The organism is Ralstonia sp. PBBBR1, assembly GCF_002256165.1.
In the GTDB taxonomy this organism is placed as follows: Bacteria; Pseudomonadota; Gammaproteobacteria; order Burkholderiales; family Burkholderiaceae; genus Ralstonia; species Ralstonia thomasii.
Genome location: NZ_NKIL01000002.1, coordinates 512,155 through 625,411, shown reverse-complemented (window position 1 = coordinate 625,411; position 113,257 = coordinate 512,155). Strand labels below are relative to the sequence as shown.

Annotated in this window: 105 protein-coding genes, 5 tRNA genes and 1 other RNA gene (2 of these 111 running past the window's edge); 75 read left to right on the top strand and 36 right to left on the bottom strand. The window is 63.5% G+C overall.

Annotation, left to right across the window (positions count from 1 at the left end):
- From kdsA to ftsB, 4 genes are all read left to right on the top strand, one after another.
- Positions 1–439, top strand: partial view of a 3-deoxy-8-phosphooctulonate synthase gene (kdsA, locus tag CFE42_RS02975; RefSeq protein ID WP_004626127.1) — the 3' portion only. Its footprint begins 416 nt before the window's first position; the window shows 439 of its 855 coding nt (coding positions 417–855); its start codon lies beyond the left edge, outside the window; its stop codon occupies positions 437–439.
- A gap of 92 nt (positions 440–531) precedes the next feature.
- Positions 532–822, top strand: coding sequence for a DUF1330 domain-containing protein (locus CFE42_RS02970; RefSeq protein ID WP_004626130.1), 291 nt, complete (start codon positions 532–534; stop codon positions 820–822).
- A 54-nt stretch (positions 823–876) separates the two neighbouring features.
- Positions 877–2,160, top strand: coding sequence for a phosphopyruvate hydratase (eno, locus tag CFE42_RS02965; protein WP_004626133.1), 1,284 nt, complete (start codon positions 877–879; stop codon positions 2,158–2,160).
- 91 nt (positions 2,161–2,251) lie between these two features.
- The gene (gene ftsB, locus CFE42_RS02960) at positions 2,252–2,587 is read left to right on the top strand and encodes a cell division protein FtsB (protein WP_012435260.1); all 336 of its coding nucleotides are present in this window, start codon (positions 2,252–2,254) and stop codon (positions 2,585–2,587) included.
- Positions 2,588–2,644: 57 nt separating this feature from the next.
- On the opposite strand, the gene CFE42_RS02955 is transcribed toward ftsB, so the two are convergent.
- The 3 genes from CFE42_RS02955 to CFE42_RS02945 form a co-directional block, all read right to left on the bottom strand.
- Entirely contained in the window at positions 2,645–3,058 is a 414-nt protein-coding gene (locus CFE42_RS02955) for a hypothetical protein (RefSeq protein WP_004626136.1), read from the bottom strand.
- Between the two features lie 105 nt (positions 3,059–3,163).
- On the bottom strand, positions 3,164–4,177 hold the full coding sequence (locus CFE42_RS02950) for an Hsp33 family molecular chaperone HslO (RefSeq protein ID WP_004626139.1): 1,014 nt from the start codon (positions 4,175–4,177) through the stop codon (positions 3,164–3,166).
- Positions 4,174–4,701 (bottom strand): gamma carbonic anhydrase family protein, encoded by a 528-nt coding sequence (locus CFE42_RS02945; protein ID WP_004626140.1) that lies wholly within the window; start codon positions 4,699–4,701, stop codon positions 4,174–4,176. The genes CFE42_RS02950 and CFE42_RS02945 overlap by 4 nt, the downstream gene beginning before the upstream one ends.
- A 115-nt stretch (positions 4,702–4,816) precedes the next feature.
- On the opposite strand from CFE42_RS02945, the gene CFE42_RS02940 reads away from it, so the two are divergent.
- Together CFE42_RS02940 and CFE42_RS02935 are read left to right on the top strand one after the other, a co-directional pair.
- Positions 4,817–5,659, top strand: a complete 843-nt coding sequence (locus CFE42_RS02940) for a ferritin-like domain-containing protein (RefSeq protein WP_193747911.1) — start codon at positions 4,817–4,819, stop codon at positions 5,657–5,659.
- Positions 5,660–5,738: 79 nt separating this feature from the next.
- Positions 5,739–6,656 carry an alpha/beta hydrolase gene (locus CFE42_RS02935; RefSeq protein ID WP_004626145.1) on the top strand — a complete coding sequence of 306 codons (918 nt, stop codon included), beginning with the start codon at positions 5,739–5,741 and terminating at the stop codon, positions 6,654–6,656.
- Between the two features lie 8 nt (positions 6,657–6,664).
- On the opposite strand, the gene CFE42_RS02930 is transcribed toward CFE42_RS02935, so the two are convergent.
- Genes CFE42_RS02930 through CFE42_RS02920 form a run of 3 tightly spaced genes read right to left on the bottom strand, consistent with a single transcriptional unit; the run spans position 6,665 to position 8,683 of the window.
- Positions 6,665–7,054 (bottom strand): thiol-disulfide oxidoreductase DCC family protein, encoded by a 390-nt coding sequence (locus tag CFE42_RS02930; RefSeq protein WP_004626147.1) that lies wholly within the window; start codon positions 7,052–7,054, stop codon positions 6,665–6,667.
- Positions 7,051–7,596 (bottom strand): DUF4166 domain-containing protein, encoded by a 546-nt coding sequence (locus tag CFE42_RS02925; RefSeq protein ID WP_004626149.1) that lies wholly within the window; start codon positions 7,594–7,596, stop codon positions 7,051–7,053. Before CFE42_RS02925 ends, CFE42_RS02930 begins: the two co-directional genes overlap by 4 nt.
- Before the next feature lie 7 nt (positions 7,597–7,603).
- The gene (locus CFE42_RS02920; RefSeq protein ID WP_037043495.1) at positions 7,604–8,683 is read right to left on the bottom strand and encodes an NAD(P)/FAD-dependent oxidoreductase; all 1,080 of its coding nucleotides are present in this window, start codon (positions 8,681–8,683) and stop codon (positions 7,604–7,606) included.
- Positions 8,684–8,833: 150 nt separating this feature from the next.
- On the opposite strand from CFE42_RS02920, the gene CFE42_RS02915 reads away from it, so the two are divergent.
- The 8 genes from CFE42_RS02915 (at position 8,834) to CFE42_RS02880 (ending at position 15,945) form a co-directional block, all read left to right on the top strand.
- Positions 8,834–9,694 (top strand): 3',5'-nucleoside bisphosphate phosphatase, encoded by an 861-nt coding sequence (locus tag CFE42_RS02915; protein ID WP_037043386.1) that lies wholly within the window; start codon positions 8,834–8,836, stop codon positions 9,692–9,694.
- A gap of 13 nt (positions 9,695–9,707) precedes the next feature.
- A complete protein-coding gene (locus tag CFE42_RS02910; RefSeq protein ID WP_004626152.1) occupies positions 9,708–10,331 on the top strand; it encodes an L-threonylcarbamoyladenylate synthase in 624 nt (207 codons plus the stop codon).
- Between the two features lie 66 nt (positions 10,332–10,397).
- Positions 10,398–11,063: a site-2 protease family protein gene (locus CFE42_RS02905; RefSeq protein WP_004626153.1), complete on the top strand. Its 666-nt coding sequence runs from the start codon at positions 10,398–10,400 to the stop codon at positions 11,061–11,063.
- Between the two features lie 21 nt (positions 11,064–11,084).
- Entirely contained in the window at positions 11,085–12,287 is a 1,203-nt protein-coding gene (locus CFE42_RS02900) for a tryptophan--tRNA ligase (RefSeq protein ID WP_004626154.1), read from the top strand.
- Between the two features lie 10 nt (positions 12,288–12,297).
- Complete coding sequence (locus tag CFE42_RS02895; RefSeq protein ID WP_037043388.1) at positions 12,298–12,864, top strand: class I SAM-dependent methyltransferase; 567 nt, start codon at positions 12,298–12,300, stop codon at positions 12,862–12,864.
- A 118-nt stretch (positions 12,865–12,982) separates the two neighbouring features.
- Positions 12,983–13,867, top strand: coding sequence for a 4-hydroxy-tetrahydrodipicolinate synthase (dapA, locus tag CFE42_RS02890; protein ID WP_004626156.1), 885 nt, complete (start codon positions 12,983–12,985; stop codon positions 13,865–13,867).
- A gap of 61 nt (positions 13,868–13,928) precedes the next feature.
- Positions 13,929–15,125 carry an outer membrane protein assembly factor BamC gene (bamC, locus tag CFE42_RS02885; protein ID WP_004626157.1) on the top strand — a complete coding sequence of 399 codons (1,197 nt, stop codon included), beginning with the start codon at positions 13,929–13,931 and terminating at the stop codon, positions 15,123–15,125.
- 34 nt (positions 15,126–15,159) lie between these two features.
- The gene (locus CFE42_RS02880) at positions 15,160–15,945 is read left to right on the top strand and encodes an MBL fold metallo-hydrolase (protein WP_004626158.1); all 786 of its coding nucleotides are present in this window, start codon (positions 15,160–15,162) and stop codon (positions 15,943–15,945) included.
- Positions 15,946–16,101: 156 nt separating this feature from the next.
- Here CFE42_RS02880 and CFE42_RS02875 read toward each other — a convergent pair whose 3' ends face one another.
- Positions 16,102–16,344 (bottom strand): hypothetical protein, encoded by a 243-nt coding sequence (locus CFE42_RS02875; RefSeq protein WP_037043393.1) that lies wholly within the window; start codon positions 16,342–16,344, stop codon positions 16,102–16,104.
- 240 nt (positions 16,345–16,584) lie between these two features.
- Positions 16,585–17,814: a cupin domain-containing protein gene (locus CFE42_RS02870; protein ID WP_004626159.1), complete on the bottom strand. Its 1,230-nt coding sequence runs from the start codon at positions 17,812–17,814 to the stop codon at positions 16,585–16,587.
- Positions 17,815–17,825: 11 nt separating this feature from the next.
- Here CFE42_RS02870 and CFE42_RS02865 point away from each other — a divergent pair, with 11 nt between their 5' ends.
- Positions 17,826–18,350 (top strand): peptidylprolyl isomerase, encoded by a 525-nt coding sequence (locus tag CFE42_RS02865; protein WP_004626161.1) that lies wholly within the window; start codon positions 17,826–17,828, stop codon positions 18,348–18,350.
- 50 nt (positions 18,351–18,400) lie between these two features.
- On the opposite strand, the gene CFE42_RS02860 is transcribed toward CFE42_RS02865, so the two are convergent.
- The 3 genes from CFE42_RS02860 to CFE42_RS02850 form a co-directional block, all read right to left on the bottom strand.
- Positions 18,401–19,477: a metallophosphoesterase gene (locus CFE42_RS02860; RefSeq protein ID WP_037043396.1), complete on the bottom strand. Its 1,077-nt coding sequence runs from the start codon at positions 19,475–19,477 to the stop codon at positions 18,401–18,403.
- A 5-nt stretch (positions 19,478–19,482) separates the two neighbouring features.
- A complete protein-coding gene (gene mutS / locus CFE42_RS02855) occupies positions 19,483–22,131 on the bottom strand; it encodes a DNA mismatch repair protein MutS (RefSeq protein WP_004626165.1) in 2,649 nt (882 codons plus the stop codon).
- A gap of 96 nt (positions 22,132–22,227) precedes the next feature.
- Positions 22,228–23,124 (bottom strand): LysR family transcriptional regulator, encoded by an 897-nt coding sequence (locus CFE42_RS02850; protein WP_004626167.1) that lies wholly within the window; start codon positions 23,122–23,124, stop codon positions 22,228–22,230.
- Positions 23,125–23,361: 237 nt separating this feature from the next.
- Between CFE42_RS02850 and CFE42_RS02845 the strand changes: the two genes are divergently transcribed.
- Positions 23,362–25,227, top strand: a complete 1,866-nt coding sequence (locus tag CFE42_RS02845) for a methyl-accepting chemotaxis protein (RefSeq protein WP_004626170.1) — start codon at positions 23,362–23,364, stop codon at positions 25,225–25,227.
- Between the two features lie 75 nt (positions 25,228–25,302).
- The gene (locus tag CFE42_RS02840) at positions 25,303–27,108 is read left to right on the top strand and encodes a methyl-accepting chemotaxis protein (RefSeq protein WP_004626172.1); all 1,806 of its coding nucleotides are present in this window, start codon (positions 25,303–25,305) and stop codon (positions 27,106–27,108) included.
- Between the two features lie 12 nt (positions 27,109–27,120).
- Here CFE42_RS02840 and CFE42_RS02835 read toward each other — a convergent pair whose 3' ends face one another.
- Together CFE42_RS02835 and CFE42_RS02830 are read right to left on the bottom strand one after the other, a co-directional pair.
- On the bottom strand, positions 27,121–27,825 hold the full coding sequence (locus CFE42_RS02835) for an MOSC domain-containing protein (protein WP_004626174.1): 705 nt from the start codon (positions 27,823–27,825) through the stop codon (positions 27,121–27,123).
- Positions 27,822–28,526, bottom strand: coding sequence for a glutamine amidotransferase (locus tag CFE42_RS02830; RefSeq protein ID WP_004626176.1), 705 nt, complete (start codon positions 28,524–28,526; stop codon positions 27,822–27,824). Before CFE42_RS02830 ends, CFE42_RS02835 begins: the two co-directional genes overlap by 4 nt.
- 318 nt (positions 28,527–28,844) lie before the next feature.
- Here CFE42_RS02830 and CFE42_RS02825 point away from each other — a divergent pair, with 318 nt between their 5' ends.
- Entirely contained in the window at positions 28,845–29,240 is a 396-nt protein-coding gene (locus CFE42_RS02825) for a hypothetical protein (protein WP_004626177.1), read from the top strand.
- Positions 29,237–29,695 carry a DUF2846 domain-containing protein gene (locus CFE42_RS02820; protein ID WP_004626181.1) on the top strand — a complete coding sequence of 153 codons (459 nt, stop codon included), beginning with the start codon at positions 29,237–29,239 and terminating at the stop codon, positions 29,693–29,695. The genes CFE42_RS02825 and CFE42_RS02820 overlap by 4 nt, the downstream gene beginning before the upstream one ends.
- Positions 29,696–29,777: 82 nt before the next feature.
- On the opposite strand, the gene CFE42_RS02815 is transcribed toward CFE42_RS02820, so the two are convergent.
- A complete protein-coding gene (locus tag CFE42_RS02815; RefSeq protein WP_004626183.1) occupies positions 29,778–30,590 on the bottom strand; it encodes an inositol monophosphatase family protein in 813 nt (270 codons plus the stop codon).
- 170 nt (positions 30,591–30,760) lie between these two features.
- On the opposite strand from CFE42_RS02815, the gene CFE42_RS02810 reads away from it, so the two are divergent.
- Together CFE42_RS02810 and cysE are read left to right on the top strand one after the other, a co-directional pair.
- Positions 30,761–31,609, top strand: a complete 849-nt coding sequence (locus CFE42_RS02810; protein WP_004626185.1) for an RNA methyltransferase — start codon at positions 30,761–30,763, stop codon at positions 31,607–31,609.
- Positions 31,610–31,756: 147 nt separating this feature from the next.
- The gene (cysE, locus tag CFE42_RS02805; protein WP_004626187.1) at positions 31,757–32,503 is read left to right on the top strand and encodes a serine O-acetyltransferase; all 747 of its coding nucleotides are present in this window, start codon (positions 31,757–31,759) and stop codon (positions 32,501–32,503) included.
- A 22-nt stretch (positions 32,504–32,525) separates the two neighbouring features.
- Here the strand turns inward: cysE and CFE42_RS02800 are convergent, their stop codons facing one another.
- From CFE42_RS02800 to CFE42_RS02785, 4 genes are read right to left on the bottom strand one after another with little or no spacing between them, the layout of a single operon-like run.
- Positions 32,526–33,344, bottom strand: a complete 819-nt coding sequence (locus CFE42_RS02800) for a UDP-2,3-diacylglucosamine diphosphatase (protein WP_004626189.1) — start codon at positions 33,342–33,344, stop codon at positions 32,526–32,528.
- The gene (locus CFE42_RS02795) at positions 33,341–33,847 is read right to left on the bottom strand and encodes a peptidylprolyl isomerase (RefSeq protein WP_004626191.1); all 507 of its coding nucleotides are present in this window, start codon (positions 33,845–33,847) and stop codon (positions 33,341–33,343) included. The genes CFE42_RS02800 and CFE42_RS02795 overlap by 4 nt, the downstream gene beginning before the upstream one ends.
- Positions 33,848–33,877: 30 nt before the next feature.
- Positions 33,878–34,459, bottom strand: coding sequence for a peptidylprolyl isomerase (locus tag CFE42_RS02790; protein WP_004626193.1), 582 nt, complete (start codon positions 34,457–34,459; stop codon positions 33,878–33,880).
- 52 nt (positions 34,460–34,511) lie between these two features.
- The gene (locus tag CFE42_RS02785) at positions 34,512–35,162 is read right to left on the bottom strand and encodes a hypothetical protein (RefSeq protein WP_004626196.1); all 651 of its coding nucleotides are present in this window, start codon (positions 35,160–35,162) and stop codon (positions 34,512–34,514) included.
- 253 nt (positions 35,163–35,415) lie between these two features.
- Here CFE42_RS02785 and cysS point away from each other — a divergent pair, with 253 nt between their 5' ends.
- The 6 genes from cysS to CFE42_RS02755 all read left to right on the top strand — a co-directional run bounded on the left by cysS (position 35,416) and on the right by CFE42_RS02755 (position 41,709).
- A complete protein-coding gene (gene cysS / locus CFE42_RS02780; RefSeq protein WP_004626197.1) occupies positions 35,416–36,807 on the top strand; it encodes a cysteine--tRNA ligase in 1,392 nt (463 codons plus the stop codon).
- Positions 36,804–37,676 carry a DNA-3-methyladenine glycosylase gene (locus CFE42_RS02775; protein ID WP_004626199.1) on the top strand — a complete coding sequence of 291 codons (873 nt, stop codon included), beginning with the start codon at positions 36,804–36,806 and terminating at the stop codon, positions 37,674–37,676. Before cysS ends, CFE42_RS02775 begins: the two co-directional genes overlap by 4 nt.
- Before the next feature lie 86 nt (positions 37,677–37,762).
- Positions 37,763–38,731 (top strand): acetyl-CoA carboxylase carboxyltransferase subunit alpha, encoded by a 969-nt coding sequence (locus CFE42_RS02770; RefSeq protein WP_004626201.1) that lies wholly within the window; start codon positions 37,763–37,765, stop codon positions 38,729–38,731.
- The gene (gene tilS / locus CFE42_RS02765) at positions 38,700–40,118 is read left to right on the top strand and encodes a tRNA lysidine(34) synthetase TilS (RefSeq protein WP_004626204.1); all 1,419 of its coding nucleotides are present in this window, start codon (positions 38,700–38,702) and stop codon (positions 40,116–40,118) included. Before CFE42_RS02770 ends, tilS begins: the two co-directional genes overlap by 32 nt.
- Positions 40,119–40,214: 96 nt before the next feature.
- Positions 40,215–41,465: an aspartate kinase gene (locus CFE42_RS02760; protein ID WP_009238446.1), complete on the top strand. Its 1,251-nt coding sequence runs from the start codon at positions 40,215–40,217 to the stop codon at positions 41,463–41,465.
- A 150-nt stretch (positions 41,466–41,615) separates the two neighbouring features.
- Positions 41,616–41,709, top strand: a tRNA-Ser gene (locus tag CFE42_RS02755).
- Between the two features lie 199 nt (positions 41,710–41,908).
- Here the strand turns inward: CFE42_RS02755 and fabI are convergent.
- Positions 41,909–42,703 carry an enoyl-ACP reductase FabI gene (fabI, locus tag CFE42_RS02750; RefSeq protein WP_004626209.1) on the bottom strand — a complete coding sequence of 265 codons (795 nt, stop codon included), beginning with the start codon at positions 42,701–42,703 and terminating at the stop codon, positions 41,909–41,911.
- 310 nt (positions 42,704–43,013) lie between these two features.
- Here fabI and CFE42_RS02745 point away from each other — a divergent pair, with 310 nt between their 5' ends.
- The 5 genes from CFE42_RS02745 (at position 43,014) to CFE42_RS02725 (ending at position 49,649) form a co-directional block, all read left to right on the top strand.
- Positions 43,014–44,900: an extracellular solute-binding protein gene (locus CFE42_RS02745; protein WP_004626211.1), complete on the top strand. Its 1,887-nt coding sequence runs from the start codon at positions 43,014–43,016 to the stop codon at positions 44,898–44,900.
- A gap of 16 nt (positions 44,901–44,916) precedes the next feature.
- Positions 44,917–45,969 carry a microcin C ABC transporter permease YejB gene (gene yejB / locus CFE42_RS02740; RefSeq protein ID WP_004626214.1) on the top strand — a complete coding sequence of 351 codons (1,053 nt, stop codon included), beginning with the start codon at positions 44,917–44,919 and terminating at the stop codon, positions 45,967–45,969.
- 14 nt (positions 45,970–45,983) lie between these two features.
- Positions 45,984–47,108 carry an ABC transporter permease gene (locus tag CFE42_RS02735; protein WP_004626216.1) on the top strand — a complete coding sequence of 375 codons (1,125 nt, stop codon included), beginning with the start codon at positions 45,984–45,986 and terminating at the stop codon, positions 47,106–47,108.
- The gene (locus tag CFE42_RS02730) at positions 47,105–48,760 is read left to right on the top strand and encodes an ABC transporter ATP-binding protein (protein ID WP_004626219.1); all 1,656 of its coding nucleotides are present in this window, start codon (positions 47,105–47,107) and stop codon (positions 48,758–48,760) included. Before CFE42_RS02735 ends, CFE42_RS02730 begins: the two co-directional genes overlap by 4 nt.
- A gap of 241 nt (positions 48,761–49,001) precedes the next feature.
- The gene (locus CFE42_RS02725) at positions 49,002–49,649 is read left to right on the top strand and encodes a C40 family peptidase (RefSeq protein WP_004626223.1); all 648 of its coding nucleotides are present in this window, start codon (positions 49,002–49,004) and stop codon (positions 49,647–49,649) included.
- A gap of 75 nt (positions 49,650–49,724) precedes the next feature.
- Here the strand turns inward: CFE42_RS02725 and CFE42_RS02720 are convergent, their stop codons facing one another.
- Positions 49,725–50,681 carry a patatin-like phospholipase family protein gene (locus tag CFE42_RS02720; RefSeq protein ID WP_004626224.1) on the bottom strand — a complete coding sequence of 319 codons (957 nt, stop codon included), beginning with the start codon at positions 50,679–50,681 and terminating at the stop codon, positions 49,725–49,727.
- Positions 50,682–50,886: 205 nt separating this feature from the next.
- Between CFE42_RS02720 and gltX the strand changes: the two genes are divergently transcribed.
- The 4 genes from gltX (at position 50,887) to CFE42_RS02700 (ending at position 52,822) form a co-directional block, all read left to right on the top strand.
- Entirely contained in the window at positions 50,887–52,284 is a 1,398-nt protein-coding gene (gene gltX, locus CFE42_RS02715; protein WP_004626226.1) for a glutamate--tRNA ligase, read from the top strand.
- A gap of 126 nt (positions 52,285–52,410) precedes the next feature.
- Positions 52,411–52,486, top strand: a tRNA-Ala gene (locus CFE42_RS02710).
- Between the two features lie 119 nt (positions 52,487–52,605).
- A tRNA-Glu gene (locus tag CFE42_RS02705) sits at positions 52,606–52,681 on the top strand.
- A 64-nt stretch (positions 52,682–52,745) separates the two neighbouring features.
- Positions 52,746–52,822: transfer RNA gene (locus tag CFE42_RS02700), tRNA-Asp, on the top strand.
- A 104-nt stretch (positions 52,823–52,926) separates the two neighbouring features.
- On the opposite strand, the gene CFE42_RS02695 is transcribed toward CFE42_RS02700, so the two are convergent.
- From CFE42_RS02695 to CFE42_RS02670, 6 genes are all read right to left on the bottom strand, one after another.
- Positions 52,927–54,273, bottom strand: a complete 1,347-nt coding sequence (locus CFE42_RS02695) for an MATE family efflux transporter (protein ID WP_004626228.1) — start codon at positions 54,271–54,273, stop codon at positions 52,927–52,929.
- A 19-nt stretch (positions 54,274–54,292) separates the two neighbouring features.
- Positions 54,293–56,083 (bottom strand): glycosyltransferase family 39 protein, encoded by a 1,791-nt coding sequence (locus CFE42_RS02690; RefSeq protein ID WP_004626231.1) that lies wholly within the window; start codon positions 56,081–56,083, stop codon positions 54,293–54,295.
- 182 nt (positions 56,084–56,265) lie between these two features.
- Complete coding sequence (locus tag CFE42_RS02685; RefSeq protein ID WP_004626237.1) at positions 56,266–56,526, bottom strand: type B 50S ribosomal protein L31; 261 nt, start codon at positions 56,524–56,526, stop codon at positions 56,266–56,268.
- Between the two features lie 203 nt (positions 56,527–56,729).
- Complete coding sequence (locus CFE42_RS02680; RefSeq protein ID WP_004626239.1) at positions 56,730–57,287, bottom strand: hypothetical protein; 558 nt, start codon at positions 57,285–57,287, stop codon at positions 56,730–56,732.
- Positions 57,284–58,150 (bottom strand): zinc-dependent peptidase, encoded by an 867-nt coding sequence (locus CFE42_RS02675; RefSeq protein WP_004626241.1) that lies wholly within the window; start codon positions 58,148–58,150, stop codon positions 57,284–57,286. Before CFE42_RS02675 ends, CFE42_RS02680 begins: the two co-directional genes overlap by 4 nt.
- A gap of 62 nt (positions 58,151–58,212) precedes the next feature.
- Positions 58,213–58,881 carry a response regulator transcription factor gene (locus CFE42_RS02670; RefSeq protein WP_004626243.1) on the bottom strand — a complete coding sequence of 223 codons (669 nt, stop codon included), beginning with the start codon at positions 58,879–58,881 and terminating at the stop codon, positions 58,213–58,215.
- A 376-nt stretch (positions 58,882–59,257) separates the two neighbouring features.
- Here CFE42_RS02670 and CFE42_RS02665 point away from each other — a divergent pair, with 376 nt between their 5' ends.
- The gene (locus CFE42_RS02665; protein WP_004626245.1) at positions 59,258–59,899 is read left to right on the top strand and encodes a hypothetical protein; all 642 of its coding nucleotides are present in this window, start codon (positions 59,258–59,260) and stop codon (positions 59,897–59,899) included.
- 147 nt (positions 59,900–60,046) lie between these two features.
- Here CFE42_RS02665 and CFE42_RS02660 read toward each other — a convergent pair whose 3' ends face one another.
- From CFE42_RS02660 to trxA, 3 genes are all read right to left on the bottom strand, one after another.
- Positions 60,047–61,420 carry a sigma-54 dependent transcriptional regulator gene (locus CFE42_RS02660; RefSeq protein WP_004626248.1) on the bottom strand — a complete coding sequence of 458 codons (1,374 nt, stop codon included), beginning with the start codon at positions 61,418–61,420 and terminating at the stop codon, positions 60,047–60,049.
- A gap of 268 nt (positions 61,421–61,688) precedes the next feature.
- Positions 61,689–62,951 (bottom strand): transcription termination factor Rho, encoded by a 1,263-nt coding sequence (gene rho, locus CFE42_RS02655; protein WP_004626250.1) that lies wholly within the window; start codon positions 62,949–62,951, stop codon positions 61,689–61,691.
- A 189-nt stretch (positions 62,952–63,140) separates the two neighbouring features.
- Entirely contained in the window at positions 63,141–63,467 is a 327-nt protein-coding gene (trxA, locus tag CFE42_RS02650) for a thioredoxin TrxA (protein ID WP_004626253.1), read from the bottom strand.
- A 217-nt stretch (positions 63,468–63,684) separates the two neighbouring features.
- Here trxA and CFE42_RS02645 point away from each other — a divergent pair, with 217 nt between their 5' ends.
- Both CFE42_RS02645 and CFE42_RS02640 read left to right on the top strand, forming a co-directional pair.
- Positions 63,685–66,534: a PD-(D/E)XK nuclease family protein gene (locus CFE42_RS02645; protein ID WP_004626255.1), complete on the top strand. Its 2,850-nt coding sequence runs from the start codon at positions 63,685–63,687 to the stop codon at positions 66,532–66,534.
- The gene (locus CFE42_RS02640; RefSeq protein ID WP_004626256.1) at positions 66,531–70,052 is read left to right on the top strand and encodes an exodeoxyribonuclease V subunit beta; all 3,522 of its coding nucleotides are present in this window, start codon (positions 66,531–66,533) and stop codon (positions 70,050–70,052) included. Before CFE42_RS02645 ends, CFE42_RS02640 begins: the two co-directional genes overlap by 4 nt.
- Positions 70,053–70,115: 63 nt before the next feature.
- On the opposite strand, the gene ffs is transcribed toward CFE42_RS02640, so the two are convergent.
- Positions 70,116–70,214: signal recognition particle sRNA small type (ffs, locus tag CFE42_RS02635), an RNA gene on the bottom strand.
- Between the two features lie 126 nt (positions 70,215–70,340).
- On the opposite strand from ffs, the gene CFE42_RS02630 reads away from it, so the two are divergent.
- The 4 genes from CFE42_RS02630 (at position 70,341) to recR (ending at position 73,918) form a co-directional block, all read left to right on the top strand.
- Positions 70,341–72,542, top strand: a complete 2,202-nt coding sequence (locus CFE42_RS02630) for a DNA polymerase III subunit gamma/tau (RefSeq protein ID WP_004626258.1) — start codon at positions 70,341–70,343, stop codon at positions 72,540–72,542.
- A gap of 85 nt (positions 72,543–72,627) precedes the next feature.
- A complete protein-coding gene (locus CFE42_RS02625) occupies positions 72,628–72,975 on the top strand; it encodes a YbaB/EbfC family nucleoid-associated protein (protein ID WP_004626260.1) in 348 nt (115 codons plus the stop codon).
- Positions 72,976–72,998: 23 nt separating this feature from the next.
- The gene (locus CFE42_RS02620) at positions 72,999–73,298 is read left to right on the top strand and encodes an antibiotic biosynthesis monooxygenase (RefSeq protein WP_004626262.1); all 300 of its coding nucleotides are present in this window, start codon (positions 72,999–73,001) and stop codon (positions 73,296–73,298) included.
- On the top strand, positions 73,298–73,918 hold the full coding sequence (gene recR, locus CFE42_RS02615; protein WP_004626263.1) for a recombination mediator RecR: 621 nt from the start codon (positions 73,298–73,300) through the stop codon (positions 73,916–73,918). The genes CFE42_RS02620 and recR overlap by 1 nt, the downstream gene beginning before the upstream one ends.
- Before the next feature lie 14 nt (positions 73,919–73,932).
- Here recR and CFE42_RS02610 read toward each other — a convergent pair whose 3' ends face one another.
- Positions 73,933–75,273, bottom strand: a complete 1,341-nt coding sequence (locus tag CFE42_RS02610) for a carbohydrate porin (RefSeq protein ID WP_004626265.1) — start codon at positions 75,271–75,273, stop codon at positions 73,933–73,935.
- Positions 75,274–75,484: 211 nt separating this feature from the next.
- Between CFE42_RS02610 and CFE42_RS02605 the strand changes: the two genes are divergently transcribed.
- The 7 genes from CFE42_RS02605 to CFE42_RS02575 all read left to right on the top strand — a co-directional run bounded on the left by CFE42_RS02605 (position 75,485) and on the right by CFE42_RS02575 (position 82,384).
- Positions 75,485–76,399, top strand: coding sequence for a LysR substrate-binding domain-containing protein (locus CFE42_RS02605; RefSeq protein ID WP_004626267.1), 915 nt, complete (start codon positions 75,485–75,487; stop codon positions 76,397–76,399).
- 22 nt (positions 76,400–76,421) lie between these two features.
- Positions 76,422–77,630, top strand: a complete 1,209-nt coding sequence (locus CFE42_RS02600; RefSeq protein WP_004626269.1) for a CaiB/BaiF CoA-transferase family protein — start codon at positions 76,422–76,424, stop codon at positions 77,628–77,630.
- An 88-nt stretch (positions 77,631–77,718) separates the two neighbouring features.
- On the top strand, positions 77,719–78,768 hold the full coding sequence (locus tag CFE42_RS02595; RefSeq protein ID WP_004626271.1) for an ABC transporter substrate-binding protein: 1,050 nt from the start codon (positions 77,719–77,721) through the stop codon (positions 78,766–78,768).
- Between the two features lie 64 nt (positions 78,769–78,832).
- Positions 78,833–79,645, top strand: coding sequence for an ABC transporter ATP-binding protein (locus tag CFE42_RS02590; RefSeq protein ID WP_004626273.1), 813 nt, complete (start codon positions 78,833–78,835; stop codon positions 79,643–79,645).
- Between the two features lie 23 nt (positions 79,646–79,668).
- A complete protein-coding gene (locus tag CFE42_RS02585) occupies positions 79,669–80,460 on the top strand; it encodes an ABC transporter permease (protein WP_004626275.1) in 792 nt (263 codons plus the stop codon).
- 87 nt (positions 80,461–80,547) lie between these two features.
- A complete protein-coding gene (locus CFE42_RS02580) occupies positions 80,548–81,177 on the top strand; it encodes a TetR/AcrR family transcriptional regulator (protein WP_037043408.1) in 630 nt (209 codons plus the stop codon).
- 100 nt (positions 81,178–81,277) lie between these two features.
- The gene (locus CFE42_RS02575; protein ID WP_004626279.1) at positions 81,278–82,384 is read left to right on the top strand and encodes an alkene reductase; all 1,107 of its coding nucleotides are present in this window, start codon (positions 81,278–81,280) and stop codon (positions 82,382–82,384) included.
- Between the two features lie 74 nt (positions 82,385–82,458).
- On the opposite strand, the gene CFE42_RS02570 is transcribed toward CFE42_RS02575, so the two are convergent.
- Positions 82,459–83,433 carry an NADPH:quinone oxidoreductase family protein gene (locus CFE42_RS02570; protein ID WP_004626281.1) on the bottom strand — a complete coding sequence of 325 codons (975 nt, stop codon included), beginning with the start codon at positions 83,431–83,433 and terminating at the stop codon, positions 82,459–82,461.
- A 211-nt stretch (positions 83,434–83,644) separates the two neighbouring features.
- Between CFE42_RS02570 and surE the strand changes: the two genes are divergently transcribed.
- From surE to rpoS, 4 genes are read left to right on the top strand one after another with little or no spacing between them, the layout of a single operon-like run.
- The gene (surE, locus tag CFE42_RS02565; protein ID WP_004626282.1) at positions 83,645–84,400 is read left to right on the top strand and encodes a 5'/3'-nucleotidase SurE; all 756 of its coding nucleotides are present in this window, start codon (positions 83,645–83,647) and stop codon (positions 84,398–84,400) included.
- A 15-nt stretch (positions 84,401–84,415) separates the two neighbouring features.
- Positions 84,416–85,360: a protein-L-isoaspartate(D-aspartate) O-methyltransferase gene (locus CFE42_RS02560; RefSeq protein ID WP_012435313.1), complete on the top strand. Its 945-nt coding sequence runs from the start codon at positions 84,416–84,418 to the stop codon at positions 85,358–85,360.
- A gap of 1 nt (position 85,361) precedes the next feature.
- Positions 85,362–86,189, top strand: a complete 828-nt coding sequence (locus CFE42_RS02555) for a peptidoglycan DD-metalloendopeptidase family protein (protein WP_004626287.1) — start codon at positions 85,362–85,364, stop codon at positions 86,187–86,189.
- Between the two features lie 8 nt (positions 86,190–86,197).
- Entirely contained in the window at positions 86,198–87,334 is a 1,137-nt protein-coding gene (gene rpoS / locus CFE42_RS02550) for an RNA polymerase sigma factor RpoS (RefSeq protein ID WP_004626289.1), read from the top strand.
- A 31-nt stretch (positions 87,335–87,365) separates the two neighbouring features.
- Here rpoS and CFE42_RS02545 read toward each other — a convergent pair whose 3' ends face one another.
- On the bottom strand, positions 87,366–88,229 hold the full coding sequence (locus CFE42_RS02545) for an endonuclease/exonuclease/phosphatase family protein (protein ID WP_004626291.1): 864 nt from the start codon (positions 88,227–88,229) through the stop codon (positions 87,366–87,368).
- Between the two features lie 160 nt (positions 88,230–88,389).
- On the opposite strand from CFE42_RS02545, the gene rlmD reads away from it, so the two are divergent.
- On the top strand, positions 88,390–89,742 hold the full coding sequence (gene rlmD, locus CFE42_RS02540; protein WP_004626293.1) for a 23S rRNA (uracil(1939)-C(5))-methyltransferase RlmD: 1,353 nt from the start codon (positions 88,390–88,392) through the stop codon (positions 89,740–89,742).
- Positions 89,743–89,835: 93 nt separating this feature from the next.
- Here the strand turns inward: rlmD and CFE42_RS02535 are convergent, their stop codons facing one another.
- Positions 89,836–90,537, bottom strand: a complete 702-nt coding sequence (locus tag CFE42_RS02535; protein ID WP_004626295.1) for a Bax inhibitor-1/YccA family protein — start codon at positions 90,535–90,537, stop codon at positions 89,836–89,838.
- Positions 90,538–90,904: 367 nt separating this feature from the next.
- On the opposite strand from CFE42_RS02535, the gene ndk reads away from it, so the two are divergent.
- From ndk to CFE42_RS02450, 17 genes are all read left to right on the top strand, one after another.
- Positions 90,905–91,330, top strand: a complete 426-nt coding sequence (ndk, locus tag CFE42_RS02530; RefSeq protein WP_004626298.1) for a nucleoside-diphosphate kinase — start codon at positions 90,905–90,907, stop codon at positions 91,328–91,330.
- A 43-nt stretch (positions 91,331–91,373) separates the two neighbouring features.
- Positions 91,374–92,525, top strand: coding sequence for a 23S rRNA (adenine(2503)-C(2))-methyltransferase RlmN (gene rlmN / locus CFE42_RS02525; RefSeq protein ID WP_004626300.1), 1,152 nt, complete (start codon positions 91,374–91,376; stop codon positions 92,523–92,525).
- Positions 92,522–93,319, top strand: coding sequence for a type IV pilus biogenesis/stability protein PilW (gene pilW, locus CFE42_RS02520; protein ID WP_004626302.1), 798 nt, complete (start codon positions 92,522–92,524; stop codon positions 93,317–93,319). The genes rlmN and pilW overlap by 4 nt, the downstream gene beginning before the upstream one ends.
- Positions 93,312–94,394, top strand: a complete 1,083-nt coding sequence (locus CFE42_RS02515; protein ID WP_004626304.1) for a RodZ family helix-turn-helix domain-containing protein — start codon at positions 93,312–93,314, stop codon at positions 94,392–94,394. Before pilW ends, CFE42_RS02515 begins: the two co-directional genes overlap by 8 nt.
- Positions 94,395–94,444: 50 nt before the next feature.
- Positions 94,445–95,731, top strand: coding sequence for a flavodoxin-dependent (E)-4-hydroxy-3-methylbut-2-enyl-diphosphate synthase (gene ispG, locus CFE42_RS02510; RefSeq protein WP_004626306.1), 1,287 nt, complete (start codon positions 94,445–94,447; stop codon positions 95,729–95,731).
- Positions 95,732–95,828: 97 nt separating this feature from the next.
- Positions 95,829–97,151, top strand: coding sequence for a histidine--tRNA ligase (hisS, locus tag CFE42_RS02505; protein WP_086003679.1), 1,323 nt, complete (start codon positions 95,829–95,831; stop codon positions 97,149–97,151).
- Positions 97,152–97,217: 66 nt separating this feature from the next.
- Positions 97,218–97,853, top strand: coding sequence for a tetratricopeptide repeat protein (locus CFE42_RS02500; RefSeq protein ID WP_004626309.1), 636 nt, complete (start codon positions 97,218–97,220; stop codon positions 97,851–97,853).
- A gap of 49 nt (positions 97,854–97,902) precedes the next feature.
- Positions 97,903–99,081: an outer membrane protein assembly factor BamB gene (gene bamB / locus CFE42_RS02495; protein WP_004626311.1), complete on the top strand. Its 1,179-nt coding sequence runs from the start codon at positions 97,903–97,905 to the stop codon at positions 99,079–99,081.
- A gap of 195 nt (positions 99,082–99,276) precedes the next feature.
- The gene (gene der / locus CFE42_RS02490; protein WP_004626313.1) at positions 99,277–100,620 is read left to right on the top strand and encodes a ribosome biogenesis GTPase Der; all 1,344 of its coding nucleotides are present in this window, start codon (positions 99,277–99,279) and stop codon (positions 100,618–100,620) included.
- Positions 100,621–100,921: 301 nt separating this feature from the next.
- Positions 100,922–101,161 (top strand): RNA chaperone Hfq, encoded by a 240-nt coding sequence (gene hfq, locus CFE42_RS02485; protein WP_004626316.1) that lies wholly within the window; start codon positions 100,922–100,924, stop codon positions 101,159–101,161.
- A 72-nt stretch (positions 101,162–101,233) separates the two neighbouring features.
- Positions 101,234–102,487, top strand: coding sequence for a GTPase HflX (hflX, locus tag CFE42_RS02480; RefSeq protein WP_024973041.1), 1,254 nt, complete (start codon positions 101,234–101,236; stop codon positions 102,485–102,487).
- A gap of 55 nt (positions 102,488–102,542) precedes the next feature.
- Entirely contained in the window at positions 102,543–103,925 is a 1,383-nt protein-coding gene (gene hflK, locus CFE42_RS02475; RefSeq protein ID WP_037043421.1) for an FtsH protease activity modulator HflK, read from the top strand.
- Positions 103,926–103,937: 12 nt separating this feature from the next.
- Positions 103,938–104,852 (top strand): protease modulator HflC, encoded by a 915-nt coding sequence (gene hflC, locus CFE42_RS02470; protein WP_004626321.1) that lies wholly within the window; start codon positions 103,938–103,940, stop codon positions 104,850–104,852.
- 76 nt (positions 104,853–104,928) lie between these two features.
- Entirely contained in the window at positions 104,929–105,129 is a 201-nt protein-coding gene (locus CFE42_RS02465; RefSeq protein ID WP_004626323.1) for a DUF2065 domain-containing protein, read from the top strand.
- A gap of 58 nt (positions 105,130–105,187) precedes the next feature.
- The gene (locus CFE42_RS02460; protein WP_004626324.1) at positions 105,188–106,351 is read left to right on the top strand and encodes an ATP phosphoribosyltransferase regulatory subunit; all 1,164 of its coding nucleotides are present in this window, start codon (positions 105,188–105,190) and stop codon (positions 106,349–106,351) included.
- Positions 106,352–106,446: 95 nt separating this feature from the next.
- Entirely contained in the window at positions 106,447–107,787 is a 1,341-nt protein-coding gene (locus CFE42_RS02455) for an adenylosuccinate synthase (protein WP_004626326.1), read from the top strand.
- 115 nt (positions 107,788–107,902) lie between these two features.
- Positions 107,903–108,475, top strand: coding sequence for a phosphoribosyltransferase (locus CFE42_RS02450; RefSeq protein WP_004626329.1), 573 nt, complete (start codon positions 107,903–107,905; stop codon positions 108,473–108,475).
- Between the two features lie 370 nt (positions 108,476–108,845).
- Here CFE42_RS02450 and CFE42_RS02445 read toward each other — a convergent pair.
- Positions 108,846–108,930, bottom strand: a tRNA-Leu gene (locus tag CFE42_RS02445).
- 70 nt (positions 108,931–109,000) lie between these two features.
- Here CFE42_RS02445 and rnr point away from each other — a divergent pair.
- From rnr to CFE42_RS02430, 3 genes are read left to right on the top strand one after another with little or no spacing between them, the layout of a single operon-like run.
- Positions 109,001–111,595 (top strand): ribonuclease R, encoded by a 2,595-nt coding sequence (gene rnr / locus CFE42_RS02440; RefSeq protein ID WP_004626330.1) that lies wholly within the window; start codon positions 109,001–109,003, stop codon positions 111,593–111,595.
- 39 nt (positions 111,596–111,634) lie between these two features.
- Positions 111,635–112,387, top strand: a complete 753-nt coding sequence (rlmB, locus tag CFE42_RS02435; protein ID WP_004626332.1) for a 23S rRNA (guanosine(2251)-2'-O)-methyltransferase RlmB — start codon at positions 111,635–111,637, stop codon at positions 112,385–112,387.
- Positions 112,387–113,136 carry an NAD-dependent deacylase gene (locus tag CFE42_RS02430; protein ID WP_004626334.1) on the top strand — a complete coding sequence of 250 codons (750 nt, stop codon included), beginning with the start codon at positions 112,387–112,389 and terminating at the stop codon, positions 113,134–113,136. The genes rlmB and CFE42_RS02430 overlap by 1 nt, the downstream gene beginning before the upstream one ends.
- 15 nt (positions 113,137–113,151) lie before the next feature.
- Here the strand turns inward: CFE42_RS02430 and tal are convergent, their stop codons facing one another.
- On the bottom strand, positions 113,152–113,257 hold the 3' end of the coding sequence (gene tal, locus CFE42_RS02425; protein WP_004626336.1) for a transaldolase. The gene runs 854 nt beyond the window's last position; the window shows 106 of its 960 coding nt (coding positions 855–960); its start codon lies beyond the right edge, outside the window; its stop codon occupies positions 113,152–113,154.

The following is a 113,257-nucleotide window of genomic DNA, read 5'->3' as shown; positions in this document are numbered from 1 at the left end:
ACCGCACGACATGAAGAATGTCATCGACAAGGCGCGTCACGCTGCCCGCGATGCCGGTCTGCCGGAAGACAACTTCATGGCCTGCGAGCGCGGCGCCTCGTTCGGTTACAACAACCTGGTGTCGGACATGCGCTCGCTGGCGATCATGCGCGAGACGGGGGCGCCGGTGGTGTTCGACGCCACGCATTCGGTGCAATTGCCGGGCGGCCAGGGCACCAGTTCGGGCGGCCAGCGGGAGTTCGTGCCGGTGCTGGCTCGTGCCGCGATCGCTGTGGGGGTTGCAGGTGTCTTCATGGAAACGCACCCCGATCCCGCATGCGCAAAATCAGATGGCCCGAATGCTGTGCCGCTGCGGCGCATGAAAGACTTGCTGTCAGTACTGAAAGAACTGGATGCGCTCACCAAGCGCAGCGGTTTCCTGGAAAATCAGTTCGACTGATTTCCCCCGATGACCGGCGGCTCTACCAGCCGCCGCTGTCGTTTTCGGTTCAGCCCAGTTCAGTTTTCGTTTCGGCATCCGGAGAGAGACACATGGCCGCTGGCTACATCCTCGCGTACGTGGACGTGACAGACCCCGTGCAGTACGAGCAATACAAGACGCTGTCGACCAAGGCCATGCAAGCGCACGGCGCCGAGCCGCTGGTGCGCGGCGGCAAGACCGAGCCACTGGAAGGCGAGTGGAACCCTACCCGCATCGTTGTGCTCAAGTTCCCGAGCTACGATGCCGCCAAGACGTTCTACAACAGCGAGGAATATCGCGCTGCGCGCAATGCGCGCGCCAACGCTGCCAACATGAACATGATCGTGGTCGAAGGCATTTAACCTGCCTGTCGATCTCGTAGCGTTACCTGCTTTAAGACACCAAGAGGGATTTTCATGAGTGCCATCGTAGATATCATCGGTCGCGAAGTGCTGGACTCGCGCGGCAACCCCACCGTCGAATGCGACGTGCTGTTGGAATCGGGCGTGATGGGCCGTGCCGCGGTGCCGTCGGGCGCATCCACCGGCTCGCGCGAAGCCATCGAACTGCGTGACGGCGACAAGTCGCGCTACCTGGGCAAGGGCGTGCTCAAGGCCGTCGAGCACATCAACACCGAAATCTCCGAGGCCATCATGGGCCTGGACGCGTCGGAACAGGCTTTCCTGGACCGTACCCTGATCGATCTGGACGGTACCGAGAACAAGAGCCGCCTGGGCGCGAACGCCATGCTGGCGGTGTCGATGGCGGTTGCCAAGGCTGCCGCTGAAGAAGCCGGCCTGCCGCTGTACCGCTACTTCGGCGGTTCGGGCGCGATGCAGATGCCGGTGCCGATGATGAACATCGTCAACGGCGGTGCACACGCCAACAACAGCCTGGACATCCAGGAATTCATGGTGATGCCGGTTGGCCAGTCGAGCTTCCGTGAAGCCCTGCGCTGCGGTGCAGAGATCTTTCACGCGCTGAAGAAGATCCTGGCTGACAAGGGTATGAGCACGGCCGTAGGCGATGAAGGTGGCTTCGCACCGAACTTCGCCAGCAACGAAGAATGCCTGAACACCATCCTGTCGGCCATCGAGCAGGCTGGCTACAAGGCAGGCGAAGACGTGCTGCTGGCGCTCGACTGCGCAGCTTCCGAGTTCTACAAGGACGGCAAGTACCACCTCGAAGGCGAAGGCCTCCAACTGTCGTCGGAAGACTTTGCCAACTACCTGGCGAACCTGGCTGACAAGTTCCCCATCGTGTCGATTGAAGACGGCATGCACGAGAGCGACTGGGCGGGCTGGAAGGCACTGACCGATAAGCTCGGCAAGAAGGTGCAACTGGTGGGCGACGACTTGTTCGTCACCAACACGAAGATCCTGAAGGAAGGCATCGAGAAGGGCATCGCCAACTCGATCCTCATCAAGATCAATCAGATCGGTACGCTGACCGAGACGTTCGCGGCCATCGAGATGGCCAAGCGCGCTGGCTACACCGCCGTCATCTCGCACCGTTCGGGCGAAACCGAAGACAGCACGATCGCCGACATCGCCGTTGGCACGAACGCTGGCCAGATCAAGACCGGCTCGCTGTCGCGCTCGGACCGCATGGCCAAGTACAACCAACTGCTGCGCATCGAAGAAGACCTCGGTGATATCGCCAGCTACCCGGGCAAGTCGGCGTTCTATAACCTGCGATAATTCCTCGCAGTTTTGCCCTGCATGACTGTGCGACCGCCGCTCTGGCGGTCGCATGGCATTTGGGGCCCGAGTCCTGCCAACGCTTGTCTCTATGCGCCTGATTACGCTGTTCCTGCTGCTGTTACTGCTTGCCATCCAGTACCCACTCTGGCTGGGCAAGGGTGGTTGGTTGCGCGTGTGGGACATGCAAAAGCAGGTGACGGCACAGAATCAGCGCAACGCTGAACTGAAGCAGCGCAACACCAAGCTCGAAGGTGAAGTGAAGGATCTGAAGGAAGGCACGGGCGCCATTGAAGAGCGCGCGCGCTATGAGCTCGGGATGGTGAAGGACGACGAAGGCTTCGTGCAATTTGTCGCCCCGGCCCCGAAAACCAGCGAGACTCCGCTACCGCCGCCCCCTCCGGCGGGTCAGCAGGCGCATCACTGAGCCCGCCATGCGAACGCGTCCAGCAGACGCGCTCGCCTTGACGACAATTTCCGGGTTTTACCAGTAGTACGGATAGCCCCACACGGGTGCACCGTAGCTGACGCCCCAGCCGCCCCGGTGGCGCCATCCGCTGCCGTAATACACCGAATAGCCTCCGTAGTACGGGTACGGTGCGTAATACGGGGCCGCAGCATAGGCATGCGCCTCGGCATCGCGTCTGATGGCTTGATCCGATTCGCGCAGTGCCTTGGCATTCAGCGCATCCAGCTTTTTGCGGTCTTCCGCCGACAACGGCGCCGGTGCCGCAGCCTGCGTATTGTCCGGTAGCCGGGCGGTGTAGGGCGTGCCTCCCGGTCCACGCGGCACGGCAACACAGGCTGACGCCAGCAGCGCGGCCCCGATCGGCAACGCCAGCGCGCCAGCACGAGAGAAATTCAACGATCGCAAGGACGAAGAAGTGAGCTTGGACATGGTGCGCTCCGCAGCAAGCGGCAGATGAGGGGGCTGGCGATTTAGAGCGTGGGCGGCACTGATAAGTGCCGCGCGCTACGCGCACTTCATACTATGTCGCCGTGTTCAGTGGCGCTGGTCGGATGCGCCCTGAATACCCTGCGCGACAGTGTCTTGTGCGAAGAGCTGTGCACAATCCACGGCGTCGAAGCTGTAGTGCTGGCCGCAGAATTCGCAGTCGATTTCCACCTTGCCGCGTTCTTCCAGAATGCTGTCGACCTCTGGATGGCCAAGCGAACGCAGCATGGATCCCACGCGCAGACGCGAGCACGAGCAGCGGAAACGCGGGCTCTGCGGCTCGAACATGCGGATGCCGGCGGCTTCCATTTCTTCCCAGTACAGGCGCTTGATGAGCGTGTCGATGGGCTGCCCGAGCAGTTCGTCGCGGCGCAGCGTCTTGCCGAGCTGGCAAACGCGTTCCCACGTGTCGAGGTCTTGCTCCTGCACGTCCTTGTGCAGAGGCTGGCCGGTCTCGCCCACCTGTGCGAACACATGGCCCGTGCGGCCTTCCATCGCACCGCCATACGAAGGCAAGCGTTGCAGCAGCATGCCCGACGCGACCTTGCCGTCGGCAGCCAGCCATAGACGCGTGTCGAGCTGCTCGGAGCTTTGCATGTAGTGCTCAAGCACTTCGGTGATGCTGGCGAGCGGCCCGTTCTCGTCCGACAGCGGCACGATGCCCTGATATGGCTGCTGGCCGGGCAGCTTGTCTTGCGGATCGAGCGTGATGGCGAAGCGCCCGTTGCCGTGCACGTTGACCATGGTGGCCAGCGTGGCGTCGTCGGCAATCTCGGCACCTTCGGCAATCTTGGCAGTGGCCCGCATCGACAGGTCGGAGTTGCACTCCACGACCAGCATGCGCACCGGGCCGTCGCCGTGCAGTTGCATCACCAGTGCGCCGTTGAACTTGAGGTTGGCCGACAGCAGCGCAGCAGCGGCCATCATCTCGCCCAGCAGCGTGCTGACCGGGGCGGGGTAGCGGCGGCGGTTCAGCACTTCTTGCCACGTGCCTTCCAGGCGCACCAGTTCACCGCGCACGGGCGCAGCGTCAAATACAAATTTCTTCAGCTCGTCAGTCATCCATCAATCCGTTTCAGTTGCTGCTTGTACATCGCCTGACGCACTGCATACGTTTCGGTGTTCAGGTGCATCTTGGCAATGTCGTCTTCCGTCAGTTTGCGCACGGCCTTCGCAGGCGCGCCCAGAATGAGCGTGCCGTCTTCGAAGACCTTGCCTTCGGTGACGATCGCACCCGCGCCCACCAGGCAGTTCTTGCCGATCACCGCGCGATTGAGCACCACCGCCTGGATGCCGATCAGAGAGCCTTCGCCGATCGTGCAGCCATGGAGCATGGCCTGGTGGCCGATCGTTACGCGGTCGCCGATGTTCAGCGGGCAACCCGGGTCGGTGTGCAGCACCGAGCCTTCCTGCACGTTGCTGGCCTCGCCCACTGTAATCGGCTCGTTGTCGCCGCGGATGACGGCACCGGGCCACACGCTCGCGCGAGCCTTCAGCTCCACGCGGCCGATGACGGTCGCTTCCGGGGCCACATAGGCGTTGGCGTCAATGGTCGGTGCAACATCGCCGAGTTGGTAGAGGGCCATGCGATCGGTCTCCAGAGTCTGCTTAGGTGGGGGAAAAGAGCGCGTCTTCAAGCTTGCCGGGCAAGGCAGGCCGATGCGTCGAATTAAAATGGCGGAAAGTCCAAATTGTACGCTGATGACCGCTTCGCAACCTCGCCACCAAACGCCCGCTCACACACTGCGCCATGCTGCCCTGGCCGCGCTGTGTCTCACCGATCCGGCCAGCAAGGTGGACGCCACGCTGCGTCTGGGCGAGCGCGCCAAGAACGCCGACGACGCGAGCTGGGGCATTGACGAGGCCATTGCGGCACCAGCAAACGGTGTCCCCGGCCGCCCCGCCGTACCGGTGCTCGTGCCGCCGTCCGAGGTTCCGCGCCGTCGTGCGATCGATACGCCACGCGGTCGCGGCGCGCTGCTGCACGCGCTCGCGCACATCGAATTCAATGCCATCAATCTTGCACTCGACGCGGTGTGGCGTTTTGCCGGGATGCCCACGGCGTTCTACCAGGACTGGACGCGCGTGGCGGCGGAAGAAGCGACGCACTTTTCGCTGCTTTCTGCCCATCTGGCCACGCTCGATTGCCGCTACGGCGATCACCCGGCCCATGACGGCCTTTGGCAGATGACGGAGAAAACCGCCGCCGATCCGCTCGCGCGCATGGCGCTGGTGCCGCGCACGCTGGAGGCGCGCGGGCTCGATGCCTCTCCGCCAATCCGCGCCAAGTTGGCGCAGGCGGGCGACATGGCCGCCGCAGGTATCCTCGACATCATCCTGCGCGACGAGATTGGCCACGTGGCGGTCGGCAACCGCTGGTACCGCTGGCTATGCGAGCGCGCGGGGCTCGATCCCGTGCCGACGTATCGCAAGCTGGCCGAGCAATACGGTGCGCCGCGTTTGCGCGGGCCATTCAATCTCGAGGCGCGCCGCCAAGCTGGTTTCGACGACGACGAAATCGCCGCGCTGGAAGCCTCGTTCTAAGCGCCACGGCGCAGCTCATCCGCCGCTATAATCCCGAGAAAAAGAACGATCGTTCGATTTATATTCGGTGACGGAAACCATGAACTCCACCACACAGCCTGCCGTGCGCCTGGCATTCCGCTCGACGTACCTGCCCGTGCGCGGCCTGCGCTACCACATCCGCGAATGGGGCGAGCCGGGTGCGCCAATCCTCTTCCTGTTTCACGGGTGGATGGATGTGTCGGCATCGTTCCAGTTTCTGGTCGACGCGCTGCGCCAGCGCTGGCATATCGTGGCGCCGGATTGGCGCGGCTACGGCCAGACCGCCCGGCCCACGGACGCCCCCGGCGTCGAGAGCTACTGGTTTGCCGATTACGTGGCCGACCTCGAAGCCATCATCGACCACTACCAGCCGGAAGGGCAGGTGACGCTGGTCGGGCACAGCCTGGGCGCCAACGTGGTTTGCCTGTACGCGGGTATCCGGCCCGAGCGCGTGCGGCGCGTGGTGGATCTGGAAGGCTTCGGCATGTCGGCGTCGAAGGCATCGCAGGCGCCGCGCCGCTATGCGCGATGGCTCGATGAACTGAAGGACAAGCCGCGCCTGAACACCTACGCGACCGTCGAGGACGTCGCCGCGCGCCTGCAGAAGACCAACCCACGCCTGCCGGCCGACAAGGCCGCATTCCTGGCGCAACACTGGTCGAGCCAGAATGCTGACGGCCGCTGGGAGATCCTCGGCGACCCGGCGCACAAGATCATCAATCCGCAGCTTTACCGGCTGGATGAGGTGATGGAAATCTGGCGCCGTGTTACCGCCCCGGTGCTGCACGTCGAGGCAGTCGATTCGCCCACACTAAAAGCCATTGCTGGCGACGTGCCGCTGGCCGAGTTCAAGACGCGCTTTACGGCGTTTCCTGATTTCCGTGAGGTGCTGATTGCGGATGCAGGGCACATGCTGCATCACGATCAGCCTGAACAGGTGGCCGCGCTGATCGAAGAGTTCTGTTTGCAGCGCTAAGCGGCAGGTCAATCAAGAAACCGCTGCGCCGCGCCGGGCGGCGGCAGGATGCAGGTGTCTGACCGCCCAAACCATCGATAGCGATTGCGTGCAACGCGGCGATACAACGCGTCGCGCAGCGTTGCGGGGATCAACCAGCCGATCCAGGCCAAGCGCCACGGCCAGCCAAGCGCATGCAGGATGCGCAGGACGGCCGCGCTTTCACGCCACGCACGGCCGTCTCGCACGAAGAGCACGGTATCCACGTCATCCGGATTCACGCCGGCCTGCGCGAGCAGCTGCTGCCCAGTTTGACCCTGCATGGACGCGAAGCGCAGCAACCCTTGCCGGTCATGCCGCAGCAGAAACTGGATGGAGCCGCTGCACAGCAGGCAGTGCGCATCGTAGACGACGATCATTCGCGCTCCATCGTAGACAGGTCGAGATAACCTCGATACGCCGCTACCACGCCGAGCAACGGCACACTGGCACGCACGTTGAACCGGAAGCGGTCACCGTCACCGGATTCCTCGGCCAACACGGCGGGCCGCAGCCAGGCAGGGCAAGGGATGCCGAGGAAGCGCAAGCCTTCCAGACGCATGCGCAATACGGCGTGATTCGCCTCCAGCGAAAAGAACAGGCGCACTGCGCCGAGCCGCTCTGTGAGGTACCCCCGGTGCAGCGACAAGGTCGAGCGCATCGTGTGGCGGGGAAACTGGCGCGTCCAGATTTCTTCTGTGCCGGCGGTGTTGAGCGTGATTCGGAGCGGGCCACGCGTCGGTGTCCGCGGCGTGCGAATGCACCATGCAAGCACGCGTGCGAGGTGCGAGGCTGGCGGTTCCGTTTCGACTTCGCCGTGCAGCGTCACCGCGCCGGTCAGGCGGTGGAAGGTTTGCACGGCCGGCGCCAGTTCCGCATATCTCGCACCAAGCACGGTTTCGTAGAGCGACGGTGCGCGCATGCGAGACTTATTCCGCCGCCACATGCAGCTTCGTCTGCAGCCCGGCGTCGTTGCTCGAATGCGTATGCACGAGCGTCTTGTCTGGGTTCGCATAGCGGTAAGCGCGGCGCAGCGCCATCGCCACTTCATGGAAGCCCGACAGAATCAGCTTCTGCTTGTTCGGATACAGCGCGATATCGCCCGCCGCGAACACGCCCGGGCGCGAGGTCTCGTACGCCGTTGTTTCCACCGTGATGCGGCCGGCGCGCATCTCCACGCCCCAGTTGACAATCGGGCCCGGCTCGGAAACCAGACCATACAGGGCGATCAGTTCATCGCAGGGCAGAACGGTTTCGCCGTCGCGCCCGCGGATGGCTGCGCCGATGAGCGTGCCGTCGGGCGTGCTGTCCAGGCGCGAAAGCATGCCGAGCACGAAATCCATTTCGCCGGCGACGACGGCGGCGCGCATTTCAGCAACGCTGGCATCGGCTGCGCGGAAGCCCTCTCGCCGATGGACCAGTGTCACGCGTGCGGCGACTTTGCGCAGCGCGAGCGCCCAGTCGAGCGCGGAATCCCCGCCGCCGGCGATCACGACGCGCTTGCCCGCAAAGCGCGCGGTGTCGCGCACGGCATAGTGCAGATGGCGGCCTTCCAGTGCGCCCGCTTCAGGCAAAGCCACACGTTGTGGGGTGAACGCGCCGTTGCCTGCCGTGATGAGTACGGCGGCGCAGTCGAACACGTCGCCGGCGCTGGTGGTGACCCGAAAGCGCCGGCCGTGCTCGTTTTCCAGCGTTTCCACGGTTTCGGCCCGGCGACCACACAGGATGGGGTAGTTGAACGGCGCGCACTGGGCCATCAGCCGATCGACGAGTTCCTGTGCGGTGCACGACACCAGCGCCGGGATGTCGTAGATGGGTTTTTCCGGGTACAGCTCTGTGCATTGACCACCCGGGCGGTCCAATGCATCCACCAGCACACACGACATGCCAAGCACGCCCGCCTGGAACGCCGCGAACAGGCCTACCGGCCCAGCGCCCACGACAAGCACGTCGGTGCGTTGCTCCACGGGCTGGGGGGAATCGGCGTTGAGAGTGGCGGCGGAAGTCATGACAAAGCGAAGGAAACGAAACAATGCGGCCACTATAGCCTGCAGCAAGCGGCCCGCCGCGAACACCGCCACGGGCAGTCGGGTCTTCCGGATGCCGATCCATGGGGGGCAGGGCCCCCCGGTTGCGCGCCGCAGCAGTAAAATGGCGAAATGCCAAATCTCTCCGCCGCCTCCGCCCGAAATGCCGATCTGCACTGCCACTCCACGGTGTCGGACGGCATGCTCGCGCCGCACGAAGTTGCCGCGCGCGCTGCCGCCCACGGTGTGACGCTCTGGGCGTTGACCGACCACGACGAAGTGGGTGGACAGGCCGCCGCGCGCGAAGCCGCAACGGCCCTGGGCATGGATTACCTCTCGGGTGTGGAGATTTCCGTGACGTGGGCGGGGCGCACGCTGCACATCGTCGGCCTGGGCATCGATCCGGATAACGCCGATCTGGCGCAGGGCCTGGAACGCACGCGCTCCGGCCGCTGCGCGCGCGCTGAAGACATCAGCGCCGCGCTTGCCAAGCTCGGCATCGAAGGCGCCTACGAAGGTGCTTTGCGCTACGCCGGCAACCCGGACATGGTCTCGCGCACCCATTTCGCACGCTTCCTCGTCGAGCACGGTCACTGCCGGGACATCCACGAGGTGTTCGACCGCTATCTGGGCGACGGCAAGCCGGGCTACGTGCCGCATCGCTGGGCGCGCCTGGCCGATGCGATCAACTGGATCAAGGGCGCGGGCGGCGTCGCAGTGATGGCGCATCCGGGGCGCTACACGTTGTCGCTGGTCGAGCACGGTGCGCTGTTTGATGAATTCAAGGCGCTGGGCGGCGAGGGGGTCGAAGTCGTCACCGGCAGCCATACCCCCGACCAGTACGCGCTGTACGCCGACGTAGCCCGCCGTTACGGCCTGCTGGCATCGCGCGGTTCAGACTTTCATGGCCCCGGCGAGGGCCGCGTCGAACTCGGCACACTGCCGCCGCTGCCCGACAACCTGACGCCGGTGTGGAGCCGGTGGACGTCCTGAGCGCGCGGGTGCCATGTCCCAGTTCTTCCAGATCCACCCGACCACGCCGCAAGGGCGCCTGATTCGCCAGGCGGCGGAGATCATCCGCGCCGGCGGCCTGGTCGCGCTGCCCACCGATTCCTGCTACGCGCTCGCCTGCCATCTGGACGACAAATCGGCCGTCGAGCGCCTGCGCCGCGTGCGCGGCATCGACGAAAAGCACCACCTGACATTGATGTGCCGGGACCTTTCCGAGCTGGCCACGTTCGCGCGTGTCGACAACAAGCAATATCGCGTGCTGAAGGCGGCCACACCGGGGCCGTTCGTCTTCCTGCTGGAGGCGACCAAGGAGGTGCCGCGCCGGCTTTCGCACCCGTCGCGCAAGACGATCGGCCTGCGCGTACCGGAACACGCGATTCCCCTGGCGCTGATGGCGGAACTGGGTGAGCCGCTGCTCTCCGCCACGCTGCAACTGCCCGGCGATGACGAACCCCTCAACGAGGCCGAGACCATTCGGGATCGGCTTGAAAAGCAGCTTGAACTCGTCATCGACGGCGGCCCGGCCCCGGCCGAACCCACCACCGTCATCGACCTGACGAGCGGCGAGCCCGAACTTGTGCGCCAAGGCCGGGGTGATCCGGCTCGCGTGGGCCTGTAGGCGAGCCCTTGGCGCGTGCTTCGGTGGCGCCGTGCCGCGGCGCGCGCTTGCTACAATAGCGCGCTTATGGACCCCACACTGATCCAGAACATCGCGGTTTACGCGATTCCCGTCCTGTTTGCCATCACGCTGCATGAGGCGGCGCACGGTTACGTCGCCAAGCATTTCGGCGACGATACAGCCTATGTCATGGGCCGCGTCAGCATCAATCCGCTGCGGCACATCGATCCCATCGGCACGATTGCGATGCCGCTGTTGCTGTATTTTGCAACCCAGGGTGCCTTTGTTTTCGGCTATGCCAAGCCGGTGCCGGTGCGCTTCGACCGTCTGCGGGACCCGCGCTGGCATGGCATGTGGGTGGCGCTGGCGGGGCCCGTCACCAACTTTGTCCAGGCGATCTTCTGGGGCGTGTTGGCGGTGGTGTTCGCGGTGGGCGGTGTGAACGAACCGTTCCTGATCGGCATGGCGCGCGCTGGCATTCTGGTCAATATGGTGATGGCCGCGTTCAACATGTTTCCGCTGCCGCCGCTCGATGGCGGGCGCGTGCTGGCAGCACTCCTGCCACCTCGGATGGCGCTCGGTCTGTCGCGCATCGAACCGTTCGGCTTCTTTATCGTGATGGCGTTGATTATTTCCAACGTCATCACCAACGTCTGGATGCGCCCGATCATGGCGCTGCTGTTTCAACTGCTGCAGTGGATTCTGAGTCCGCTGCAGATGCTGTTTTCCTGAGTCTTCAACCCCATTTCCCTCATGTTTCCTGACCGCGTTCTCTCTGGCATGCGTCCGACCGGTGCTCTGCACCTGGGGCATTACCACGGCGTCCTGAAAAACTGGGTCCGGCTGCAAGCCGAATACCCGTGCTTCTTCTTCGTCGCCGACTGGCATGCGCTGACCACGCACTACGAGTCGCCCGAGGTGATCGAGGAATCGGTGTGGGAAATGCTGATCGACTGGCTCGCTGCCGGTGTCGATCCGACGCAGTCCACGCTGTTCATCCAGAGCCGTGTGCCCGAGCACGCGGAGCTGTTCCTACTGCTCTCGATGGGCACGCCGCTGGGCTGGCTCGAACGCGTGCCGACATACAAGGACCAAATCGAGAAGCTCAAGGAGAAGGACCTCTCCACCTACGGCTTCCTCGGTTACCCGCTGCTGCAAGCCGCCGACATCCTGATCTACCGCGCCGGCTTCGTGCCGGTGGGCGAAGACCAGGTGCCGCACGTCGAGATGACGCGCGAAGTCGCCCGCCGCTTCAACTACCTCTATGGCCGCGAACCAGGTTTCGAAGAGAAGGCGCTGGAAGCGGCCAAGAAGCTCGGGGGCAAGCGCGCCAAGCTGTATCTGGAACTGCGCACTGCCTACCAGGAGCGTGGTGAAGACGAGGCCCTGGAGCAGGCCCGCGCGCTGCTGGCCGAATCGCAGAGCCTGTCCATGGGCGACCGCGAACGCCTGTTCGGCTATCTGGAAGGCGCCCGCAAGATCATCCTGCCCGAACCGCAGGTGCTGCTGACCGAGGCATCGCGCATGCCGGGTCTTGATGGCCAGAAGATGTCCAAGTCGTACGGCAACACGATCCGCATGCGCGAGGACAAGGAAACCGTCGAGAAAAAGGTTCGCACCATGCCGACCGATCCGGCTCGCGTGCGCCGCACCGATCCGGGCGACCCGGACAAGTGCCCGGTCTGGCAGTTGCATCAGGTCTACTCTGATGCCGACACGAAAGAGTGGGTGCAAAAGGGTTGCCGCAGCGCCGGCATTGGCTGCCTGGAGTGCAAGCAGCCCGTGATCGAGGGCATCCTGCGGGAGCAGCAGCCGATGCTTGAGCGCGCCCAGAAATACATCGACGATCCGTCACTGCTGCGCGCCATCATTGCCGATGGCTGCGACAACGCCCGCAAGGTTACGCAGGAGACCATGCGCGAGGTGCGCGAGGCGATGGGTCTGTCGTACAGCTGATGGGCTGTTGATGTCTGCTGTCGCGTCTGATTCACACACGTTCGCTGCGCCCTCGCCGTGGGTGGTGCGTTGGGCTGCTGGACTGCCGGCTGGCGCCTCCGTGCTGGACGTGGCTTGCGGCAGTGGACGCCACGTGCGCTGGCTGGCCGCACGCGGTCTACGCCTGACTGGCATCGACCGCGATGCGGCCGCGCTGTCGGGCCTCGCCGGCATCGCCGAAACCATCGTCGCTGACATCGAAGGCGGCCCCTGGCCGTTGCCTGCCGGCGCCACTTTCGATGCCGTTGTCGTCACGAACTATCTGCACCGACCGCTTTGGCCGCACTTGCTGGCGGCCGTCGCGCTGGGCGGCCGGCTGATCTACGAAACTTTCGCCGACGGAAACGAAACCGTCGGGAAGCCGTCGAACCCGGCATTCCTGCTGGCACCGGGCGAACTGCTCGATGCCGTGCGAGGCCAGATGCGGGTGATCGGCTACGAAGACGGTTTTCTCGCATCGCCCCGAGACGCTTACGTGCAGCGGATTTGCGCGGTTCGCGAGCCCTCAGGGGCGGTTGCGCCGCGCTACGCACTTTGAAGTTGCTGAGGACGGCGGCTTACCCGTCTCTTGGCGGGTCTCAGATGTGGCGAATCCGTTCTGACGATCCGGTACAATCCAATTGTTTACGTTCACGCTTTTGTCTGCTTTCGAAACCATGATCCAGATTTCCGGCAGTCTCGTCGCCATCGTCACGCCCATGCACGAGGACGGCAGCCTTGATTTCCCGTCCCTGCGCAAGCTCATCGACTGGCACATCGCCGAAGGCACCGACGGCATCGTGATCGTCGGAACCAGCGGCGAATCGCCGACCGTGTCGGTGGAAGAGCACCGTGAACTAATCCGCGTGGCGGTCGAGCAGGCCAACAAGCGCATTCCCATCATTGCCGGTACCGGCGGCAACTCCACCACCGAGGCGGTGGAGCTGACGGCCTACGCCAAGCAAGTAGGCGCTGATGCCTCCCTGCAGGTCGTGCCGTACTACAACAAGCCGACGCAGGAAGGCATGTATCTGCACTTCCGCAAGGTGGCCGAGTCGGTGGATCTGCCGGTCATTCTGTACAACGTGCCGGGCCGCACCGTGGCCGATATGACGGTCGAAACCATGCTGCGGCTGGCCGAAGTGCCGGGCATCATCGGCGTGAAGGAAGCCACGGGCAACATCGACCGCGCCGCGCACCTCATCAAGGGCGCACCGGCCTCGTTCAAGATTTACAGCGGGGATGATCCGACGGCCATCGCGCTGATGCTGCTGGGTGGCCACGGCAACATTTCCGTGACGGCCAACGTGGCGCCGCGTGCCATGCACGAACTGTGCGTTGCCGCCATGCGCGGCGACGTGGAGACGGCTCGCCGCATCCACATGCAACTGCTGTCGGTGCACAAGAACCTGTTCGTCGAGTCGAACCCGATTCCCGTCAAGTGGGCTCTCCAGGCCATGGACAAGATGGAAGGTGGCATTCGCCTGCCGTTGACGCCGCTGGCACCCCAGTATCACGAGGTTGTGCGCGCATCCCTGAAGGATGCCGGGCTGCTCTCCTGATTGTTTCAAGGCGCTTCTCAGGCCCTTAAGCCATCGTTCTCATCTGAAGGATCGCAAGTCAATGAAACTGTACCAAACCCGTCGCGGGGCTGTGGCGACGTCCGCTCAACTGTTGCTGGCCGCGCTGTCGGTTGCCCTGATTTCCGGTTGCGATACCGTCAATGAGGTGATGCAGCCGGACCGCATCGATTACAAATCGCAGGCCAAGAAAGGCCCGACGCTTGAGGTCCCGCCCGACCTGACCGGCATCCAGGCTGACCGCCGCTATGCCGCACCGGACACGGGCACGACCACGCTGTCGGCGTATACGTCAACGGCGCCCAAGGTCACGACGCCCGGCTCGGGCACCGAGAATGTGCTGCCTGCCGTGTCCGACATGCGCATCGAGCGTGATGGCAATCAGCGCTGGCTGCTCGTGAAGACCACGCCGGATGCCTTGTGGCCGCAATTGCGCACGTTCTGGCAAGAACTGGGCTTCCTGCTGGTGATCGACTCGCCCGAGACCGGTATCATGGAAACCGACTGGGCTGAAAACCGCGCGAAGATTCCGCAGGACATCATCCGCCGCACCGTCGGCAAGGTATTCGATGGCTTGTACTCGACGTCTGAGCGTGACAAGTTCCGCACCCGCATCGAGAAGGGTCCGAACGGCACGGTCGAAGTCTACATCTCGCACCGCGGCGCGCAGGAACAACTGGTCGGTTCGTCCAAGGACCAGACCGTGTGGACGCCGCGTCCGGCCGATCCGGAACTCGAAGCCGAATTCCTGTCGCGCCTGATGCAGCGGCTGGGCGCCAGCAAGGAGGCCGCACAGCAGAAGCTCGCGCAAACGCAGGCAGCGCACCCGGTGCAAGACGGCACGAAGGCTGAACCGGCCCCGCGTACCGGCCCATCGTTGCTGACGCAGTCGAATGGCCAACCGGTCCTGCAGGTGCCGGAGCCCTTTGATCGCGCATGGCGCACCGTGGGCTTGGCGCTGGATCGCGTGAACTTCACCGTGGATGACCGCGACCGCTCGCAAGGGGTCTACTTCGTTCGCTACGCTGATACGCGTGCCGAAGCCAACGCACCGGGCTTCTTCTCGCGCCTGTTCTCGGGCACGAAGATCGAAGACCTCAAGCGGGCCAAGCGTTACCGCGTGGTCGTGAAGGATGCTGGCACGTCTTCGACGGTGCTGGTGCAAAACGACGATGGCTCCGCGCAGACCGGCGACATCGGCAAGCGCATCCTGTCGCTGCTCGACGAGCAACTGCGGTAATCGGCATCATGCAGTACGGCTGCCTGGGTGGGCGATGACACTGAGATTCGCCAGCCTTGGCAGCGGCAGTGAAGGCAATGCGCTGCTCGTGGAATCCGCGAGCGGCGCGACGTGCACGCGCATCCTGCTGGATTGCGGATTCGGTATCCGCGAGACTGTGCGGCGGCTCGAGCGCCTGGGCTGTACGCCCGAATCCCTCAACGCCATCCTCGTCACGCACGAGCATAGCGATCACGTTGGCAGCGCCTATGCGGTTGCCGCCAAATTCGATATCCCCGTCTGGACCAGCCACGGTACGTATCGCGCCACGGAAAACCTGCGCGGCGCCGACCGTGCAGCCGTGCGTTTCTGCCGCGCCGACGATATGTTCTGTGTCGGCGATCTGCAGATCCTGCCGTACACCGTGCCGCACGACGCGCGCGAGCCACTGCAGTTCGTTTTCAACGACGGTGCGCGGCGCCTGGGTGTGCTGACCGATGCCGGCATGTTGACGGAATACCTGTGCGCCCATCTGGCAGGCATGCATGCCCTCGTGCTCGAATGCAATCATGACCGCGAGATGCTGGCCAATTCAGCCTATCCGTGGTCATTGAAACGGCGTATCGGTGGAGATTTCGGCCATTTGGCCAATGACATTGCAGCCGCGATCCTTACGCGCGTTCGCCACGACGCGTTGCATACGGTCGTTGCTGCGCATCTGTCCAAACAGAACAACACGCCGCTATTGGCTGCTGAGGCGATTGCCGTGCCCCTGGGGGCTCGCACTGAAGACGTGCCGATTGCGGATCAGGAAGAGGGCCTGCTTTGGTGCACCGTTTGAGGGCGGCTGGTCCGATCGACGCGGCTTGTAAGATTCAGAAACAACTTTGAATGGCGGATGGGTCGCGTAGTTGCTGCTCGGAGTTCCAACGCTAGATGGGCGCCCATAAAAAAAGCCGACCTGAAGGTCGGCTTTTTTGTCTCGCGAGAAACGCGATTATTGCTTGGCAGCCGGGGCCGAAGCAGCAGCATCCGAAGCAGCCGGAGCAGCAGCGGCGTCCGAAGCAGCCGGGGCAGCCGGAGCAGCAGCGGCGTCCGAAGCAGCCGGGGCAGCCGGAGCAGCAGCGGCGGGAGCCGAAGCTTCCGGAGCGGCGGCCGGAGCAGCGGCTTCTTCCTTCTTACCGCAAGCAGCCAGAGCCACAGCAGCCATCAGCGAGGCGATCAGGAGAGACTTTTTCATTTTTTCGATCCTTAAACTGAATTATGGAAAGCGGACAACAGAAAGCGCGATGAATAATTACCGGTAATTATCGCTCAGGTACTACACCTTCTTCTATGCTGGCAGCCAAGCCGCACGAGGACTGCTCGGCTTGCAAGCTAGCGTCGGATTATAGCGGCCTTTACCTACTGTGTGTAGCTGAGTCGGGGCTGACGCACGTGCGATTCAGACGCTTTTGTAACGATCTGTTTCAATGCGGAATCATCGTTGCGCGGGTCCAGCCAGCCTGAGCCAGCCTTCTTCGTACCAAGCGTGCAGCGTATCCATCAGATCTGGCAAGCCGGCCGCCGCATCCACGGATGCAGCGCTCGCACGACGTGCGTCCGCCAACGCGGAGAGCCACGCAAGCAGCGTTCCCGATGGTTCAAACGTATCGCCGTTGATCCAGAAGCGTTGCGCGTCATACAGCGCCTGCGTGCGCGCGTCCAGCACGATGCCTTCCTTGCGCGCCCGAGCCGTGAAGCGGGCAAGCGGCAAGCGGGGCTGCGTGACGAAGTCGACGTGATCCTTGGGTTCGGAAAGGTACGCGCCGAGGAATTCACCGACGAGTTCAGGCGTCCAGCGCAACGCGTTGAGCTTCTGGACAAGGGCCTTGACCATGGCGGCCGGCAGTTCGCCGGGGTGGGTGGTGGGCTTCTGTTCGGGATCGGCGTAGCGGCCGTCGAAGTTGGGGTCGTCTTCCAGCGTTTGCGACAGGAAGCCCAGGAAGTGGCCGGCCAGTTCGCGGTACGACGGTGAGCGGAAGCCGATCGAATACGTCATGCAGTCGCCCTCGGCCACGCCGTCATGTGCGTAGTGCGGCGGCAGATACAGCATGTCGCCGGGCTCTAGTACGAATTCCTCTTCGGGCTGGAAGTTGGCGAGGATCTTGAGCGGCAGATCGGGGACGAGCGTGAGATCGTCCTGGGCTGAGATGCGCCAGCGGCGCCTGCCGTGGGCCTGCAGCAGGAACACATCGTACGAATCGAAGTGCGGGCCGACGCCGCCGCCGTCGGTTGCGAAGCTGATCATCACGTCATCGAGCCGCGCGTCGGGAATGAACCGGAAACGCTGCATCAACGCTTCGACCGCTGGCTCGACGAGGTTCGCGCCCTGCACAAGCACCGACCAGTTGCGTGTCTTGCGCGAGGGCAGCGGGCGTTCGTCGAAGGGGCCGTGATTGAACGACCAGCGCCCGCGCGATTGCGCGATCAAGCGGGACTCGACATCGGGGCGCGCAGCCAGGGCAAGTACACGTTCAGGCGAGAGCGGAAAGTGCAGCGCACGCATCTCTTCGGGGGAGAGTGCCTGCCGGATCAGCAGAGGCTTCTTCTGCCAGTGCGTGCGCATGAAATCGCGCGGTGACAGCCCGCCGAGGAGTTGCGCCGGATGCCCCGCTGGAAGAGCAGGTTGGACGCCGCCATCGGCAGCGTATAATGGGACTTCGTTCATGGAGTGCGCAATTGAAAATCGCGAAGAATACGGTAGTGTCGGTGGCTTACAAACTGTCCGACGCGCAGGGCAACGTCATCGAGGAATCCGATGAGCCGATGGTGTATTTGCACGGCGGCTATGATGGCACGTTCCCCAAGATCGAGGAAGCGCTGGACGGCCAGGAACAAGGCTTCGAGACCAAGCTGCAGCTCGAACCGGACGACGCTTTCGGTGACTACGATCAGGAGCTGATCAAGATCGAGCCGCGTGATCGCTTTCCGGAACCGCTCGAAGTTGGTATGCAGTTCGAGGGCGTGCCCGAAGATGGCGACGAGGAAGATGCCATCGTCTATACAGTCACCGACGTGGCGGAAGACAAGGTTGTGCTGGACGGCAATCACCCGCTCGCCGGCATGGCGCTGCGCTTCGACCTGAAGGTGACCGAAGTGCGGGAAGCCACGGCTGAAGAGATCGAGCACGGCCACGTGCACGGTGAAAATGGCCTTGAAGTGGTGGACGAGGACGAGGACGATAAGCCGCACACGCTGCACTGATCGGCAAGTCCATCAAGGTACGAGAACGGGAGCTTCGGCTCCCGTTTTCTTTATTGCGCCGGCGCTGGCGTGATTTCCGGCGCTGGGATGGGGGTGTTGTCAAGGCGGCGGCTGCGGGTATGGAACAGCGGCGTGCGGCCTGGCGTGACGGACACTTCCAGCCAGCGATCGAGCACCGGCGAACCATAGGTGCGTGCGCGCATGACATGCGCGTCCGGGCGGCCGTCTTCGTCCTTGAGCGGGCGGTCGAGCATGAACGTCTGGCTGGCGCCGTGGATGAGCAGGACGGCACCGTCGTAGTCGCGCGTGAGCGCTCGCAACTGACGCTTGAGTGCAAGGTAGCCGTCATGCGAGCGGCGGCGCAGCCAGCCGTCGAACAGATTGGGTGCGCGGCGCCGTTCCCAACCGTCTTCAAAGAGTGGATCGGCCTGCATCATGACGACCACGCCCGCCATCTTGCGTTGGCGCGCGACGGCAAAGGCGCGTGCGAGCCATTGGCGATTGGCTTCAAGGCGGTCTTCGTATTCGCCGTTGCGCCCGCCCGCGGTCTTGTAGTTGTTGTTGTCGCCGGGCACGTTGAGGGTGACGAACAGCACGTCGTTCATCGTCCAGCGCGTGTTTTCGCGGTAGCTGCGGAATTTCGCCTGGTCGGACTGGCGCATGACCGTCATGGTGCGCTGGCCGAGCGTGTTGTCGTCGGGGTAGAACAGCTCGCGCAGGCGCAGCAGGCGCTCCACCGGGTCGAAACTGCCTGCGGCGGGGCGCTGGCAGTCGCTCCAGTCGTGGTCGCCCGGGATGTAGATGACGGGCGCGATCAGGCTGTCGAGCAGCTCATGGCGCGCTTCGAGCAGCGTGTCGGAACACGCTTCATCGCGGCCCTTGAGGTTGCCCAGATGGACGACGAAGGCGGGGTGTTCGGCGTCGATGGCGTCCAGCAGTGCGCGCACGGGGGCGACATCCTCGGCGCGGTCGGGCACGTTGCCGATCACCGTAAAGGTGAAGGCGCCCGGCGCGTCAGGTGCAGAATTCGCGACCTTGGGTGCAGCTGGTACAGCCACCGGCATCAGCATCGCCAACGCCATGGCGATGCATTGAAACGTGCGGGAAACTGCGCCGAGCCGGGTCATCGGAATCAGGCGGCCGGGCTCGCCAATGCCTTGAGGCGGTACAACGCATCGAGCGCTTCCCGCGGCGTCATGTCGTCGGGATCGATCCCGGCAAGCGCATCCGCAAGCGCGCTGTCGGGTGTTTCGGCGTCGGCATCGCCTTCGTCGACGATGGGCATATCGGCGGCGAGTGCAAACAGGTCGAGCTGGGGCGTGGCGCCTGTGTCGGCGGAATGCTGCTCCAGCCAGGCCAGCCGTTTGCGCGCGGCGCGAATGACCGGCTGCGGCACGCCCGCCAGTTGTGCGACCTGCAAGCCGTAGCTCTGGCTGGCCGGACCTTCCTGCACGGCATGCAGGAAGACGATGCCGTCACCATGTTCGACGGCGGAGAGATGCACGTTGGCGGCCTGTGCGAACTCCTGCGGCAGTTGTGTCAGCTCGAAATAGTGCGTGGCGAACAGCGTGTGGCTGCGATTGTGCGACAGCAAGTGACGCGCAATCGCCCAGGCAAGCGCCAGGCCGTCGAACGTGCTCGTTCCGCGGCCGATCTCGTCCATCAGCACCAGGCTGTTGGGTGTGGCGCGGTGCAGGATGGCAGCCGCTTCCGTCATCTCAACCATGAAGGTGGATCGGCCACCCGCCAGATCGTCGGCCGCGCCGATACGCGTGAAGATACGGTCGATTGGGCCGATGACTGCGGCCTCCGCCGGCACAAATGCGCCCACGTAAGCGAGCAGCACGACCAGCGCGGTTTGCCGCATGAAGGTCGATTTACCGCCCATGTTTGGGCCCGTGATCAGCAGCAGCTTGCGCGCCTCCTGCAGCATGCAGTCGTTGGCGACGAACTGTTCGACTTGTTGTTCAACCACCGGATGGCGTGCGCGCGTCAGCTCAATACCGGGTGCGTCCGTCAGCGTGGGGCGCGACCACGACAGCGCATGCGCACGCTCGGCCAGCGTCGCGAGCACATCGGCCTGTGCCAGCGCGGCGGCGATACGTTTGAATTCGGCCAGGTGCGGCAACAGTTTCTGGAGCAGCTCTTCGTAGAGGAGCTTTTCGCGCGACAGGGCACGGTCCTGCGCCGACAACGCCTTGTCTTCGAACGCTTTCAACTCGGGCGTGATGTAACGCTCGGCGTTCTTCAGCGTCTGGCGGCGGCGGTAATCGTCCGGCACCTTGGCGGCCTGGCCGTTGGTGACTTCGATGTAGAAGCCGTGCACGCGGTTGTATTCGACGCGCAGATTGGCGATACCGGTGCGCTCGCGCTCGCGGGCTTCCAGATCGACGAGGAACTGGCCGCAGTTTTCCGAGATGTCGCGCAGCTCGTCGAGGTCGGCATCGTAGCCGCGGGCGATGACGCCGCCGTCTCGCACCATCGCTGCCGGCTCGGCCATCACGGCGCGCTGCAGCAGGGCGTGGGCGTCTTCGGGCAGGGTGAGCGCGGCGTGCAGCTCGATGAGCAGCGGAGCCGCGTCGCTCTGCGGCAGTTCTTCGCGAATCTCGGGCAGGCGCGCGAGCGTGTCGCGCAGCGAAGACAGATCGCGCGGGCGCGCCGACAGCAGCGCCAGTCGCCCGGTAATGCGCTCCACATCCGACAGCGTGCGCAGCGTCGAGCGCAATGTTTGCCAATCGCCGCCGAGCAGCACCTCGATCGCCTGCTGCCGCGCTTGGGGGATGGCACGATCCCGCAGTGGATGATGCAGCCAATGGCGCAGCAGGCGGCTGCCCATGCTCGTGGCGCACGTGTCGAGCAGCGAGAACAGCGTCGGCGATTCCTGCCCACGCAGCGTCTCGGTCAGTTCCAGGTTGCGGCGCGTGGCGGTGTCCAGGCCGATGAATTCGCTTTCGTGCTCGACGGTCAGGCCGATCACGTGACGCAGCGATTGGCCTTGCGTGGCGGCTGCGTAATTGAGCAGCGCGCCGGCAGCCGCCAGTGCGGCCGTCAACGTTTCCGCACCAAAGGCGACGAGGCTCGCGACGCCGAGTTGCTCGCGCAGGCGGCGGGTGCCGGCTTCCACGTCGAAGTGCCAATCGGGCAGGCGCGTGCGGGCAACATCCACCTGGATGGTGTTGAGCGTTGCATCGTCGGCCAGCACTTCGGCGGGGCGGATGCGTTCGAGTTCGCGGTCGAGCTGGTCGGGGCTGCACTCCATCACGCGCAATTCGCCGCCGACGAGGTTGAGCCAGGCCAGACCGATCAGCGGTGCGGCGCCGCGCTTGGCCGGCAGATGCGCGATGGCTAGCAGGTGGTTGTTGATCTTGTCGGAAAGCAGGGCGGCGTCCGTCAGCGTGCCGGGTGTGACGACGCGTACGACCTTGCGCTCGACCGGCCCCTTGGTTGTGGCCGGGTCCCCGATCTGTTCGCAGATGGCCACGGATTCGCCCAGCTTGACCAGCTTGGCGAGGTATTGCTCGGCAGCGTGGAACGGGATGCCCGCCATGCGGATCGGATGCCCGTTGGAGCTGCCGCGTGCGGTGAGCGTGATATCGAGCAGGCGCGAGGCTTTTTCGGCATCTTCAAAGAAGAGCTCGTAGAAGTCGCCCATGCGATAGAAGACAAGCGTGTTCGGATGCCCCGATTTCAGCCGTAAATACTGCTGCATCATCGGGGTGTGCTTGTCGAAAGGGCCGTATTTCGGGTCGATCTCCAGAACCGGAGCGGAGTGTTCAGCCATGAGTACTAAAGCGCAGCGCGCGGCCGGATGTGATCCGATCAGGCCGCGCGCGGAAGGTGTTGAATCGCGCAATTGTTGCATACCAGCGATGCTGCTTCACTGCTTATCGTCGGCGAGCCGGGCTTCGAGAAAATCGAGAAAGCACGCAATCCGCGAAGCCAACTGCGTGTTGCGGTAGTACACCGCGTGAATCGGCTGCAGCACCTCCACCGTGGCGTCCTGCAGCACCTGCACGAGATCGCCCGCGCGGCGGTCTTCAGCGGTCATGAAATCAGCCAGGCAGACGATGCCCGCGCCTTGCAGCGCGAGCTGGCGCAGGGTTTCTCCGCTGGAGGCCTTGAGCGTGGGCTCGATGCGCAGGCGATCGCCGTACGGGCCGCGCAGGGGCCATTGGTTTAGCGATTCCGGCTGCACGAAACCGAGCAGGGCGTGCTTCTGCAGCTCATCCACGTGGCGGGGCCGCCCGTGCGCTTTCAGATAGGCAGGGCTCGCCAGCACGCGCAGCCGCCGCGTGCCAAGCAGGCGCGCACGCAGGGTGGAATCGCGCAGCGTGCCGATGCGGATCGCCACGTCGGTGTCTTCTTCCAGCAAATCGATGATCAGGTCGTTGGTGTTCAGCTCCAGCTCGATCTGCGGATACCGTGCGCGGAAGTCCGGCACCAGCGGCGCCACCACATGCAGCATGAACGGCATGGCAGCGTTGACACGCAGGCGGCCGGCAGGCTGCTGGCGGCGCAGGGCGATCTGCTCCTCGGCCTCGTCGACGGCGGCGAGGATGCTGCGCGCCTGCGCCAGAAACGTCGCGCCCTCGTCGGTGAGCGACAGCCGCCGCGTGGTGCGCGAGAGCAGGGTGGTGTCCAGCTTCTCTTCCAGGCGGCGCAACGCGCGGCTCACGCCCGACACCGTCTGGCCGAGCTGCTCAGCCGCCGCCGTGACGGAGCCCGTATCGACGACGGTGCGGAAGGCGAGCAGTTCTTCGAGCGTGGTTTTCATCGACGATTGTCAATTCCAAATCAAAAGAATTCTGCCTAATGTGGCGTAATTTGCAAAGGTCGCGTGCGGGGCGCCTTGCCCTGGACGGGCGCAAATGCAGTGCGGCGGCGCTTGGCGCGGGACGCCCCCTCAAGGTTGGCGGCCAGCCTGCCGATAGACCATTCGGACCCCTAAAACCATAGTGGGAACGCGTTTGCGCAAATGGCGCCTCGCGGTTCCGCATCCGGAGACTCTGGAATGAGTAAGCTCAGCTTTCGCCAAAAGCTTTGGCTGCCGCTGATCATCAGCCTTGTCGCGCTGACCTTGATCTCGGTATTCAACGCGTATCAGGCGCGCGAAATCCGCGTCGAGGAGCGCAAGAACAACCTCGTCAGCGTGACGACCATGGCCGTGAACCTGGTCAAGCAATATGACGACCTGACCAAGAACGGCACGTTGAGCAAAGACGCCGCGCAGAAAGAGGCGCTCGACCGCTTCAAGGCGCTGCGCTACGACAAGGACGGCTACTTCACCATCACCAGCTCCAACAACGTGGTGGTGATGCACCCGATCAAGCCCGAGTTCATCGGCAAGGACCAATCCGGCTTCAAGGACGCACAGGGCAATGCCGTCTACGTGGGCTTGTCCAACGCGGCCAAAGATCCGAAGGGCGGATTCACCAGCTATGTGTGGCCGAAAGTCGGCGGCTCGGAGCCGGTGCCCAAGACGGCTTTCGCGATGCGCTATGAGCCGTGGGACTGGGTCTTCTCGACCGGCGTCTACATGGACGACATCAATGCCGCGTTCATGACTTCGCTGTACCAGACCGGCGGGCTGCTGGTATTGGTCGGCGGTTTGCTGTTGCTGCTGGGCGGCGTCGCGAACCGCAGCCTGCAGCGCACGCTGGGCGGCGACCCCGCCTACGCGGCTGATGTGGCCAACCGCATTGCCGGCGGTGACCTGACGCTGGAGATTGCCACCCGCGCCGACGACAACAACAGCCTGCTCTACGCCATGAGCCGCATGCGCGGCGCGCTGGTGGACACCATCGGCCGCATCAAGGGCGCGTCGGAGACCATCGGCACCGCCACGCGCGAAATCGCCAGCGGCAACCTGGATCTGTCGTCGCGCACCGAGCAGCAGGCCAGCTCGCTGGAAGAAACGGCTTCGGCCATGGAGCAGCTGATGTCGACCGTGCAGCAGAACGCCGACAACGCCCAGCAGGCCAACCAGTTGGCCGCGTCCGCCTCGGATGTGGCCGTGCGCGGCGGCGACGTGGTGACGCGCGTGGTGGAAACCATGGGCTCAATCAACGCGTCGTCACGCAAGATCGTCGACATCATCGGCGTGATTGATGGCATTGCGTTCCAGACGAACATCCTTGCACTCAATGCGGCAGTCGAAGCCGCGCGTGCGGGGGAACAGGGCCGTGGTTTCGCTGTGGTGGCCGGTGAGGTGCGCAGCCTTGCGCAACGCAGCGCGGCTGCCGCCAAAGAGATCAAGGCGCTGATCGATGATTCCGTCGTCAACGTGGATGCAGGCAGCGCGCTGGTGGAAGAAGCCGGCACGACCATGCGGGAGATCGTCGCGAGCGTGAAGCGCGTGACCGACATCGTTGGCGAGATTTCGTCGGCCAGCCAGGAACAGCGCTCGGGTATTGAAGAAGTGAGCCACGCCGTCACGCAGCTTGACGACGCCACGCAGCAGAACGCTGCGCTGGTGGAGCAGGCCGCTGCTGCTGCGCAATCGCTGGAAGAGCAGGCCGTGAGCCTGACGCAGGTGGTGGCGCAGTTCCGCCTCGATGCGCATGCGCTGCGTGCGCCGGCCATGGTGGCGCGGGTTGAGCCGGCTGTTGCGCCGGTCAAGCCCGTGGCACTCGCAACGCCGATGGCACCGGCATCACCCACGGACGAAGCGCCGCGGCGCGGGGCCGCCAGGCCGAGCACCGAAGCTGCCAAGCCCAAGCTGACGTCGCGCAAGCCGCCTGTGTTGCGAAAGGCTGCTGCCAAGCCGGTCGAGCGAACCGAAAAGAGCCTGGCTGCACCGGCAGCGATACCCGCGAGCCTGGCCAAGGCGAAGCCTCTGGTTGCCGCTGGAGACAACGCTGACTGGGAAACGTTCTGACCCACGATTGACCTTCACCTCGTTGACCCCGCACACCGCAAGCATGGGTTTGCCTGCCGGGACCCCGGAGACAAGATGGACCGCATTTTGAAGAACACCAGCGTGCGCGCTGGCCTGCTGGCGATTCTGATCACCTTTGCACTGATGATCGTGGTCGGCGCGGCGGTGGGTGTGCTGGCCTTGCGCACCACCAACGCGGCCACCGAGCGCGTGCATCAGATTTCCGACCGCAGCATGCTGTTGAACGACGCGTACAAGGACATGCAGCGCGCGCGCACCGGCATGTCGCGCCTGTACAGCGTCCTTCGCGAGAACATGGATGACGCTGCCAAGACGACAGCGCTTGCCAGCTCGGAGAAGGGCCTGAAGAAGTCCATCGAACAGGTCGAAGCCTTCAAGAATGCGCCGCCCATCGAAGGTGTGGACGAGTCGCTGCGCCAGGCGATCGTGCAGGCCGCACAGACGCACATCGAAGCCGTGCAGCGTGGCATGGCGGCCTTGCGCGCAGGTGATGCCTCAGCCTATGCCCCGATCAACTACAAGGACGTGACTGATACCGGTGCAGCGTGGTCGGTGCAAATCGAGAATTTCCAGCAGCTCGTCAAGAAGCTGGCCAAGGACGAGGCCGACAGCGGCCGCGCGCGCTACGAAACGATCCTCAAGTTCGTGGCGCTCGGTATTGCCATGGCGCTCGCGTTGATCGTGGCGGTGTTCTACGGGCTCAAGGCCTTCGTGATCACGCCGCTCAACGAAGCTGTGACCGTGCTGAGTCGCGTGGCTGAAGGCGATTTGGCCGTGCATGTCAAAACGGGTGGCCGCAATGAACTGGGCCGCCTGCTGGCTGCCGTGGGTCGCATGCGCGAAAGCCTGGTGAACACCGTTCGCCAGGTGCGTAACAGCTCGGATTCGGTCAACACCGGCGCGCACGAAATCGCCAGCGGCAACCTCGATCTGTCTTCGCGTACCGAGCAGCAATCCGCCTCGCTCGAGAAGACGGCTGCCAGCATGGAGCAGATGACCTCCACCGTCACCAACAACTCCGAGAACGCCCGCCAGGCCAGCGCGCTGGCGTCGAATGCGGCAGACCTGGCTTCGCGTGGCGGCGATGTAGTGCGTGGCGTGGTGGCCACCATGGACGACATCAGCGCGGGCTCGCGCAAGATGGCCGACATCATCGGCGTGATTGACGGCATTGCGTTCCAGACCAACATCCTGGCGCTCAACGCTGCCGTGGAAGCTGCCCGCGCCGGCGAGCAGGGCCGCGGCTTTGCCGTGGTGGCAGGCGAAGTGCGCGCGCTGGCTCAACGCAGTGCTGCTGCGGCCAAGGAAATCAAGACGTTGATCGACGATTCGGTGTCGCGCGTGCAAGCGGGCCACACGCAGGTGGCGCAGGCCGGCGAGACTATCACCGAGACCGTGGAGGCCGTGCGCCGCGTCGCCAACATCGTTGAAGACATTGCCTCCGCATCGGTCGAGCAGACGCAGGGCATCCTGCAGATCGGCCAGGCCGTGACGGAAATGGAGCAGGTGACGCAGCAGAACGCCGCGCTGGTCGAACAGGCGGCCGCCGCCGCGCAATCGCTGGAAGAGCAGGCGCAGAACCTCACGCAGGTCGTGTCGCAGTTCCGGCTGGATGGGGCAGAGAACGCCGCGATGGCTGTGCGCAAGCCCGAGAAGGTTTCCAAGCCGGTGGCCAAGGCCGCTGCACAGCCGGTCAGCGCGGCCAAGCCGGCACGGGCGGCGCTGCGCAAGCGCGAACCGAAGATCGCAGTTCAGCCGGTGGCTTCGGTGCCGGTCGCACCTGCCGCTGCCGCCCGGAAGCAACAGCAACCTCTGGCCGTAGCCGGTGGCAGTTCCGACGCGGATTGGGAAACGTTCTAAACGGTTGAGAACTCAGGCTTCGAGCGCTGGGCCATCGATGCGTCTGGCCCAGCTTTCCACCTCGCCACGTGCGAGGCGGCCTTCCACCAGCTTGCGCCATGACGGCGTGAGCGGCAGCGTCAGCATCTCGGCCAGCGCCGCACGATCGAGCATGTTGCGGTAAAGCACATCGAGTACACGCGCCAGCGGCCAATGCGGCCATGGGCGCTCGAACCATTCGAGCGTATCGCCCGCGCGCACCGTGCCACCTTCCAATACCCGGTAATACCAGCCCGTGCGGCCCGTGTGCTGCACGCGGCGCGCCATGTCGCGCGTGTTGAATCGGTCGTTGAGCTTCCAGCACGGCTGACGGAGTTGCGACACTTCCAGCACCACGCTGCCCGCACGCAGGCGGTCACCTACGCAGATGTCGGCTTCGGTGATGCCCGTCGTGCTCAGGTTCTCGCCAAACGCGCCGGGCTGTGCGAGCATGGGATGCGCGCCGATATCCGCCTGCCAGCCCGCGTAGTGGTCGAACGGGTAGTGATGGATTGCTTTGTCGGGGCCGCCATGCACACGCAAATCGCCTTGCTCATCACCGACGATGCCGTTGATGCCCACCTCCACCGCATCGTGCACGGGGCGCTTGTCGATGGCGCTGCGCGAGCCTGGGCGGGTGTAGTCGACAGCGCGCCCGGTGAGGACGGTATCGATGCGGACGGGACCCGGCAGCGTCATGCGGCCTCCGCGCGATCCAGCCAGACGGAGAAGACCTCGCGCGCGCATTGCGACAGGCGTTCCGCAACCGCCGGCACCTGCGCGCGCAACGCACGTGGGTCGATGCCCGCTGCGCCGAGTTCCGCCGCATGCCCGATCAGCCAGGCTTCAAGCTCGTCCAGGTCGGCCTCCAGATGGAATTGCAACCCCAGTGCGTGGTTGCCAATGGCGAAAGCCTGCTCGGCGCAGATTTCAGTGAATGCCAGCCATTGCGCGCCGGGCGGTAAGTCGTACTGGTCGCCATGCCAGTGCAGCACCGGCGTGCCGTCGGCCAGCGGCGCGAGCGGTGAGCCTGCGCCTGCGGCCGTGAGCGTGATGGGTGCAAAGCCGATTTCCTTCACGCCCATCGGCTTGACCGCCGCACCGAGCGCGCGAGCGATCAGCTGGGCGCCCAGGCAGATGCCAAGCAGCGGCTTGCGTGCGGCCAGCCGCTGCGCAATGGCGGCCGCTTCATCGCGCACGAACGGATACGTTGCATCGTCATACGCGCCGATTGGTCCGCCCAGCACGATCAGCAGATCCGCATCCACCACGTCGTCGGCCGGCACCGGCTCCACGCCTACGTCCACGGTGCGCACCGTGTAGCCCCTCGCTTCCAGCAGCGGCTGCAGTATGCCGAGGTGCTCGAACGGAACATGGCGCAGGGCGAGGGCGTTTTTCATGGCAGTCGATGGCGTTGAGGGCGAGACTCATTGTGAATGAGGGGCGAGGCGCGCAAAACCCGTTCGGCTTGCGGGGGATTGTTTCGGGGCATTGGCAGGTTGCTCGACACGCTCGCCGATGGGGTGGTCCGCGCCGCCGGTAGCGAACCTGCTACCGAACACGCCGGCTAAGCGTCGCTTATATCGGTTGTTAGTAACGTGCATTGCACTCCCCACGAAAAACCCGATTCGAGGGGTGTCAGTCTCGCGTCATCTCATTGAGATCGTTCTCCACAGAGTGCCGCCTCGGTACCGATAAAAAAGATTCTGGAGGGAGTTGTGCAGAAGCCAATGCTGCATTGGGCTGTGGCGTGCATTGCCGTGGCTTGCCTGGGCGCGTGCGCGCCGATGGTGTCCACCGCACCAGCCACGCTGGCCAGCGACAACGCGACAGGCCCGTCGCGCATTCAGTTGAAATCTTCAACGGAGATACGCCTGGAAACTGGCTATACGCGCACGCTTGCGGCCGGCTCCAACTGGCAGCGCGTGGGTACGCTGTCGCAAGGCGCTGTCTATCGCCCGGTCGGCACGATCTTCACGATTGAAGGCCGCCAGGTCCACGAGGCCTATCTGGTGATCGCCGGTCAACGCCTGGTCGGGTTTTACCTGCCAGGCGAGCAGGCGTACTCCCCGCTTTCTACCGCTGTATCCGTCACAACAGGAGAATCACAATGAAGGGGGTTTTGCGCGCATTGGCTTCGGCCATCGGTGTCACGGTTCTGATGGCGGGTTGCGCGTCGGGCGTGAAGTATTCCGAAATGGCTTCGTCGATTCCGACGCTCAAGCAGGATCAAGGGCGCGTGTACTTCTTCCGCTCGTCGTCGCTGATTGGCGCGGCGCTGCAGCCGGACATCAAGCTGAACAGCGAAGTGGTTGGTCAATCCAAACCGGGCGGCTTCTTCTTCGTTGACCGTCCGGCCGGCAAGTATGTCGTGTCAACGGCCACCGAGACCGAGAAGACGCTGACTTTCGCGCTGGACGCCGGCGAGACAAAGTACGTGCGCACGTCGCCGTCGTTGGGTCTGATTGTCGGCCGCGTGGTGCCGGAGCTTGAAACACTGGAAAAGGCGCAGGCCGAACTGCCGTCGTTGAGCTTCGCGCCCAACGAGCCGCCGGTTGCGAAGAAGTAAGCTCCGAGAAGTGAAAAAAAGCCCGCATAAAGCGGGCTTTTTGTTGGCGGCTACTGGCTGGCTACCGGCGAGCAGCGCGCAATCAAGCCTCAGCCTTCGACCGCGAGAACGGCGAGGTGATCTTGATCATCTGCACAAAGGCCTTCGGGTTGCCGGCCAGGACTTCACCCTGGTCGAGGTAGCCCGATTCGCCGGTGTAGTTGCCCACCAGACCGCCCGATTCCGTCACGAGCAGCGAGCCGGCGGCCATGTCCCACTTGCTGAGCCCTTGCTCGAAGAATCCGTCAAGGCGGCCGCACGCGACGTAGGCGAGGTCCAGCGCGGCGGCGCCGGGGCGACGCAGGCCGGCGCAGTTTTCCGTCATGGTCGCAAACAGGCGGGTGTAGTCGTACAGGCCTTCCAGGTCGCGGTAGGGGAAGCCGGTGCCGATCAGGCAGTCGGCCAGTTTGTCGCGGCGCGTGACGCGGATGCGGCGGTTGTTAAGAAATGCGCCGGCGCCCTTGGAGGCGGTGAAAAGTTCGTCGCGCGTCGGGTCGTACACCACGGCCTGCGTGACGACGCCACGCTGCATCAGCGCGATCGACACGCCATATTGCGGAAAGCCGTGGATGAAGTTGGTCGTGCCGTCGAGCGGGTCGATCACCCAGACGTTTTCGCTGGCGGTTTCGCCGTCGGCCCAGGACTGGCCGGACTCTTCCGCTAGAATCGCGTGATCGGGGTAGGCAGTCTTGATGACTTCGATGATCGCCGCTTCAGCTGCGCGGTCGACTTCGGTGACGAAATCGTTGTGTTGTTTGCGCTCGGTGCGCAGGCTATCGACGTCGAAGGACGCGCGGTTGATGACGGTGCCGGCCTTGCGAGCAGCCCGGACGGCGATATTGAGCATCGGATGCATGTGGGATCTCCGCGCCTGGCGCGCCGATTTTTCGGAAGCGGCCGCAGGCGAAACAACACAACGAATTGTAGAAGAACGAGCGGCGGGCCAATCTCGCGATCCTGCCCGCCGTCAAAAGAGTGGCCGTATTGTATATGAACCCCGCCTCCGGCGCCCCGCGAATTGCGCCAATGAGCACCCCAAACACCACCCCCGCCGACCCGGAAACGCTGCGCCAGCGCGCGGCGCGGTGCCGTTTCGTGCTGGTTGAGACCAGCCACCCGGGCAATGTCGGCTCCACGGCACGTGCGCTCAAGACCATGGGGTTTGGCGAGCCCGGTAGCTTCGTGCTCGTCCGCCCGCGCGAGGCCAACGCAAAGCGCCACGCCGATGCCGTTGCCATGGCAAGTGGCGCCGATGACGTGCTGGCCGCCGCCCGCGTCGTCGACGACATTGGCGAGGCGTTGGCCGGTGCCTCGCTCACCATCGCGCTCACCGCCCGCCCGCGCGAGTTCGGACCGCGCCGTATTGGGCCGCGTGCCGCAGCAGAAGAAGTGGCCGCCCTGCTGGCCGCGCCGGACACCACCGTTGCTTTGGTCTTCGGCAACGAGCGATTCGGTTTGCCCAACGAGGTGGTGGAGCGCTGCCACGTCGTCACGCACATTCCCGCCAATCCGGCGTATGCCTCGCTGAACCTCTCGCAGGCAGTGCAGTTGATTGCGTACGAAGTGCGCATGGCGCTGCTGGCCGGCACCGGCACGAGCGACACGCGCATGGATGGCGTCGGCTTTGTCGGCGAGCCGGCCACCGCCGAGCAGATCGACGGAATGTTCGAACATCTGGAGCAGGGCTTGGTCGAGATCGGTTTTCTCGACCCGGCCCAGCCGAAAAAGCTGATGCCGCGCCTGCGGCGTCTGTTCGCCCGCACGCAGCTGGAGACCGAAGAGGTCAACATCCTGCGCGGGATTGCCAAGCACATGCTGGGCCGCCGCGCCACAGACACTACGCCACCCACCGGCGCAGCCGACGACTGTCGCTGACCGCCCGGAAAGCCGCCCGTTGTTGATCAAACAGGGCGGCATCCCCCGCATGTCGGGCTAAAACCCTTGCCGCAGCGCGGTAAGGCAATGCCTTACACTGCCCTCAGCGCATCGCGTATATAGATATAACGATCCACACACCTCAAGATGTTCACACGCATTCGCGAAGATATCGGCGCCATCATGGAGCGAGACCCGGCCGCGCGCAGCCGCTGGGAAGTGCTGACCTGCTACCCAGGTCTGCACGCCATCATCGTCCATCGGGTCGCGCATGCGTGTTGGCACGGCGGCTTCCGGTGGCTAGGGCGGTGGTTCTCGCACCTCGGGCGCTTTCTCACCGGCATCGAGATCCACCCCGGCGCGACTGTTGGCCGGCGCGTGTTCATCGACCACGGCATGGGCGTCGTGATTGGCGAGACCGCTGAAATCGGTGACGACTGCACGATCTACCAGGGCGTCACGCTGGGCGGCACATCGCTCTACAAGGGCGCCAAGCGGCATCCGACGCTCGGCAAGGGCGTGGTGGTGAGCGCGGGCGCCAAGGTGCTTGGCGGCTTTGTCATCGGGGATGGAGCGCGCGTTGGCTCCAACGCGGTCGTGCTCAAGCCGGTACCGCCGGGTGCTACGGCGGTTGGCATTCCGGCGCGCATCATCGAACGCGATGTCGCTACCGAGGCCCGGTCTGCGCTCAAGCAGGAGTTTTCCGCTTATGGCATTACGCCGGATGCGGACGATCCGGTGTCGTTGGCGCTCAAGCGGCTGATCGACCACAGCGAGCTTCAGCAGGAGCGCATCGAGTCGATTCTGTCCGCGTTGGATCGCCTGGGCGCGCACTTGGAAAACTCGCCGAACGATCCCTTCGACGCAAGCCAACTGAAGCGGATGCTCAAGTAAGCGGCGGGCGCGTGACAGCAGGTCAGGCCGTCACTTGCTCGACCGTCAGCGCGCCGTCCTGCAGTTTGAGGAAACTGCCGCGCGGCTGTGCCTGGTCGAAATCCCAGTCGGAAAGAACCCAGCGTTCACCGCCAGGCTCGTGATGCAGCTGCGGGCGGTGCGTGTGGCCGTGGATCAGCGTGGATGTCTTTGAGGCCTTGAGCAGCGCGTCCACCGCTTCGGGTGCGACGTCGCCCATCATCGCAGCGGCGCGGGGTTCGCCGGCAACATTGGCGGACATGGCGCGGCCAGCTTCGCTTTCTGCGCGCATCTTCTGCGCGATCTTCAGCCGCCAGCGCAGCGGCATCGTCAGGAATATCCGCTGCACCCAGCGCTTGCGCGTCCAGTGGCGAAAGCGCATGTAGGCCGTGTCGCGCGTGCAGAGGGCGTCGCCGTGGGCAAGCACGATGCGCTGGCCATCATCCGCTTCCAGCACGGTGGGATCAGGTAGCAGCGTAGCGTGTGCGGCATTCAAGAAACGCTTGCCGAGCAGGAAGTCGCGATTGCCGTGCATGAACAGCACGCGCGTGTCGCCCGCTGCCACGTCAGCGAGCAGGCTGGCGATGTGCTGGTGGAACGGATCAGCCAACTCTTCATCGCCGACCCAGTATTCGAAGAAGTCACCCAGGATGACGAGCGTGCGTGCCTCGCGGGCGCGCGTGCGCAGGAAGCGCTCGAACGCAGCGGCGGTGGCCGGCATGCTGGCCGTGAGGTGCAGATCCGAAATAAAAAACACCGGCCCGGAAACCCGGACCGGTGTCTTCAGCGCGGAGGCCTGTGCGGCGTGCGCTGCGTCGATCATTCGATCACTTCGGCGCTTTCGATGATCACGTCTTCCATCGGCACGTCCTGGTGGAAGCCGCGGTTGCCCGTGCGCACCGAGCGGATTTTGTCGACCACATCCATGCCTTCGGTCACTTTGCCGAACACGGCGTAGCCCCAGCCTTGCGGCGTCGGCGAGGTGTGGTTCAGGAAGTCGTTGTCGACCGTGTTGATGAAGAACTGCGCCGTGGCCGAGTGCGGGTCGTTGGTGCGAGCCATGGCAATGGTGCCGCGCTCGTTCTTCAGTCCGTTGTTGGCTTCGTTGTCGATCGGCGCCTTGGTGGGCTTCTGGCTCATCTTCTCGCCCGGCTCGAATCCGCCGCCCTGGATCATGAAGCCCTTGATGACGCGGTGGAACACCGTGCCGTTGTAGTGGCCATCCTTCACATAGGCGACGAAGTTGGCAACCGACTTGGGTGCCTTCTCAGCGTCCAGGGCCAGGGTGATGTCGCCGTGGTTGGTGTGCAGCTTGACTTGGGTCATGGTGAATTCCTTGGGTGGGGCAAAAATGCGTTACTTGGAGACGACGGTGGCCGATTCAATCACGATCGGCTTCACGGGCACGTTCTGGTGCGGGAACTTGGTGGTGGTTTCCACCGCCTTGATCTTGTCGATGGTGTCAGTGCCGTCAACCACCTTGCCGAAGACGGTATAGCCGTAACCGTCCTGACCAGGGTAGTTCAGCATGTTGTTGTCGACCACGTTCACATAGAACTGCGCCGTGGCGGAGTTCGGGTCCATGGTGCGTGCCATGGCGATCGTGTACTTGTCGTTCTTCAGGCCGTTCTTCGATTCGATCTCGACCGGGGGGCGCGTGTCCTTCTGTTTCATGTCGGGCGTGAAGCCGCCGCCCTGGATCATGAAGCCGTCCATCACGCGGTGGAAAATCGTGCCCTTGTAGAAGCCGTCCTTCACGTACTGCAGGAAGTTGGCGACCGTCTTGGGCGCCTTGTCCGGATACACCTCAACGGTGAAGTTACCCATCGATGTCTTGAACTGGATGCGCGGCGCGGACGCGGTGGCTGCCGTGGCTGCGGTGGCGGTTACGGCCAGTGCACACACGAGCCCGGCAAAGAGGGAGCGAATACGGAGCATGGTCAGGAAGAGAGAGCTTGTGGGTGGGAAAGCAGGATCGGGCCGCGTCTTCTTATTGACGCTTCGCCGGCTTGGCAGTCACACCGCTGGCTGCAGGCAGCGTGGTCGTGACAGGTTTGGTGGCAGGGTGCACGCCCGGCAGGTCGGGCAGGGCATCCAGACGTGCCCGGGCGGTGGCGTTCTTGGGGTTCAGCTTGATCGCGCTCTGGTACGACTGCGCGGCCAGGCGGACGTAGACATCGCCAAGATTGGATTGCGCCAGCGCATTTTCCGGTGCCACGCGGTTCGCCATGATCAGGCTGTCGCGGGCACGGAGCAGCTCACCGCGCTCGGCATACAACGCAGCCAGGTTGATGTATGGCTCGGGCAGTTCCGGGAAATCCTGTGTCATCTGGCTGAAGGCCACGATGGCGTCGTCCGCGCGGCCCAGGCCGGCAAGTGCAACACCGCGCTGGAAGCGTGCCTGCGCGTTGCGCGGCTGGGAGGCGACGTCCTTGTCCAGCTCTGTCAGCGCCTCGGCGTATTGCTTCTTGGTCAACGCGTCGTCGATGCGCTTCTGGCGCGCGACCTGCGGCGCTTGCTGCGTGCTGGGCATCAAATCGGCCGGCAAGGCAAAGCCGGCGGTCTGGGCGAAGGCCGGTGCCGCCGACATGGCAAGCAGGCAAGCCAGGGTTGCAGCGGTCTGACGCAGCAGTCTGTTCATGAGAATCGGTTCCGTTATACTCCGCCGCATTCTAACAAACCGTCTTTGTGCGCAGCAGCGGCCGTGCGCGCCAGGAAAGGTTCTTGACGGGGAGCATGCCTCACGCACTGGCAGGCCGCCCTGTCAGCGCAGTTCCGGTAAGATATGCCGCTAGTTTTGCAGGCGCCGTGCCGGCGCCGATTGCCTCCAATTTGGTCCGCCCGCAACGTTGTACCTCGCATGCGCGGCGCGCTGAGTCTCCCGACACCGCTTCATGGAATCACTCAAGATCTACAACACGCTCGCGCGTGAGAAACAGACGTTCGTCCCCATCGAGCCCGGCCGCGTGCGCATGTACGTGTGTGGCATGACGGTGTACGACTACTGTCACGTCGGGCATGCGCGGGTCATGGTGGTGTTCGACATGGTGCAGCGTTGGCTGCGCGCGGCCGGTTACGACGTCACCTACGTGCGCAACATCACCGACATCGACGACAAGATCATCAAGCGTGCGGTCGAGAACGGCGAGACGATGAGTGCGCTGACGGGCCGCTTCATCGCTGCCATGCACGAAGACGCCGATGCGCTTGGCGTGCAGCGCCCGGACCACGAACCCCGCGCCACCGAATACGTGCCGCAGATGCTGAGCATGATCGGCAGGCTGCAGACGAACGGCCTCGCCTATCAGGCGACCGACGGCGATGTGAACTACGCGGTGCGCAAATTCCCCGGTTACGGCAAGCTGTCCGGCAAGTCGCTCGAAGACCTGCGCGCCGGCGAGCGCGTGGCGGCCAATGATGCCAAGCAGGACCCGCTCGACTTCGTGCTGTGGAAATCCGCCAAGGCCGACGAACCGGCTGAATCGCGCTGGGCGTCGCCGTGGGGCGAGGGCCGTCCGGGCTGGCATATCGAATGCTCGGCGATGAGCTGCGAGCTGCTGGGCGAGCATTTCGATCTGCACGGCGGCGGCGCCGATCTGCAGTTCCCGCATCACGAGAATGAAATTGCGCAGTCCGAAGGGGCGACCGGCAAGACGTTCGTCAACATGTGGATGCACAACGGCTTCGTCCGTGTGAATGACGAGAAGATGTCGAAATCGCTCGGCAACTTCTTCACCATCCGTGACGTGCTGAAAGTGTACGACGCGGAAGTCGTGCGTTTCTTCATCCTGCGCTCGCACTATCGCAGTGACCTGAATTACAGCGACGCCCACCTCGACGACGCGCGCCATGCGCTCACGCGCCTGTACACCGCGCTCAAGGATGTGCCGGCGGCGGTGGGTGCAAAACCCGACTGGAGCGAGTCGCATGGCAAGCGCTTCCTCGAAGCGATGAACGACGACTTCAATACGCCGGTCGCCGTGTCGGTGCTGTTTGAACTCGCGAGCGAAGTGAACAAAACGCGCTCGCCCGAATTGGCCAGCCAACTGGCTGCGCTGGCCGGCGTGATCGGCCTGCTCGGCCGCGATCCGCATGCGTTCCTGCAGGGCGGTGTGTCGGCCGATGGTGTGGACGCGGCAGAAGTGGAAGCGCGTATCGAAGAGCGCCGCGCCGCCAAGGCCGCCCGCGATTTTGCCCGCGCTGATGCCATCCGTGCCGATCTGCTGGCCGCCGGCATTGTCCTGGAAGACAAACCGGGTGGCCTGACCGAGTGGAGACGCGCATGAGCGCGGTGGCCAAGAAAGCCAACGTAGGACGCAGCACCGCTGCCAAGAAAGCGCCGGCGGTGACGGTGTCGGCTGCCAAGAAAGCAGTCGCCAGAAAAGTCGACGGCGTGGCGAGCAAGACGGCCGTCGCCAAGAGCGCACCGATCAAGGCCGCCAAGGCCCCGGCCAAACGCGTGCCTGCGAGCAAGGTGCCACTGCCCGAAGCACTTGCCGCCAGCGAGACGCTGCCTGTGCCCGCGGAAGTGGTGCTCTCGGGGCCGCCCGAGTACTGGCAAGAAGCTTGCGCAGACCTGATGAAGCGCGACCGTATCCTGCGCAAGATCATTCCGACGTGTGGCCCGGCGCACTTGGCTTCGCGCGGCGATCCGTTCGTCACGCTGGCGCGCTCGATTGTCGGGCAACAGATTTCCGTGAAGGCTGCGCAGTCGGTGTGGGAACGCGTCGTGGGTGTGTGCCCCAAGCTCGTGCCCGCCCAGTTCCTGCGTGCGGGCCAGGAGAAGCTGGCGGGTTGCGGCCTGTCCAAACGCAAGGCCGAGTACATCCTTGATCTGGCCGATCACTTTCGCAACGGCACCGTGCACGTCGCCAAGTGGGCCGAGATGGAAGACGAAGACGTGATCGCCGAGTTGACGCAAATCCGCGGCATCGGCAGATGGACAGCAGAGATGTTCCTGATGTTCAATCTGATGCGCCCGAACGTGCTGCCGCTGGACGATATCGGCCTCATCAACGCGATTTCCCAGAATTATTTCAGTGGCGAACCCGTCACTCGCAGCGAGGCGCGGGAAGTAGCCGCCAACTGGGAGCCATGGCGCACCGTGGCCACTTGGTATATGTGGCGCAGCCTAGACACGGCGACCACCTATTGATCTGTTCATTTCGATGAAACGGAGCGCGTCGCCGGACGGTCAAAATCCGGTAGAATGCGCGCCTTCAAGAGCCTTTCAGAAGATCCATGAAAACAACCTTCCTGGAGTTCGAGCAGCCGATCGCAGAACTTGAGGCGAAGATCGAAGAACTTCGCTTCGTACAAGACGATTCCGCTGTCGACATTTCTGAAGAAATTTCCCGCCTGGCTTCCAAGAGCCAGCAGCTCACCAAAGATCTGTACGCCAACCTGACGCCTTGGCAGGTCGCGCAGATCGCCCGGCACCCGCAGCGTCCATATACGCTCGATTACGTCCGCGAGATCTTTACCGACTTCCACGAACTGCACGGCGATCGCACCTTCGCCGACGACCTGTCGATCGTGGGCGGTCTGGCGCGCTTCAACGGCCAAGCTTGCATGGTGATCGGTCACCAGAAGGGCCGCGACACGAAGGAACGCGCGCTGCGCAACTTCGGCATGTCCAAGCCCGAGGGCTACCGCAAGGCCAAGCGGCTGATGGAGCTGGCGGACAAGTTTGGCCTGCCGATCTTCACGTTTGTCGATACACCGGGCGCATTCCCGGGCATTGATGCGGAAGAGCGTGGCCAATCCGAAGCCATCGGGCACAACCTGTTTGTGATGGCTGGCCTGAAGGTGCCTCTGATCGCCACCATCATCGGTGAAGGCGGTTCGGGCGGCGCACTGGCCATTGCCATGGGCGACTCGGTGATCATGCTGCAGTTCGCCACCTACGCCGTGATCTCGCCGGAAGGCTGCGCGTCGATCCTGTGGAAGACCGCAGAGAAGGCGCCGGAAGCCGCTGAGGCACTGGGCCTGACCGCGCATCGCCTGAAGGCGCTCGGCCTGATCGACAAGATCGTCAACGAGCCGCTGGGCGGCGCACACCGTGATCCGAAGAGCATGGCGACGATGCTCAAGCGCGCGCTGGCCGAATCGCTGCGCCAGTTCCAGGGCATGAAGACGTCGGAACTCCAGGCGCGCCGTCACGAGCGCCTGATGGCTTATGGCAAGTTCAAGGAAACCGAAGGTCGCTGATTCGTCGGCTGATCTCGTCAACAAGGTCGCACAACGCGTTGCCGCGTGTGCGGCCTTTGTTGTTTCTGGCGAGATCGAAACACCGACCGTGGCGATTGCACTGTCGGGCGGGCGGGATTCCGCCGCGCTCCTGCACGCGTGTGCTGCGTGGCGGGATGCGGGCGCCCGTGTGCAGCTCGTTGCCCTGCATATTCACCACGGCTTGCAGGCCGATGCCGATGTGTGGGAATGTGCCTGTCAACGTATGGCCCAAGCCGCCGGCGTGGCGTTTCATGCGCGTCGCGTCTACGTAGAGATTGATGCGGGGCAGGGCGTTGAAGAAGCGGCGCGCGAAGCCCGGTATGCTGCGCTCGAAGCGCTGTGCGCGCAGACAGGCGCCTCCATTCTGCTGACGGCCCATCATCAGGATGACCAGGCTGAGACGGTACTGCTGCAATTGATGCGCGGCGCCGGCCTCGATGGCCTCGCCGCCATGCCGATGGCCCGGGCGGGTGCAGTCACGTTGCTGCGTCCATGGGTCGATGCACCGCGCAGCGAGATCGAGCTGTACGCACACGCCCACGCGCTCTGCTGGGTCGAAGACCCGTCCAACACCGACGCACGCTACGCACGCAATGCATTGCGTCCACTGCTCGCAGGCATGGCGGACCATTTCCCGGCCTATCGCGAGGCGCTGTCGCGCAGCGCGGCACATCTGGCGGATGCGGCCGCATTGATCGACGAGATCGCTCAGGCGGATTTGACGCGCATTGCTTCGGCGAATGGACTGGATGTAGCGGCGCTGATTGCGCTGTCCGCGCCACGTCAGCGTGCGGTGCTGCGTGCATGGTTGACCAAAGCGGGCATGCGCGCGCTGTCGAGTCGCCGCCTGGAGGATCTGCATACGCAACTGATTGACGCACGAGATGACGGTGCACTGCGCATTGAATTGCCGACTGGGCAGGTCAGGCGCTACCGTGGCGTTGCATGGATCGACACTGGCGCCAACGATCGCCCCGGGCAGGCTGCGGTCGCCATCGGGGCCCAGCTGTTCGAGCCGGCGCATCCGGCCGAGCAGCGTGTGACGGTGGACGCATGGGGCGGGGCGCTGTTGTTTGCGCCCGTGGCGAGCGATGGCGTTGCGATGCAAACTTTGCAAGCGCCGCTGGTCCTGTCGCCCCGGCGCGGCGGCGAGCGCATCGTGCTGCGCCCGGGCGGGCCGTCGCGGGCGCTCAAGCAGGCTTACCAGGAAGCCGGCATTCCTGCGTGGGAGCGCCAGCGTTTGCCACTGCTCTATGCAGGCGAAATGCTAGTGTTTGCCGCGGGGCTGGGAATGAACCAGGCGGCCACGCATAGCGGTACTGGCTGGCGCATCACGTGGCGTCCTGGCCTTGAGGGTGCGTCGTGATACGCATCGTCACCGGCGGATTGCTTGCCGATCGATGCAAATTGCTGTATTTTCAAAAGCTTTTGCACCGCTCCGCCTCCTCCTGATCTTTCCAAGATGGCTCTCATCGTTCACAAATACGGTGGCACCTCGATGGGTTCGGTTGAACGCATCAAGAATGTCGCCAAGCGCGTTGCCAAGTGGCACCGTGCAGGTCACCAGATCGTGGTCGTTCCGTCGGCCATGTCTGGCGAAACCAACCGCCTGCTGGGTATGGCCAAAGAGATTTCGGCTCAACCCGACCCGCGTGAACTCGACATGATTGCCTCGACTGGCGAGCAGGTGAGTGTGGGTCTGCTGGCCATTGCTCTGCATGCCGAAGGCATCGATGCCCGCAGCTACACCGGCTGGCAAGTGCCGGTGAAGACCGATTCGGCCTACACAAAGGCGCGCATCCAGTCGATCGATGACGAGCGTGTGCGCGCTGATCTCGACGCCGGTCGTGTGGTGGTCATCACGGGCTTCCAGGGCATCGACAGCGAAGGCCATATCACCACGCTGGGCCGTGGTGGCTCGGATACCTCGGCCGTGGCGGTTGCCGCCGCGCTCGAAGCCGAGGAGTGCCTGATCTACACCGACGTCGATGGCGTTTATACGACCGATCCGCGCGTGGTGGACGACGCGCGTCGCCTGGACAAGATCACCTTCGAAGAGATGCTGGAAATGGCCAGCCTTGGCTCGAAGGTGCTGCAGATTCGCTCGGTGGAGTTTGCCGGCAAGTACCGCGTGAAGACGCGCGTGCTGTCGTCGCTGACCGACCCGCTGATGCCGCTCGATGTCGAGATGAACTCGGGCACGCTGATTACTTTTGAGGAAGATTCGAACATGGAAGCCGCCGCCATTTCCGGCATCGCCTTTGCCCGCGACGAAGCCAAGATCACCGTGATCGGTGTGCCGGACAAGCCCGGCATCGCTTATCAGATCCTGGGTCCGGTTGCCGACGCCAACATCGACGTCGACATGATCATCCAGAACCAGTCGGTGGAAGGCAAGACGGACTTCACCTTCACCGTGCCGCGCGGCGAATACCAGCGCGCCCTGGCGATCCTGAACGACAGCGTGAAGGCGCATATCGGTGCCGCCAGCGTGTCGGGTGACCCGAAGGTGTCGAAGGTGTCGGTGGTGGGCGTGGGCATGCGCTCGCACGTGGGCATCGCCAGCAAGATGTTCCGCACGTTGTCGGAAGAGGGCATCAACATCCAGATGATCTCCACCTCGGAAATCAAGATCTCGGTGCTGATCGACGAGAAGTACATGGAGCTGGCCGTTCGCGCCCTCCACAAGGCGTTCGAGCTGGATCAGGCGTAATCGGCTGAACTGGCACTGTATGGCCGGGGTGGCGACCCCCGGGGGCCACAGATTCTCACCGCGTGTCATGCAGTTGTCGTTGACCGGGTGGGGTGAAGTGGCTAGAATACGCGCTTCGTTGCACGGGCTCCTTCGTGCAACGCAAGTTTGGGAGACGTGGCCGAGAGGTCGAAGGCACTCCCCTGCTAAGGGAGCATCCGGGCCAAAACCTGGATCGAGGGTTCGAATCCCTCCGTCTCCGCCAGTTTGGCGCTTCTCGCGGGAAGCGCACACAACAGGCGGATGCGAGTCGAGCTGACGTGACGGCTCGCATTGCAATGCACGTCAAAAAGCCCGCATGGTTTGCGCCATGCGGGCTTTTTCTTTGTCTGCTGCGGCCTTGTATGCGTCGCGGCCTGACATGCGGGCGCCATCCGAAGATGGCGCTTGCCCCCATCAATGCATCAGCCTTGGCCGACGCTCTCCGGCACGCCTGCGGTCACGTTGAAGCCGCAGTCGACGTAGGTGATCTCACCGGTCACGCCGCTTGCCAGGTCCGACAGCAGGAACGCAGCCACATTGCCGACTTCTTCGATCGTGACGTTACGGCGCAGCGGGGCGACGTCTTCCATGTACTTCAGCAGCTTGCCGAAATCCTTGATACCAGAGGCGGCGAGCGTCTTGATCGGGCCAGCCGAGATACCATTGGCACGAATGCCCTTCGGCCCCAGCGCGCCGGCCAGGTAGCGCACGCCGGCTTCCAGCGACGCCTTGGCCAGGCCCATCGTGTTGTAGTTCGGGACGATCCGCTCGGCACCCAGGTACGTCAGGGCGAGCAGCGAAGCAGTGGGCGAGAGCATCGGCAGCGCGGCCTTCGCCAGCGCCGGGAAGCTATATGCCGAGATGTCGTGCGCGATGCGGAACGACTCGCGCGACAGGCCTTCGATGAAGTTGCCGGCAATCGCTTCGCGCGGCGCAAAGCCGATCGAGTGCACCAGGCCATCGAAGTGGCCCCAGTGCTGGCCAAGATCTTCGAACACCTTGGCGATCTGTTCATCGCTGCCGACGTCGCAATCAAACACCAGCTTGCTGTCGAACTCGGTGGCGAATTCAGTAATGCGGTCTTTGAAGCGTTCGCCGACGTAGGTGAACGCCAGTTCCGCGCCTTCGCGCTTGCAGGCGTTGGCGATGCCGTAGGCGATCGAGCGATTGGACAGAAGGCCGGTAATCAGAATGCGCTTGCCAGCGAGGAATCCCATAGTTTCTCCGTACAAATGTGGGGCAACGTCGCGCCCGTATGTTGCTGTGGTCACTCGTCGCTGCGGTTGCGCAGCGGCGGTATCCGGGGCACGAGGCAATTAGGTGGGCGCGATCATACCGGAAAGCACGGGGCAGCTCCGCATTTGCGCAGTGCCGCACAACCCCTGCCAGCCTTGTCAATGCGGGACGATCCCCGGGGCCGGAATTGGCGGGATTGCCGCGTGAGGGCGTTAGAATCGTCTGAAACAGTTTTTCAGACAGCGATCAATCGGATCAACGCATGCAAGGACAATGGGGGCTAGGGGCGCAATGAGCGTGCGCGTTGCGACACACAAGCGATTCATGGCGCTGGTCTGCCTGCTGGCGGCAATCTGCGTGACACCCGCCTGGGCGGCACACGGCTACGCCGAATATGGTGACCTCAAGTATCCGGCCGGTTTCTCGAACTTCGGCTATCTGAACCCGAAGGCGCCCATCGGCGGCATGCTGCTGCTCGGCAACCCAGACCGCCGCACGAGCTTCGACAAGTTCAATCCGTTCACGATCAAGGGAACGTCGGCGCCGGGGTTGAATCAGCTGGTCTTTGAAAGCCTGCTCATTACAAGCTGGGACGAAACCGCCAGCGGCTATGGTCTGCTTGCGGACGACGTGACCGTCGCCCCCGACGAGCTCTCGGTCACCTTCCACATCAACCCGCGCGCACGATTCTCCGACGGCGATCGCGTGCGCGCGTCCGACGTCAAATACTCCTACGACATGCTGATGGGCAAGGGGGCAAGCCCCGCCTACCGCAGCATGACCGCGGATGTGGCCAAGGTCACGGTGGTGGACGCGAGCACCATCCGCTACGACTTCAAGCGCAGGAACAAGGAGTTGCCGCTCATCGTCGGTGGGCTGCCGGTGTTCTCGCCAAAGTGGGGCAAGGGCAGCGGCAAGCCCGATGATCCGGACGGCGGCAAGGATGTCGCGTTCGACAAGCTGACCTTCCAGGACCCGGTCGCGAGCGGCCCGTATGTGATCGAGCGCTTTGACCCGTCGCGCGGCATTACCTTTCGGCGCAATCCCGCTTACTGGGGGCGTGACCTGAACGTGCGCCGTGGCTCGTTCAATTTCGAGCGCATTCAGTACAAGCTCTACAAGGACGAAACCGCCCGCCTGGAAGCGTTCAAGGCCGGCGAATACGACGCCATGGTGGAGTACCGTGCCAAGAACTGGGCCAAGAGCTATGTCGGCGTGAAGTTCCGCAGCGGCGAGCTGATCAAAAGCGAATTCCCGCATCGCAACGGTGCCGGCATGCAGGGTTTTGTGATGAACCTGCGGCGGCCGCTGTTCCAGGACCTTCGCGTGCGCAAGGCGCTGACGTTGGCGCTCGATTTCGAATGGCTCAATCGCCAGCTCTTCTATGGTGCGTATCGCCGGCTTGACAGCTACTTCGCCAACAGCGAGCTGGCCGCGTCGGATTCACTCACGGGCATGCCCAGCGCGGGCGAACTGGCGTTGCTGGAGCCGCTTCGCAGCAAGCTCGACCCAGAGGTGTTTGGCGTGCTGCCCGCACCCCCCTCGACTGATGCTCCCAGCTCTCTGCGTGACAACCTGCGGCAGGCGCGTCGCCTGCTGGCCCAGGCAGGTTGGACATACTCCGATGGCGCGCTGCGCAACACCAAGGGCGAGCCGTTTGTCTTCGAGATGCTCGACGATGGCGGCGCCATGAGCCGCGTCATGGCGGCATATGCGCGCAACCTTGAGAAGCTCGGCATCCAGGTCAACCAGCGCATGACCGATTTCGCGCTCTACCAGAAGCGACTGGAAGAGTTTGATTTCGACATGATCTCGCTGCGCTTCCCCGATTCGCAAAGCCCGGGCAACGAGCTGAAGGACCGCTTCGGCTCCGCCGCAGCTGACGAGGCCGGCTCGGACAACGTGATCGGCCTGAAATCGCCAGCCGTGGACGCGCTGATCGACGATGTACTGCGTGCCAACAATCGCGACGAGCTGGTCACGGCTTCGCGCGCGCTCGACCGCGTGCTGATGCGCGGCTGCTATGTGATTCCGCACTGGTATTCGGCCTCGCACCGTGTGGCTTACAACAAGAACCTGATGTACCCGGATCGTTTGCCGTACTACTACTCGGCCGAAGCCTGGGTGCTGACGGCCTGGTGGCGGACGCCGGACTCCGCCCAATCGGCTGCCAAATGACCGCATCGGTGACACCATGTTCGCGTACCTGATCAAACGGTTGCTGCTTCTGATCCCGACGCTGATCGGCGTGGTCACGCTGACGTTCGTCGTGATCCAGTTCGTGCCTGGCGGCCCCATCGAACAGATGATGATGGAGATGAAGGGGCGAGGCGGCGGAGGCGAGGCCAGCGGTGGCGGCGCGTTCGACTATCGCGGGCGTCGCGGCGTAGACGCCGAGAAGATCAAGGAAATCCGCGCGTTGTATGGCTTCGACAAGAGCCCCGTCGAGCGCTACTTCCTGATGCTCGGCCGCTTTGCGCGCTTCGACTTGGGCGAGAGCTATTTCCAGCACCGCAGCGTGTGGGATCTCATCAAGTCGAAATTGCCGGTATCGATTTCGATCGGGTTGTGGACGTTCTTTCTCACGTACCTGATAGCTGTGCCGCTCGGCATTGCGAAGGCCGTGCGTGCGGGCAGTCGGTTTGATCTGGTGACGAGCATCATCGTGCTGGTGGGGTATGCCATCCCGGGCTTCGTGCTGGGCGTGCTGCTGCTGGTGCTCTTTGGTGGCGGCACGTTCTTCCAGTGGTTCCCGATCCGGGGCATCACTTCCGACAACTGGGATCAGCTCAGCCTGCTCGGCAAAATCACGGATTACCTTTGGCACATCACGCTGCCTGTCATGGCGTCGGTGGTGGGCAGCTTTGCCGTCATCACCATGCTGACGAAGAACGCGTTCCTGGAGGAAATCCGCAAACAGTATGTGCTGACCGCGCGTAGCAAGGGCTTGTCGGAGCGGCGCGTGCTGTGGAAGCACATTTTCCGCAACGCGTTGCTGCCGCTGGTGACGGGCTTCCCGTCGGCCTTCATTGGCGCATTCTTCACAGGTTCGCTGCTCATCGAGCAACTGTTCTCGCTTGATGGCATGGGCCTGCTGTCGTATGAGGCGGTGATGCGACGCGATTATCCGGTCGTGCTCGGCACGCTGTACTTGTTCACGCTGATTGGCCTGGCTGCGCGGTTGATTTCCGACGTGTGCTACGTGCTGGTTGATCCGCGTATCCATTTCGGCTCGGTTGGGCGATAGGCGGGCCGGCGACCATGACCCAGTATTCGCGTACTTCAACGCATGCACCCAACACGGCAGCGCCACATCCGGTGCGCCACTCGCCGTCGCCGCTCAAGCGCGCGTGGCGGCGCTTCAAGCAGCATCGGCTGGGCTATTGGAGCCTGCTCATCTTCGTGGTGCTGTTCGTGCTCAGTCTGGGCGCCGAGTGCATCTCCAATGATCGGCCGCTGGTGGTCAGGTACCACGGCAACTGGTATTTCCCGATCGTGAAGGCATACCCCGAGATGACCTTCGGGGGGGATTTCCCCACACCGACGGACTACCTCGATCCGTTCATCCGGGACAAGTTCAAGGAGCCGGGAAGCTTTGCGATTTACCCGCCCAATCCGTATTCGTACGAGACGCTGAACTACTTTTCGAAAGAGCCCAATCCGGCGCCCCCTTCTGCGGAAAACTGGCTCGGCACAGATGATCGCGGCCGCGACGTGTTTGCGCGGCTGCTGTATGGCTTCCGTGTCTCGGTGCTGTTCGGGCTGGCGCTTACGGTGCTTGGCGTGCTGGTCGGCACGCTGACCGGCGCTCTGATGGGCTTCTTCGGCGGGCGCTTCGATATGGTGTCGCAGCGCCTGATTGAAATCTGGAGTTCGATGCCGGAGCTGTACCTGCTGATCATCTTTGCGTCGATCTTCACCCCCAGCCTTGGGCTGCTGATCATCCTGCTGTCGCTGTTCGGCTGGATGAGCCTGTCGGATTACGTGCGCGCCGAGTTCTACCGTAACCGCTCGCTCGACTATGTGAAGGCCGCGCGAGCGATGGGCCTGTCCAGTTGGCAGATCATGTGGCGCCACATCATGCCCAACAGCCTGACACCGGTGATCACGTTCCTGCCGTTCCGCATGAGCGCGGCCATTCTTGCGCTCACGAGCCTCGATTTCCTTGGCCTTGGCGTGCCGCCATCCACCCCGAGCCTCGGTGAGCTGCTTGCCCAGGGTAAGGCCAACCTGGACGCGTGGTGGATCTCGCTGTCGACTTTCGTGGTGCTCGTGCTGACCCTCGTGCTGCTGACTTTCATGGGCGACGCGCTGCGCGATGCCTTCGACACGCGCCTGTCATTCGCGCAACTGCGCACGCGCCAGAAACCGGCGGGGGTGAAATGACCCGCGTCGATCTGCGTTCCTCAGCGCCGAAGTACGACGGCCCGCTGCTGCGCCTGGATGACCTGTGCGTGCATTTCGAATCCGAGCACGGCGAGGTGACGGAAGCCGTCAAGCATGTCTGCCTCGATTTGCACGCCGGCGAGCGGTTCGCGTTGGTGGGCGAATCCGGCTCGGGCAAGTCCGTCACCGCGCTATCGATCATGCGCTTGATGGCCGACGCGCAATACAGCGGCCGCATACTGCTCGAAGGGCGCGACCTGCTGGCCGCCAGCGAGCGCGAAATGCGCGGCCTGCGTGGCGCCGACGTCGCCATGGTGTTCCAGGAACCGATGACAGCGCTCAACCCGCTGTACACGATCGGCAACCAGATCGTCGAAACGCTGGAATTGCACGAGGGACTGGACAAGCGCGCTGCCAAGGCACGTGCGATTGCGCTGCTGGAACGCACCGGCATTGCCGAGGCGCCGCGCCGGTTTGACGCCTTCCCGCACCAACTGTCGGGTGGTCAGCGCCAGCGCGCAATGATCGCCATGGCGCTGGCGTGCTCGCCCAAGCTCCTGTTGGCCGATGAGCCGACCACCGCGCTCGACGTGACGGTGCGCATGCAGATCCTGCAGTTGCTGCGCGAACTGCAGGCCGAGTTCGGCATGGCGATCATGCTGATCACGCACGACCTGAACATGGTGCGTGCCTTCGCCGAGCGCGTCGGCGTGATGGAGCGCGGCATCCTGGTCGAAACCGGCAGCACGGCCGACGTATTTGCCGCGCCCCAACATCCGTACACCGTGCGCCTGCTTGAGAGTCGTCCGCAGCGCGACGTGCTGCCGCTAGTGCCGCTTGCGCCCGTGCTGCTCGAAGCCGACAAGCTGACGGTCATCTACGAGCGCCATCGCCCCGGGTTTGCCGGCTGGTTCAGGGCAGATCCGTTCACCGCGGTCGATGCCGTGTCGCTGCAACTGCGCGAAGGCGAGACGCTCGGCATCGTGGGTGAATCCGGCTCCGGCAAGACCACGCTCGCGCAGACGCTGCTGGGTCTGCAAGCAGCAAAGAGCGGCGACTTGCGTTTCCTTGGCAACTCGCTGCTGCACATTTCGCGCGACGAGCGCCGCGCGGTGCGTGCGCGCATGCAGGTCGTGTTTCAAGACCCGTATGGCTCGCTGTCGCCACGCATGACGATTGAGGAGATCGTCGGCGAAGGTCTGGCACTGCACCAACCGCATGTCAACGTTACAGAGCGGCGCCACCGCGTGATCGAGGCGCTGCGCGAGGTCGGCCTCGACCGCACGGCGCTGGGCCGCTATCCGCATGAGTTTTCAGGCGGGCAGCGCCAGCGCGTCGCCATTGCCCGAGTGCTTATCCTCAAGCCGCAGCTGCTGGTGCTGGATGAACCGACTTCGGCACTTGATGTGTCGATCCAGCAGCAGGTGCTCTCGCTGCTGTCTGCCCTTCAGAAAAAGTACAACCTGTCGTATCTGTTCATCAGCCACGACCTTGCTGTCATCCGCGCGATGTCACATCGCGTGGTGGTGATGAAGGATGGAAAAGTGGTGGAAGAGGGCGACACTGAAGCGGTATTGGCGTCGCCTTCGCACCCCTATACCTGCAAGCTAATGGCGGCGGCTTCGCTCATCCCCACCCGGGATAACCCGTAAAATCCACCGTTTTCGCCCTAGGGTAGTGCAGTTTAGATGCGCTGTTTTTGTAAGAATGCGCATCTAAAGTCATGTCTAAGTACATGATTTGCATGTGGATTCCGAGGAATTTGTAACGACCTTTGACAAGTCAACGTGTCACTTTTATCATCCTGCGAGATTGTTTTAACAAGATTCGGACTGTTCTCATTTGCGGCGGCATATGTGCGCCGCATCATTACAAGTTTCCGAGGGAGAACCAATGCAGCATTTCGTACTTCATTCCATGGCGCGCCTGGCGGTAGGGGTTGTGATCGGCTGCGGCGTGATGCTGTCGAATGCAGTGCATGCTGATACGGTCTTCAAAGACACGGAAGTCCGCGCCGACGTCAAGCCTGAGGCCAAACCGGGCCTCATCTCAAACGTGATGAGCAAGACCGGCGACGTCGTCATGAACGCTCTGGGCATGATCGGGCTGCGCTACCGTTTCGGCGGCAACACGCCTGAATCGGGCCTCGACTGCAGCGGCTTCGTCCGCTACGTCTTCAACGATACTTTCGGCTTCCTGCTGCCGCGTCGCGCCGTGGAAATGAGCCGCGTTGGCACCAGCGTGGACACGGCAGAACTGCGTCCGGGCGATTTGGTGTTCTTCAACACCATGCGCCACACGTTCTCGCACGTCGGCATCTATATCGGCGACAACAAATTCGTGCACGCTCCCTCCACCGGCAGCAAGATCCGCGTGGATGACATGACCGCTTCGTACTGGGTGACACGCTACAACGGCGCCCGCCGCATCGAGGGCAAGTCCGGTGCCGCAATCAAGGACGGCGCCGACAACTTTGTCGAGCAACTCAAGCGTGTCGACCCGAATGCCGCCGGCAAGCCGCTGGCAATGTACGGCGGTTGATTCGCTCTGATGCGCATCACGCAATAGAAAAAAGACCGCCGCGGCGGTCTTTTTTGTTGCCCGCTGACAGGGGTGTCAGTGCGGCGGCAACGGGGTGCCCACGATGGTCTGCGTCAGATGCAGCTTTTCCCGCAGCAGCGGCATGGCGGCCTGAGCAGCCTGCTCGCCCGCGAGAATCGCCTCGTTGCGCGCGGTAAAGTCGCTGCCCTTCACAAACGGCAGCGACGGTGTGATGACCACATCGGCCTGGGCCAGCTCGGTCTTGCTGATGCTCTGACCCATGATGGCTGTCGTCTGCAGCAGCATGCTCGCCTGTCCCGACACAGCCTGGTTGGCAGGGTCTGCCGAGATGTTCACTGCAATCACGAACGTCGCGCCCATCTGCTTGACGTAGGTAACCGGCACTGGCGCCACCAAGCCGCCGTCCACATATTGGCGACCGCTGATCGTTACCGGCTGGAACACGCCCGGGATACTGCAGGACGCACGCACCGCCTGACCGGTATTGCCGCGCCGGAACAGGATCGGCTTGCCGCTCGCCAGGTCCGTCGCAACGATGCCGAGTGGAATGCGCATCTGCTCGATCGTCTTCTGCTTGACCAGCCGGTTGATGTATTTCTCCAGCGCCTCGCCCTTGAGCCAGCCGCCGAAGCGCGTGCCGAAGGGCAGCGCCCAATCGGCGATCATGGCCTCGTCCATCTTGAGCGCCATGCGGTTCATCTCCAGCCCCGACATGCCCGACGCGTAGATCGCCGCTACCACGCTACCCGCGCTCGTGCCGGTGATGAAGTCGATCTGAATGCCTTGGGCTTCAAGCATCTTGATGACGCCGATGTGCGCAAAACCGCGCGCGGCACCTCCGCCCAGTGCCAACCCGATCCGCACGGGCTGTGTGGCTGGTTGGGCCGTGGGCGGCAGCACGGCCGTGGCGGGGGCGACGGGCGTTTCGGTTTTGCCGGACGAGAAACCCGTCACGGTGCAGGCGGAGAGCACGGAGGCGCCGGCGGCACCCAGGAAAAGGCGGCGTTGCATGAGTGAGTTGGGGCGGTTGGTATGCCGCGCAGTTGTGTTCAGTCGTGACCGAGCGCACTGCGGCCGGCCGCCATTGTGCCAAAGTTCAGCGACAGGGTCGGCCAGACACGTGCAGGACGGTTGCTATAATTTCAGTTTTGATAGAGGCCGCTCAGGATCCGCGCTCAGGGTTCGATCACGCGGCCTTATTCGTTCAGCCATTCCTATGACACAGCGCGTCCGTACTCGTTTCGCTCCCAGCCCCACCGGCTTCATCCACCTCGGCAACATCCGCTCGGCACTCTATCCGTGGGCCTTCGCACGCAAGATGAAGGGAGACTTCATCCTGCGCATCGAAGACACCGACGTGGAGCGCTCCAGCCAGGAAGCCGTCGACGTGATCCTGGAAGCGATGGATTGGCTCGACATGGACATCGACGAAGGCCCGTTCTACCAGATGCAGCGCATGGACCGGTACCGCGCCGTGGTCGCTCAGATGGTGCAGCAGGAACTCGCCTACCCGTGCTACATGAGCACCGAAGAACTCGACGCCCTGCGCGAAGCGCAACGCGAGCGCGGCGAGAAGCCCCGCTACGACGGCACCTGGCGCCCCGCACCCGGCAAGATTCTGCCGCCGCCGCCGGCCGGCGTGCAGCCTGTGATCCGCTTCAAGAACCCCATCGGCGGGAGTGTCGTGTGGGACGACGCCGTGAAGGGCCGCATCGAAATCTCCAACGATGAACTCGACGATCTCGTGATCGCGCGCCCGGACGGCACGCCTACGTATAACTTCTGTGTGGTCGTCGACGACATGGATATGCAGATCACGCATGTGATCCGCGGCGACGACCACGTCAACAACACGCCCCGGCAGATCAACATCCTGCGCGCGCTGGGCGGTACGCCGCCGGTCTACGCACACCTGCCGACTGTGCTCAACGAGCAGGGCGAGAAGATGAGCAAGCGCCACGGTGCCATGGCTGTCACGGGCTATCGTGATGCGGGCTATCTGCCAGAAGCCATCGTCAACTACCTCGCCCGTCTGGGCTGGGCGCATGGCGACGCCGAGATCTTTTCGCGCGAGCAGTTCATCGAGTGGTTCGACCTCGAGCACCTGGGCAAGTCGCCGGCGCAATACAACCCTGAGAAGCTTGCCTGGTTGAACAACCACTACATCAAGCAGGCTGACAATGTGCGCCTGGCGGGTCTGGTGAAACCGTTCATCGAGGCGCTGGGTGGCAAGGTGGATGGCGGCCCTGTGCTGGCTGACGTGATTGCGCTCGTGAAGGATCGCGCCAACACGCTGCGTGAAGTCGCCCAGACAGCGCTGCTGTTCTATCGCTCGGATCTGGCTGTCGAGCCGGAGCTCGCTGCGCAGCACCTGACCGACGACGTGCGTCCTGGCATTGCGGCGCTGGCTGAGAAGCTCGGGGCGCTGCCCGAGTGGAAGCGCGAGGCCATCGGCGCAGTCTTCAAGGAAGTTCTGGCGGCCCACGGCTGGAAGATGCCCAAGCTGGCGATGCCGGTGCGCCTGCTGGTGGCAGGGCAACTGCAAACGCCGTCGATTGATGCGGTGCTGGAGTTGTTCGGTCGCGACGTCGTTCTGCATCGCCTGGCGGCGTGACGTGTGCAGCGCAAAAATTTTTGCGAAAGGGTATTGCCAAGCGCCAAATACTTCCCCTATACTTTTGTTTTCGCTGCAACACGAAGCGAAATGCAGTAAGAAGCAAGCAGTAAAAGGCAGTACCTCGGGGCTATAGCTCAGCTGGGAGAGCGCTTGCATGGCATGCAAGAGGTCAGCGGTTCGATCCCGCTTAGCTCCACCAAAATGCCGGAAGATTCGATTCAAAAAATAAATTTGAAAAGAGGCTTCCAAAACGCAAAGAAGTTCGTTATAGTAGCGGACTTCGCAGCGTAAGACAGAAAGCGTTGCAAAACAGTTTCTGTCCCCTTCGTCTAGAGGCCTAGGACATCACCCTTTCACGGTGAGTACAGGGGTTCGAATCCCCTAGGGGACGCCAAAATAAGAGCTTAACCAGAAGCTCATTAGCAAAATCAGTCTCTAGCTGATTTTGCAACCGACACGGAGCGGTAGTTCAGTCGGTTAGAATACCGGCCTGTCACGCCGGGGGTCGCGGGTTCGAGTCCCGTCCGCTCCGCCAAATCAAAACCCGCTGCTTGCAGCGGGTTTTTTCTTTTGCGCTTTCTATTCAATTCTAGTCATTCCAGATTGACGTCGTTTTAAAGCGGCGGCGAATGGCTTTCTTTAATCGGGCGTACGGCTAACTCGATTGAAATAGCTGACCAGCAACGCGCCGGCCACCATCAAACTGAGCGCATTGGCCGCCCAGAAGCCGGCTGCGCCACGCAGAGGCGTCGCAAACTCGCCCAGTAGTCCAAATCCGAGCACGTAGCCGCCGCCCAGACCCACGCCCCACAGCGATAAGGCGTAGATGACGGTCGGGATGAGCGCGATCTTGTATGCGCGCAGGACGAACGCAGTCATGACCTGCAGCGCATCGAACATCTGATAGAAGGCGATGAAAGGCAGCAGCGGCACCGCAATCGCCAGGACAGTAGCATCGTGCGTGTAGAGGCTGACCAGCTCGCGACGCAAGAACAGCACGGCCGCGCAAACGATGATCGCGCACATCACCGCCAATTTGATGCCGTTCAGCGAGATGCGTCGGGCCGCAACGCGATCGCGCGCGCCGATCGACTGCGCAGCCAGCGTCGACGTCGCGATCGACAAGGACAGCGGCACCATGTAGGCCACTGCCCCGAGGTTGGCGGCAATCTGATGCCCTGCCAAGACCACCGTACCGAGACGCGCGATGAAGATCGCCATCAACGTGAACGATGTGATCTCGATCAGATAGGTGAAGCCCATCGGCACCCCGAGGCGCACGAGTGCCCACAGCCGCGCGCGATTGGGCGGCGAGTAGTGCGAGAAAATCGCAAGCGGCTTGTACGCTGGATTGCGCATCAGGATGGCGGCTGCAGCCACAAACCATAGCCAGCTGATGATCATCGAGGCGAGTGCGCATCCTGGGCCACCCATCGCCGGGACGCCCATGCCGCCGTACAGAAACAGTGCGTTGAGCGGAAATTTGATGGCGAGGCCGGCGAGCTGCAGCACCGTCACCATCACTGGGCGCGACAGCGCGTTGTTCAACGCAGAGTAGATCCGGAAGCCGAGCGCAGCAGGCAATGCGAGTGCTTCATACCGCAAATAGGCGGTGGCTTTTTCCGCGAGTTCGGGCGTGGCGTCTGCCAGTTGCAGTAGTGGGGCGGGGAACCACAGGATCAGCATGCCGATCGCCGCGAGCACCAGCCCGAGCCAGACAGCCTGGCGCACTTCTTCGCCGATCTCGCTGTGCCTTTGCGCGCCATACAGTTGGCCGGCGATGGGCGAGAGCGCTTGCAGCACACCCATCAGGCTGATGTACACCGTCACGTAGATCGACCCGCCGAGTCCGATGGCCGCGAGGTCTGCTGCAGAGGCGCGGCCAGCCATCGCCGTATCGAGTACGCCGAAAGCGATGACCGCCAACTGGCCGATCAGCACCGGCCAAGCCAGTGCGGTAATGCGGCGGACGTCGGCGACAAACATGTGGGTACGACCGAGAGCGTTATTGGCGCAGCTTGCGCCGGCGTGTGGTGGCCGGCGCGGGCGGCGGATGTGTGGCGGTGGCCGCCTCGGTCAGGCGGTACATGCGGAAGTGCTCGTCGCGGTCGGCGGGGCGTCGGCCTTCCCAGATCGGGCGCCACTCGTAGTTGGAGACGCTCGTCGGTGCACCGTAGTCGTACGGGTCGTGACGCAGCAGGATGTCGCAATTGTCTTCTGCATTACCAAAACGGATGTGGCCGAAGTACGCGAACGAGGCAAGCTGCGCATCGCCCATGCGGATCGGCTGCACGCACACGTAGGAACGCGGCAGCGCAAGCGCGGCTGACTGCGCGACATCGCGGTACGTCTTGGCGTAGTTGATGGTGGGCAGCCACAGCGTCATCATCAGCACCCACATCAGCGTGGTGCCGGCGGCCGAGATCACCACTGCGCGCCAGATCGCCTTGGGTGCGCGCGATGTGCGCCAGACGACGATGAACACCCACGCGGCCGTCACGAGCAGTGCGCAGACCAGTGCGGTCCAGCTGAACTCAGGCCGATAGCCCGGCACGATGCGGTAGACGTTGCGCGCAAGCTGAGGCGGAAAACCTGTCATCTTGGCGATCCACAGCAGCCATAGCGTGCCACCCAAGATGGTGAAAGCCAGCAGAGCAAACCAGTCGATTGCGCTGATCACGCCACGCCTGAGCGTTGGCAGTGCGAACGTGGCCATCACGGCCATCGGCGGAATCAGCAGCAGGAAGCCGTCGTCGCCCGGGTGAGGCTGCATGAGCAGCAACACAAATTGCGGCAGGAGGACGGCCAATGGCAACGTGATATGCGGAGCGGTACGCATGCCGCCCCAGCTTTTCCACGCCCATGCGGCCAGCGGCCAAACCGGCCAAGCAAACAGCGGCAGGTTGCGTGCGACAAAGCCAAGCGAATGCGCCGTAGGACCGGCGTATTGATGGCGATCGAAGCGCGCCCATTCGCGGACGTAGGTCACGGCGTCAGTCGGATTGTTTGCCAGCAAGTACGCTATTGCCGGCCACGAGCAGCCGAGTACGAGCGACACGGGCAGTGCTACTGTCAGCAGGGGTCGCAGCGGCAGTACGCGCGTGGCATGCGCGGCGATCAATACGGCCACCGTGATGGCCAATGGCAGGATTGGGCCGCCCGCCAGCGACAGGCAGCCGACGCCGATGCCGTAGACGAGACTGCCGTGCACCGGCTTGTCGAGCGCTCGGATCAAGCCATACACCGCGACCGCCACGAAGCACAGCGCCCCGACCAGCGGCGTCGTTTCGTGACCGCGCTGTGCCAGGCCAACGCAGGCGAGGAAGATCAGCAGTGCACCATCTGCCAGCGTACGCCCGTAGTCGCGCGTGTTTGGCTGGCCGCCGAAGACGAATTCAAACGGTTGGACTTCTGGGCGCCGACCCAGCAGATAGGCCCCGTACCAGATGCAAGCGCTGGTAACGAAGAAAAAGAGGGCGGTGGCCAGGCGAGACGCGTCCGCGGGGCCGAGCCATTGTCCGAAGAGGCGAATGAGCGCGCCACCGACCCAGAACACCAGTGGCCCAGATTGCACGACGGGGCGCCCGACGATGTTCGGCATCAGCCAGTCCTGCGCATTGCCGGTGGCCAGTGTCCACATCGCGCCGAAGCCGGCGGCGTCTTCGTTCTTCCACGGGTCGCGCGAGAACAGCCCTGATAGGCCGTAGATCACGCAGATGGCGAGCAGCAGCCAACGCGGCAACTCGCGGGTGGCGGCGGCAGTCAGGCGGATGCGCGAGACGCGGGTGGTGTTCATCGAGTGTCAGACCGGGCGAGCCCAGCCGGGATTGCACAGCGACGTGCGGATCGTAAAGAGGGCCGAATCAACGGCCTACCATGTGCCGAGAAACAAAAAAGGCAGCCGGAGCTGCCTTTTTCTGACCAATAAGACGGTCTGCACTGAGCGGGTCATGCGCTGAGCCGTCTCCGGCGCCGATATTACTTGGCAGCCTTGCCGATCTTGCTGCCGAACTTGTTGCGGAACTTCTCGACGCGGCCGGCCGTGTCCAGAACCTTTTGCTGGCCCGTGTAGAACGGGTGCGATTCGGACGAGACTTCGATCTTGGCCAGCGGATATTCCTTGCCGTCCAGCGTGATCATTTCCTTGGTCTGGATGGTCGAGCGGGTGATGAATTTGAAGTCGCTGGACATGTCCTGGAACACGACTTCGCGGTAATTCGGGTGAATGCCTTCTTTCATGATGGGCCCTGGGGTAGAGGTAGCCAATTCGCGGCGCGCTTCAGGTGCTCACATGGTAGGAGCCACCGTGCGACCAGCCCTCGAATCACTTGCCGGGTGGAGAAACGAGGATTATGCCAGAGAAACAAGGGCTTGAGCAACGCGCCTGCCGCAAAATCCGTCGTGTCGGGGCATCGAAAAGTGACTCGAAACGCTTATTTCGATCAAGGTTTGCCCAGGCGCTCGATCGTAAGCATGCCGTGACCGTCCAGATCCATGGTCTTGGTGTCGCCGACGCGCAACGAGGTGTCGAGGTTGCGTGCCCAGGTGTCGACCCGGGCAGGGGACTCGGCGTCGGGCGACGGCTGGAACCGATGCAGCGTTACGCCGATGGACAGCGTCTGGAACTCGCCCGATACGACCATCGGCCGCAGGGTGACATCGACGCCGGTCTTGGCCCAGCGGTGACGTATGAATTGGCACGTGGTGGTGTCGCAGCCCAGCGGGATCGTGTCGTCGGGCAGGCCGGCGGCGAAGCGCGCCTCCCATTCCTTGCGTGGTATCGAGCCGCCCACGTCGTACGTATGGGTGCGTTCGAGCAGTGCGACGTGCTGGCCCGTGGTGGATGTTTCGGCCGAAAGCGTGACGCGTTTGGTTTCGGATTGCCCATCGAATTGCGCGGTGACGCTGAGGATCACGGGCGTGGTTGGTTGCGCCAAGGCTGGGGCGGCGGCGAGGCAACAACCGAGCAGCATTGCACGAACCGTTTGGCGAATCGTCATGGCAGGAATCCCTCCTGGCGTTGTTCAGAGTCCAGCACGCGCCGTGCCGGATCTTGCAGGTAGAACGCTTGCAGGAGCGCGTACAACGATGGCAGCGTCTCAAGCAGGGCCAACGGTTCGACGAAGAACGCCTCTGACGCCACCGCAAAGAACTCGGCAGGATGCTGCGCGCCATAGGGATCGAGCAGCGAAAGAATCGGATCCTCGCCCCACCGGCGCTCCGGAAGCTGCTCGCAACGATTGGCAAAGGCGTCGTACTCCGCGTAGAGATCATCGGCCCATTGCTCGCGGTCAACGTTGGCATGCAAGCGCGATGAAAACGCAGGGATGCCGTCCGACTCGCCGTTGAGCATGTCGAGCTTATGCGCGAACTCATGCACCACCACGTTATACGGCTGCGCGCCCGGCTCGGCCAGTGCGCCCCCGAGTTCGATGTCCTGCCACGAGAGGATGACCGGACCGTGCTCCCATGCCTCACCGGCGGCTTCTTCGCGCACGTTGTGCACGACGCCGTCTTCATCCATGACTTCCTTGCGGATGACGAACTCGCCAGGGTAGATGACGACGCCGTGCCATCCGCTGTACCACGTGATGCCCAGCTCCAGGATCGGCACGCTGGCTTGCGCGGCAATGCTGACCACCATGTCGTCGGTGAGCGGCAAATCGTGCGCGGTGGTGAATTCCTTTTCGGCGATGAAGAGCGTGGCCGTTTCACGCAGGCGTGCGAGGTCCGTGCCGCGCCAGTCGAGCAAAAAGGGCAGTCCATCGAGCGCGCGTGACCACCGCGCGTCTGAGATGGCGTAACGCGTCAGGCGCCGCGCACGTGCGCGGCCTGAGAACCAGCGGAAAACGGACGAAAGCATGCGGCCAGTATATCGACCGTCGCGCGCGACTTCGCGACGCGCGCTTTCATTTGGGGATGGGGTCAGGCGACCGACAGCAGGCGCGCGCCGCGCTGGTTGGCGACGTACTCGGCCTCGGTACGGCTGCGTACTTTCAGGCGCCGATACAGGGTGCTGATATGCGCCTTGGCTGTCGCCTCGGAGATGTTCAGCATGCGGCTGATCGTCTTGACCGGATGCCCGCGCGAGAGCAGCACCAGAATCTCGTACTGCCGGGGCGTAATGCCGAGCAGCTTCGGATCGGTCTGAGGGTCGCCAGCGAGCGCAGGGTTGGGCGCACCGTCCAGGCGCGATTCCGGCAGCAGTGCGCTGGCCGGAATGTATTGGCCACCCACCAGCACCAGTTCCAGCGAAGCCGCGATGACTTCGCCCGGCGAATGCTTGAGCGTGTACCCGGACAATCCCATCTGCATCAGCGTACGGATGATGTCGGGCGATTCGGATTCAGCCAGCACGACCACGTGGCGCGCGTGCGGCCGGTGCATGATCTCGCCGATGGCCGACAACTCATCGAGATGTGGCAGCGGCAGGCCGATGACAAGAAGACCCGCGTCGGCATTGGTTTCGATGGCGTCGAACATCCCTTCGTCTGGCTCGACGACAGTGACGCCGGTGACGCCTTTGAGCGTCCGTAGCAGGTGCGCAATGCCTGTACGCACCAACGGATGGGCTTCGATCAAAACAGTGTTCATCGTTGTTCTCGACCTGTTACCGATCTTGCGAACATCCTTGTCGCCCAGGCGAGATACAGGCCGGAGCAGACCCCCGTTCCGAATCATTTTAGTGGCGGAAGTCAAAAATGACAGCCGCCACGGCCATGCCTCGGGACTCTCGTTGCTGCGTCCTGGCTACTGTAGCCCAGCGTTTGCCAGGGCGCGCAATTCGACCACTGGAGAGCCTGCGCCCGACCACCGCGATTTTTGATGGCGACAGCTGTTTCAGTCGCGACACAAAATCGCCTGTCATGCCGGGTTGGATGGTTCTCCGCGTTGAAAATATCCCGTTAAAACAAGGCGTTAGCCGTCATGGCATGGATGTCGCTCTATCCCCGACGGGGAGGAGCTAGCCATGCCGACAATCGCGCAGCGCTGTGCTCGACGTTTGCCGTTCGGGTGGACGGTCGAGAGGACCGGAGTGGTGGCAAACCGCGCGGCCATGATCGTCATGATGCCGGCGCTCGCAATAGACGGCGACCTCATCGTGCGGCGTGCAATCGCGCTGCTGGTCGCCCTTCGAAGCGTTCTCGCCGATACGTTGCCGGCGCGACTCGCATTCGGTCTTGTTCCCACCCGCGCATTCGATCCATCCACCGGTTCTGTCGTGTCCGCACTCACGGACGGCGAACTGAGTACGTCGCATGCGTGGCTTAACAATCCAACGGCGAGGGGGCTTGCGCAATCCCCCCAGAAGTGGGGTGTATCCGGGTGTGTGTCAGCTACCGCGCCGGATGATCGGCGCCGCGACAGTCTCTTGGCGCAGGTCGGCGCTGTTGGTGCGACTCCGCGTGCACTAAATGTGGCGCTTTCGCAACGTACGCTGCAGGAGCAGGTACGGCGGCTGTTCAACGGTTTCGTGCTCCGTCCCCCGGCGGGCACTCTTTTCTCATTAGCCATCCTCAAGCGGGATCCCGATGCAAGCCAACCTGACCGCATTTGCCGCGCTAGCGCCGCCGATTCCTTCGCATGCCAGCTGCTGGATTCAGCGCACTGAACCAAGTATTGGATGAATCGGGTGAGGAAAGCGAGAGGCTGGCCGGGGCGCCATTCCTTCGGCTTGCCCAAAAAAAAAGCGCATCCGGGGGGGCATAGCACCCACGCTATGCCCCCGCCGATCGGAATGAAAGCGATGAGCCCAGGCCTAGGCCGGGTGCAGTGGATGCTCTGCTCGAATGCCGTGCTTCTGCATCAACCGATACAGCGTGACGCGAGACACCGCCAATTCGCGCGCGGTCATGCCCATATGGAAGCCGTTGCGGGCGATGGCCGTGCGGATGGCATCGGACTCTGCACCCTCGCGCGCTTCCTCCAGTGTCTGGCCCGAGACGGATGCATAGCCTTCGAGGTGCAGGTCGGCCGCGGAGATCTTGCGGTTGTCGGTCATCACCAGCGCGCGGCGCACGCGGTTGATGAGTTCGCGCACGTTGCCCGGCCACGGGTAATGCATCATCGCGTGCAGCGCGCAGGGCGTGAACCCGCGGATCCGGTGCGACGCCTCGCTGGCATGCTGGGCCAGGATGTGTTGGGCCAGCAGCACGATGTCGCTGCCGCGCTCGCGAAGCGGTGGCACCGACAAGGTGAGCACGCACAGTCGATGAAACAGATCGGTGCGAAATCCGCCGTGGTGTTGGGCGGCTTCCAGATCCACGTGCGTTGCCGAAATGATGCGGATGTCCAGCGGAATCGCCTGGTGCCCGCCAAGCCGCGTAATCGTGCCTTGTTGCAGGAAGCGCAGCAGGCTGACTTGGCTCTCAAGCGGCAGGTCGCCGATTTCATCGAGGAACAGCGTGCCGCCGTTGGCATGCTCGACCCAGCCGATATGACGCTGATGCGCGCCGGTAAACGCGCCTTTTTCGTAGCCAAACAATTCGGACTGGATCAGGTGCGGCGGAATCGCCCCGCAATTGATGGCGATGAACGGCCCGCCTGCGCGCGAGGAAGCCTCGTGAATGGCCTGGGCAGTCAGCTCCTTGCCCGTGCCTGACTCCCCCGCGATGAAGGCTGGCGCGCTGTTCTGCGCGACCTTGCGGATGGCGCGAAACAGGCCGTGCATGGCAGGGCACTCGCCCAGCATGCGCGCATGATTGGCCTTCGGCGCTGGCGTGACTTCCTGCGCGAGCGAGGCCATGCCCCAGGCGTGACGCAGCGAATACGCAGCCTCGTCCGTGCGCAGCGGCATCTGCACGTAGTCCACGCAGTAATCGCGCACGAGCTGGCGCACGCGTTCGTGGTTCAGCATGGCCGGCGGCAGGGCCGCCACCCAGCCCACATGCGAGACTTGCATGCAGCGCTCGAGCAAATCCAACTCCGCAGCAGAGAACGCGCTGCCGAAATCGACCAAGCCCGCCTTGGGAACGCCGTCACGAATGGCACAGCCCAGTTCGCGCATCGACGCTACGCGTCGCACGTGCCAGTCCGCACCCAAAATCGTCTCGTCGATCTCCCCCATCCCCGCGCGTGACGCCACTACGACGGTTCGGCACGCGGCAGTACATTCCAGCGACTCTTCGCGCATGGTTTCCCCCGTTCGATTTTTCGTGTGGTTCGTTCTTTGCCGAGGCGGCCCGGCCAGGGCAGGCTTGCAGTATGGTTGCCGGGTTTCTCTTTTGCGATGACGTTTAAGGACGATGGTGGCAAACGCTTGCGCGCCCGGACTGTAATGCAAATGAACTAGCGAATTTCACGACTTTGACAAGAGAACACTGAGGAAAAACTTGTAGTTGACACAGCAATAAAAAAAGCGCACCACGATGGGTGCGCTTTTCGCTATGCAGGCAGGAGACTTAGCCGCCGCGTCGCATCATGTCGAAGAACTCAGCGTTGTTTTTCGTCGTCTTGAGTTTGTCGAGCAGGAATTCCATCGCCTCGACCTCATCCATGTCATGGATGAACTTACGCAGAATCCACACCTTCTGCAGGATGTCCGGCTTGATCAGCAGTTCTTCCCGGCGCGTGCCCGACTTGTTCAGGTTGATGGCGGGGTAGACGCGCTTTTCGGCCAGGCGGCGTTCCAGGTGCACTTCCATGTTGCCGGTGCCCTTGAATTCTTCATAGATCACGTCGTCCATGCGGCTGCCGGTTTCGATCAGCGCCGTACCGATGATGGTGAGCGAACCGCCTTCTTCCAGGTTACGTGCCGCACCGAAGAAACGCTTCGGGCGCTGCAGCGCATTGGCGTCGACACCGCCGGTCAGCACCTTGCCCGAGGTTGGCACCACAGTGTTGTAGGCGCGGGCCAGTCGCGTGATCGAGTCCAACACGATCACCACGTCCTTCTTCAGTTCGACCAGGCGCTTGGCCTTTTCGATGACCATTTCGGCCACCTGCACGTGACGCACGGCAGGCTCATCGAACGTCGATGCCACCACTTCACCGCGCACGGTGCGCTGCATTTCGGTCACTTCTTCCGGGCGCTCGTCGATCAGCAGTACGAACAGCTCGGCTTCCGGATGGTTGGTCGCGATGGCGTGCGCAATGTGCTGCAGCATCACGGTCTTGCCCGACTTCGGGCTTGCTACCAGCAGCGCCCGCTGGCCGCGACCGATCGGGGCGATCATGTCGATGATGCGGCCAGTGATGTTCTCTTCGGCCTTGATGTCGCGTTCGAGCGTGAGCGGCTTGTTCGGGTGCAGCGGCGTCAGGTTCTCGAACATGATGCGGTTCTTCACCGCTTCAGGAGGCTGCGTATTGACCTTGTCGACCTTCACCAGCGCGAAGTAGCGCTCGCCATCCTTGGGCGTGCGGACTTCACCTTCGATGGTGTCACCGGTGTGCAAATTGAATCGGCGGATCTGCGACGGGCTGATGTAGATATCGTCGGTACTGGCCAGATACGAGGTTTCCGGCGAGCGCAGAAAACCGAAGCCATCGGGCAGCACTTCAAGTGTGCCGTCCCCGAAAATCGTTTCCCCCTGTTTCGCCTTCTTTTTCAGGATGGCAAACATCAATTCCTGTTTGCGCATGCGCTGCGCGTTATCGATCTCCAGCTGCCCCGCCATTTCCAGCAATTGGGACACGTGCAAGGATTTCAGTTCTGTCAGATGCATAGACGAAAGATGAGGGAAGGGCCCGAACGGGCGGCGAAACGAGAAACGGGGGAGGGGGGACAGGTCGAGCGAACGCTCGGGGAAACAGATTGGCTGCAATCTTAGCACAACGCTGGCGGGCTTCCAGGCGGAAGTGCGCCAGCGTGTGTGTGGGGCAACGCGAAAGGTCGCCTATAGCCGAAAAACGGCTTACAGGTGGCTGTCCAGGAATGCAGTCAGTTGCGACTTGGACAGCGCGCCCACCTTTTGCGCGGCCACAGCGCCATTCTTGAACAGAATCAGCGTTGGGATGCCGCGAATGCCGAACTTGGCCGGCACGCCCTGGTTCTCATCGACGTTGATCTTGGCGATTTGCACCTTCTCGCCGTAGTCCTTGGAAACCTCGTCCAGGATCGGGGCGATCATTTTGCAAGGACCGCACCATTCGGCCCAGAAATCGACCAGCACGGGTTTGTCGGACTTGAGCACGTCTGCCTCGAAGGACGCGTCGCTCACATACTTGATCTGTTCGCTCATGGCGGGAACCTCTGTTATTTCGTAAAAGCTGGCGACGTGCGCCGAACCCATACATTACACGATTACACGGACCGGCGTGCATTGAGACCACTGTCGGCGCGGATGCTGCTGATATAGTACTGACGCCTCTATTTTCAACCGATTCGACTGTTGATTGTGGCTATCTCGCCGATAGCCGCAGGTCTTCGCTTCCCGGTATATCGCCATATTCCCTCGCATGCAGACGCTTGCCTTCGCGCCTGGCCCAGCATTCCTTTCCCGTGCCGCCGACGCTGCATGGCGCTTTCTGGATGCGCATGCGCAATCCCCCGGTACCGCGACGATCGTCGTGCCGACAGCCGCGCAGATTCCCGGGGTGCGCAGTGCCCTGCATGCCAATGCGCAAGCGGCCGGCACGCCGCGTTTGCTGCCGCGCATTCTGACCCTGGGGCATTGGCTGCTCGATTTGCCACCGGAAGCAGGTTCGCCCGCCGGGCGCACGCCGCTGTCGCGATTGCTTGCGGTGCAGCAGGCGCTCAAGACGCAGGCTTGGCTGCGTGAAGCGCTGGGCGCGCAGGACGATGCCGCCCTGTGGGGCGTAGCGCAGGTGCTCGTGACGGTGTCGGACGAGTTGTCGCAACGTTGGCTGACGCTTGATGCCGCACACAGTGGCGCAGATAGGCGGTCTGATGCGCTGGAGTCGGCGTTGGCGGAAGCGTTGGAGCGCACTTACGCACAATTGTCCGAACGCTTTCTCGGCACCGAATCGCGCATTGTGCTGACGTTCTGGCGGTTGCTTTCAGGCGCGGCGGACCCGATTCCAATGCGGCTGCGTGCCATGCGGCGCTTGCTGGACGAATTGCACGGCCCCATCGTCTGGATGAGCCCGTCGGACCCTGAGGCGGTCGATCTGGATTTCCTGCAGCGTGCCGCCGAGCGCGTGCCAGTGCTGAGCATCGGCTACGACTGGAATGCGCCCGAGGCCGGCACATCTGCGACGCCTTCCACGCATGCGGATTTCCGCGACTTGCTGCTGCACGCCTGGCCTGAGTGCGCGACGGCCGCACAGGCTGCGGACGATGGCGCCGATGCGCGGATGCAGGCGCCAATCCTGCGCATTGCTGGTGCTACACGCTTTGAGGACGAAGCGGCCTTCGCCGCGCATACGCTGGTCGATTGGTTGAACGCCGGGCGCCGCTCGTTGGCGTTGGTGGCGCAGGATCGCATCGTTGCGCGGCGCGTTCGCGCATTGTTGGCGCGCGTGAACGTGCCGGTGCGGGACGAGACCGGCTGGAAGCTTTCCACGACGCGCGCCGCCGCAGCGCTCATGCGCTGGGTCGACGTGGTGCAGGGCGATGGCGACACCGCTGCGCTCCTCGATCTCGTCAAAAGCCCTTTCTGTCTGCGTGACGCCGATGCCGGCACGGCCACGCCCGCATGGGTCGCAGAACTGGAGCGCCGAGTGCGCCGGCACAACGTTTCGGGTGGCTGGGGGCGGCTGCGCCGGCTGGTGGCGGATCGCCCCGCCAATGATGCCGATGCCGATGGCGAAGCGAAGGTCAGCCGCCTGGCCGATCGCCTCGGCGTGCTGGCCGACGAAGCTGCGCTGTGGCGCCGTGTCGGCAGCGCGACGCTTGACGCGTGGGTAACGCTGCTGGCAGGCACGCTCGATCGTCTGCATATGCGCACCGGCTTGCAGAACGACGACGCAGGGCGCCAATTGCTCGATTGGATCGACCGCCTGCGGGCATCCATACATGGCAGCACCGATGCGGGCGCGCGTTTTTCGCTCACGGAGTGGCGTGCACTGCTGTCGATGCTGCTCGAATCTGCGGTCTTCAGTGAGCCTTCACCGCCTGCTGATCGGCGTGTTGTCATCCTGCCGCTGAATGGTGCGCGCATGCGGCGCTTTGATGGTGTCGTGGTGGTGGGTTGCGACGATGCGCAGTTGCCGTCGGCGCAGCCGGAGTGGCTGTTTTTCTCCAACGACGTGCGCCGTGAACTGGGTTTGCCCGACCGCGCGCAGCGCTTTGCGCAGCAGGCGCGCGACTTGGCTGAAGTGTTGCTCAACCAGCCCGAGGTCGTGTTGACCTGGCAGCGCCACGGCGGACGCGGCGAGCCGCACCGCCTTTCCGGCTGGCTCGAACGCCTGCAACGCCGGTTGGCAGTGAGCGGCGTGCGTATTGATACGTCCGTCGTGTTGCCCAGCCTGCAGACCACGAGCCAACCAGCCGGCATGCCAGCGCCGGCCGCGCCTGTGCTGGTGCCGTCCACGCTGAGTGCGGCCGCGTACAACAGCCTGCGCCGCTGTCCGTACCAGTTTTTCGTTGGTCGCATGCTTCGCCTGGGCGAGCTGGAAGAGGTCTCCGACGAGCTGGAGAAACGCGACATCGGCGAAATCCTGCACGCAATCCTGCATCGCTTTCATCGGCAGTTGCTGGAAGTGCCGATGCATGACCCGGCTGATCGTCAGGCGCTCCTGCAGGCCATCACCGACGAACAGTTCGGCCCGCTGCTGGCCGAGGATGGCAACGCACTGCGCTTCTATCGGCGTTGGCTCGGTGTGATGCCGTCGTACCTGGCGTGGCAGGCCGCGCGCGAGGCTGACGGCTGGCGCTTTGAGGCTGGCGAGGTCGATGTCGATACGTCGATCACGTTGCGGGACGAGCGCCCGCTGCGCTTGCGCGGCCGTATCGACCGCATTGACGTGCACGACGAACACGGCGTGGCGGTGCTTGATTACAAGACGCAATCACAGATGGTGCTGGTGCGTCGCGCCAAGGCACCGTTTGAGGATTGCCAGCTCCCGTTTTATGGCGTGCTCGATGCGCGTGCAGTTGCGGGCGGCTGGGTTTCGCTCGACGGCGAGGCGCGCGGGGACAAGCGCGACGTTGCGTTGCCCGACTTCACGCAAGTCGTCGACTGGTTGATTGAACAGATGCAAAAGGACATGACGGCTCTCTCAGCCGGTGCGCCGCTGCCGGCCTTCGGTGATGAATCGGCGTGCCGTTACTGCGCGGCGCGCGGCCTGTGCCGCAAGGGATACTGGACCGACGGTGCTCCGCGCGAGCCGGAGAGCGCGGCATGAGCGATCACGCTTACGAATGCGACGGCGCACCCGTCTCGCCTGAAGCCTTCTCGCGCGCTGCGTGCGAACCGCAGCGCTCGGTCGTGGTGGAAGCATGCGCGGGCAGCGGCAAGACGTGGCTGCTGGTCACGCGTATGTTGCGCTTGCTGCTGGCGGGCGCCGCGCCGTCGGACATTCTCGCCATCACGTTCACGCGCAAGGCCGCCGAAGAAATGCGCCAGCGTTTGCTGGACATCCTCGCGCAACTGGCCGCCGCCGACGATGAGGGCGTCGTGCGCGAACTCGTCGCGCGCACGGTGGACGAGCGCGATGCGTCGGCGCTGATTGAAACCGCGCGAGGCTTGTATGCGCGCGTGCTGGAGTCGCCCTCGCGCATGGCGATCGATACGTTCCACGGCTGGTTCGGGTCGCTGCTGCGCGGTGCGCCGCTGTCGTCGGGGGTGCAACAGGGCGCGTCGTTGCGTGAAGATGCCGGACGGCTGCGGCGTGAAGCGTGGGCGCCTGTCTGGCGCGGCCTGCTGGCGGAAGATCACGCTGAGTTGCGCGCCGCGTATGAAACGCTTGCCGATCTGGTCGGCGATTTCCAGGCCGGTCGCCTGCTCGATGCAATGTTTCATCAGCGCAGCGATTGGTGGGCGTACAAGGCGCAGGCGGGCGGCCGTCCGCTGGCTGCGTTGGACGAACTGCTTGGCGACGATGCGACGGTCGATCCGTTGATCGAAGCGCTGCAGGATGCGGCATTGCTGGCCGACATGCTGCACGTGTCCGGCTGGCTTGGGCAGGGCGGTGCGGCCGAAGGCAAGCGCGCGGTGGCCATCGAATCGGCGGTGACTGCTGCGCGCGGAATGGATGTCTCTGATGAAGCCGCGCGCGTACGAGCATTTGATGCGCTCTTTGCGGCCTTCCACACGCAGGCCGGCAAGGCGCGTGCCTGCAAGCCGACCAAGGCACTGATCAAGGCCGTCGGCGACGAACACGCGCGAACGCTGGTGACCCTGCACACTGCGCTCTGCGAGGCGCTGACCACCATCCAGGCGCGGCGCCAGGAAGCCCGCGTGCGCGCCGCCAATGCTGCATTGTTCGCTCTGGGTGACGCACTCATCGATCGCTACCAGGCGTACAAACGTCAGACGCGCGCGATGGATTTCACCGATCTCGAATGGGAAGCGGCGCGCCTGATGCAGCAAGACGACACGGCCGCCTACCTGCAGGTGCGGCTCGACGCGCGCTACAAGCATCTGCTGCTCGACGAGTTTCAAGATACGAACCCGATGCAGTGGCGCATCCTGCAAGGCTGGCTGGCCGGTTATGCGGGCACCGGCACGCAGCCGAGCGTATTCCTGGTGGGCGATCCCAAGCAATCGATCTACCGTTTCCGTCGTGCGGATGCCCGGCTGTTCGATGCTGCGCGTGAAATGCTGGTCGCAGAATTCAACGCGACCGTGCTGCGCACCAACCGCACGCGTCGCAACGCGCCGGCGGTGCTGGAGTGGGTTAACGCCGTGTTCCTGCAGGCGCGGGCGCGCGGCGACTATCCCATCTACGCCGAGCAAAGCACGGCCGTGGATGCGCCTGTAGGCAAAGCGCTGCTGTTGCCGCTGGTGCCCGTGTTGGAAGCCGAGCGGGTCGACGAAACCACGCCACGCGACACGCTTACCGAACCGCGCGAAGAGGCCGGCGATTCGCAGCGATATGCAGAGGGCCGCCAAGTAGCCGCCTGCCTGCGCGCGTTGCACGCCAGCGAGCGCATTCGCGAAGGCGGCGTCGAGCGCTCCGTGCGCTGGAGCGATTTCCAGCTGCTCGTCCGCCGCAAGCGCTACCTCGCCGATTACGAACGTGCGCTGCGCGACGCCGGCGTGCCGTATCTGAGCCCGCGCCGTGGCGGTCTGCTGGCGACGCTCGAAGCCCTCGATCTGTGCGCGCTGCTTGATTTTCTGATGACGCCGCAGGCCGATCTGTCGCTTGCACATGTGCTGCGCAGCCCGGTGTTCGCCGCCACGGACGATCACCTCATCGCACTGGCGCAGTTTGGCGAAGGCACTCTCGCATTGACATGGTGGGAGCGGTTGACTGCCTTGGCCGGTCAGGCTGATGCGTCGGACACCTTCCACTATGCGCATCGCATGCTGTCGCGCTGGCTGGCGGTGGCGCCCACGCTGCCCGTGCACGATCTGCTCGATCACATCGTCTACACCGGCGAACTCAAGCGCCGCTATGCCGAACGCGCGCCCGCCGCCAATCGCGATCAAGTGCTCGCCAACCTGGATGCGTTTTTGAAGCTCGCCCTCGATCTGGACGGTGGCCGCTATCCGAGCCTGCCGAAGTTCATGGCGGAGCTGCGGGCCATCCGCCAGGGCGACGAGGACGAAAGTCCCGACGAAGGCATGCAGGGCGACACCGATGCGCCGGATGCCATCGATGCCGAAGTTGCCAGCGAAGGCCTCGATGCCGCACAGATACTGACCGTACATGCCTCGAAGGGGTTGGAAGCGCCGTTCGTCGTGCTGCTCGACAGCCACCATAGCGACGCGCGTGTCGATACCGCCGGCATCCTGATCGACTGGCCGCCGGGCGCGCAGGCACCTACGCATTTCTCCGCGTTTGGCAAGACGTCCGAGCGGGGCCTCGCACGCGATCCGCTCTTCAAGCAAGAACATGATCTCGCCGAGCGCGAGAACTGGAATCTGCTTTACGTGGCGATGACGCGCGCGCGACAAGCGTTGATCGTTTCCGGCGTCGCAAACAAGCGTGATGCCGCTGCAGCCCAATCTGTCGATGAGGGCGACGCGCCCGAAGTGGACGGTACGGCGAGCTGGTACACACACCTTGCCACGGCGGGCGTGGCGTCACCCGCGCCCATGGTGGATGGCGCAGCCGATTCGGCTGACAATGCGGCAGGGCCTGAGGCAGTCTCCTATCACGACTTCCGCGCGCCGCTTACGGTGACAGTGCGTGTCGGCGCCGCTGGCGCATCCGCCGAGGGCCCCGCCGATATCGTCTTCGACCAAGGCGCCGTCGCACAGGGCGAACTGCTGCATGCGGTGCTCGAGCGCCTGACGCGTCGCGGCTTGCCCGAACAGGCGCCCGACGCTGAGACGATCGCGCGCTGGTTCAGCGCCACCGGTGTCACGCAGGCCGACGCCACACGCACCGCTGACGCCGTGCGCAGAATGCTTTCAGCCGAGACGCTGATGCATGTCTTCGACCCTGCGTGTTTCGACGCCGCACATAACGAGATCGAGCTTTTCGCTCCGGACGGTGCGCTGTTGCGCATCGATCGCCTGATCGAACGCGGTAACGACATCCTCGTGGTCGACTACAAGCTGCGCCTGCTGCCCGTCGAACGCGCCGCCTATGCGGATCAGCTGCGCGGCTATGTGGCCGCCATCTCGCCGATGTACCCGGGTCGCAACGTGCGCGCGGGCGTCGCCACCGCGCAGGGCGAATGGATCGACCTGGACGCGTTACCCAAGCCGGTACAGACGTCACACGACGACAGCCAAGGCGCGCTGTTCTGATGCGGACGGCACAGACGACACAGACGAAAAAGGGGAGGGTGATGCGGGAGGGGAAAAGAGAAAGGGGACGAGCCTGACCCTCGGCACTGGCGGAAAACGGCTGTGGCTGCTTCGTTCCCGACCTGACCAGGTTGACCGCGCCACCATGCGAGGAGGCCCGTCCGACCGACATTGTAACCGACTCGCACGTCCCCACTTGAATATCCTTGCAATTCGCTCGGCGCGCATGGAGGTTGACGCCTCCAAAACCGCGTCGGAAATCCACCTCGCTTTGCTACAATCCGCCGCATGAGTTATCAAGTGCTCGCCCGCAAGTGGCGCCCTCGCGATTTCACCACGCTGGTCGGTCAGGAACACGTGGTGAAAGCGCTCACGCATGCGCTCGAACAGCAGCGCCTGCACCACGCATACCTGTTCACGGGTACGCGCGGTGTCGGCAAGACGACGCTGTCGCGCATCCTTGCCAAATCGCTCAATTGCGTCGGCGCGGACGGGCAGGGCGGCATCACTGCGCAGCCGTGCGGCGTGTGCCGCGCCTGCACTGAAATCGATGCCGGGCGCTTTGTCGATTACATCGAGATGGATGCCGCCTCCAACCGCGGCGTCGACGAGATGGCCCAGTTGCTGGACCGCGCGGTCTATGCACCCACAAGCGGCCGCTTCAAGGTCTACATGATCGACGAAGTGCACATGCTGACCAACCACGCCTTCAATGCGATGCTGAAGACGCTGGAAGAGCCGCCCGAGCACGTCAAGTTCATCCTCGCGACCACCGATCCGCAGAAGATTCCGGTGACGGTGCTGTCGCGCTGCCTGCAGTTCAACCTCAAGCAGATGCCGCCGGGGCACATCGTGTCTCACCTCGATCGCATCCTTGGCGAAGAGGGCATCGCCCACGAGCCGAACGCGCTGCGTCTGCTGGCCGCCGCCGCCCAGGGTTCGATGCGTGATGCGCTGTCGCTCACCGACCAGGCCATCGCGTACAGCGCCGGCGACGTGAGCGAAGCCGCCGTGCGCGGCATGCTCGGCGCGATTGATCAGAGCTACCTCGTGCGCCTGCTCGATGCACTGGCCGATGAGAACGGCGCCGCGCTTGTCGAGATTGCCGACGAAATGGCCGGGCGCAGTCTGAGCTTCTCGGGCGCGCTGCAGGATCTTGCATCCCTGCTGCAGAAGATTGCGCTGGCGCAGGTCGTGCCCGCCGCTGTGCAGGACGATTGGCCAGAGGCTGATGATGTACGCCGCCTTGCCGAGCGGTTCGATGCGCAGTCCGTGCAACTGTTCTACCAGTTTGCCAACCTGGGCCGCAACGAATTGGCGCTCGCGCCGGATGAGTACGCCGGCTTCACGATGACGCTGCTGCGCATGCTTGCGTTCCAGCCCGGGCAGTCGGGTGGGGACACGGCGCCGCCTTCGGGCGGTGGCGGCGGGAAGCGCGCGATGCCGTTGGCTGCAACGCCAGCCGCATCGACGCGTCCGGCGGTTACGGCGACTGCGCCTGTGGCGGCGCCGGTTGCTCAGGTGGCGCCGGTGGCGGTGCGTCCGGAGCCGGTGGTCGAGGCGCCGCGTGCGACTTATCAGGCAACACCGCCGGCGCCTGCGCCCGTTGCTGCGGTTGCGCACACGCCGGCTGCAGCGCCAGCGCGTCGCTCGCCGGCGATGGAAGCCTTGGCCGCAGCGCGCCAGGCTTCGAACCGTGGCCGTGGCGGTGCTTCCGCACCTGTCGCCTCGCCGGTAGCCGCGCCTGCGCCTGCCGCACGTCCAGCTGCGCCCGCTGTGGGTCCACGTCCGAATCCTGCTGCTGCTGCTGCTGCGCCGGCATCCGCGCCGCCGCGCCGCGAACAGCCGGCTGGCGCTGCCGCTGCGTCCGATGACGGGCCACCGCCCTGGGATGAAATGCCAGGCGAATTTGCTTCGCCGTCGCTTGACGAGATGGACGCCGCGTTTGCCGGCTGGGATTCCGCGTCGAGCATGCGCCCCGGTGCGCCTGAACCGGCAGCACGTCCAGCACAGATCGAGGCGCCGTCAGCCGCGCTTGTGCCGGTCACGACGATCGCCCCGGAGCCGGTCGCCGCTGCTACGCCGCCTGATCTGAGCGCTAGCAGTCTTACAACGTTCGACGGCAGTTGGCCGGCGCTGGCGGCCAGCCTGCCGATCCGCGGCCTAGCTCAACAGCTGGCTTACCAGAGCGAGTTGGTGGCCGTGGAAGGCGCCACGATGCGCCTGCGTGTTCCGTTGCCCCCGCTGACCGACGCCAATGTCGTCGAGCGCCTGGAGGCAGCACTCACGGAACACTTCAGCACGCCCGTTCGCGTGGCGTGTGATATCGGACCGGCGCGCGCCACCGCGGCGGCAGTGGACGCCGAGCAGCGCGCCGAGCGCCAACGCAGTGCCGAAGACGCCATCGCCGCCAACCCGTTTGTTCAGGCTCTGGTCCGGGACTTTGCTGCGCAGGTCGTCCCCGGATCGATCCAACCGCACGCGCACTGAACGGAATTTCAGGACTGAACATTGAACCCCGGCGTGCCCCGCTGAGCGGCACGCCTTGCACGACCCATTCCAAGGAGCAATGACCATGATGAAAGGCCAGATCGCCGGGCTGATGAAGCAGGCCCAGCAGATGCAGGAAAACATGAAAAAGGCGCAGGAGCAGCTCGCCCTGATCGAGGTGGAAGGCGTGTCCGGCGCGGGCCTCGTGAAGGTAGTGATGACCTGCAAAAACGACGTGAAGCGTGTGTCGATCGACCCGAGCCTGCTGGCCGAAGGCGAAGACAAGGATCTGCTGGAAGACCTGATCGCCGCCGCATTCAACGACGCCGTGCGCAAGGCCGAGGCCACCACGCAAGAGAAGATGGGTTCGCTCACTTCAGGCCTGGGCGGTATGGCCGGCATGCTGCCGCCCGGCTTCAAGCTGCCCTTCTAAGCAACGCCCGCCAGGATTGCGCCATGGTGCTGGAATCTGCACTGCTGCACGTCACGCCCGGCCAGGAAGCCGCCTTTGAGACGGCCTTCGGCGAGGCTCGCCACATCATCGGTGCGATGCAGGGCTTCGTTTCGCTGTCGCTGTCGCGCTGCATGGAGAAGACGAGCGACTATCTGTTGCTGGTGCAGTGGCAGACGCTGGAAGACCACACCATCGGCTTTCGGCAATCGCCCGAGTACCAGCGCTGGCGTGCGCTGCTGCATCACTTCTATGATCCGATGCCGGAAGTGCTGCACCACACGACTGTTCTGGAGCACGCGTGATGCGTAACGCTCCAGGCACGCCGTCGGCGCTGCAGATGCTGGTTGAAGCCTTGCGCGTGCTGCCGGGCGTGGGCCCCAAGTCTGCCCAGAGGATGGCGTATCACCTGATGCAGCATGACCGCGAGGGGGCGGCGCAGCTGGCACAGGCGCTGTCTGAGGCAACGGAATCGATCCAGCACTGCAGCCGCTGCAATACCTTTACCGAGCAGGAAGTTTGCGAGACCTGCTTGGACACGCGCCGCGATGCATCGGTCCTGTGCGTGGTGGAAACGCCCGCTGATCAGATGATGATCGAGCAGACGCTGACCTATCGCGGCCAATACTTCGTGCTGATGGGGCGGCTCTCGCCGCTGGACAACATCGGCCCGAAAGAGATCCACCTCGAACGCTTGCTGGCCCGCGCGACCGACCCTGCGCTGGGCGGGCCGTGCGCCGAGGTCATCCTCGCCACCAACTTCACCAGCGAAGGCGAGGCGACTGCCCATTACATTGGTGAGATGTTGAAGGCGCGCGGTATCAAGGCGACGCGTCTTGCGCGTGGCGTGCCGGTAGGCGGTGAGCTGGAATACGTGGACGCCGGCACCATCGCTCGCGCCGTGCTGGATCGGCGCCAACTCTGATCTTCCGCAGCTGCTTAAAATTCAGCGTGGATGCGCGCCCCGACGATCGACACCGGGCCGCGGTCCCGGTTGTACGCCGGATGGACCACATACTGGTAGTTCAGGCCCAGCGTGAGGTGTTTGATGGCCGCCCAGTTGTAGTACAGCTCGGCGATGCGTTCGGTGCCGTAGTTGAGGGCGCCATCACCAATCAGTACGCCCATGCCGCCGGCCGCAAAATATTGGCGTGCCGCGCGCGACAAGCCGTTCACCACCACGGCGGCACCGAACGTGTCGTTCGGGCGTCCCCAACGATTGCCTTTCAGGGAGAACCCGGCCGACACCGACTGGTTGATGTCGGTGAACTCGAATGTTTCCTTGCTGCCGTCGTTCATGCTGGCCCGTGCGAAGACGCCCAGGTCGGAGGTGATTTCCTGCTCCAGGTTCAAGGCAACACCGGGGCGCCAGGCGAGGCGCCGCACGAGGCCCGTGTCCGGCGTGTTGCCCGTCTGTTGGGCGAGGTTGACCGCATCGCCATAACCACCCATCCGGCCTCGCGTTGCAAAGGCGAGCAGCTTGACCTTGCCCGGGCGGCCGAACCAATCATGGCGCGCTTCAAATTCGCCCACCCACTGGTACTGCTTCCAAGTGGTGTCGATCGTGACACTGTTGGGTACTGCCGAAAGCGCGAAGAGTCCGCCGCGCAGCGACCACCACGATTGCGTCCATTCCACCGCCAGACCATGCGTGTATCCCCAGGCGTCCGCTGCATAGTCGAATGCGCCGGCATCGATCACCGCCCAGTTCAGGAAATCGCCCCGCGGGTCGTGCGCGTACGTGTTCGTGTCGAATATGTCTGCCACCGAGAACTTGCCGACGGTGATGGTGACGTTGTCTGCCGAGCGGCTGCCGGCAAGCTGGTTGGGACCTGACTCTACTGCCTGCTGCTCGCCGCCGAGATTGATGACCTGCCGCAGGAACAAGCGCGGCAGCTTGCGGTAGGGAGCATTGTTGCCGATCTTGTAGGCCTCCCCGCTTGAGAAGCCGGCCAGGCCGACCGTATTGCTTAGTCCGAAACCTTGGTCGATTTCCGGGTTCGCGTACAGCTCGGCACCCTTCCACAGGCGCAGCCCGAGGTAGAGCGTGACGTCGACCGTCTCCTTGGTGTTGTTGTCAGGCGTGAGGCTATTGGTGCCGCTGTACGGCGAGCGGAACGACGGATGCCATTGCGTCACGTTGGTGAACTGTCCATGCACGTTCCATCGCTCCGGCTCTGGGATGTCCGTGGCAGGCGTATCGGCGCCAGCCGCCAGCGCAGCGCTTTGCAGACTCAATACGAGCATGAAGGCCGCCGTGGCTTGTTGCACGGCTCCCATCAGAGTGAATGGACGGCGAGGGATGACGTGAAGAGGCAGCGAGGGCATGAGGCACGACAAATGGGGCAACCGCTAGAATTCCGGGCTGGCGCAGCCGGAATGAGGCAAAAACCCGGCCATGCTAAGCGCTACGTCATGACTTGCCGATGAAAACTGTAACGATTCGCATTGACCTGTCGCGTTTCTCCAACTCCGCCGGATTATCCGCATCATGAATCTCGCCCGCTTCGATCTCGTCACCCTCGGCCTGTTTGTGGCGGTGGCCCGGCTGGGCAGCATCTCGGCCGGGGCGCGCCAATCGCACCTGGCTGTGGCGGCGGCCAGCAAGCGGATTTCCGATCTGGAAGCGGCCGTGGGCGCGCCGTTGCTGTATCGCCATGCCGCGGGTGTAGAACTGACCGAAGCGGGGCAGGCGTGCTTCCGCCACGCTGTCGGCATCCTGCAGGACGTCGAGCGTATGGCCGGCGCGCTGTCGGACTTTGCCGCCGGCACGCGCGGGCTGGTACGCGTGTGGGCCAATACCTCGTCGATTACGCAATTCCTGGCTGACGACCTGGCCGCCTTCATGCTGGCCAATCCGGCCATCCGCATCGCGCTGGAAGAGCAGGACAGCGGCGATATCGTTGCCGCGCTGCGCGAGAACCGCGCGGACCTCGGCATCTTTGCGGCCGGTACACCGTGCGAGGGGCTGCAATCGTTCGACTATCGCGAGGACGATCTCGCCTTGGTCACGCCGCGCGGGCATCCATTGGCCGGGCGCAAGCAGGTTCACTTCGCCGACGCCGTGGATTTCGACTTCGTCAGCCTGCCGCCGGGCACGTCGCTGGCCGCGCAACTGGTCGACGAAAGCTTGCGTCTGGGCAAGCCGTTGCGCCTGCGCATCCAGGTGCGCAGCTTTGAAGCCGTTTGCCGGATGGTGGCCTCCGGCCTGGGCGTGGGCGTGTTGCCGCGCATCGCCGCACAAAGCCATGTATCGAGCCTGCCGGGCGCCGGTCTGGCGCTCGTGGCGCTCCAAGACGAATGGGCGCATCGCCGCCTGCTGGTGGGCGTGCGTGACCCCGATGCGCTGACCAGCTCAGCACGCCTGTTGATGACGCATCTGCTTGGCAACCCCGCCGCACTCTGAATTCAACGCTCTCTATACGACCATGCCGACACAGGTTTTGCAGGACATCCGCGTGCTCGAACTCGGGCAACTGATTGCCGGGCCGTTTGCCGCCAAGACGCTCGCCGACTTTGGCGCACAGGTCATCAAGATCGAGCCGCCGGGGCAGGGCGATCCGCTGCGCAAATGGCGGATGCTGCATGAGGGCACGTCAGTCTGGTGGGAAGCGCAGTCGCGCAACAAGCAGTCGGTCTGTGTCGACCTGCGTGTCCCGGAAGGACAGGAAGTCGTTCGCAAGCTGGCTGCCGAAGCCGATGTGCTGATCGAGAATTTCCGCCCCGGCACGATGGAAAAGTGGGGGCTGTCGTACGAGGCGCTGTCGACCGACAACCCGAAGCTGATCATGTTGCGCGTGTCGGGCTATGGCCAGACGGGCCCCAAACGGGATGAACCGGGCTTTGCGGCCATTGCCGAAGCCATGGCCGGCCTGCGTTATTTGACCGGTGAGCCGGGGCGCCCACCTGCCCGTGCAGGGCTGTCGCTTGGCGACACGATCGCCGGCCTGCATGGCGCGCTGGGCGTGTTGCTGGCCTTGTACGAACGCGATGCGCGCGGCGGCAAGGGGCAGGTGATCGACGTGGCGCTCTATGAATCCGTGTTCAACCTGACGGAGAGCCTGTTGCCCGAGTATTCGGTGTTCGGTGCGATCCGCCAGCCGGCGGGTGGGGCGCTGCCGGGCATCGCGCCGTCGAACGCCTACCGCTGCGCCGGCGGTGAATACGTCCTGATTGCCGCCAACGGCGACAACATCTTCCGTCGCCTGATGCAACACATGGGCCGGCATGATCTGGCCGACGATCCCGGCCTGGCCCGCAACGACGGCCGCGCGGCGCGTGCCGAGGAAATCGACGCTGCCGTCAATGCTTGGACAAGCACGCTCCCCATCGCCGATGTTCTGGCTGCGCTGCATGCGGCCGAAGTGCCCTGCGGTCCGATCTACACCGTCGCAGACATTGCTGCCGACCCGCACTATCGCGCACGCGGCGTGATCGAAACGGTGCGCGCGCAGTCGGGCATCGAGGTGGAGATGCCGGGCGTGGTGCCCAAGCTTTCCGCCACGCCGGGCGCCGTGCAGGCGAGCGCGCCGCGCCTGGGCCAGCACACGCGTGACGTACTGCGCGGCCACGGCCTGACCGATGGGCAGATCGATGCGCTGGTTTCGCAAGGCATCATTGCCGAAGTCAAAAGCTAAACAGCTAGGACGATCCCGCATGTTGTGTTGCAAATCGTTGCGGTAATATCGCCGCCGAGGCAGTGAACGCACAGAACAGGAGACAGGCATGGGGACACAAGTCATCGGGCGCTGGGCAAAGTGGATGGGCGCTGCACTGTGTGCGACGAGCCTGCTGGCTGCCAGTCCAGCCGTTCTGGCGCAGGGCAAACCTGAAAAGAGCAAGGTCACCATCGCGGTGGGCGGCAAGGCGTTGTTCTACTACCTGCCGCTGACGATTGCCGAGCGTCTGGGTTACTTCAAGGACGAAGGCCTGGACGTTGAAATCGTCGACTTTGCTGGCGGCGCAAAAGCCCTGCAGGCCGTGGTGGGCGGTAGCGCCGACGTGGTGAGCGGCGCGTACGAGCACACGCTGGTGCTGCAGGCCAAGGGGCAGATGTACCAGGAGTTCGTGCTGCAAGGGCGGGCCCCGCAGATCGTGCTGGCGGTCAACAACAAGACGCTGCCCAACTACAAGTCGATTGCCGATTTGAAAGGCAAGAAGATCGGCGTGACGGCTCCCGGTTCGTCGACCAACATCATGGTCAACTATGTGCTGGCGCGCGCCGGCATCAAGCCGAACGAAGTGTCGATCATCGGCGTGGGTCCGAGCAGCGGGGCGATTGCCGCCGTGCGTGCTGGGCAGATCGATGCCCTGGCCAACCTGGACCCGGTGATGTCGATGCTCACGCAAAAGAACGAAGTGCGCGTCGTGTCCGATACCCGCACCCTGGCCGATACCAAGGCGGTGTTCGGTGGCAACATGCCGGCCGGCTGCCTGTACGCGTCTACCGCGTTCATCCAGAAGAATCCCAACACGACGCAGGCGATGACCAACGCCATGGTGCGTGCGCTCAAGTGGCTGCAAAAGGCGGGCCCGTCGGACATCGTCAAGACGGTGCCCGAAGCCTATCTTTTGGGCGACCGTGCGCTGTATCTGGCGGCGTGGGAGAAGGTGCGTGAGGCCATCTCGCCGGATGGCACGATGCCGGCCGACGGCCCGGCTACGGCGCTGCGCACGCTGTCGGAGTTCGATGCGGAAGTGAAGGGCAAGCAGATCAAGCTCGACCAGACCTTCACCAATACCTTCGTGCAGAAGGCCAACGCCAAGTACAAGTAAGTCCCACAGGCTTTCAGCAACGCGCCCGGTTCCGCCCGGGCGCATTGCTTTTGGACCGCAGACCATGTCCCATCCCGCGCTTTCGTTCGATCAGATCACCTGCACGTTCATCTCGCCCGACACGCCGAGCCAGCGTTACACCGCTGTGCAAAACACCTCGCTGGAGGTGCATGCCGGCGAGTTTGTTTCGGTGGTGGGCCCGACGGGTTGCGGCAAATCCACGTTGCTGAATCTGGCGGCCGGCCTGTTGCAGCCGTCTTCCGGGCAGGTGCGGGTGTTTGGCGAGCCGCTGGTCGGTATCAACCGTCGCGCCGGCTACATGTTCCAGGCCGAGGCGCTGATGCCATGGCGCAGCGCGCTCGACAACGTGATGGCCGGGCTGGAGTTTCGAGGCATGCCCGACAAGGAGGCGCGTGATTTGGCGATGTCCTGGCTTGCGCGCGTGGGTTTGGCCGGCTTTGAAGACCGCTACCCGCATCAACTCTCCGGCGGCATGCGCAAGCGTGTAAGCCTGGCGCAAACGCTGGTGCTCGACCCCGACATCATCCTCATGGACGAGCCGTTTTCCGCGCTCGATATTCAGACGCGCCAGCTGATGGAAAACGAGGTGCTCGATCTCTGGGCCGCCAAGCGTAAGGCGGTGCTGTTTATCACGCACGATCTGGACGAAGCGATTGCCATGAGCGACCGCGTGGTCGTTCTGGCTGCCGGCCCCGGCACGCACCCGATTGGCGAATTCACCATCGACCTTCCGCGCCCGCGCGATGTGGCAGAGATTCGCGATCAGGCCGGCTTCGTCGACCTGCACTCGCGCATCTGGGATGTCCTGCGCGAAGAAGTGCTCAAGGGCTATGCGCAGCACCGCCGCGTGGCTTGACCTGAATCTGAACGATTGCATCCATGGCTAACCGTCCGCTTTCTCCATTTGCGCTGCGCACCTGGCAGCTTGGCCTGTTGGTCGTCACGTTGGGTGTGTGGCACTTCGCCACGCGCTCGCAGGAAGTCGCGTTCTTCTTTGGGGAACCGCTGATCGTTGCCCAGCGCATCTGGGCGTGGTTCGTGACCGAAGGCGATATCTATCAGCACCTTGGCGTGACGCTGGCCGAGACGGTGCTGGCATTTGCCATCGGCACGGCCACCGGCCTGGGTGCGGGGCTGTGGCTGGCGCTGAGCCCGGCTGTCTCGGCGGTGCTTGATCCGTACATCAAGGCCGCCAACTCGATGCCGCGCGTGATCCTGGCGCCAATCTTTGGCGTGTGGTTCGGACTGGGGATCTGGTCAAAGGTCGCGCTGGCGGTGACGCTGGTGTTCTTCATCGTCTTCTTCAACGTCTATCAGGGCGTGAAGGAAGTGAGCCCGGTCGTGCTGGCCAATGCACGCATGCTGGGCGCATCGCAGCGGCAGCTGCTGCGCTTCGTCTATCTGCCGAGCGCGACGAGCTGGGTGTTTTCATCGCTGCATACGTCAGTGGGCCTGGCCTTCGTCGGGGCGGTGGTGGGCGAGTACCTGGGCTCCGCGCGCGGTGTCGGTTACTTGATCCTGCAGGCTGAAGGTACGTTCGACATCAACACTGTCTTTGCGGGCATCGTCGTGCTGACGGTCTTTGCGCTGGTCCTGGACTGGCTCGTGGGCTTGATGGAAAAACGCCTGATGCGCTGGCAACCGAAGAGCGGCGAGACTGAAAAGCTCTGAGCGCGCTGACGACGCGAACGTCACATCGACCCTGCCAGGAGCAGGGTCATGCAGCTAGACGGTCGGTCTACTACAATGCGATCCGTCATGAGCAAGCACCCCGAACCCGTCACCGCTGAAGGCGCCGAAGCCCGGCACGACACCCGCGACCGCATCCTGGACGCTGGCGCCGAGCTGATCCTCGGGCGCGGTTTTTCGGCCGTCGGTTTGGCGGAAATCCTTGGCCGTGCGCAGGTACCCAAGGGCTCGTTTTATTACTACTTCGGGTCGAAGGAAGATTTTGGCGTCGCCATGCTGGAGCGCTATTTCCAGGACTACGACGCGGGCGTTGTCAGCCTGTTCAACGACACGCGCATCACCGCCCGTGAGCGGCTGCTGCGCTATTTCTTGGCCTGGATCGATCTGCATGAGCGCAGCGCGTGCGAAGTCACGTGCCTGGCGGTCAAGCTTTCAGGCGAGGTATCGGATTTGTCGGAGCCGATGCGCAAGGTGTTGTCGACAGGGATGACGCGCATGGTCGAGCGCATTGCCACCGCGATCGAGGCCGGTGTCGCCGACGGCTCGTTGGCGCCGGTGCAGGACGCGCACGAACTGGCCGAAGGCCTGTACGCCATGTGGATGGGTGGTGCACTGCTGGCCAAGGCGCACCGCACGGTCGACGCGTTCAAGAGCTGTGTCGCGCAAACGGAAGTGCTGCTGGCCAAGCCCAAACACTGATTCCATTCTGAAACCAATTGCCTGCGAGGCACGTTCCTCGCTTTTTCTTTGATTCCGGTTCTAGATGACCGGTCGAATAGTCCCTCTTCCAGGAGCTGATATGACTCAACAACTGCTGTCCCCGGTTCAGACCGGCCGTACGACCCTCGCCAATCGTGTCGTCATGGCGCCGCTTACGCGCTCGCGCGCCGGCCAGCCGGGTGACGTGCCGACCGAATTGAACGTGACCTATTACGCGCAGCGCGCAACCGCTGGTCTGATCGTCACGGAAGCCACGCAAATTTCCCGCCAGGGCCAGGGCTACGCCTGGACGCCGGGCATGTACACCGATGCACAGGAAGCCGGCTGGAAGACCGTGGTGGATGCTGTGCACGCCAAGGGTGGCCGCATCTCGCAACAGCTTTGGCACGTGGGCCGCATTTCCAACACGCTGCTGCAGGAAAACGGTCAGGCTCCCGTCGCGCCGTCAGCCATCGTCGCCAAGGGCGCGCAGAGCTTTGTCGTGCAGCCCGACGGCACGCCCGCCAATGTGCCGACCAGCGAGCCGCGTGCCCTGGCCACGGAAGAAATCCCCGGTGTGATCGCGCAATACCGCCAAGCCGTGCTGCGCGCGCGCCGCGCCGGTTTCGATTTCGTTGAAATCCACGCCGCCAACGGTTATCTGCTGCACCAATTCCTGTCGACCAACAGCAACCAGCGCACCGACCAGTACGGCGGCTCTCTGGAAAACCGTGCCCGACTGATTCTCGAAGTCGTTGACACTGCCATCGACGAGATTGGTGCAGATCGCGTCGGCATTCGCCTGTCGCCGCACTTCGTCGCGCATGACATTGCCGACGCACAAGCCGAAGAAAGCGCGTTGTACCTCGCCCGCGAGCTGACTAAGCGTGGCATCGCCTACCTGCACATCGCTGAGCCGGATTGGGCCGGCGGTCCCGAGTTGACCAACGATTTCCGTCGTCAACTGCGCGACGCCTTCAAGGGCACGCTCATCGTGTGCGGCCAATACACGGCGGAAGAGGGCGAGCAAATGATTGCCTCCGGTCTGGCCGATGCCGTGGCGTTCGGACGCCCGTTCATCGCCAACCCCGACCTGGTGGCGCGCTTCCGTGCCGGCGCATCGCTCAACAAGCCGGATCGCGAAACGTTCTACGGCGGCCAGGAAAAGGGCTACACCGACTATCCGACGCTGGAAGAGGCGGCCTGATAAGTCGCTGCACCAAAGAAAAAGCCGCGCAGGTTGATCGCCTGCGCGGCTTTTTTTGTCTGGCGCCTAAGTCTTTAAGGCTGGATCACCACCTTGCCCGTCACCTTGCGTGCGGCCATGTCCAGCAGCGCTTGTGTCGTCTGCTCCAGCGGATAGCGCGCCGAGATATGCGGGCGGATCTTGCCTTCCTGCATCCAGCCGAGCATCTGCATCATGTTCGCCAGGTTCGCCTTCGGCTCGCGGCGCGCGAATTCGCCCCAGAACACGCCAACCAGCGATGCGCCTTTCAGCAGTGCCAGGTTCAGCGGCATCTTGGGGATCTCGCCATTGGCAAATCCGACAACGAGGTAGCGGCCACGCCAGGCAATTGAACGGAACGCCGGTTCCGCATAGATGCCGCCGACCGGATCATAGATCACGTCCGGGCCCTTGCCGTCGGTCAATTCCTTGATGCACTCGCGCAGGTCTTCGGTCGAATAGTTGATGAGCGCATCAGCGCCGTGGTCCTTGCAGACCGCCAGCTTCTCGTCGCTCGATGCTGCGGCGATCACGCGTGCGCCGATCGCCTTGCCGATCTCGATGGCCGCCAGCCCGACGCCGCCCGCAGCGCCCAGCACCAGCATCGTCTCACCAGCCTTCAGTTGCCCGCGATCGACCACCGCGTGGTGCGACGTACCATACGTGAGCGTGAATGCCGCAGCGGTGTCGAACGCCATGCCCGGCGGCATCGGCATCACCACCTTGGCCGATGCCTTCACCTGTGAAGCAAACGCGCCCTGGCCAAGAAAGGCGATCACGTGGTCGCCGGCCTTGAGGTGCGACACGCCTTCGCCTACTGCATTGACCACGCCCGCGACTTCCGAGCCGGGGGTAAACGGCAGCTCCGGCTTGAACTGGTACTTATTCTGGATGATCAGCACGTCAGGAAAATTCACCCCCGCAGCCTTCACGTCGATCACGACTTCGCCAGCACCCGGCGAGAGGTCCGGCAGCGTTTCGATCACCAGCGACTCGGGCGGGCCCCAGGTCTTGCAGACGACGGCTTTCATCATGTGTCTCCTCAACAGTCTTGCGTTGGATTGTTCGCCATCTCGCATGCATTGCACGCGATCTCGTCTGGCAGTGTAACCGAATAAAAGCACGATCGTTCGATTTGACCGGCTGCGATGAAGCGTCCAGCCTGTCGATGCGTATTTTGTAAGCGTGTAGAACGTGTGCCCAAGCACGATTCGCGAACGTTGCTCGGTTACAATCCGCGCCATGCATATTCTCATTGCCAACGACGACGGATACCTCGCCCCCGGGCTTGCAGCGCTGCATCGCGCGCTGAGCCCCCTCGGCCGCGTGACGGTGGTCGCACCAGAACAGAACCACAGCGGCGCGTCGAACTCGCTCACGCTGCAGCGTCCGCTTTCGGTGTTTGAAGCGACCGACGGTGCCCAGAAGGGTTTTCGCTTCGTCAACGGCACGCCGACCGATTGCGTGCACATCGCGCTCACCGGCATGATCGAAGAGAAACCCGATCTTGTCGTCTCCGGTATCAACCAGGGCCAGAACATGGGTGAAGACGTGCTGTATTCCGGCACGGTCGCCGCCGCCATCGAAGGTTACCTGTTCGGTATTCCGTCGATTGCGTTTTCGCAGGCCGACAAGGGCTGGGCGCACCTTGACGCTGCCGAGCGCGTTGCCCGCGAGGTGGTCGAGCGCTATCTGTCCGATCCGCTGGACGGGCCGGTCCTGCTGAACGTCAACATCCCGAATCTGCCGTACGCCGAGCTGGCTGGTTGGCGTGCGACGCGTCTGGGCAAGCGGCATCAGTCGCAGCCGGTGATCCGCCAGGCCAATCCACGCGGCGAGCCGATCTTCTGGGTCGGTGCCGCCGGCGATGCAAAAGACGCCAGCGAGGGCACCGATTTTCACGCCGTTGCGCACGGCTTCGTCTCGCTGACACCGCTGCAGCTCGATCTGACCGATACGGCCCAACTGCGCACCGTGCGCCGCTGGCAGACGCCATGATCGCCACGGTGGCTCATGTCTGAACGCCCGCGCGACCGGCGCTTCCCGTTGACGCTCGACGCGGTGGTCGAGCGCAAGCCCGTGGAACGCCAGCGTGAGACGCGTATCTCGTCTGGGGTGAGCGCGGTGTCACGTCCCACGCCGGTGCGTGCGGCATCCGTCGAACGCGCGTCACCCGCATCCGCCCCCGCACCTGCGCCGCAACGCGTGGCGGGGGTCGACGCTGCGGTCGGCGCCGTCGCTGCGAGCGCCGTGCAGGCACGCACGGCGGCAGCGCATGCGGCGGCGGGCGGCATGGCGTCGGACCGCGCGCGTCAGGCATTGGTTGGCCGGGTGCAAGCAGGTGGCGTGAGTGACAAGCGCGTGCTGGCAGCAATCGGCACTGTGCCACGCCATCTGTTCGTCGATGCCGGCCTGGCGTCGCAGGCGTATGAGGATTCCGCATTGCCGATCGGCCATCAGCAAACGATCTCGAAGCCGTCAGTTGTCGGGCGGATGATCGAGTTGTTGTTGAGTGGACGGTCGGGCCGCACCGGCATGCCGCTGGCACGTGTGCTGGAAATTGGCACTGGCTGCGGCTACCAGGCAGCCGTTCTGGCGCAACTGGCGGACGAGGTGTACTCCATCGAGCGCGTTCGCCCGCTGCACGAAAAAGCCAAAGCGAACTTGCGGCCACTCCGCGTGCCAAACATCCGTCTGCACTATGGTGACGGCATGCTTGGGCTGCCGAAGGCCGCGCCGTTCGACGCCATCATCCTGGCGGCGGCGGGGCTGGAGGTGCCGCAGGCGCTGCTCGACCAGCTGACCGTCGGCGGCCGGCTGATCGCCCCCGTTGCCACCGACCGCAACAGCGGTCCGGCGCAGCAGCTCGTTCTCATTGAGCGTCGCAGCCGCTTCGAGTTTCACAGTACCGCGCTTGAAGGCGTTTTCTTTGTCCCGTTAAAATCAGGAACTGTTTAGCATGTTCATTTCCCGGAGCTCCATGAACCGTCCAAGCCCCGCACGCGCAGGCCGGCTCGCCGTGGCGATGGTGTCGGCCGCACTGCTGGCGGCTTGCGCATCCTCCGGCAACCAGGCCCCTGTTCTCGACCGCACCTCGCGTGCAGGCAACACTGGCACCGTGTCGCAAGAGCCGCCGCCCCCCGGCTACTATCGTGTCAAGCGTGGCGATACCTTGTACAGCATCGCATTGCGTAACGGCCAGGCGCCGCGAGACCTGGTAGCCTGGAACAATATCGCCAACCCGAACCAGATCGAAGTCGATCAGTTGTTGCGCGTTGTACCGCCGAACGCGGATGTCAGCAGCACTGGGGCCGTCGTTACGCCGGTTCGCCCGACCAATACAACTACGCAGCCAGTCGATTCCATCGCGGTCACGCCGCCGCCCACTGCGTCGTCCAGCGCTCCTGCCGGGGCAAGCGACAGTGCAATCTCGCTGGGCTGGCCGGCACGCGGCTCACTCATCAACCGTTTCGATGACAAGAGCAACAAGGGCATCGACATTGGCGGCAAACGTGGCGACGCGGTGGTTGCTGCTGACGACGGAAAAGTGATCCACGTTGGACCCTTGCGTGGGTACGGGAATCTTGTCATCATCAAACACAACGACACGTTCCTGACCGCCTACGGCAACAACGACAAGGTTCTGGTCACCGAGCAATCCACGGTCAAGAAAGGGCAGAAGATCGCCGAAATGGGCAGTACCGATGCGGATCGCGTGAAGCTTCATTTTGAAGTGCGCCGCAACGGTAAGCCGGTCGATCCGATGCGCTACTTGCCGCCTCAATAGAGGAATGCATGCCGCGCCAGAAAGCCGCCACGCCCGTCACCCCAGCCGATGACAACATCGACGCTGCTGTAGAGGGCCAGCGCACCCCAAACGGGCGCGCTGGGCGGCGTGCGCGCGGTGCGGCGCAACCTCCTGCTGAAGAGATCGAAGTCGTCGATGCGCTTGTCGACGACCTCCCTGTTGCCGATTCCGCCGATCTCAACGACACGTCCGACAGTGCCGACGAGCCGGACGAAGAAGAGGAGGAGGGCGAAGAGGCCGAGGAGGCCGCACCCGAGGAAGATTTCCGCAAGGTGCTGCAGGCCGAGCTGGCCGCCGACACTGTTCAGCACTATCTCAATCGCATCAGCATCAAGCCGCTCCTGACGCCAGCAGAAGAACTGCATTTTTCGACGCTGGCCAAGGCCGGCGAATTCGCAGCGCGCCAGGTCATGATCGAGCGCAACCTCCGCTTGGTCGTGAGCATCGCCAAAGGTTATCTGAACCGCGGTGTGCCGCTGCTCGATCTGATCGAGGAGGGCAACCTGGGTCTGATGCACGCGATCGAAAAGTTCGATCCGGAACGCGGGTTCCGCTTCTCGACGTATGCAACGTGGTGGATCCGCCAAAGCATCGAGCGCGCGATCATGAATCAGGCGCGCACCGTCCGTTTGCCGGTGCATGTGATTCGCGAGCTCAATCAGGTGCTGCGCGCTAAGCGCCATCTGGAAAAGAGCGGCGTGGATGGCCGAGACGCGAGCCTTGAAGACATCGCCCACCTGCTTGGCAAGACCACGGAAGAAGTGCAGGACGTGCTCTCGCTCAACGAGCACACGACTTCGCTGGATACGCCGTTTGATCTTGATCCGGGCACGAGCCTGCTCGACTTCCTATCGGACGAGCATGGCGCATCGCCGGATCAGGAAGTGGCCCATCGCGAGCTGTCGCAGTTGATGAAGTCGTGGCTCGCACGCTTGTCCGACAAGCATCGCTATGTGGTCGAGCGCCGCTTTGGCCTCAACTACATCGAGCCTGCAACGCTGGAAGAACTGGCCGCCGAGATGGGTTTGACGCGCGAACGCGTGCGGCAGATCCAGCAGGAGGCGCTGGTCAAGCTAAAGCGTCATTTCGCCTCTCAGGGCGTACGCAAAGACGCGGTGCTGTAAGGCGCCGCTGTCCCTCTTTCGTTCCCCTTTTTCAGTCGTTCCGCAGCGCCAGCAGCATCGGTTGATGATCCGATGCCTGTGTAGCGCTGTTGATTTCCAGGCGCAGCACACGCGGTTTCAGTGGCTCGCTAATCAGCATGAAATCGCACGCGTAGGCTGGTTCAGTCCAGTCAGCGCGGTCGTAGACACCGAAGGTCGGCGGCTGCGGCGTTGCGCCGTGCGCAATCTCCCACGCATCATGCAAAGCGGGTTCGCGAGCGAATGGCGCGGTGGCCAAGCGCTTGGGCATGGAATCCGCTTTGCAGTTGAAATCACCGCAGATGATGGTTGCCTTGGTCTGCGCGAGCGGCCGGAAAGGGCCCGCTTCGGGTTCTGCGCCAAGCGTGGCTGGTTGATTCGCACGCGCGCAACCTTCCGTGTGGATGGCTCGCAGCGCATCGATTTGCGCCACACGTTGCAGCTCCGAGTAGTACTCCAGATGGGTGGTGACGATGCGCAAGACACCAAACGGCGCCTGCACCACCGCCTCAATGGCCATTCGCGGCATGCACGGTGTGGCATCCGGCGGACAGGGCAATGCATGGCGCTGGATGTAATGCACGGGCAGGCGGGTGGCAATGGCGTTGCCGAAGCGCTGCACATGCGCGCCGTTGTGGCGCTCCAGCGCGAAGCCGCCGATGACGGTGTACTCGCTGCCAAGCGCCTCGGCGAGCTCGCTCCATTGGTCCGCGCCTGGTTGCCCCGGCAGATCACTGAAGCCGGAGGTGACTTCCTGCAGGCACAACACGTCGAATTCGGCCATCTCCCGCCCTTGCTTGAGTTGGCGCGCGAGGCTGACGTGCCCGTCGGCGCCACGGCCCCACTGGATATTCCACGTCAGGATGACGGTGCCCATGCTGGTCCTCCGGTATCTTACAATGCCGCCCTTGTCCTCATTTTGCCCAGGCTCGCTCGTGTCTCAAGCTGCACCCAACGTCACGCCTTCCTCTTCTGCTCCAGTAACGGTCGCGCCGGACACGCCGCCGGCCAAGCCTCGTGGTCGCCGCAAGCCCGAAATGCCCGTGGCGGGCCCGCTCGACATCGTCTCGCTGGATGGCGAAGCGCGCGGCATCGGCCGTTTGACCAACGAGGACGGCACGCCGGGGAAGGTTGTGTTCGTGGAAGGCGCGTTGCCGGGGGAGCGGGTCATGTACCGCAGTCACCGCGTAAAGCCGTCGTACGAGCAGGCGGGTGTCGTCAACATTCTGCGCCAGTCTGCTTCACGCGTGACGCCGCAGTGCAAGTTCTTTGGAGTGTGCGGTGGCTGCTCGATGCAGCATCTGGATTCGCGCGCACAGGTTGCGATCAAGCAGCGCGTGCTGGAAGACGACCTCTGGCATCTGGCCAAGCTGCGTCCCGACGTAGTATTCCGCCCCATTGCTGGCCCGGATTGGGGCTATCGCTATCGCGCCCGTCTGACCGTGCGCCATGTTGCGGCCAAAGGCGGCGTACTGGTGGGTTTTCACGAGCGCAAGAGCAGCTATGTGGCGGACATGACGTCGTGCGAGGTGTTGCCGCCGCACGTGTCCGCGCTGCTGGTTCCGTTGCGCGAATTGGTGGGCCGCCTGTCGATCGTACAACGTATGCCGCAGATCGAACTGGCGGTCGGCCAGGATGTAACCGCGCTGGTGTTGCGCAACCTAGAGCCGATTACCGCTGAGGATGAGGCGGAGCTGCGTGCTTTCGCCGATCATCACAACATCCAGTTCTGGCTGCAGCCGAAGGGCCCGGATACGGTCTATCCGTTCTATCCGCTCGATCGCACGCTGACGTACACGTTGCCCGAGTTCGGCATCACCATGCCGTTCAAGCCGACGGATTTCACGCAGGTCAATCACCAGATCAACCGGGTGCTGATGTCGCGCGCGCTGAAACTGCTCGACGCGCAGCCGGGCGATCGGCTGCTCGACCTGTTCTGCGGTATCGGCAATTTCACGCTGCCGATGGCCACACGTGCCCGCGAGGTTATGGGCATCGAAGGCAGTGAGGCGCTGACGACACGTGCGCTTGCCAACGCCCAGCACAATGGCCTGCACACGAAGACCTCATTCGCTTGCCGCAATCTGTTTGAGGTGTCGGCTGATGACATTGCCGCGCTGGGCAAGTTTGATCGTTGGCTGATCGATCCGCCCCGCGAAGGGGCGCTGGCCGTGTCCAAGGCGCTCGCCGAGCTGTCGCAGCGTGGCGGTGATGCGGCCGATTTGCTGCCGAAGCGCATCGTCTATGTGTCGTGCAATCCGGCGACGCTGGCGCGCGACGCAGGCTTGCTGGTGCACGAGGCAGGCTACCGACTGGCGGGTGCGGGCGTGGTGAACATGTTCCCGCACACGTCGCATGTCGAGTCGATGGCGGTGTTCGAGCGCGACTGATCTGAGCGATTCCGCGTCTCACGGACAAAGAAAAACCGGCGCACCAGGCGCCGGTTTTTTTTCGCTGCGCTGTTGCCAGCGTGCTGTGCGTGCTTAGTTACGATTGCCGCCGAAGATCCCCAGGATCGCCAGCAGGTTCGTGAAGATGTTGTAGACGTCCAGGTAGATCGCCAGGGTGGCGGTTACGTAGTTGGTCTCGCCGCCGTTCACGATGCGCTGCACGTCGAACAGGATGTAGGCGGAGAAGATCGCGATGGCCAGCACCGAAATCGTCAACATCATCGCCGGCAATTGCAGCCAGATATTGGCCACCGAGCCAACGATCAGCACCAGCACGCCCATGAACAGCCATTTACCCAGGCCCGAGAAATCGCGCTTGCTGACCGTGGCTACCGTCGCCATCACACCAAAGATGATCGCCGTGCCGCCGAACGCCGTCATGATGAGCGACGCACCGTTCGAGAAGCCCAGAATCATGCCGATCAGCCGCGACAGCATCAACCCCATGAAGAACGTGAAGCCGAGCAGCAGTGCCACGCCCAGGCTGCTGTTCTTGAAGCGCTCAATGGCGTAGAAGAAGCCAAAGGCCACTGCCATGAAGATGACGAAACCCATCAGCGGGTTACGTCCCATCAGATTGAATCCGGTGGCGACACCAATCCACGCACCGAGGATGGTGGGGATCATGGAAAGCGCGAGCAGCCAATAGGTATTGCGCAGCACGCGGTTGCGGACGGCCAACGCGCCGGCGGTGCCGGAAGCGCCAAAACCGTACGTGTTGAGTTGGTTGTCCATGCGAACTCCTTGGGTGAATGACATTGCAGACAATACGACGATACAGCGAACGTGGCATCCGAACCGGGCTTTTGCAAGCCACACCGTCCTTACTTGGAGAGTCAGCATGCCACGCGGTTCCGACCACTGGTGGGCGATCGCGCCGGAAAATGCCCTTGACGGGTGATTTTTTGTGCTCTCGATAAGGGGATGCTAAGGCGTGTTCGTCGGGCCGACGAGCCCTGTAGTGAAAAGTGACGATATCGTCTCCTGATGCGGCCGGCGTACGCGGCATCCGGTTGCACCGCTTGACATCCATCCGGTTCCCTCCCGTGTTAGAATCTCACGTTTATCTTTCACGTAACACCTTCATTTTTTGGAGTTTTTGATGGCGCTCGAACGCACTTTGTCGATTATCAAACCGGATGCCGTGGCCAAGAATGTCATCGGCCAGATCTACGCCCGCTTCGAAGGAGCCGGCCTGAAGATCGTCGCAGCCAAGATGATCCACCTGTCGCGCGCAGAAGCCGAGCAGTTCTACGCCGTGCACAAGGAGCGCCCGTTCTTCAAGGATCTGGTGGACTTCATGATCTCTGGCCCGGTGATGGTGCAGGCTCTGGAAGGCGAAAACGCAATCGCCAAGAACCGTGACCTGATGGGTGCTACCGACCCAAAGAAGGCTGAGAAGGGCACGATTCGCGCCGACTTCGCTGACAGCATCGACGCCAACGCCGTGCACGGTTCGGATGCTGCTGAAACGGCTGCCGTGGAAGTCGCCTTCTTCTTCCCGGGCCTGAACATTTACAGCCGCTAAGCGTCAACACTAGACTGGGATTGGTGGTTTCGGGTTGCAAGTCATGAGCGATGTGGTGAATCTCCTCGATTTCGACGCACAGGGTCTTCTCGCGTACTGCGAGAGCCTGGGTGAGAAGTCGTTCCGCGCCAAGCAATTGCAGCGCTGGATTCACCAGTCGGGTGCGTCCGAGTTTGGCGAGATGACGGATCTCGCCAAGTCGCTGCGCGAAAAGCTCGCGACCCGCGCCAACATCCAGGCGCCGGCGGTCATTTCCGATCACCTTTCGTCGGACGGCACACGCAAGTGGCTGGTCGACGTTGGGCAGGGCAATGCCGTCGAGACGGTCTACATCCCCGAAGAGACGCGCGGCACGCTATGTGTGTCGTCTCAGGCGGGGTGTGCCGTCAACTGCCGGTTCTGTTCGACCGGCAAGCAAGGTTTCTCGCGCAATCTCAGCACTGGCGAGATCATCGGCCAGCTCTGGATGGCCGAATTCGCCATGCGTAAGCAGCTTGGCCGTGGCCCCAAGGACGACCGCGTTATCACCAACGTGGTGATGATGGGCATGGGTGAGCCGCTGCTGAACTACGACGCTGTGGTGCCGGCTCTGGCCCTGATGCTTGACGACAACGCGTATGGCCTTTCGCGCCGGCGCGTAACGGTATCCACGTCCGGCGTGGTTCCGATGATGGACCGCCTTGCGCGGGATGTGCCGGTGGCGCTTGCTGTGTCGCTGCATGCGTCCAACGATGCGCTGCGCGACGTGCTCGTGCCGCTCAACAAGAAGTACCCGCTGGCCGAACTGATGGCTGCCTGCCGCCGCTATCTCGAGTTTGCCCCGCGTGATTTCATCACCTTTGAATACTGCATGCTCGACGGCGTCAACGACACCGTCGAGCATGCCCGTGAACTGCTGCGCGTCGTGGCCGACGTGCCGTGCAAGTTCAACCTGATCCCATTCAACCCGTTCCCGGAATCGGGCTTGAAGCGCTCGAACAATGAGCAGATCCGCCGCTTCTCGCAAGTGCTGCTGGACGCCGGCATCGTCACCACCATCCGCAAGACGCGGGGCGACGACATCGATGCGGCCTGCGGCCAGCTCGCTGGCGAGGTCAAGGACCGCACGCGCTTGTCCGAGCGCGGCAAGTTCGGCAAGATCGTCGAGATCCCCGTGGTCGGGGCCGACTCAACTCACCGCATAGGTACCGCATGAAGCGTTGGTCGACTGCTGTCAGTCTGGTCTTCACGCTGGCAGCCGCCGGGTGCGCGTTGTCGCCGCCGGTCCAGACACAGACACGAGAAGTTACAACAGTACCCGATCAAAAGGCCGACGCCGGTCGCCGGGCCGCGATCCGATTACAACTCGCGACGCAGTACCTGGAAGCCGGCCAGAATGCGACAGCGCTTGAGGAAATCAAGAACGCCATCGCGATCGATCCGAACGTGCCGAATGCATATCACATCCGCGCGCTGGCTTACATGAACCTTGGTCAACGCGAACAGGCTGACGAGAGTTTCCGCAGCGCTCTGGCCGCGACACCACGAGACGGTGACCTGCTGAACAACTACGGCTGGTTCCTGTGCTCGCAAGGCGGCAAGCCAGATCAAGGCATGGCGATGCTGCGCCAAGCCATCGAGGCGCCGGCCGCCGGCAGCCCCGCCAAACCGTGGACGAACCTGGGCGTTTGCCAGATGCGTCAGGGCGATCTGGATGGCGCCGAGAAGAGCTTGACGCGCGCTACCTACATCGATGCAAACAATTCGCTGACCAACCTGACATTGGCGCAGCTGTACTACAAACGCCGCGAATATTCGCGTGCCATGCCGTTTATCGAGCGTGTGAATGGCCGCGGCAATCCGACGGCAGAAAGCCTGTGGCTGGGCGCTCGCATCGCGCGCCGCCTCGGCGACACTTCGCAGCAGAACGCATGGAGCGCGCAATTGCAGCGCCGCTTCCCCAATGCGCCCGAAGAGGCGGCATTCGAACGAGGAGCCTGGGATGACTGACCGCGAGGTGGCAAGCGCTGCCGATTTTTCTCATGGCGCGGCGCCTGTCTCGAATCCGCCTGCCGCCCCTTCGCCGGAGCGCGACGATGCGCTGCGCGAGATTGCCGAACGTCTGCGTGCCGGCCGTGAGCGTCAACGGCTGACTGTCGACGATCTGGCCACGCGCCTGAAAGTGGCGCCGGGCAAGTTGTTGGCGGTGGAATCGGCGGATGTCAGTGCGTTGCCTGACATGACGTTTACCAAGGGCCTCATGCGCGCCTATGCGCGCGCCCTGCAGGTCGATGTCGATGACCAGCTTGCGCGTTTGAACGCGCGTGCGCCGGTCACCAACATCGGCTTGCGTCCCGAGGGCGGGCTGGGTGAATCGTTTTCGGACAAGCCGAGTTTCGCCAAGCGTCGCGGCGGCAATGGCCGCTGGCTGATTGGTGCGCTGGTTGCGGTGATTGTGGCGGCCGGTGCGCTGGCCGGTATGGACCGTCTGAAGCAATGGTTCGCCACGCAAACGGCAGCCACGCAAAATACCGAATCCACCGCGAAGGAAACGCCGGCTGCGGAGCAAACCGCGCCCGCGCAAGTGGCTCCAGCAACTGAGCAGGCTCCGTCCGAAACGCCGGCCGCTTCGATGCCGACACCGCTGACGCCTGTTACACCGGCCGCTCCAGCATCGGGTGTGGTGACTGCGCCATTGGCGCCGCCGCCTACGCTGCCACGTTCGGACAACGGTGCCGTTCCGGCGCCCGCCGTAGCGGCTGCGGGTGGCAAGCCGGCTGTCATCAACGTCGAGGCTCCGGTCGCTGCTCTGCCGACAGAAGCTGCCAAGCCGGCTGAATCGGGCGGCGGTTCGGTCTCGGTGCGCTTCTCCGGTTCGTCTTGGTACGAGATCAAGGACAAGACCGGCAAGACGCTCGCCAGTGGCATTTCCAAGGAAGGCGACGCGCGTGATCTGACCGGCACGCCGCCGTTCAAGGTCGTCTTCGGCAATGCAGGAGCCGTTGAATCGCTGGCCGTCGGTGGCGCGACCGTCGATCTGCAGAAGTACGCCCGCAATCGCGTGGCACGGGCCACGTTGCCCTGAACCGTTTTGTAATTGGCGCGGTGCCTGTAGGCAGCGCGCCCTGTCTGATCATGGAAATCTCCACGCCTCTCGATTGCGCTCCAGCCTTGGTGGGCCCGCTGCCGCGCCGGAACTCGCGCGCCGCGCAAATCCGCTGGGGTGATCGTGTCGTGCACGTCGGTGGCGACGCGCCGGTCTGCGTGCAATCGATGACGAATACCGACACGTCGGACGCCATCGGTACCGCAATCCAGGTAAAGGAGCTGGCGCGTGCTGGCTCTGAGTTGGTGCGCATCACAGTGGATACCCCGGCCGCCGCGGCCGCGGTGCCGGCCATCCGCGAGCAGCTCGACCGCATGGGTGTGGATGTGCCGCTTGTCGGCGATTTCCACTACAACGGCCACAAGCTGCTGCAGGACTATCCGGAGTGCGCGCAGGCGCTATCCAAGTACCGGATCAACCCCGGCAACGTCGGGCAGGGTGCCAAGCGTGACACGCAGTTCGCGCAGATGATCGAGATTGCTTGCCGCTATGACAAGCCGGTGCGTATCGGCGTGAACTGGGGCAGCCTCGATCAGGATCTGCTTGCGCGCATCATGGACGAGAACGCGCAACGTGCAACCCCCTGGGATGCCCGCGCCGTGATGGTCGAGGCGCTGATCACCTCCGCGATCCAGTCCGCGCAAAAGGCTGAAGAACTGGGCTTGCCAGGCAGCCAGATCATCCTGTCGTGCAAGGTGTCGGCGGTGCAGGATCTGATTGCTGTGTACCGCGAGTTGGCGCGTCGCTGCCATTACGCGCTGCACCTGGGCCTGACCGAGGCCGGCATGGGGAGCAAGGGTATCGTCGCTTCCACGGCGGCGTTGTCGGTGCTGCTGCAGGAAGGCATCGGCGACACGATCCGCATTTCGCTCACGCCGGAACCGGGTGCGCCGCGCGAGAAGGAAGTCATCGTCGCGCAAGAGATTCTGCAGACCATGGGCCTGCGCAATTTCACGCCCATGGTGATCGCGTGCCCGGGTTGCGGGCGCACGACCAGCACGGTGTTCCAGGAACTGGCGGCGCGCATCCAGTCGTATTTGCGCGAGCAGATGCCGGTGTGGAAGGAGCAGTACCCCGGCGTCGAAGAGATGAATGTGGCCGTGATGGGCTGCATCGTCAACGGCCCCGGAGAGAGCAAGCACGCCAATATCGGCATTTCGCTGCCAGGCACGGGCGAGTCGCCGGCGGCGCCGGTTTTCGTTGACGGCGTGAAGGTGAAAACACTGCGCGGCGAGCGCATCACGGAAGAATTCCAGGCGATCGTCGACGAGTACGTGCGGACGCATTACGGCGCACAGACTCCGGCGACGGTCTAAAGCGACATCAGGCTTCGGAAACCAAAGCCGAAGCACGAAACGACCGGCCGGCTCTGCATGAAGGTAGATGCGAGAAGTCGGCTTTCAACGTGACATCATGAGCGATACACAAAAACAACGCGTGCAGAAGATCGCTGGCGTCAAAGGCATGAACGACTTGCTGCCTGCTGATGCCCCGCTGTGGGAGCACTTTGATAACGCCGTGCGCAGCATGCTGCGCGCCTATGGCTACCAGCAGATCCGCACGCCGATCGTTGAGCAGACGCAACTGTTTGTGCGTGGCATCGGCGAGGTGACGGACATCGTCGAGAAGGAGATGTACACCTTCACCGATGCGTTGAACGGCGAACAACTGACCATGCGCCCCGAAGGCACCGCTGCCGCTGTGCGCGCCGTGATCGAGCACAACCTGCTGTACGACGGCCCGAAGCGCCTGTGGTACACCGGCCCGATGTTCCGCCACGAGCGTCCGCAGCGCGGCCGCTATCGCCAATTCCATCAGGTGGGTGTGGAAGCGCTGGGCTTTGCAGGCCCGGACATCGACGCTGAAGTCATCCTGATGTGCCAGCGCCTGTGGGACGACCTCGGCCTGGTCGGCCTGAAGCTGGAGCTGAACTCGCTCGGACAGGCGGAAGAGCGTGCCGCGCACCGTGCCGATCTCATCAAATATCTGGAAGGTTTCCAGGACGTTCTGGATGAGGACGGCAAACGCCGTCTGTACACCAACCCGCTGCGCGTGCTCGACACCAAGAACCCCGCGCTGCAGGACATGGCTGCCGGCGCGCCGAAGCTGCTCGACTACCTGGGCGACGAATCGCGCGCGCACTTTGAAGGCGTGCAGAAGCTGCTCAAGGCGAACAACATTCCGTTCATCATCAACCCGCGTCTGGTGCGCGGGCTGGATTACTACAACCTCACGGTCTTTGAGTGGACGACCGACAAGCTGGGCGCGCAAGGCACAGTGGCGGGGGGCGGCCGCTATGACCCGCTGATCGAGCAGATAGGCGGCAAGCCTGCCCCCGCATGCGGCTGGGCGATGGGCGTGGAGCGCATCATCGAATTGTTGCGTGAGGAAAAGCTGGAGCCTGAAGCGCAAGGCTGTGACGTCTACATCGTCCATCAGGGCGACGAGGCGCAGGTCCAGGCGCTGATCGCGGCAGAGCGACTGCGCGACGCCGGCCTCGACGTCATCCTTCACGCCTCGCCGGAGGGTCGCAACGGTAGCTTCAAGTCGCAGTTCAAGCGTGCTGACGCAAGTGGCGCATCCTATGCGGTTATCATTGGCGACGACGAAGTCACCCAAGGCGTCGCCCAGATCAAGCCGCTGCGGGGCGATCCAACCGCGGATGCCCAGCAGACCGTGCCGTCGAACCAACTGGTCGACCGCCTGATCGACGCCATGGTGGCCAATAACGACTAACAGCGGGCAGCTGACCTCGGCAGCGAACGACCGCGATTCACTCCCAATATTCAAGCTCTGCAAAGCATGGCCTACGATCTCGAAGAACAGGAACAAATTGAGAGCCTCAAGCACTGGTGGCGTGATAACGGCAACGTAGTCACATGGGTCGCCATCGTGGTGCTGCTGGCTGTGGCCGGTTGGTTTGGCTGGAAGAACTGGCAGCGCAAGCAGGCCGGCGAAGCGTCCGTGCTGTACGAGCAGGTACAGAAGGCCGTTGATGGCAAGGATGCTGAGAAGATCAAGCGCGCCGCCACTGACATGGAAGACAAGTTCGGCGGCACGGCTTACGCGCAGATGACCGCGCTGGCCGCAGCCAAGGCGCTGTACGAAGCCAACGATGTAGCCAGCGCCAAGGCGCAGCTGCAATGGACGGTTGATCATGCGCGCGACGACGAATACAAGGCGCTCGCCAAGCTGCGCCTGGCTGGCCTTCTGCTCGATGAGAAAGCCTACGATCAGGGCATCGCGCTAGTCTCCGGCGACGTTGCGCCGGCGTTCGCCGGGCTCTACGCCGATCGTCGCGGCGATCTGCTGGCCGCGCAGAACAAGAACGAAGACGCCCGCGCTGCCTACAAGCTGGCGTTGGAAAAGTTCGGTCCGGCTGACGCTTCGGCGCGCCAGATCGTGCAGTTCAAGCTGGATGCCCTGGGCGGCGCCTGATTGGCGCACCCTCGTGCAGTTCAACGCATAACAAAAGGATCCCGATTTCATGATTCACGCACTTGAGCAGGGTGGTGTCGCGCGCGGTATTGCACAGGCGGCGCGCGTGGCAGTGCTGGCACTGGCAGCGACGGCTGTCCTTGGCGGTTGCTCGCTGTTCAGCAGCAAGAACAAGCATGAGCCGGCCAAGCTGATGGAAGTTCAGCAAGTGCTGGCCGTGCGTCAGGTGTGGAGCGTCAGCGTCGGCAAGAGCGGCCGCTATGTGATGCAGCCGGCTGTGGCGGGCAACAACGTCTACGTGTCGGCCGCCGGCGGTACTGTGACCGCCCTGGATGGCGCGACCGGCCGCACGGTCTGGCAAGGCAAGGCAGACGTGGACCTGACCACTGGCCCTGGCAGCGACGGCTCGCTGACCGTCGTGGCGGGTGAGAAGGGCGCGGTCATCGCTTTCGACGAGAAGGGCACGCAGAAGTGGAAAGTCGCCGTCAACGGTGAAGTCCTGACGGCGCCGCTGGTTGGCCAGGGATTGGTGATCGTCCGCACGACGGATGGCCGCGTCCTGGGTCTGGACCCAAGCAATGGCGAACGCAAGTGGATCTATCAGCGTTCTCCCTCGGCGCTGAACCTGCGCAGCAGTCTGCCGATGATTTTTGCCGGCGATAACATCATCCTGGGTTTTGCCGGTGGCAAGCTGGGCGCGCTGTCGGCCAGCAATGGCGCGCTGCGCTGGGAAGCTGCCGTGTCGTATCCGCGTGGCGTATCGGAAATCGAGCGGCTGAACGATGTGACCGGTGCGCCGTCGGTCAACGGTTCGCAAGTCTGTGCAGCCAGTTTCCAAGGTCGCGTGGCGTGTTTTGATATGAGCACTGGCGCCCCGCGCTGGGGTCGTGATTTCTCGTCGCCGACCGGCGTGACGCAAGATGATGGCGGGTTGTTCGCCGCTGACGAGAAGTCGGTTGTCTATGGCTTTAACGCACAAAACGGTGCCGACCTCTGGAAAAACGACGCGCTGCTATGGCGCGACCTCGGTACGCCGCTGGCGTTTGGCCGTGCGGTCATCGTGGGCGATTCCGAAGGTTGGCTGCATTTCCTGTCGCGCGATGATGGCAAGTTCGTCGCGCGCGTGAAAACCGACGGCAGCGCCATTGGCGCAGCACCTGTGGTGGTCGGCCAGACACTCGTCGTCCAAACCCGCGGCGGCGGTGTCTACGGCTATCTGCCGAAGTAACATTCGCAGTCGCGGCCCGAGTGGTCTGCGGCGGCACACGCATCACATCGGGGCGGCTGCGCCGCCTTGAACTTGCGCCCGCGTACTCCGCGGGCGTCTTGCATCTGCGTCATCAGGCATTCAGCCGTGCAGATGCCAACCGCAGTTGCAGCAACCAGAATTTGCCGCGGCGCCATTCGCGTACGGCACACAAGCATGAAACCAGTCATTGCCCTTGTAGGGCGGCCGAATGTCGGCAAATCGACCCTCTTCAATCGTCTGACCCGCTCGCGTGACGCGTTGGTCGCGGATATTCCTGGCCTGACGCGCGATCGCCACTACGGCGAAGGCCGCGTGGGCGACCGTCCGTTCATCGCCATCGATACCGGCGGCTTCGAACCCGTTGCCAAGGAAGGCATCGTGGCTGAGATGGCCAAGCAGACGCGCCAGGCCGTGGTTGAAGCCGATGTCGTGATCTTCATCGTCGATGGACGCCTGGGACTGGCGCCGCAGGATCGCGTGATCGCCGATTACCTGCGCAAAACCGGGCGCCGCATCCTCCTCGCCGTCAACAAGGCCGAGGGCATGCGCTACACCGCCGTCGCCAGCGATTTCTACGAGCTTGGTCTGGGCGATCCGGCTGCCATTTCGGCCGCGCACGGCGACGGAGTCAATGATTTGGTGGCGGAGGCGCTCGACCTGGCATTTGCCGAGCGTCCCGAGCTTGCCGAGGCAGCCGACGCGCACGACCACGGTACCCGTATCGCCATCGTTGGCCGTCCGAACGTGGGCAAGTCGACGCTGGTGAACGCGCTGATCGGCGAAGAGCGCGTGATTGCGTTCGATATGCCCGGCACCACGCGCGACGCCATCTACGTGGATTTCGAACGTAACGGCAAGCCTTACACGCTTATCGATACGGCAGGCTTGCGCAAGCGCGGCAAGGTGTTTGAAGCAATCGAGAAGTTCTCGGTGGTGAAGACGCTGCAGTCGATTGCCGACGCCAACGTGGTTGTGCTGATCCTCGATGCGCAGCAGGACATTTCTGATCAGGACGCGCATATCGCCGGCTTCATCGTCGAATCCGGCCGCGCGCTGGTAATCGGTGTGAACAAGTGGGATGGCCTGACCGGGCATGCCCGCGATCGCATCAAGCACGATATGGAGCGCAAGCTGCAGTTCCTGTCGTTTGCCAACGTGCATTACATCTCCGCCAAGGAACGTACGGGCATTGGCGCGCTGATGAAGTCCGTGGACGCCGCTTATGCTGCCGCCATGGTCAAGCTGCCGACGCCCAAGCTCACGCGTGTGCTGATGGAGGCGGTCGAGTATCAGCAGCCGCGACGCGCAGGCGTTTCACGCCCTAAGCTGCGCTACGCGCACCAGGGCGGTTCCAACCCGCCGATCGTGGTGATTCACGGCAATGCATTGTCGAATATTCCTGAAACCTATCGCCGCTTCCTGGAAGGGCGTTTCCGCGAGGCCTTCCAACTGAAGGGCACACCGCTGCGGATCGAATTTCGTACGAACAAAAACCCGTACGCCCAATCGAACGATTGAGCAGCGCGCGGGCGGTGCTCGTCGGCAGGGGCGTGTGACGCGGGGGCATTCGAACGGGGGATCACCAAAAAGGCCGAGCCAATTCATATGGCGGGGTCATCGGTTTTCCGTTTGCTTTCCCTGATTTCTAAGGCTAAATTCTCGAGACATGGCGCTTGGTGTCTGCAAACCCCAGGCGCCATTGGCGTCATTTGGACGCGTCTGGCCGACTCTTTTGACGAACTTTTTTTGCGTCGCCTGCTTGAACCCGGGCTTCCTAGCCCCATAACCCATCACTAAACCTATAAATCTGGAGTGTGCCATGAGCAACAAAGGGCAATTGCTACAAGACCCGTTTCTGAATGCGCTGCGTAAGGAGCATGTGCCGGTGTCGATCTACCTCGTCAACGGTATCAAGCTGCAAGGCAACATCGAGTCGTTCGACCAGTACGTCGTGCTCCTGCGTAATACCGTGACGCAGATGGTGTACAAGCACGCAATCTCCACCGTGGTGCCGGCCCGTGCCGTGAATTTCCGTGTGGACGAAGCGCCTGACGCCTGATTCTGCCTCGCTCCCGCCGCCGTCCGCGCGGCGGGACGCACCCACCCCGTTTCTCCCTTCTCCATTCCCCGTTTGGCATCCCATCCCACCTCCAGCTCGGAGCCGACACGCGCTATTTTGGTCGCAGTCGATTTCGGCAAACATGATTTCCAGGAAAGTCTGAGTGAACTGGCGCTACTGGCCTCGACCGCCGGCTCTGAACCGGTGCGCGCGGTTACCGGTAAGCGCACCAGGCCCGATGCGGCGCTGTTTATCGGTGCTGGCAAGGCGGAAGAGGTGAAGATCGCCGCAGACGAGGAGGATGCGGAGATCGTCATCTTCAACCACGCGCTGAGTCCCGCTCAGCAGCGTAACCTCGAGCGCTTTTTCGGGCGCCACGTAGTCGACCGGACTGGCCTCATCCTTGACATCTTCAGCCAGCGCGCGCAGAGCCACGTGGGCAAGGTGCAGGTAGAACTTGCTCGCGTGCGGTACCAGGCGGCCCGTCTGGTCCGGGCGTGGAGCCACTTGGAACGCCAGAAGGGCGGCGTCGGCCTGCGCGGCGGCCCGGGCGAGCGTCAGCTCGAACTGGACCGCCGGATGCTGGACGAACGCGCCAAGCGTCTGTCGTCCGAGTTGGACAAACTCCAGCGTCAGCACGACACCCAGCGCCGTTCACGCAGCCGCAACGACGCGTTTTCCGTCTCCCTGGTCGGCTATACCAACGCCGGCAAATCGACGCTGTTCAATGCGCTGACCAAGGCACGCGCGTACGCTGCCAACCAGTTGTTCGCCACGCTGGATACGACCTCTCGCCGTTTGTACCTGGAAGGGCTGGGCAATGTGGTGCTGTCGGACACGGTCGGTTTCATCCGCGATTTGCCGACGCAACTGGTGGCCGCATTCCGTGCCACGCTGGAAGAGACCGTGCACGCCGACGTGCTGCTGCATGTGGTGGACGCCGCCAGCACAGTCAAGCACGAGCAGATGGAGCAGGTCGATCGCGTGCTGGACGAAATCAATGCCAGCGGCATCCCCCAAATTCTGGTGATGAACAAGATCGACGCGGCTGAGGAGCTGCGCGCGGCTGGCCCGCGCATCGAGCGAGACGAAACCGGCGCTGTGCGGCGCGTGTTCGTTTCCGCCATAGAAGGGACCGGGCTCGATCTGTTGCGCGAAGCGCTGGTCGAGACTGCGATCCGCCTGCGTGAGCACCCCGCGTCGCATGGCGGCGATTTCGATCCGCGCTTCGACACCCGACGTGATTCGCCGCCGGCCCACCGTGACGAACTGTCGCAAAGCTTGCCGAGCAGCGGTTCTTCCGCCAAAGGTGACGAAGAGGGCTGATAGAATGGCCCGCTACTTCTTCGCAGTCAGACAATCAGGACAAGCCCGACCGCTCATGCCCGAGATTTCGACCCAGTCTTCTTCCATGGCCTCGCCGCGTCCGGCGCGAGGTTTGTGGCACCGCTTGCGTGTGCTGCTTTCGCTGAACGATCCGCGCTGGGGTCGCGGCGATGACAACAACAACGCCGAGCGCGAAGGCAACAAAGACGAACCAAAGCGTCAAAGCAAGCCGCCTCAGGATGGCCCCCCCGACCTTGACGAGTTGTGGCGCGACTTCAATCGCCGCCTGAACAACCTGTTCGGCCGCAAGGACAGCGGTAACGGTAGCGACGGCCCCACGCCGCTGCGTCCCGGTAACGGCCGTGGCGGCTCGGGCCTGGGCATCGGCGTGCTGCTGGCGGTGCTCGTTGGCCTGTGGCTAGCCAGCGGTTTCTTTATCGTGCAGGAAGGCCAGACGGGCGTGATCCTGCAGTTCGGCCGTTTCAAGTACCTGGCAACGCCGGGTATTAACTGGCGTCTGCCGTATCCGGTCGAATCGCACGAAATCGTGAACCTGTCGGGTGTGCGCACGCTTGAAATCGGTCGGACTACCCAGATCAAGGACACGAACCTGAAAGATTCCTCGATGCTCACGCAGGACGAGAACATCGTCGACGTGCGCTTCTCGGTCCAGTACAACATTGCCAATCCCGTCGACTACCTGTTCTACAACCGTACGGACCGTGGCGGCGATGAAGAACTGGTGACGCAGGCGGCCGAGACGTCGGTGCGCGAGATCGTCGGTCGCAACAAGATGGATGCGGTTCTGTACGAAGGTCGTGATGCTGTGGGCCGTAATCTCGCGGAATCGATTCAACGCATCTTGTCGGCGTACAAGACCGGGATTCGAATCCTCAGCGTGAACGTGCAGAGCGTGCAGCCGCCCGAGCAGGTGCAGGCCGCGTTCGATGACGTGACCAAGGCTGGCCAGGACCGCGAGCGTGCCATTTCTGAAGGTCAGGCTTACGCCAATGACGTGGTGCCGCGCGCCAAGGGCACGGCCGCGCGTCTGGGCGAAGAGGCCCAAGGCTACAAGGCACGCGTCACTGCGCGTGCGGAAGGTGATGCGGCGCGCTTTGCGTCGGTGCAACGTGAGTACGCGAAAGCGCCGCAGGTCACGCGCGACCGTATCTATCTGGAAACCATGCAAGACATTTACGCCAATTCGACGAAAGTCTTGGTCGACCAGAGCAATGGCAGTCTTTTATATTTGCCGCTCGACAAGCTGATCGCGCAAACGCAGGGCGACACGTCGCGTCCGGCAGTCGCGCCTGGTGCCTCTGCGCAGGACAGTGGTGCTGCGCAGGGCGTGCCCACTCCCTCCAATCCGTCACCGGCCAATGACGCAGATTCGCGCTCGCGCGAAGCACTGCGCAACCGTGACCGCGATTCGCGCTAACAGGAGGGCACTATGAATCGTCTGATTTCTGCCTTCGTGGCGCTGGTCATTGCCCTGGCGGTGTTCTCGTCGGTGGTGTTCGTGGTGGATCAGCGGCAGTACGCCGTGGTATTCGCCTTTGGGGAGATCAAGCAGGTCATCAAGGAGCCGGGGCTGCATTTCAAGCTTCCGCCCCCGCTGCAGAACGTGGTGTTCATGGATAAGCGCCTGCAGACCATCGATGTGGCCGGCGCCGATCGTTTCATTACGGCAGAGAAAAAGAACCTGCTGGTCGACTGGTTCGTGAAGTGGCGCGTGTCCGATCCGCGTCTGTTCTACGTGAGCTTCAAGGGCGATAGCCGCCTTGCGCAGGACAGCATGACGCAGAAGATCAACTCCATCGCCCGGGATGAGTTTGCGCGCCGCACGGTTTCCGACGTGGTATCGACGGATCGCGAAGCCGTGATGCAGAGCATCCTCAAGGGCGTACAGGAGTACGGCAAGTCGGTCGGCGTGGACATCATCGACGTGCGCCTGAAGCGGGTGGATCTGCTGGCCAGCGTGACCGAATCGGTCTACCGTCGCATGGAAGCCGAGCGCAAGCGCGTGGCCAACGAGCTGCGTTCGACGGGGGCTGCGGAGGGCGAAAAAATCCGCGCCGATGCCGACCGTCAGCGCGAAGTCGTCCTGGCCGATGCCTACCGAGATGCGCAGAAGATCAAGGGTGAAGGCGATGCCCGCGCTGCTGACATTTATGCCGATGCGTTTGGCCGTGATCCGCAGTTCGCCGCATTCTGGCGCTCCATGGAGGCGTATCGCGCATCGTTCCGAGATCGGAAGGACGTGATGGTGCTGCAGCCGAACAACGACTTCTTCAAATACATGCGCAGCCCGAACGGCGGCAGCTCGTCAGCAGCACCGGCTGCCCAGACGGGGCGACATCGCTAGTACAATGCCTCGCTGATTATTTGAGGCGGATAGACCCCGGCTTGCCGGGGTTTTGTTCGTTTGCCAACCGCATCCCATGGAAGAGTCACTCCCCAACGTTTTGCTCGCAGCGTGCGCGCTGGTGCTCGTATTCGAGGGCATCTTGCCGTTCGTGGCGCCCCACGCCTGGCGACGCGCGTTCCAGACGCTGACTGATCTGCCCGACGAAAAGCTTCGCATGGTCGGCCTTGTGTCGATGGCGATCGGGCTGATCCTCCTGCGGTTGCTGCATCGCTAGCGCACTTTCTGCCTTTTTACGAATTTCTGCCGTACCAAGACTCCAGAGCGAGACCGCCATGCCGACCAATTGGTTGCTGCCTGAATCCATTGCTGACGTGCTGCCTTCCGAGGCACGCAAGATTGAAGAGTTGCGTCGCCGCATGCTCGACCTGTTCCGCACCTACGGCTACGAACTGGTCATGCCGCCGATGCTGGAATACATCGAGTCGCTGCTCTCGGGCACCGGCCATGATCTGGACCTGAAGACATTCAAGCTGGTCGATCAGCTCTCGGGCCGCACCATCGGCCTGCGCGCGGACATTACGCCGCAAGTCGCCCGCATCGACGCCCACTTGCTGAATCGTGCTGGCGTGACGCGTCTGTGCTACGCGGGTTCGGTGTTGCATACGCGCCCAAGCGGATTCCACGTCACGCGCGAGCCGCTGCAGATCGGTGCCGAAATCTATGGCCATGCCGGTCTGGAGGCCGATCTGGAAATCCAGGAGCTGATGCTCGCCGCGCTGTCGGCCGCTGGTTTGGCAGATGTGCGCCTGGACCTCTGCCACGTTGGCGTGGTGGCGGCGCTGCTGGAGCAATCGCCGATCGCCGCCCGCATTCAGGACGACCTCTTCACAGCGCTCGCCGCCAAGGATGTGCCCGCTCTGCGCGCCATCACGGTCGATCTGCCGCCGGCGCAGCGCGATGCCATCAATCTGCTGCCGGCACTGTACGGCGGTGTGGATGTGCTCGCTCGTGCGCGTAAGCAGTTGCCCGCGCTACCCTCCGTCGGCCGTGCGCTCGACGACTTGGCTACGCTGGCAGAGCGTGCAGGCGGTGCGACCGTTAACATCGACCTCGCCGATTTGCGTGGCTACCATTACCACAGTGGTGTGATGTTTTCTGCCTATGTGGCCGGCGTACCGAATGCCGTGGCGCGTGGCGGCCGGTATGACAAGGTCGGAGAGGCTTTCGGCCGCGCGCGTCCTGCGACCGGTTTTTCGCTGGACCTGCGTGAGGTCGCCGGGATTTCGCCGGTGGAAGCGCGGGCCGCTGCCATTCACGCGCCCTGGTCGGGGGACGCCAAACTGCGCGAGGCGATTGCCGTGCTGCGCGCTGCGGGCGAAATCGTGATCCAGTCGCTGCCGGGCCACCCGGAAGACCTGGAGGAATTCGCCTACGACCGGCAACTCGTCGAAGAGAGCGGCCGCTGGATCGTCAAGCCGCGCAACGCTTCGATCTGAGGCTGTTGCATAACGTTGTGTAAATACCCCGTAATTTCAGGGAAGCCCCTGGCAACAAGGGTAGAATACGTTTTTAATCCATCTGCAAATTCAACATGTCCGCACCAGCAGTGAGCCAAGGACGCAATGTCGTCGTCATCGGCACCCAATGGGGTGACGAAGGTAAAGGGAAAATCGTCGATTGGCTGACCGATCATGCGCAAGGCGTGGTTCGTTTCCAGGGCGGACATAACGCAGGCCATACCCTCATCATCGGCGGTAAGAAGACGATTCTGCGTCTGATCCCGTCGGGCATCATGCGTGACGGCGTCGCGTGTTACATCGGCAACGGTGTTGTGCTGTCGCCTGAGGCGCTGTTCAAGGAAATTGACGAGCTTGAATCCGCCGGTGTGCAGGTGCAGAACCGACTGCGCATTTCGGAAGCGACCAACCTGATCCTGCCGTACCACGTGGCCATCGACAAGGCGCGCGAAGCCAAGCGCGGCGCCGCCAAGATCGGCACCACCGGTCGCGGTATCGGCCCGGCGTACGAAGACAAGGTGGCCCGCCGCGGGCTGCGCGTGCAGGACCTGTTCGACCCGGCTTACTTTGCCGAGCGTCTGCGCGAGAACCTGGATTTCCACAACTTTGTTCTGACGCAGTACCTGAATCATCCGGCGCTGGACTTCCAGCAAACGCTGGACGAGATGCTGTCCTACGCCGGCCGCCTCGCCCCGATGGTGACGGACGTGTCGGCTGAACTGTTCGCTGCCAACGCCGCCGGTAAGAACCTGATGTTCGAGGGCGCGCAAGGTACGCTGCTCGATATCGACCACGGCACCTATCCGTTCGTCACGTCGAGCAACTGCGTGGCGGGTAATGCCGCCGCGGGCGCGGGTGTCGGCCCGGGCCAACTGCATTACATCCTTGGCATCACCAAGGCGTATTGCACGCGCGTGGGTTCCGGCCCGTTCCCGAGCGAACTGTATGACGCGGACAACCCGGCGCGCCAAGATCCGATCGGCGTGCGTCTGGCCAATGTCGGCAAGGAATTCGGCTCGGTCACCGGCCGGCCGCGCCGCACGGGCTGGTTGGATGCTGCCGCGCTGCGCCGAGCGATCCAGATCAACGGTGTGTCGGGCCTGTGCATGACCAAGCTCGATGTGCTGGATGGCCTGGAAACCCTCAAGCTGTGCGTTGGCTACATGCTCGATGGCAAGCAAATTGACATCTTGCCGCGTGGCTCCGATGCCGTGGCGCGTTGCCAGCCGATCTACGAAGAATTCCCGGGTTGGAACACCTCGACCTTCGGTTTGAAGGAGTGGGATGCGCTGCCCCAGACCGCTCAGGCTTACCTGAAGCGCGTCGAAGAAGTGGCCGGTATTCCGATCGCCATGATTTCGACCGGTCCTGACCGGGACGAGACCATCCTGCTGCGTCATCCCTACAAGGACTGACGCGCAGCTCCCAGATTCGCCCGGTGATTTGCCGGGCGAATTTGCATGGAGCCCGTTTTCAACAGAACACGATAGCGGCAACTCACGCCGTATTGACGATACGAAGAGGTACACCATGAACCAGCCGATCAACGACGACTCGCACCTGTGGGTGTCCTGGGACGACTACCACGGCCTGATCGAGCGCTTGGCGCTCGTCGTGCACGAGTCGGGCTGGAAGTTCGACAAGATTCTGTGCCTGGCGCGCGGCGGCTTGCGTGTTGGCGATCAGCTTTCGCGCATCTACGATCTGCCGTTGGCCATCCTGGCGACCAGCAGCTATCGCGAAGCCGCCGGCACGCAGCAAGGCGATCTCGACATCGCGCAATACATCACGATGACGCGTGGCGAGCTGTCGGGCCGCGTGCTGCTGGTGGACGATCTGGTGGATTCGGGGGTCACGCTGGAGCGTGTCGGGCGTCACCTGAAAGAGCGTTATCCGGCCGTGACCGACGTGCGTACCGCTGTGCTGTGGCACAAGGGGTGCTCGAAGATCAAGCCCGACTATGCCGTTCAGTTTCTGCCGACCAACCCCTGGATCCATCAACCATTCGAGGAATACGATACGCTGCGTCCCCACAATCTGGCGGCTTGGATCAAGCGCGGCAAGTCGCGCCCGGCTGGCAACGGTGAGGCGCCGGGGGTTTGAGGCGTTGGTCGATTGCGTCGAGGCGCGATGGAGTGGCGTGTGCGGCTTGCGTCGTGCGTGCCACTTCGGTAACCTGATGTCACGGGCGCAGCGTTGGCCCGAAACCCGCGTACGGATTGGCTTTGCAGGAGTTGTCCAGTGCGAGCTGCGCGGTTGATCGAAGCGTGGTGTGTCTTTTGTGGACGCATTGGCTTCGAGCCCACCCAGCGTTGGGGCAGGTGAGGCCAGTGATCCTGGTTCGGCCCTGGCGCGATAGCCAAGACACAATGCACGTCGCCCTTAGCGGAATGTCGCGTCAGCTACTGAACAACAACAATCCGGCCGCGGAAAAGAAAAACGGCGCAACTTGCGTTGCGCCGTTCCTAAACTCTGGTGCCCAGGAGAGGACTCGAACCTCCACGGAGTTACCCGCTAGTACCTGAAACTAGTGCGTCTACCAATTCCGCCACCTGGGCAGGTGTGCGTGTACCGAAGCTGTAATTATTACGGGATCCTGCGATCCTGTCAACACTCTAGAAGAAAAAATTGAATCAACCGACTTATCCGATCCCGAGCCGCGAGGAAATCCTCGGTGTGCTGCGCACGTCGGGGTCTCCGCTGTCTGCCACCGATATTGCCAAGGCGCTGTCGGTCACGCGCAAGGAGCATGACGGCTTTATCAAGCGTCTGACCGCCATGGAGCGGGATGGTCAGATCGAACTCAACCGCAAGGGGCACTACGAACTGGCGCACCAGCCCAATTTCATCGAAGGCCGGGTAATTGGCCATCGCGATGGCTTCGGCTTTTTCGTACGCGATGACGGCGAGCCCGATATCTTCCTGCCCGAACGAGAGATGCAGAAGGCCATGCACGGCGACCGCGCCCTGGTGCGCACCGTCGGCTACGATCGACGCGGGCGTTCGGAAGGGCAGATCGTCGAGATCCTGCAGCGGGCCAACAAGCGCGTCATCGGCCGGTTGCTTTCTGAAAGCGGCACGCTGGTCGTGGCGCCCGAAGACAAGCGGCTCGGCCGCGACATCCTGATCGCGCCCAAGGGCCAGGGCAAGGCCAAGGTCGGTCAGGTGGTGAGCGTTGAGATCCTGGAGTATCCGGATCGCTACGTGCAGCCGATTGGCCGCGTGGTCGAAGTGCTGGGTGAGATTGATGACCCTGGCATGGAGATCGAAATTGCCGTGCGCAAGTACGGCGTGCCGCACGAGTTTTCTGAGCCGACGCAACGCGAGGCGGAAGCGCTGTCCGACGTGGTGCGCGATGCCGATCTGGCTGGCCGCATAGACTTGCGCGATGTGTCGCTCGTCACCATCGACGGAGAAGATGCGCGCGACTTCGATGATGCTGTCTATGCAGAGCCGGTCAAGATCGGTCGCACCAAGGGCTGGCGCCTGATTGTGGCGATTGCCGACGTGTCGCATTACGTGCGGCCGGGGCATCCGCTGGATGCAGACGCCATTGATCGCGCGACTTCAGTCTATTTCCCGCGCCGCGTGATCCCGATGCTGCCGGAGAAGCTCTCCAACGGCTTGTGCTCTCTGAATCCGGAGGTGGACCGCCTGTGCATGGTCTGCGATGCGGTGATCACGGCCAAGGGCGAGATCAAGGCCTATCAGTTCTATCCGGCGGTGATGCACTCGAAGGCGCGCCTGACCTACAACGAGGTCTGGGCCATCCTGTCGAACGTAAAGGGTCCGGAAGCGGCCAAGCGGGCGCCGCTGGTGCCGCATCTGCAAGACCTGTACGAGCTGTATCAGACGCTGCTCAAGGCACGCCGCGAGCGTGGCGCGATCGACTTCGACACCACCGAGACGTACATCGTCTGCAACGCCCAGGGCAAGATCGAGCAGATCCTGCCGCGCACCCGAAACGATGCACACAGGCTGATCGAGGAGTGCATGCTGACGGCCAACGTCTGCGCGGCCGAGATGCTGGAGAAGTACAAGCACCCGGCGCTGTACCGTGTCCATGCAGGTCCGACTGAGGAAAAGCTGCAGGCTCTGCGCGCCTTCCTGAAAACCAGCGGCTTGACGCTGGGCGGTGGCGACAAGCCGCAGGCCGCCGATTACGCCGAACTCATGGAAAAGGTGGCCGCCCGTCCTGACGCACCGATGCTGCAGACCATGTTGCTGCGCTCGATGCAGCAGGCGGTCTACAGCCCGGACAACATCGGTCACTTTGGCCTGGCGTATCCGGCGTATGCGCACTTCACGAGCCCGATCCGCCGCTATCCGGACCTGCTGGTGCATCGCTCCATCAAGGCGATCCTGCATCGCACGCGTTATGTGCCGGCGCTGGCACCGGGCGTGCAGTTGAACAGCGCGCTATCGCCCAAGGCGCGTCGTCTGCAGGCTGAAGCCGAGAAAGGCGTGCCGGCAGCGGTTGTCAACAAGGCGAAGGTCGAAGCGATCTGGCATGAGCTGGGCGTGCATTGCTCGGCCAACGAGCGTCGCGCCGACGAAGCCTCGCGCGACGTCGAGGCGTGGCTCAAGTGCTACTTCATGCGCGACAAGCTCGGCAACGAGTTCTCGGGCACCGTCAGCGCCGTCACCTCGTTCGGCATCTTCGTGCAGCTCGACGAGTTGTACGTGGAAGGTCTGGTACACGTGACTGAGCTGGGCAGCGATTACTTCCAATACGACGAAGCGCGCAACGAGCTGCGCGGCGAGCGCACGGGCATCCGTTATCGCCTGACCGACCGCGTGCGCGTGCAGTTGCTGCGCGTCGATCTGGATGCCCGGAAGATGGATTTCCGCCTGATCCAGGAGCCGTCGACCAAGACGCTGCGCCCGGCCAAGGTGACCGGAGCGCCTGAAGCCTCGGTGGCGCGTCAGCCTGCCGGGGCGACGCCGGCGCCGCCGGTTGGCCGCAAGAAGCCGCGCCAGTTGGCCGCATTGTTGGGCGGTACGGCCAAGCCGGAGGAGTCGTTCGACGAGACGCTCGATCGCGTCATCGAAGAGCAGCCGGTGTTCGAGCCGGGTAGCCGTGCACTGCCCCCGGGCCATGCCCACGCAAAGCCTGCGCGCAAGAAGCAGACGGCGCGTGGCACCAAGCCCAAGGGTGGCGCCAAGACCGCTGCGCCGCGCAAGGTGGCAGGCAAGGCCCCGCGCAAGACCAAGGGGCGTTAAAGCGGCCGGGGAGCGAGGGCGGACGGGTACAATCGCGCCATGTCTAAATCCAAGCTCCTCATCGGCTTTCATGCCGTTACCGCCCGACTGCGCCACGGCGCCAAGTCGATCGACGAAATCTACTTCGAGGCCAACCGCCGCGACCGCCGCATGCAGGATTTCCTGAAAGCGGCGGAAGCAGCGGGCGTGCGCCTCATTCCCGCTGACGCCGACCGTCTGCGCGGCATTGCCGGTACCGACCGCCACCAGGGCGTGGTTGCCAAGGCAGAGTCGCTGTCGTTGGCGCTCAATCTTGATGAACTGCTCGACGGCATCGAAGGCACGCCGCTGCTGCTGGTGCTCGACGGTGTGACGGACCCGCACAACCTCGGCGCTTGCCTGCGCGTGGCCGATGCTGCCGGCGCGCATGCCGTGATCGCGCCGAAGGACCGCAGCGTTGGGATCAACACGACGGTCGCCAAGGTCGCCAGCGGCGCGGCTGAAACCGTCCCGTATATCACCGTGACCAACCTGGCGCGCACGCTGCGTGAATTGCAGGAGCGCGGCGTGTGGGTGATCGGCACGGCTGACGAGGCCGAACAGGATCTCTACCAGGCAGACTTCAAGGGCCCCACCGCCATCGTGATGGGCGCCGAAGGCGAAGGCATGCGCCGCCTCACGCGTGAAACGTGCGACGCGCTGGTCAGCATTCCGATGGCCGGCAGCGTGGAAAGCCTGAACGTGTCGGTAGCCAGCGGCGTTTGCCTGTTTGAGGCTGTGCGCCAACGCGCGGCGGCACCTGCCAGGAAGTAATGAGCATCGAACCCTCGGTCGCATCCGATGCGGCCGCATTGGCCCAGGCCCGCGCCTGGGTCGAGGCCGCCCAGCACGTCATGGTGCTCACGGGCGCGGGCGTCTCGGCCGAATCCGGTGTCCCTACGTTTCGTGATGCCCTGACTGGCTTGTGGTCGCGCTTCAACCCGGAAGACATGGCGACCGAGGCCGCGTACCGCAAGCACCCCCGCATGGTGTGGGACTGGTATCAGGAGCGCCGCGAGCGTGTGCTGCAGGTGCAGCCGAATCCGGCCCATCTTGCGATTGCCGCGCTAGCCAAGCGCAAGGCGGTGACGCTCGTCACGCAGAACGTCGACGGTTTGCATCAGCGCGCCGGCAGCGAAGGGGTGATCGAGCTGCACGGCAACCTGTTTGCCAACAAGTGGTTGGGTGGCTGCGGCAAATGCGATATCGCCACCGCCGAGCCGGGCAGGCCGCCGCGTTGTGCGACGTGTGGCGCGATGCTGCGCCCGGGCGTGGTGTGGTTTGGCGAGCAACTGCCGCTGGTTGCGAACTACCGTGCTGAAGAGGCGGCCAATACGTGCGACGTTTGTGTGGTAGTTGGCACATCCGGCATGGTATATCCGGCCGCTGGCTTGCCGGGGCTGGCGAAGGACCATGGCGCCAAGGTGATCGTCGTGAATCCGGAGCCAAGCGCCCTGGATGCAACGGCGGACCTCGTGATCCACCAGCCGGCGGGCGTGTGCCTGCCCGCCATGCTGGGATAAGACCCGGCTTTCTTCTTACGCCGCTGCGCGCAACGGCTCAATCAACGCTTCCAACTTGATCGCGTCCGCTGCAAACAGGCGGATGCCTTCGGCCAGCTTTTCGGTGGCCATGGCGTCCGCG

Coding starts and splice junctions, on each gene's coding strand:
- CFE42_RS02970 (WP_004626130.1), top strand. CDS start 532: ATGGCCGCTGGCTACATCCTCGCGTACGTGGACGTGACAGACCCCGTG.
- eno (WP_004626133.1), top strand. CDS start 877: ATGAGTGCCATCGTAGATATCATCGGTCGCGAAGTGCTGGACTCGCGC.
- ftsB (WP_012435260.1), top strand. CDS start 2,252: ATGCGCCTGATTACGCTGTTCCTGCTGCTGTTACTGCTTGCCATCCAG.
- CFE42_RS02955 (WP_004626136.1), bottom strand. CDS start 3,058: ATGTCCAAGCTCACTTCTTCGTCCTTGCGATCGTTGAATTTCTCTCGT.
- CFE42_RS02950 (WP_004626139.1), bottom strand. CDS start 4,177: ATGACTGACGAGCTGAAGAAATTTGTATTTGACGCTGCGCCCGTGCGC.
- CFE42_RS02945 (WP_004626140.1), bottom strand. CDS start 4,701: ATGGCCCTCTACCAACTCGGCGATGTTGCACCGACCATTGACGCCAAC.
- CFE42_RS02940 (WP_193747911.1), top strand. CDS start 4,817: ATGACCGCTTCGCAACCTCGCCACCAAACGCCCGCTCACACACTGCGC.
- CFE42_RS02935 (WP_004626145.1), top strand. CDS start 5,739: ATGAACTCCACCACACAGCCTGCCGTGCGCCTGGCATTCCGCTCGACG.
- CFE42_RS02930 (WP_004626147.1), bottom strand. CDS start 7,054: ATGATCGTCGTCTACGATGCGCACTGCCTGCTGTGCAGCGGCTCCATC.
- CFE42_RS02925 (WP_004626149.1), bottom strand. CDS start 7,596: ATGCGCGCACCGTCGCTCTACGAAACCGTGCTTGGTGCGAGATATGCG.
- CFE42_RS02920 (WP_037043495.1), bottom strand. CDS start 8,683: ATGACTTCCGCCGCCACTCTCAACGCCGATTCCCCCCAGCCCGTGGAG.
- CFE42_RS02915 (WP_037043386.1), top strand. CDS start 8,834: ATGCCAAATCTCTCCGCCGCCTCCGCCCGAAATGCCGATCTGCACTGC.
- CFE42_RS02910 (WP_004626152.1), top strand. CDS start 9,708: ATGTCCCAGTTCTTCCAGATCCACCCGACCACGCCGCAAGGGCGCCTG.
- CFE42_RS02905 (WP_004626153.1), top strand. CDS start 10,398: ATGGACCCCACACTGATCCAGAACATCGCGGTTTACGCGATTCCCGTC.
- CFE42_RS02900 (WP_004626154.1), top strand. CDS start 11,085: ATGTTTCCTGACCGCGTTCTCTCTGGCATGCGTCCGACCGGTGCTCTG.
- CFE42_RS02895 (WP_037043388.1), top strand. CDS start 12,298: ATGTCTGCTGTCGCGTCTGATTCACACACGTTCGCTGCGCCCTCGCCG.
- dapA (WP_004626156.1), top strand. CDS start 12,983: ATGATCCAGATTTCCGGCAGTCTCGTCGCCATCGTCACGCCCATGCAC.
- bamC (WP_004626157.1), top strand. CDS start 13,929: ATGAAACTGTACCAAACCCGTCGCGGGGCTGTGGCGACGTCCGCTCAA.
- CFE42_RS02880 (WP_004626158.1), top strand. CDS start 15,160: ATGACACTGAGATTCGCCAGCCTTGGCAGCGGCAGTGAAGGCAATGCG.
- CFE42_RS02875 (WP_037043393.1), bottom strand. CDS start 16,344: ATGAAAAAGTCTCTCCTGATCGCCTCGCTGATGGCTGCTGTGGCTCTG.
- CFE42_RS02870 (WP_004626159.1), bottom strand. CDS start 17,814: ATGAACGAAGTCCCATTATACGCTGCCGATGGCGGCGTCCAACCTGCT.
- CFE42_RS02860 (WP_037043396.1), bottom strand. CDS start 19,477: ATGACCCGGCTCGGCGCAGTTTCCCGCACGTTTCAATGCATCGCCATG.
- mutS (WP_004626165.1), bottom strand. CDS start 22,131: ATGGCTGAACACTCCGCTCCGGTTCTGGAGATCGACCCGAAATACGGC.
- CFE42_RS02850 (WP_004626167.1), bottom strand. CDS start 23,124: ATGAAAACCACGCTCGAAGAACTGCTCGCCTTCCGCACCGTCGTCGAT.
- CFE42_RS02845 (WP_004626170.1), top strand. CDS start 23,362: ATGAGTAAGCTCAGCTTTCGCCAAAAGCTTTGGCTGCCGCTGATCATC.
- CFE42_RS02840 (WP_004626172.1), top strand. CDS start 25,303: ATGGACCGCATTTTGAAGAACACCAGCGTGCGCGCTGGCCTGCTGGCG.
- CFE42_RS02835 (WP_004626174.1), bottom strand. CDS start 27,825: ATGACGCTGCCGGGTCCCGTCCGCATCGATACCGTCCTCACCGGGCGC.
- CFE42_RS02830 (WP_004626176.1), bottom strand. CDS start 28,526: ATGAAAAACGCCCTCGCCCTGCGCCATGTTCCGTTCGAGCACCTCGGC.
- CFE42_RS02820 (WP_004626181.1), top strand. CDS start 29,237: ATGAAGGGGGTTTTGCGCGCATTGGCTTCGGCCATCGGTGTCACGGTT.
- CFE42_RS02815 (WP_004626183.1), bottom strand. CDS start 30,590: ATGCATCCGATGCTCAATATCGCCGTCCGGGCTGCTCGCAAGGCCGGC.
- CFE42_RS02810 (WP_004626185.1), top strand. CDS start 30,761: ATGAGCACCCCAAACACCACCCCCGCCGACCCGGAAACGCTGCGCCAG.
- cysE (WP_004626187.1), top strand. CDS start 31,757: ATGTTCACACGCATTCGCGAAGATATCGGCGCCATCATGGAGCGAGAC.
- CFE42_RS02800 (WP_004626189.1), bottom strand. CDS start 33,344: ATGATCGACGCAGCGCACGCCGCACAGGCCTCCGCGCTGAAGACACCG.
- CFE42_RS02795 (WP_004626191.1), bottom strand. CDS start 33,847: ATGACCCAAGTCAAGCTGCACACCAACCACGGCGACATCACCCTGGCC.
- CFE42_RS02790 (WP_004626193.1), bottom strand. CDS start 34,459: ATGCTCCGTATTCGCTCCCTCTTTGCCGGGCTCGTGTGTGCACTGGCC.
- CFE42_RS02785 (WP_004626196.1), bottom strand. CDS start 35,162: ATGAACAGACTGCTGCGTCAGACCGCTGCAACCCTGGCTTGCCTGCTT.
- cysS (WP_004626197.1), top strand. CDS start 35,416: ATGGAATCACTCAAGATCTACAACACGCTCGCGCGTGAGAAACAGACG.
- CFE42_RS02775 (WP_004626199.1), top strand. CDS start 36,804: ATGAGCGCGGTGGCCAAGAAAGCCAACGTAGGACGCAGCACCGCTGCC.
- CFE42_RS02770 (WP_004626201.1), top strand. CDS start 37,763: ATGAAAACAACCTTCCTGGAGTTCGAGCAGCCGATCGCAGAACTTGAG.
- tilS (WP_004626204.1), top strand. CDS start 38,700: ATGGCAAGTTCAAGGAAACCGAAGGTCGCTGATTCGTCGGCTGATCTC.
- CFE42_RS02760 (WP_009238446.1), top strand. CDS start 40,215: ATGGCTCTCATCGTTCACAAATACGGTGGCACCTCGATGGGTTCGGTT.
- fabI (WP_004626209.1), bottom strand. CDS start 42,703: ATGGGATTCCTCGCTGGCAAGCGCATTCTGATTACCGGCCTTCTGTCC.
- CFE42_RS02745 (WP_004626211.1), top strand. CDS start 43,014: ATGAGCGTGCGCGTTGCGACACACAAGCGATTCATGGCGCTGGTCTGC.
- yejB (WP_004626214.1), top strand. CDS start 44,917: ATGTTCGCGTACCTGATCAAACGGTTGCTGCTTCTGATCCCGACGCTG.
- CFE42_RS02735 (WP_004626216.1), top strand. CDS start 45,984: ATGACCCAGTATTCGCGTACTTCAACGCATGCACCCAACACGGCAGCG.
- CFE42_RS02730 (WP_004626219.1), top strand. CDS start 47,105: ATGACCCGCGTCGATCTGCGTTCCTCAGCGCCGAAGTACGACGGCCCG.
- CFE42_RS02725 (WP_004626223.1), top strand. CDS start 49,002: ATGCAGCATTTCGTACTTCATTCCATGGCGCGCCTGGCGGTAGGGGTT.
- CFE42_RS02720 (WP_004626224.1), bottom strand. CDS start 50,681: ATGCAACGCCGCCTTTTCCTGGGTGCCGCCGGCGCCTCCGTGCTCTCC.
- gltX (WP_004626226.1), top strand. CDS start 50,887: ATGACACAGCGCGTCCGTACTCGTTTCGCTCCCAGCCCCACCGGCTTC.
- CFE42_RS02695 (WP_004626228.1), bottom strand. CDS start 54,273: ATGTTTGTCGCCGACGTCCGCCGCATTACCGCACTGGCTTGGCCGGTG.
- CFE42_RS02690 (WP_004626231.1), bottom strand. CDS start 56,083: ATGAACACCACCCGCGTCTCGCGCATCCGCCTGACTGCCGCCGCCACC.
- CFE42_RS02685 (WP_004626237.1), bottom strand. CDS start 56,526: ATGAAAGAAGGCATTCACCCGAATTACCGCGAAGTCGTGTTCCAGGAC.
- CFE42_RS02680 (WP_004626239.1), bottom strand. CDS start 57,287: ATGACGATTCGCCAAACGGTTCGTGCAATGCTGCTCGGTTGTTGCCTC.
- CFE42_RS02675 (WP_004626241.1), bottom strand. CDS start 58,150: ATGCTTTCGTCCGTTTTCCGCTGGTTCTCAGGCCGCGCACGTGCGCGG.
- CFE42_RS02670 (WP_004626243.1), bottom strand. CDS start 58,881: ATGAACACTGTTTTGATCGAAGCCCATCCGTTGGTGCGTACAGGCATT.
- CFE42_RS02665 (WP_004626245.1), top strand. CDS start 59,258: ATGCCGACAATCGCGCAGCGCTGTGCTCGACGTTTGCCGTTCGGGTGG.
- CFE42_RS02660 (WP_004626248.1), bottom strand. CDS start 61,420: ATGCGCGAAGAGTCGCTGGAATGTACTGCCGCGTGCCGAACCGTCGTA.
- rho (WP_004626250.1), bottom strand. CDS start 62,951: ATGCATCTGACAGAACTGAAATCCTTGCACGTGTCCCAATTGCTGGAA.
- trxA (WP_004626253.1), bottom strand. CDS start 63,467: ATGAGCGAACAGATCAAGTATGTGAGCGACGCGTCCTTCGAGGCAGAC.
- CFE42_RS02645 (WP_004626255.1), top strand. CDS start 63,685: ATGCAGACGCTTGCCTTCGCGCCTGGCCCAGCATTCCTTTCCCGTGCC.
- CFE42_RS02640 (WP_004626256.1), top strand. CDS start 66,531: ATGAGCGATCACGCTTACGAATGCGACGGCGCACCCGTCTCGCCTGAA.
- CFE42_RS02630 (WP_004626258.1), top strand. CDS start 70,341: ATGAGTTATCAAGTGCTCGCCCGCAAGTGGCGCCCTCGCGATTTCACC.
- CFE42_RS02625 (WP_004626260.1), top strand. CDS start 72,628: ATGATGAAAGGCCAGATCGCCGGGCTGATGAAGCAGGCCCAGCAGATG.
- CFE42_RS02620 (WP_004626262.1), top strand. CDS start 72,999: ATGGTGCTGGAATCTGCACTGCTGCACGTCACGCCCGGCCAGGAAGCC.
- recR (WP_004626263.1), top strand. CDS start 73,298: ATGCGTAACGCTCCAGGCACGCCGTCGGCGCTGCAGATGCTGGTTGAA.
- CFE42_RS02610 (WP_004626265.1), bottom strand. CDS start 75,273: ATGGGAGCCGTGCAACAAGCCACGGCGGCCTTCATGCTCGTATTGAGT.
- CFE42_RS02605 (WP_004626267.1), top strand. CDS start 75,485: ATGAATCTCGCCCGCTTCGATCTCGTCACCCTCGGCCTGTTTGTGGCG.
- CFE42_RS02600 (WP_004626269.1), top strand. CDS start 76,422: ATGCCGACACAGGTTTTGCAGGACATCCGCGTGCTCGAACTCGGGCAA.
- CFE42_RS02595 (WP_004626271.1), top strand. CDS start 77,719: ATGGGGACACAAGTCATCGGGCGCTGGGCAAAGTGGATGGGCGCTGCA.
- CFE42_RS02590 (WP_004626273.1), top strand. CDS start 78,833: ATGTCCCATCCCGCGCTTTCGTTCGATCAGATCACCTGCACGTTCATC.
- CFE42_RS02585 (WP_004626275.1), top strand. CDS start 79,669: ATGGCTAACCGTCCGCTTTCTCCATTTGCGCTGCGCACCTGGCAGCTT.
- CFE42_RS02580 (WP_037043408.1), top strand. CDS start 80,548: ATGAGCAAGCACCCCGAACCCGTCACCGCTGAAGGCGCCGAAGCCCGG.
- CFE42_RS02575 (WP_004626279.1), top strand. CDS start 81,278: ATGACTCAACAACTGCTGTCCCCGGTTCAGACCGGCCGTACGACCCTC.
- CFE42_RS02570 (WP_004626281.1), bottom strand. CDS start 83,433: ATGAAAGCCGTCGTCTGCAAGACCTGGGGCCCGCCCGAGTCGCTGGTG.
- surE (WP_004626282.1), top strand. CDS start 83,645: ATGCATATTCTCATTGCCAACGACGACGGATACCTCGCCCCCGGGCTT.
- CFE42_RS02560 (WP_012435313.1), top strand. CDS start 84,416: ATGTCTGAACGCCCGCGCGACCGGCGCTTCCCGTTGACGCTCGACGCG.
- CFE42_RS02555 (WP_004626287.1), top strand. CDS start 85,362: ATGTTCATTTCCCGGAGCTCCATGAACCGTCCAAGCCCCGCACGCGCA.
- rpoS (WP_004626289.1), top strand. CDS start 86,198: ATGCCGCGCCAGAAAGCCGCCACGCCCGTCACCCCAGCCGATGACAAC.
- CFE42_RS02545 (WP_004626291.1), bottom strand. CDS start 88,229: ATGGGCACCGTCATCCTGACGTGGAATATCCAGTGGGGCCGTGGCGCC.
- rlmD (WP_004626293.1), top strand. CDS start 88,390: ATGCCCGTGGCGGGCCCGCTCGACATCGTCTCGCTGGATGGCGAAGCG.
- CFE42_RS02535 (WP_004626295.1), bottom strand. CDS start 90,537: ATGGACAACCAACTCAACACGTACGGTTTTGGCGCTTCCGGCACCGCC.
- ndk (WP_004626298.1), top strand. CDS start 90,905: ATGGCGCTCGAACGCACTTTGTCGATTATCAAACCGGATGCCGTGGCC.
- rlmN (WP_004626300.1), top strand. CDS start 91,374: ATGAGCGATGTGGTGAATCTCCTCGATTTCGACGCACAGGGTCTTCTC.
- pilW (WP_004626302.1), top strand. CDS start 92,522: ATGAAGCGTTGGTCGACTGCTGTCAGTCTGGTCTTCACGCTGGCAGCC.
- CFE42_RS02515 (WP_004626304.1), top strand. CDS start 93,312: ATGACTGACCGCGAGGTGGCAAGCGCTGCCGATTTTTCTCATGGCGCG.
- ispG (WP_004626306.1), top strand. CDS start 94,445: ATGGAAATCTCCACGCCTCTCGATTGCGCTCCAGCCTTGGTGGGCCCG.
- hisS (WP_086003679.1), top strand. CDS start 95,829: ATGAGCGATACACAAAAACAACGCGTGCAGAAGATCGCTGGCGTCAAA.
- CFE42_RS02500 (WP_004626309.1), top strand. CDS start 97,218: ATGGCCTACGATCTCGAAGAACAGGAACAAATTGAGAGCCTCAAGCAC.
- bamB (WP_004626311.1), top strand. CDS start 97,903: ATGATTCACGCACTTGAGCAGGGTGGTGTCGCGCGCGGTATTGCACAG.
- der (WP_004626313.1), top strand. CDS start 99,277: ATGAAACCAGTCATTGCCCTTGTAGGGCGGCCGAATGTCGGCAAATCG.
- hfq (WP_004626316.1), top strand. CDS start 100,922: ATGAGCAACAAAGGGCAATTGCTACAAGACCCGTTTCTGAATGCGCTG.
- hflK (WP_037043421.1), top strand. CDS start 102,543: ATGCCCGAGATTTCGACCCAGTCTTCTTCCATGGCCTCGCCGCGTCCG.
- hflC (WP_004626321.1), top strand. CDS start 103,938: ATGAATCGTCTGATTTCTGCCTTCGTGGCGCTGGTCATTGCCCTGGCG.
- CFE42_RS02465 (WP_004626323.1), top strand. CDS start 104,929: ATGGAAGAGTCACTCCCCAACGTTTTGCTCGCAGCGTGCGCGCTGGTG.
- CFE42_RS02460 (WP_004626324.1), top strand. CDS start 105,188: ATGCCGACCAATTGGTTGCTGCCTGAATCCATTGCTGACGTGCTGCCT.
- CFE42_RS02455 (WP_004626326.1), top strand. CDS start 106,447: ATGTCCGCACCAGCAGTGAGCCAAGGACGCAATGTCGTCGTCATCGGC.
- CFE42_RS02450 (WP_004626329.1), top strand. CDS start 107,903: ATGAACCAGCCGATCAACGACGACTCGCACCTGTGGGTGTCCTGGGAC.
- rlmB (WP_004626332.1), top strand. CDS start 111,635: ATGTCTAAATCCAAGCTCCTCATCGGCTTTCATGCCGTTACCGCCCGA.
- CFE42_RS02430 (WP_004626334.1), top strand. CDS start 112,387: ATGAGCATCGAACCCTCGGTCGCATCCGATGCGGCCGCATTGGCCCAG.